Annotated in this window: 86 protein-coding genes, 6 pseudogenes and 1 riboswitch (1 of these 93 running past the window's edge); of the genes and pseudogenes, 39 read left to right on the top strand and 53 right to left on the bottom strand. The window is 61.3% G+C overall.

Features of this window, described 5'->3' with window-relative positions; all coding sequences use genetic code 11:
* Together L867_RS0115355 and L867_RS26495 are read left to right on the top strand one after the other, a co-directional pair.
* Window positions 1–9: the 3' portion of an efflux RND transporter permease subunit gene (locus L867_RS0115355; RefSeq protein ID WP_028737708.1), read on the top strand. The gene continues 3,108 nt to the left of window position 1, outside the view; 9 of the gene's 3,117 nt are visible here — the last part of the coding sequence; its start codon lies beyond the left edge, outside the window; the stop codon is at window positions 7–9.
* 4 nt (window positions 10–13) lie between these two features.
* Window positions 14–745, top strand: a complete 732-nt coding sequence (locus tag L867_RS26495) for a TetR/AcrR family transcriptional regulator (protein WP_051439016.1) — start codon at window positions 14–16, stop codon at window positions 743–745.
* Between the two features lie 55 nt (window positions 746–800).
* On the opposite strand, the gene L867_RS0115365 is transcribed toward L867_RS26495, so the two are convergent.
* Window positions 801–1,286 (bottom strand): PaaI family thioesterase, encoded by a 486-nt coding sequence (locus L867_RS0115365; protein WP_051439017.1) that lies wholly within the window; start codon window positions 1,284–1,286, stop codon window positions 801–803.
* Window positions 1,287–1,539: 253 nt separating this feature from the next.
* On the opposite strand from L867_RS0115365, the gene L867_RS0115370 reads away from it, so the two are divergent.
* Window positions 1,540–2,352 carry an oxidoreductase gene (locus tag L867_RS0115370; RefSeq protein WP_028737710.1) on the top strand — a complete coding sequence of 271 codons (813 nt, stop codon included), beginning with the start codon at window positions 1,540–1,542 and terminating at the stop codon, window positions 2,350–2,352.
* 395 nt (window positions 2,353–2,747) lie between these two features.
* On the opposite strand, the gene L867_RS27455 is transcribed toward L867_RS0115370, so the two are convergent.
* The 4 genes from L867_RS27455 to L867_RS0115385 form a co-directional block, all read right to left on the bottom strand.
* Window positions 2,748–2,969, bottom strand: a complete 222-nt coding sequence (locus L867_RS27455; RefSeq protein ID WP_146086543.1) for a hypothetical protein — start codon at window positions 2,967–2,969, stop codon at window positions 2,748–2,750.
* Between the two features lie 73 nt (window positions 2,970–3,042).
* The gene (locus L867_RS0115375; RefSeq protein ID WP_028737711.1) at window positions 3,043–3,639 is read right to left on the bottom strand and encodes an isochorismatase family cysteine hydrolase; all 597 of its coding nucleotides are present in this window, start codon (window positions 3,637–3,639) and stop codon (window positions 3,043–3,045) included.
* 28 nt (window positions 3,640–3,667) lie between these two features.
* Window positions 3,668–4,342 carry a glutathione S-transferase family protein gene (locus L867_RS0115380; protein WP_028737712.1) on the bottom strand — a complete coding sequence of 225 codons (675 nt, stop codon included), beginning with the start codon at window positions 4,340–4,342 and terminating at the stop codon, window positions 3,668–3,670.
* Window positions 4,343–4,365: 23 nt separating this feature from the next.
* Complete coding sequence (locus tag L867_RS0115385; RefSeq protein WP_028737713.1) at window positions 4,366–5,124, bottom strand: SDR family NAD(P)-dependent oxidoreductase; 759 nt, start codon at window positions 5,122–5,124, stop codon at window positions 4,366–4,368.
* Between the two features lie 170 nt (window positions 5,125–5,294).
* Here L867_RS0115385 and L867_RS0115390 point away from each other — a divergent pair, with 170 nt between their 5' ends.
* Window positions 5,295–6,194, top strand: coding sequence for an AraC family transcriptional regulator (locus L867_RS0115390; RefSeq protein WP_028737714.1), 900 nt, complete (start codon window positions 5,295–5,297; stop codon window positions 6,192–6,194).
* Between the two features lie 119 nt (window positions 6,195–6,313).
* Here L867_RS0115390 and L867_RS0115395 read toward each other — a convergent pair whose 3' ends face one another.
* Window positions 6,314–7,177 (bottom strand): LysR family transcriptional regulator, encoded by an 864-nt coding sequence (locus L867_RS0115395; protein ID WP_028737715.1) that lies wholly within the window; start codon window positions 7,175–7,177, stop codon window positions 6,314–6,316.
* Between the two features lie 98 nt (window positions 7,178–7,275).
* Here L867_RS0115395 and L867_RS25450 point away from each other — a divergent pair, with 98 nt between their 5' ends.
* On the top strand, window positions 7,276–8,172 hold the full coding sequence (locus tag L867_RS25450) for an alpha/beta hydrolase (protein WP_051439018.1): 897 nt from the start codon (window positions 7,276–7,278) through the stop codon (window positions 8,170–8,172).
* A 154-nt stretch (window positions 8,173–8,326) separates the two neighbouring features.
* On the opposite strand, the gene L867_RS25455 is transcribed toward L867_RS25450, so the two are convergent.
* Window positions 8,327–8,890, bottom strand: a complete 564-nt coding sequence (locus L867_RS25455; protein ID WP_084638578.1) for a substrate-binding domain-containing protein — start codon at window positions 8,888–8,890, stop codon at window positions 8,327–8,329.
* 195 nt (window positions 8,891–9,085) lie between these two features.
* A complete protein-coding gene (locus L867_RS0115410) occupies window positions 9,086–12,052 on the bottom strand; it encodes a Tn3 family transposase (protein ID WP_028737716.1) in 2,967 nt (988 codons plus the stop codon).
* Between the two features lie 165 nt (window positions 12,053–12,217).
* On the opposite strand from L867_RS0115410, the gene L867_RS0115415 reads away from it, so the two are divergent.
* Window positions 12,218–12,769: a recombinase family protein gene (locus L867_RS0115415; protein WP_028737717.1), complete on the top strand. Its 552-nt coding sequence runs from the start codon at window positions 12,218–12,220 to the stop codon at window positions 12,767–12,769.
* A gap of 47 nt (window positions 12,770–12,816) precedes the next feature.
* Window positions 12,817–13,353: a MepB family protein gene (locus L867_RS0115420; RefSeq protein ID WP_104367952.1), complete on the top strand. Its 537-nt coding sequence runs from the start codon at window positions 12,817–12,819 to the stop codon at window positions 13,351–13,353.
* A 20-nt stretch (window positions 13,354–13,373) separates the two neighbouring features.
* Here the strand turns inward: L867_RS0115420 and L867_RS0115425 are convergent, their stop codons facing one another.
* Both L867_RS0115425 and L867_RS25460 read right to left on the bottom strand, forming a co-directional pair.
* Window positions 13,374–14,060 carry a hypothetical protein gene (locus L867_RS0115425; RefSeq protein ID WP_028737719.1) on the bottom strand — a complete coding sequence of 229 codons (687 nt, stop codon included), beginning with the start codon at window positions 14,058–14,060 and terminating at the stop codon, window positions 13,374–13,376.
* A gap of 8 nt (window positions 14,061–14,068) precedes the next feature.
* On the bottom strand, window positions 14,069–15,163 hold the full coding sequence (locus L867_RS25460; protein ID WP_037173558.1) for a phosphoribosyltransferase-like protein: 1,095 nt from the start codon (window positions 15,161–15,163) through the stop codon (window positions 14,069–14,071).
* A 450-nt stretch (window positions 15,164–15,613) separates the two neighbouring features.
* Between L867_RS25460 and L867_RS0115435 the strand changes: the two genes are divergently transcribed.
* On the top strand, window positions 15,614–16,144 hold the full coding sequence (locus tag L867_RS0115435) for a hypothetical protein (protein ID WP_146086542.1): 531 nt from the start codon (window positions 15,614–15,616) through the stop codon (window positions 16,142–16,144).
* A gap of 279 nt (window positions 16,145–16,423) precedes the next feature.
* Here L867_RS0115435 and L867_RS28000 read toward each other — a convergent pair.
* Both L867_RS28000 and L867_RS26970 read right to left on the bottom strand, forming a co-directional pair.
* Window positions 16,424–16,726 (bottom strand): annotated as a pseudogene (locus L867_RS28000) (histidine/lysine/arginine/ornithine ABC transporter ATP-binding protein); the annotation flags it as partial.
* A gap of 53 nt (window positions 16,727–16,779) precedes the next feature.
* A pseudogene (locus L867_RS26970) lies at window positions 16,780–16,992 on the bottom strand (DDE-type integrase/transposase/recombinase); the annotation flags it as partial.
* Here L867_RS26970 and L867_RS28005 point away from each other — a divergent pair.
* Window positions 16,980–17,078: pseudogene (locus L867_RS28005) on the top strand (integrase); the annotation flags it as partial. The pseudogenes L867_RS26970 and L867_RS28005 sit on opposite strands and share 13 nt — an antisense overlap.
* A 389-nt stretch (window positions 17,079–17,467) precedes the next feature.
* On the opposite strand, the gene L867_RS0115455 reads toward L867_RS28005, so the two are convergent.
* Window positions 17,468–18,391, bottom strand: a complete 924-nt coding sequence (locus L867_RS0115455) for a LysR family transcriptional regulator (protein WP_028737721.1) — start codon at window positions 18,389–18,391, stop codon at window positions 17,468–17,470.
* Between the two features lie 217 nt (window positions 18,392–18,608).
* On the opposite strand from L867_RS0115455, the gene lysA reads away from it, so the two are divergent.
* From lysA to L867_RS0115495, 8 genes are all read left to right on the top strand, one after another.
* A complete protein-coding gene (gene lysA, locus L867_RS25470) occupies window positions 18,609–19,940 on the top strand; it encodes a diaminopimelate decarboxylase (RefSeq protein WP_051439021.1) in 1,332 nt (443 codons plus the stop codon).
* 130 nt (window positions 19,941–20,070) lie between these two features.
* Window positions 20,071–21,657, top strand: coding sequence for an ABC transporter substrate-binding protein (locus tag L867_RS0115465; RefSeq protein WP_028737722.1), 1,587 nt, complete (start codon window positions 20,071–20,073; stop codon window positions 21,655–21,657).
* Window positions 21,658–21,770: 113 nt separating this feature from the next.
* Entirely contained in the window at window positions 21,771–22,727 is a 957-nt protein-coding gene (locus L867_RS0115470) for an ABC transporter permease (protein ID WP_232363944.1), read from the top strand.
* The gene (locus L867_RS0115475) at window positions 22,724–23,614 is read left to right on the top strand and encodes an ABC transporter permease (protein ID WP_028737724.1); all 891 of its coding nucleotides are present in this window, start codon (window positions 22,724–22,726) and stop codon (window positions 23,612–23,614) included. The genes L867_RS0115470 and L867_RS0115475 overlap by 4 nt, the downstream gene beginning before the upstream one ends.
* 10 nt (window positions 23,615–23,624) lie before the next feature.
* Window positions 23,625–24,623 (top strand): ABC transporter ATP-binding protein, encoded by a 999-nt coding sequence (locus L867_RS0115480; protein WP_028737725.1) that lies wholly within the window; start codon window positions 23,625–23,627, stop codon window positions 24,621–24,623.
* Window positions 24,620–25,594 (top strand): ABC transporter ATP-binding protein, encoded by a 975-nt coding sequence (locus L867_RS0115485; RefSeq protein ID WP_037173562.1) that lies wholly within the window; start codon window positions 24,620–24,622, stop codon window positions 25,592–25,594. The genes L867_RS0115480 and L867_RS0115485 overlap by 4 nt, the downstream gene beginning before the upstream one ends.
* Before the next feature lie 37 nt (window positions 25,595–25,631).
* Window positions 25,632–26,147 (top strand): L,D-transpeptidase family protein, encoded by a 516-nt coding sequence (locus L867_RS0115490; protein ID WP_028737727.1) that lies wholly within the window; start codon window positions 25,632–25,634, stop codon window positions 26,145–26,147.
* Window positions 26,148–26,205: 58 nt separating this feature from the next.
* Window positions 26,206–27,771 (top strand): D-aminopeptidase, encoded by a 1,566-nt coding sequence (locus L867_RS0115495; protein WP_028737728.1) that lies wholly within the window; start codon window positions 26,206–26,208, stop codon window positions 27,769–27,771.
* Between the two features lie 168 nt (window positions 27,772–27,939).
* Here L867_RS0115495 and L867_RS28010 read toward each other — a convergent pair.
* Window positions 27,940–28,116: pseudogene (locus tag L867_RS28010) on the bottom strand (LysR family transcriptional regulator); the annotation flags it as partial.
* 199 nt (window positions 28,117–28,315) lie between these two features.
* Here L867_RS28010 and L867_RS0115505 point away from each other — a divergent pair.
* A complete protein-coding gene (locus L867_RS0115505) occupies window positions 28,316–28,957 on the top strand; it encodes an IMP cyclohydrolase (protein WP_028737729.1) in 642 nt (213 codons plus the stop codon).
* Between the two features lie 77 nt (window positions 28,958–29,034).
* Here L867_RS0115505 and L867_RS26975 read toward each other — a convergent pair.
* Together L867_RS26975 and L867_RS26985 are read right to left on the bottom strand one after the other, a co-directional pair.
* Window positions 29,035–29,175 (bottom strand): annotated as a pseudogene (locus L867_RS26975) (transposase domain-containing protein); the annotation flags it as partial.
* Between the two features lie 311 nt (window positions 29,176–29,486).
* Window positions 29,487–29,831, bottom strand: coding sequence for an HNH endonuclease (locus L867_RS26985; protein ID WP_084638579.1), 345 nt, complete (start codon window positions 29,829–29,831; stop codon window positions 29,487–29,489).
* Window positions 29,832–30,138: 307 nt separating this feature from the next.
* Here L867_RS26985 and L867_RS0115515 point away from each other — a divergent pair, with 307 nt between their 5' ends.
* Window positions 30,139–30,915, top strand: a complete 777-nt coding sequence (locus tag L867_RS0115515; protein WP_028737730.1) for a hypothetical protein — start codon at window positions 30,139–30,141, stop codon at window positions 30,913–30,915.
* A 77-nt stretch (window positions 30,916–30,992) separates the two neighbouring features.
* Here L867_RS0115515 and L867_RS26500 read toward each other — a convergent pair whose 3' ends face one another.
* The 12 genes from L867_RS26500 to L867_RS0115580 all read right to left on the bottom strand — a co-directional run bounded on the left by L867_RS26500 (window position 30,993) and on the right by L867_RS0115580 (window position 45,599).
* On the bottom strand, window positions 30,993–31,871 hold the full coding sequence (locus L867_RS26500; RefSeq protein WP_169734089.1) for a calcium-binding protein: 879 nt from the start codon (window positions 31,869–31,871) through the stop codon (window positions 30,993–30,995).
* A 164-nt stretch (window positions 31,872–32,035) separates the two neighbouring features.
* The gene (locus L867_RS0115525) at window positions 32,036–33,340 is read right to left on the bottom strand and encodes an HlyD family type I secretion periplasmic adaptor subunit (RefSeq protein WP_028737731.1); all 1,305 of its coding nucleotides are present in this window, start codon (window positions 33,338–33,340) and stop codon (window positions 32,036–32,038) included.
* Window positions 33,340–35,049: a type I secretion system permease/ATPase gene (locus L867_RS25480; protein ID WP_084638581.1), complete on the bottom strand. Its 1,710-nt coding sequence runs from the start codon at window positions 35,047–35,049 to the stop codon at window positions 33,340–33,342. The genes L867_RS0115525 and L867_RS25480 overlap by 1 nt, the downstream gene beginning before the upstream one ends.
* A gap of 758 nt (window positions 35,050–35,807) precedes the next feature.
* A complete protein-coding gene (locus tag L867_RS0115540) occupies window positions 35,808–36,182 on the bottom strand; it encodes a Rid family detoxifying hydrolase (RefSeq protein WP_028737733.1) in 375 nt (124 codons plus the stop codon).
* 47 nt (window positions 36,183–36,229) lie between these two features.
* Window positions 36,230–37,378, bottom strand: a complete 1,149-nt coding sequence (locus tag L867_RS0115545; RefSeq protein ID WP_084638582.1) for a PLP-dependent cysteine synthase family protein — start codon at window positions 37,376–37,378, stop codon at window positions 36,230–36,232.
* Between the two features lie 52 nt (window positions 37,379–37,430).
* Window positions 37,431–38,597 (bottom strand): M20 aminoacylase family protein, encoded by a 1,167-nt coding sequence (locus L867_RS0115550; protein WP_028737735.1) that lies wholly within the window; start codon window positions 38,595–38,597, stop codon window positions 37,431–37,433.
* A gap of 13 nt (window positions 38,598–38,610) precedes the next feature.
* Window positions 38,611–39,099 (bottom strand): L-2-amino-thiazoline-4-carboxylic acid hydrolase, encoded by a 489-nt coding sequence (locus L867_RS0115555; protein WP_028737736.1) that lies wholly within the window; start codon window positions 39,097–39,099, stop codon window positions 38,611–38,613.
* A gap of 16 nt (window positions 39,100–39,115) precedes the next feature.
* Complete coding sequence (locus tag L867_RS0115560) at window positions 39,116–40,429, bottom strand: FAD-dependent oxidoreductase (RefSeq protein WP_028737737.1); 1,314 nt, start codon at window positions 40,427–40,429, stop codon at window positions 39,116–39,118.
* Between the two features lie 20 nt (window positions 40,430–40,449).
* Window positions 40,450–42,090, bottom strand: a complete 1,641-nt coding sequence (locus L867_RS0115565) for an ABC transporter ATP-binding protein (protein WP_028737738.1) — start codon at window positions 42,088–42,090, stop codon at window positions 40,450–40,452.
* Window positions 42,087–42,962 carry an ABC transporter permease gene (locus L867_RS0115570; protein WP_028737739.1) on the bottom strand — a complete coding sequence of 292 codons (876 nt, stop codon included), beginning with the start codon at window positions 42,960–42,962 and terminating at the stop codon, window positions 42,087–42,089. The genes L867_RS0115565 and L867_RS0115570 overlap by 4 nt, the downstream gene beginning before the upstream one ends.
* The gene (locus L867_RS0115575; RefSeq protein ID WP_028737740.1) at window positions 42,959–43,942 is read right to left on the bottom strand and encodes an ABC transporter permease; all 984 of its coding nucleotides are present in this window, start codon (window positions 43,940–43,942) and stop codon (window positions 42,959–42,961) included. Before L867_RS0115575 ends, L867_RS0115570 begins: the two co-directional genes overlap by 4 nt.
* A gap of 64 nt (window positions 43,943–44,006) precedes the next feature.
* Complete coding sequence (locus L867_RS0115580) at window positions 44,007–45,599, bottom strand: ABC transporter substrate-binding protein (protein ID WP_028737741.1); 1,593 nt, start codon at window positions 45,597–45,599, stop codon at window positions 44,007–44,009.
* A 220-nt stretch (window positions 45,600–45,819) separates the two neighbouring features.
* On the opposite strand from L867_RS0115580, the gene L867_RS0115585 reads away from it, so the two are divergent.
* From L867_RS0115585 to L867_RS0115595, 3 genes are all read left to right on the top strand, one after another.
* Window positions 45,820–46,707, top strand: coding sequence for a VOC family protein (locus L867_RS0115585; protein ID WP_028737742.1), 888 nt, complete (start codon window positions 45,820–45,822; stop codon window positions 46,705–46,707).
* Window positions 46,704–47,171 carry an Lrp/AsnC family transcriptional regulator gene (locus L867_RS0115590; protein ID WP_037173566.1) on the top strand — a complete coding sequence of 156 codons (468 nt, stop codon included), beginning with the start codon at window positions 46,704–46,706 and terminating at the stop codon, window positions 47,169–47,171. The genes L867_RS0115585 and L867_RS0115590 overlap by 4 nt, the downstream gene beginning before the upstream one ends.
* A gap of 136 nt (window positions 47,172–47,307) precedes the next feature.
* A complete protein-coding gene (locus L867_RS0115595) occupies window positions 47,308–47,649 on the top strand; it encodes an IS5/IS1182 family transposase (RefSeq protein WP_028737744.1) in 342 nt (113 codons plus the stop codon).
* Between the two features lie 70 nt (window positions 47,650–47,719).
* Here the strand turns inward: L867_RS0115595 and L867_RS0115600 are convergent, their stop codons facing one another.
* The 5 genes from L867_RS0115600 to L867_RS25490 are packed head-to-tail and all read right to left on the bottom strand — an operon-like array spanning window position 47,720 to window position 52,055.
* Window positions 47,720–48,415, bottom strand: coding sequence for an ATP-binding cassette domain-containing protein (locus L867_RS0115600; protein WP_028737745.1), 696 nt, complete (start codon window positions 48,413–48,415; stop codon window positions 47,720–47,722).
* 9 nt (window positions 48,416–48,424) lie between these two features.
* Entirely contained in the window at window positions 48,425–49,597 is a 1,173-nt protein-coding gene (locus tag L867_RS0115605) for an FtsX-like permease family protein (RefSeq protein ID WP_028737746.1), read from the bottom strand.
* Window positions 49,594–50,922 (bottom strand): HlyD family efflux transporter periplasmic adaptor subunit, encoded by a 1,329-nt coding sequence (locus L867_RS25485; RefSeq protein ID WP_146086541.1) that lies wholly within the window; start codon window positions 50,920–50,922, stop codon window positions 49,594–49,596. The genes L867_RS0115605 and L867_RS25485 overlap by 4 nt, the downstream gene beginning before the upstream one ends.
* 59 nt (window positions 50,923–50,981) lie before the next feature.
* The gene (locus tag L867_RS0115615) at window positions 50,982–51,473 is read right to left on the bottom strand and encodes a cytochrome b (protein ID WP_028737747.1); all 492 of its coding nucleotides are present in this window, start codon (window positions 51,471–51,473) and stop codon (window positions 50,982–50,984) included.
* Window positions 51,474–51,533: 60 nt separating this feature from the next.
* Window positions 51,534–52,055, bottom strand: coding sequence for an EF-hand domain-containing protein (locus tag L867_RS25490; RefSeq protein WP_051439025.1), 522 nt, complete (start codon window positions 52,053–52,055; stop codon window positions 51,534–51,536).
* Window positions 52,056–52,228: 173 nt separating this feature from the next.
* Here L867_RS25490 and L867_RS0115625 point away from each other — a divergent pair, with 173 nt between their 5' ends.
* Together L867_RS0115625 and L867_RS0115630 are read left to right on the top strand one after the other, a co-directional pair.
* Window positions 52,229–52,954, top strand: a complete 726-nt coding sequence (locus L867_RS0115625; protein ID WP_028737748.1) for a response regulator — start codon at window positions 52,229–52,231, stop codon at window positions 52,952–52,954.
* The gene (locus L867_RS0115630; protein ID WP_028737749.1) at window positions 52,954–54,339 is read left to right on the top strand and encodes an ATP-binding protein; all 1,386 of its coding nucleotides are present in this window, start codon (window positions 52,954–52,956) and stop codon (window positions 54,337–54,339) included. The genes L867_RS0115625 and L867_RS0115630 overlap by 1 nt, the downstream gene beginning before the upstream one ends.
* A gap of 178 nt (window positions 54,340–54,517) precedes the next feature.
* On the opposite strand, the gene L867_RS0115635 is transcribed toward L867_RS0115630, so the two are convergent.
* From L867_RS0115635 to mtnK, 5 genes are read right to left on the bottom strand one after another with little or no spacing between them, the layout of a single operon-like run.
* The gene (locus L867_RS0115635) at window positions 54,518–55,636 is read right to left on the bottom strand and encodes a RuBisCO large subunit C-terminal-like domain-containing protein (RefSeq protein WP_028737750.1); all 1,119 of its coding nucleotides are present in this window, start codon (window positions 55,634–55,636) and stop codon (window positions 54,518–54,520) included.
* Complete coding sequence (locus L867_RS0115640; RefSeq protein WP_028737751.1) at window positions 55,636–56,637, bottom strand: transketolase family protein; 1,002 nt, start codon at window positions 56,635–56,637, stop codon at window positions 55,636–55,638. The genes L867_RS0115635 and L867_RS0115640 overlap by 1 nt, the downstream gene beginning before the upstream one ends.
* A 2-nt stretch (window positions 56,638–56,639) precedes the next feature.
* A complete protein-coding gene (locus L867_RS0115645) occupies window positions 56,640–57,575 on the bottom strand; it encodes a transketolase (protein WP_028737752.1) in 936 nt (311 codons plus the stop codon).
* 4 nt (window positions 57,576–57,579) lie between these two features.
* A complete protein-coding gene (mtnA, locus tag L867_RS0115650) occupies window positions 57,580–58,674 on the bottom strand; it encodes an S-methyl-5-thioribose-1-phosphate isomerase (protein ID WP_028737753.1) in 1,095 nt (364 codons plus the stop codon).
* The gene (mtnK, locus tag L867_RS0115655) at window positions 58,671–59,942 is read right to left on the bottom strand and encodes an S-methyl-5-thioribose kinase (protein WP_028737754.1); all 1,272 of its coding nucleotides are present in this window, start codon (window positions 59,940–59,942) and stop codon (window positions 58,671–58,673) included. The genes mtnA and mtnK overlap by 4 nt, the downstream gene beginning before the upstream one ends.
* 146 nt (window positions 59,943–60,088) lie before the next feature.
* On the opposite strand from mtnK, the gene L867_RS0115660 reads away from it, so the two are divergent.
* Genes L867_RS0115660 through L867_RS0115670 form a run of 3 tightly spaced genes read left to right on the top strand, consistent with a single transcriptional unit; the run spans window position 60,089 to window position 63,746 of the window.
* Window positions 60,089–61,603, top strand: coding sequence for a sugar ABC transporter ATP-binding protein (locus L867_RS0115660; protein WP_028737755.1), 1,515 nt, complete (start codon window positions 60,089–60,091; stop codon window positions 61,601–61,603).
* Window positions 61,603–62,652: an ABC transporter permease gene (locus L867_RS0115665; RefSeq protein ID WP_028737756.1), complete on the top strand. Its 1,050-nt coding sequence runs from the start codon at window positions 61,603–61,605 to the stop codon at window positions 62,650–62,652. The genes L867_RS0115660 and L867_RS0115665 overlap by 1 nt, the downstream gene beginning before the upstream one ends.
* A gap of 50 nt (window positions 62,653–62,702) precedes the next feature.
* Window positions 62,703–63,746, top strand: coding sequence for a substrate-binding domain-containing protein (locus L867_RS0115670; protein WP_028737757.1), 1,044 nt, complete (start codon window positions 62,703–62,705; stop codon window positions 63,744–63,746).
* A 98-nt stretch (window positions 63,747–63,844) separates the two neighbouring features.
* On the opposite strand, the gene L867_RS0115675 is transcribed toward L867_RS0115670, so the two are convergent.
* From L867_RS0115675 to L867_RS26990, 4 genes are all read right to left on the bottom strand, one after another.
* The gene (locus tag L867_RS0115675; RefSeq protein WP_028737758.1) at window positions 63,845–65,899 is read right to left on the bottom strand and encodes a bifunctional aldolase/short-chain dehydrogenase; all 2,055 of its coding nucleotides are present in this window, start codon (window positions 65,897–65,899) and stop codon (window positions 63,845–63,847) included.
* Between the two features lie 61 nt (window positions 65,900–65,960).
* Window positions 65,961–66,941 (bottom strand): sugar-binding transcriptional regulator, encoded by a 981-nt coding sequence (locus L867_RS0115680; protein WP_028737759.1) that lies wholly within the window; start codon window positions 66,939–66,941, stop codon window positions 65,961–65,963.
* A gap of 380 nt (window positions 66,942–67,321) precedes the next feature.
* On the bottom strand, window positions 67,322–67,774 hold the full coding sequence (locus L867_RS0115685) for an Rrf2 family transcriptional regulator (protein ID WP_232363945.1): 453 nt from the start codon (window positions 67,772–67,774) through the stop codon (window positions 67,322–67,324).
* 191 nt (window positions 67,775–67,965) lie between these two features.
* Window positions 67,966–68,697, bottom strand: coding sequence for an MOSC domain-containing protein (locus L867_RS26990; protein ID WP_084638589.1), 732 nt, complete (start codon window positions 68,695–68,697; stop codon window positions 67,966–67,968).
* Window positions 68,698–68,846: 149 nt separating this feature from the next.
* Between L867_RS26990 and L867_RS0115695 the strand changes: the two genes are divergently transcribed.
* Both L867_RS0115695 and L867_RS25495 read left to right on the top strand, forming a co-directional pair.
* Window positions 68,847–70,013 carry a cytochrome P450 gene (locus L867_RS0115695; RefSeq protein ID WP_028737762.1) on the top strand — a complete coding sequence of 389 codons (1,167 nt, stop codon included), beginning with the start codon at window positions 68,847–68,849 and terminating at the stop codon, window positions 70,011–70,013.
* Between the two features lie 103 nt (window positions 70,014–70,116).
* Window positions 70,117–70,374, top strand: a complete 258-nt coding sequence (locus L867_RS25495) for a DUF6455 family protein (protein ID WP_037173569.1) — start codon at window positions 70,117–70,119, stop codon at window positions 70,372–70,374.
* Window positions 70,375–70,502: 128 nt separating this feature from the next.
* On the opposite strand, the gene cobT is transcribed toward L867_RS25495, so the two are convergent.
* The gene (cobT, locus tag L867_RS0115705; protein ID WP_051439027.1) at window positions 70,503–71,564 is read right to left on the bottom strand and encodes a nicotinate-nucleotide--dimethylbenzimidazole phosphoribosyltransferase; all 1,062 of its coding nucleotides are present in this window, start codon (window positions 71,562–71,564) and stop codon (window positions 70,503–70,505) included.
* A gap of 83 nt (window positions 71,565–71,647) precedes the next feature.
* A riboswitch (cobalamin riboswitch) is annotated at window positions 71,648–71,777 on the bottom strand.
* 1,426 nt (window positions 71,778–73,203) lie between these two features.
* Window positions 73,204–73,860: an iron-sulfur cluster repair di-iron protein gene (gene ric, locus L867_RS0115715; protein WP_028737764.1), complete on the bottom strand. Its 657-nt coding sequence runs from the start codon at window positions 73,858–73,860 to the stop codon at window positions 73,204–73,206.
* Between the two features lie 490 nt (window positions 73,861–74,350).
* Between ric and L867_RS25500 the strand changes: the two genes are divergently transcribed.
* The 7 genes from L867_RS25500 to L867_RS26510 all read left to right on the top strand — a co-directional run bounded on the left by L867_RS25500 (window position 74,351) and on the right by L867_RS26510 (window position 89,353).
* Window positions 74,351–75,406 carry an imelysin family protein gene (locus L867_RS25500; RefSeq protein ID WP_051439028.1) on the top strand — a complete coding sequence of 352 codons (1,056 nt, stop codon included), beginning with the start codon at window positions 74,351–74,353 and terminating at the stop codon, window positions 75,404–75,406.
* Between the two features lie 58 nt (window positions 75,407–75,464).
* Window positions 75,465–75,992: a hypothetical protein gene (locus L867_RS0115725; protein ID WP_146086539.1), complete on the top strand. Its 528-nt coding sequence runs from the start codon at window positions 75,465–75,467 to the stop codon at window positions 75,990–75,992.
* The gene (locus L867_RS0115730; RefSeq protein ID WP_028737766.1) at window positions 75,989–77,539 is read left to right on the top strand and encodes a multiheme c-type cytochrome; all 1,551 of its coding nucleotides are present in this window, start codon (window positions 75,989–75,991) and stop codon (window positions 77,537–77,539) included. The genes L867_RS0115725 and L867_RS0115730 overlap by 4 nt, the downstream gene beginning before the upstream one ends.
* Window positions 77,536–79,848, top strand: a complete 2,313-nt coding sequence (locus L867_RS0115735) for an FTR1 family iron permease (protein ID WP_028737767.1) — start codon at window positions 77,536–77,538, stop codon at window positions 79,846–79,848. The genes L867_RS0115730 and L867_RS0115735 overlap by 4 nt, the downstream gene beginning before the upstream one ends.
* A gap of 296 nt (window positions 79,849–80,144) precedes the next feature.
* On the top strand, window positions 80,145–82,274 hold the full coding sequence (locus L867_RS25505) for a methyl-accepting chemotaxis protein (RefSeq protein ID WP_051439029.1): 2,130 nt from the start codon (window positions 80,145–80,147) through the stop codon (window positions 82,272–82,274).
* 1,067 nt (window positions 82,275–83,341) lie between these two features.
* Window positions 83,342–85,675, top strand: coding sequence for a methyl-accepting chemotaxis protein (locus L867_RS26505; protein WP_232363946.1), 2,334 nt, complete (start codon window positions 83,342–83,344; stop codon window positions 85,673–85,675).
* A 402-nt stretch (window positions 85,676–86,077) separates the two neighbouring features.
* A complete protein-coding gene (locus L867_RS26510) occupies window positions 86,078–89,353 on the top strand; it encodes an EAL domain-containing protein (protein WP_051439031.1) in 3,276 nt (1,091 codons plus the stop codon).
* Between the two features lie 253 nt (window positions 89,354–89,606).
* Here L867_RS26510 and L867_RS27460 read toward each other — a convergent pair whose 3' ends face one another.
* From L867_RS27460 to L867_RS25525, 9 genes are all read right to left on the bottom strand, one after another.
* Window positions 89,607–89,804 (bottom strand): hypothetical protein, encoded by a 198-nt coding sequence (locus L867_RS27460; RefSeq protein ID WP_146086538.1) that lies wholly within the window; start codon window positions 89,802–89,804, stop codon window positions 89,607–89,609.
* Window positions 89,805–90,026: 222 nt separating this feature from the next.
* Complete coding sequence (locus L867_RS26515; RefSeq protein WP_028737768.1) at window positions 90,027–90,674, bottom strand: Crp/Fnr family transcriptional regulator; 648 nt, start codon at window positions 90,672–90,674, stop codon at window positions 90,027–90,029.
* Window positions 90,675–91,142: 468 nt separating this feature from the next.
* Window positions 91,143–92,345, bottom strand: coding sequence for an NnrS family protein (locus tag L867_RS0115760; protein ID WP_037173571.1), 1,203 nt, complete (start codon window positions 92,343–92,345; stop codon window positions 91,143–91,145).
* Between the two features lie 2 nt (window positions 92,346–92,347).
* Window positions 92,348–93,568: an NnrS family protein gene (locus tag L867_RS0115765; RefSeq protein WP_028737769.1), complete on the bottom strand. Its 1,221-nt coding sequence runs from the start codon at window positions 93,566–93,568 to the stop codon at window positions 92,348–92,350.
* Window positions 93,565–94,314 (bottom strand): ABC transporter ATP-binding protein, encoded by a 750-nt coding sequence (locus tag L867_RS0115770; protein WP_028737770.1) that lies wholly within the window; start codon window positions 94,312–94,314, stop codon window positions 93,565–93,567. Before L867_RS0115770 ends, L867_RS0115765 begins: the two co-directional genes overlap by 4 nt.
* Window positions 94,311–95,120 carry an ABC transporter permease gene (locus L867_RS0115775; RefSeq protein ID WP_028737771.1) on the bottom strand — a complete coding sequence of 270 codons (810 nt, stop codon included), beginning with the start codon at window positions 95,118–95,120 and terminating at the stop codon, window positions 94,311–94,313. Before L867_RS0115775 ends, L867_RS0115770 begins: the two co-directional genes overlap by 4 nt.
* A 10-nt stretch (window positions 95,121–95,130) precedes the next feature.
* On the bottom strand, window positions 95,131–96,171 hold the full coding sequence (locus L867_RS0115780; protein WP_084638586.1) for an ABC transporter substrate-binding protein: 1,041 nt from the start codon (window positions 96,169–96,171) through the stop codon (window positions 95,131–95,133).
* Between the two features lie 103 nt (window positions 96,172–96,274).
* Window positions 96,275–96,748: a hemerythrin domain-containing protein gene (locus tag L867_RS0115785; RefSeq protein WP_028737773.1), complete on the bottom strand. Its 474-nt coding sequence runs from the start codon at window positions 96,746–96,748 to the stop codon at window positions 96,275–96,277.
* Between the two features lie 176 nt (window positions 96,749–96,924).
* The gene (locus tag L867_RS25525; RefSeq protein WP_332308402.1) at window positions 96,925–99,213 is read right to left on the bottom strand and encodes a TonB-dependent receptor family protein; all 2,289 of its coding nucleotides are present in this window, start codon (window positions 99,211–99,213) and stop codon (window positions 96,925–96,927) included.
* Window positions 99,214–99,758: 545 nt separating this feature from the next.
* Between L867_RS25525 and L867_RS26520 the strand changes: the two genes are divergently transcribed.
* The 3 genes and pseudogenes from L867_RS26520 to L867_RS0115810 all read left to right on the top strand — a co-directional run.
* Entirely contained in the window at window positions 99,759–100,208 is a 450-nt protein-coding gene (locus L867_RS26520; RefSeq protein ID WP_028737774.1) for a TetR/AcrR family transcriptional regulator, read from the top strand.
* A gap of 288 nt (window positions 100,209–100,496) precedes the next feature.
* The gene (locus tag L867_RS27825) at window positions 100,497–100,646 is read left to right on the top strand and encodes a hypothetical protein (protein ID WP_210163644.1); all 150 of its coding nucleotides are present in this window, start codon (window positions 100,497–100,499) and stop codon (window positions 100,644–100,646) included.
* A pseudogene (locus tag L867_RS0115810) lies at window positions 100,643–100,863 on the top strand (hypothetical protein); the annotation flags it as partial. The gene L867_RS27825 and the pseudogene L867_RS0115810, both read left to right, overlap by 4 nt.

Consider the following 100,863-nt stretch of genomic DNA (forward strand, 5'->3'; position numbering starts at 1 on the left):
GCGGAGTGAGACGATGAGACATCAGGGACAGATCGATGCCGGGCTATTTGGGTCATCCAACATGATATGGGACGCACTTGCCTTTAAGCGCTCTGGCATCGCGCGAACTCGGGGCGACAAACGGGCGCAACGGTTCGCCGCCACCACGATCGACGAGATCGACGAGGGGCGAGAGCGTATTCTCCAGGTGGCGGAAAGGCTCATTCGTCGCTTCGGCCATCAGAAGACGACGATGGCCAACATTGCATGGGAATTGGGTACCAGTCGCGCCACCCTCTATCGCTATTTCCGCACCAAGGAGGCGTTGGAAGAGCAGGTGTGTGCACGGGAGGCCTCCAGAACACTCCGCCATCTGCGGGACATCCTGCTCGACGAGGACGCATCCATCGAACGGCTACGCGTTCTCCTGCTGGAGATGGGCCGACAGACCTCCTCGCGGATGGCTTTGGAACCGCACCTGCATCAACTTTTTGTCGAGGCTTTTCGCAATCAATGGCATGTCGCAATCGAGTATCTGCGACAAGTCCGCGCTCTGATTGAAGACGTTGTTGCGAGAGGGCAGGCCGATGAGACATTCGTGCCAGACGATGCTGGCAAAACCACCAAATTCATATTTGGAACGATGATTGTGTTCGTGAACCCAGGGCTCACCGAGCTGTTGAAACTCGAAGATGCAGCCCTGTCCATGGATCTTGCAACGCAGGTTCAGTCGCTCGTCGAGTCGATTGCGCGAAAGACGCTGTAGCCCGCTCACCGAAGCCGACTACAGCAGGAGAGCAACTGAAAGCGACTGTTTTGGCTCAGGCTTTCATACCCTGAACCAAACAGGTGGATGTCCCGTGGGCGTGCAACTTGCCATCCGCCGATTCAATCCTGCCATCCAGCGTGATGACAGTTCGGCTGCGGGAGATGACCTTGCCTACAATCGTCAGCTCTCCGCTGTCTGCCAGGATTGGTCGAACGAACTTCACGGAGGTTTCGTGCGTCGGGCACAATTGCGCGGGTTCCAGTACGCTGTGTGCGGCGAGCGCCATGGCCGTGTCGAGCATGGTCATGCTCCACCCTCCGTGAACGGTGCGCAGCGTGTTCAGGAATCGGGTTTCGGGAAAGGCCTTGAGTGTTACAACACCCGCTTCCGGGGTCAGGAGCGTGAACGGGAGGAGCTCCGCCATAGGCGGGCGCTGCAGTCGTCCCTCGGCCAGCAACCTCACGAATTCGAGCCCTGTGAGCTCCGCCAGATTTGGTCTCTGGCTGTTCGCTGCCGGTGCAGTTGAAAGTTCATCCATTTGCGTCGCTCCTTGCTTTCGCTGCCAAACTAGAGGTTGGCGCAGCCGCGTCCTGCCAACCGCGATGCGTCTGTGCCGGTTGCCCCAATGTGAGATGCAGGAAACTTAACCACACGCTGCAACGCCCCTTGACCTTTTATATTTCGAATGACATCTAATTCACAATTAGATGTCAATGCAACTCTAATTGTGAATTCGTCAAGACAACAGCGCCGCTGATCAAGCGAGGCGCAGAAGAATAGAGGAGGCCATCATGGCCCAGCAGAAAGTAGTCGTGATTACAGGCGCGTCGTCGGGGATCGGCGAGGCAACCGCCCGTCTTCTGGGCCAGAAGGGGTACCGCGTATATGGCGGTGCGCGCGACCCCAGCCGGGCCAAGCAGATTCCCGGCGTGCGGTTTGGAGCACTGGATGTCACCAGCGACGACTCCGTCGCAAGTTTTATTGCATGGGTTCTGGCAGAGACAGGCAAGATTGACGTGCTTGTCAACAATGCCGGTGTCTCGCTCGTCGGGCCCGTCGAGAACACCTCGGTCAACGAGGCTGCGAAACTGTTCGACGTGAACGTGTTCGGCCCGCTGCGGATGATCCGGGCTGCCCTGCCGAGCATGCGAAATGCCCGGAACGGTCTGATCATCAATATCAGCTCAGTCCTTGGCTTCCTGCCGGCCCCCTTCATGGGGCTTTATGCGAGCAGCAAGCATGCGATCGAGGGATTGTCTGAGTCCCTGGACCACGAAGTTCGCGACTTCAATGTCCGCGTGGTTCTCGTCGAGCCGACGTTCACAAACACCAATCTGGATGTGAACGCGGCGACGACGGAAGCCCCTCTTGGGGTTTACGCACGCCAGGCTGAGGCGACCACGAAGACCGTTCTCGCGCAGATCAAGTCTGCTCCGTCACCGACCATTGTCGCGGACAAGATTCTTGCTGCCATCGAAGGGCCCTACAAGATGCGCCAACCGGTCGGGAGCCAGGCGACACTCTTGAGCCGGCTACGGCGCTTCATGCCGGCGAAGGCCGTCGATAGGAGCCTGCGGAAGACCTTCGGCTTCGGCAAGGGCTAGACCCTTCGCACCCGACTGAATGTTGGCGAGCCCTTGAACTCAGGGACTATGCCACTCCGTCAAACAGGGCGTTGCATTTCTCACCCCAGCTACGCCCTGGCCGCCCATCTTCCCCAAGATGGGCGGTACCATTTGGGCGACGCTCTCCCGTCGTCTTAAAGCGATAGGCCAGCGCGACCTAAGCGCTTTCCCTGGCAACGAGCGAGGAAAAGACGGTCACGCTCAACCGCTGGCAGCGTGCTGACGGGGCGTGTCGAGATTGCGGCGCTGCTGGGGGATCCTCCATCGTGGAGGGTTCTCAATACGCTCGGCTTGCGCTGGGCATCGTTCGACAGAGAGGCCGGCTGTGGCCCGTGCATTCTATGTCAGCGCCAGCCGTTCTCCCGGAGAGATCGTCACTTCTCACGTTTCTCAAATATGCGTTTCGCTCTGACCATGGAGCCGAAGAAGTCAAACTCATCAACAGATACAGGCTCCTTTCGGAAACCTTGTCGAAGGGCTACTGTGTCATAGATCGCTTCAAGTATTGCAATTCCTGCTTCTTCGTTCGCAGATTTTGTATATCTGAGCTGCGCAATGTCTCCCTTCGGGCGTTTTCCACTATGATCATTTGTCATCTGGCGATCTCTATCGGTCGCAATGTCGAGGGTCGAAACCCTGGCCCCTTTTCGGGGCCAGGTCGCGGCTTGATCAGGCCTGCGTCAAGAAGTTCTGCGTCGTGATCGCGTTGGCGTAGAATGGAGCGATCTCCGCCACGAAGTCGTCCTGCTGTTTGCGGGTGTATCCCGCCGATGCGTCGTAGATGACATTCGTGTGGTAGCCGAGGTCGTGCGCATTGCGCATTGTGGACTCGACGCACTGGCGCAGCGAAAAGCCGGCCAGATAGATGTCGAAGATGCCGTTGTTGCGCAGATAGCTGTCGAGTGTCGTTCCGACGAAGACGCTGCTTCCACCACCCCGCTCGCGAACGACGAATTCGCCCTCGGCAGGCTCGAAGCCGGGGTAGAAGTCTGCCTGTTCGCCCAGGAAGGATTTGTAGGTGCGCATCATCGAGCGTAGGCCATACTTGCCCTCGCCAAGGACCTTGTAGGTCGGCTCGAATTTCAGCGAGGCATGGATCACGTGCATGCCGCGACGCCGGGCCTCCTCCAGGATGATCTTCGAATTGGCAATCGCTGTATCGACCTGCCCTCGGTCCTGGAACATCGGATAAATGCCGCCGGTCGGCGAGAGCCAGTCGTTGACATATTCGATGAGGATGAGGGCACTTTTGCTTGGTTCGGTCATGTCATTGTTCCGTGTTTACTGTTGAAAGTCAGGCGGCGATCATCGCGCCCTGCTGGCGCAGGTGTTCGCGGAAGAGCTCAGGGTAGGTGTCGAGCACGGCGTCCTTGACGCTGGGGCGGTTGCCGAGCGCGGCGCGCCATGCGGTCACGCGTGGCAGGCCGTCGAATACTTTGGCTGATACGGCCTCGTCGATGATCCCGAAGTAGCGGAACAACGGTGCGTAGACAGCATCCACCAGTCCGAAATCAGCTCCGGCAAAGTACGGCCCGTCGCCCAACTCCGCCTCAAGCTTGGCCAGGCGATCACGGAACGCGGCGCGCTTGGCATCAGCAGTCGTGGTGTCCTTCGCATGGAGAAACTGCCAGCCTTCAGCCATGGTCTGCGTCGCAAATTCGATCCAGGCGCGGTGCCGAGCCCGGGTCAGCGCGTCTTGCGGATACATTTCGGCTCCGTTGAGGGTCTCGTTGAGGTATTCGCAGATGACCACGCTTTCGAAGAGGATCGCATCTTCTCCGCTCGGTTGGCTTACCTTCAGCACCGGCACTTTGCCGGTCGGCGACAGTGCCAGAAACCATTCAGGCTTGGCCGACAGGTCGACATTGATCCGTTCGAACGCGACGTCTTTCTCAAGTAGGACAATCGAGGCGCGTTGGACAAACGGGCAAAGGGGATGGCTAATGAGGGTGAGGCTATTTTCAGTCATGACAGATCTCCGATGGTGAGGCGTCAGATCGATTGACCACCGGAGACGTCGAATGTCGTGCCATTGGCCCAGCTCAGATCGTCTGACAGGATTGCGGCCACTGCTGTGCCGATATCATCGGGCTGGCCAACGCGGCCAAGCGCAATGGTGCCGGCGACATAGGCGTTGATGTTCTCGTCATCGCGCACGCCGCCACCGCCGAAGTCGGTTGCGATTGCGCCGGGCGCGATTGCATTGACGCGGATCTGGCGTTCGCCGAGTTCGACCGCCATGAATTTGGTCAGGGTCTGGATTGCCGCTTTCGCCGCCGCGTAAAGGCCGTAGCCTGCCATGGTGACGCGAACGAAGCCGGAGGAGACGTTTAGGATGCGGCCGCCGTCGTTGATGAGCGGCAGGAGCTTCTGTGTCAGGAACACCGGGCCCCGTATATGCATGTCGACCATTTGGTCGAACTGCGCTTCGGTCGCGTCAGCGACAGTCGCATAGATGCCTTCGCCCGCGTTGTTCACCAGATAGTCGAACCGCTCTACGCCGAATGTCGTTTTCAAGGTATCCGCCACGCGCTCAGCAAAGGCGGGAAAGCTTGCCGCCTCGGTCACATCAAGCGCCAGCATCACGGCTTGGCCGCCTGAGGCATTAATTTCGTTCACCAGCGTGTCTGCCTCCGCAGTACTGTTACGGTAGGTGCCGATGACGCCCACCCCACGTTTCGCAAGGTGCAGAGCCATGCTGCGACCGAGACCGCGGCTTGCTCCTGTGATGAGTACGATTTTTTGAGACATGAGTTAGGTTCCTTCTGGTCTGATCTCTGAAAGGCGGGCCTTAGAACGGTCCGTCCGGTGCAGAACAGGTAAAGGATTGGCGCGGTCCAAGCGCCGTCTGATGCTCTCAAATTCTTGCCTGATTGTCTCAGACCCTTGCTGGCTTGAGGAAACGTGTCATACTCCTTGGCATGACAGACAACCTTCAACAGCATCGCGATCTCGCACTCCGCCATGGGCGGATCGGCATCACCCAGACAGCAATACCGCACCTCGAAATCAACGTCGGACAGTCGACGTCGGAGACGTCGCCTTGCCTTTATCGCTCAATGATTTGCTTCATATTGCAGGGATCGAAGGACGTTGCGATCCACGATGACCTGTTGCGGTATGATGCATCTCAGTACCTGGTCAGCGCACTCGATCTTCCCTTGAGCGGTCAGATCCACGACGCTGACGACGGTAGTCCGTATGTGGCGATCTCGCTGGTCCTTGATCCGGCACTTCTTGCCGAGGTCGCCTCGACGATGCCGGCGACGCGTGATGCCGAAACGCCCACCAGTGGCATTGCGATCAACCCGATGACCGCTCCTCTGCGTGACACACTGCTGCGCCTGCTGGCATTGCTGGACTCGCCTGAGGACATTCCCGCGCTCGCACCGATGGCCGAACGCGAGTTGCTCTATCGTCTCTTGCAAGGTCCGCAGGGCCGCCTATTGCGGCACATCGCCCAACCGGAAGGGGCACTGGGTCGAATTCGACGCGCTGTCGAGTGGATCCGTGACAACGGCAATACCCGACTTCGAATTGAGGCGCTGTGCGATGCCGCCGGCATGAGCCGCGCGAGCCTTCATCGCCATTTCGTTGCGTTGACCGGCCTAAGCCCGATCCAATATCAGAAACAGCTACGCCTTCAGGAGGCGCGTCAGTTGCTGCTCGCTGGCGAGCGGAGTGCCTGTGACGTTGCCTATGCGGTCGGCTATGAGAGCGCCTCGCAGTTCAGCCGGGAATATCTGCGCCAATTCGGAGCGCCGCCGGTCCGCGATATGCGCAAGCTCAGGCAGTCAATCGGGGAGCAAATGGTCGGCTAGTCGGGAGGGCGCTTCAGGCTCAGTTGCAGACGGCGCTGCGATTGGGTCAAAATGGAAAGACAGTGGTGCGCGCGCGTTCGGTCGTCGCGGCACGCAAAGCGTAGACCTCGAAGAACGCTTCACGTCCGTGCGCGAAACCATTCAACGACGAAATCCGAGAAAGCTGTAACCTTTGCCGATGCCAGACGCCTGGCCGTGTGGAGGATCCAGAAATCTATGTGCCCGCCCTCGATAGAGCCCAAATCGGTCAACGTGCCGGCGCGCAAATCCTCCTCCACAATCGACCGTGGCAAAGCGGCTATTCCCGCGCCCGCCAATACCGCTGTCCGGATCATCAGATAAGACGGCAAGCGCAGAACAGAAATGATGGGAGGTTGGCGAGCGTCCTCACGCCGTGCGAGTCTCCACTGGGGGTTTCCCTTGAAGCCGGTCAGGACAATGGCCGGAATCTCACCTGTTTGCGACCAAGTCATTTTGTCTGGTGATGCGACAATGACAAGGTCATCCGTCAGGAAACGTCTGCCGACGAGTTCTTGCTCAATTGGCGGGTTGCCTCTTATGACGACATCAAATCCTTCATCGATCAGGTCGACGAAGCGATTGTCAGAGTGCACCTCGAGCTGGACATCAGGATAACGCTTGCAGAAGGCCGCACCGATCTGCCCCAAGTGAAGCTGGGAGAACAACAAAGGAGCGCTGACGCGGAGAATGCCCGAGGGAAGGCGGTCGCCGCCTGAAATTGCAGTTCCGAGATCTTCAAGCTCCGCCAAAATATCGGCGCTTCGCGTGGCGAGGAGATGCCCGTCTTCCGTAAGACGCCACGCATTGGAACCACGCTCGACAAGGCGAACCCTCAAGTCGTCTTCCAGCCGTGAAACCTGCCGAGACAAAGTTGCCTTCGGTTTACCTGATGCTCTGCTGGCCGCGCCGAGACCTCCATGCTTGGCCACCAGCATGAAGTCTTTAAGTGCGTTCAAGTCCATAAGCGTTTCATATTTGAAACACCCCGGTATGGCAATGCCCGCTCCAACAGGCTGACATGGCGCCGTATCTTCTTCCTAGAAACGAAGGAGTGTCGAGCATGGCAAACATCATTCACAAGCTAGATCCATCTGATGCAAACGTGATGGAGGGCATGCGGGCTTACCTGGCCACGTTGCCGAAAATTGAAATCGTCCCTGAAGCTCGCAGTGGCTATGACGATTTCGTTTCCATGACGCCGCCTGCCGAAGGGGTCAGTTTCGAACCCGGCGCCGTTGCTGGCGTGGAGGGCTGGTGGTGTATTCCAACCAACGCCAAGCCTGACAAAGCTTTAGTCCACTTCCATGGAGGTGGCTACATTATTGGGTCTGCAAGAGCCTACCTCAACCTCGTCAGTCACTTGGCCGCTCAAGCAAAGATCTCTGCTTTCGTGCCCGACTACGCGTTGGCCCCCGAGGCGCCGTTTCCTGCGGCATTTGACCAGGCACTGGCCGTGGTTCAGGAATTGAGCGCTGACGGTCGAAAGACCTTGGCGATCTCAGGAGACTCGGCAGGCGGCGGACTTGCTCTTGCGACCGCTCAGTCGACGACCGTCAAACTTGAAGCACTCCTCCTTCTCTCTCCCTGGGTCGATCTTACGCTCAGCGCTCCGAGCATTTCGGACGCTGCAGTCGACGATCCGATCCTGCTGCGTTCTGCACTGGATTCCGCCGCAGAACTCTATGCGGGAGCTCATAGCCGGACGGATGCGCGGATTTCCCCCCGTTACGGGTCCTTCAGCACGCTGCCGCCGATGATGGTTCATGTCGGTACCGCTGAAATGCTGCGCGACGAGGCGATCGCCATAGGAGACGCTGTCGCAGTCAGTGGCTCGAAAGTTGAAGTGCATGTGTGGGAAGGCATGACGCATGTTTTCCCGTTAAACCTCGCCAGCCTCAATGCCGCAAAAGAGGCCCTGGCGCTGTCTGTGGGCTTCCTGGACGAACATATCGGCTAGGTCCCATGCAAGGGTGTGATACGCCAGCCAGAAAACAGAGCGTGGTGACCCTCTTAACCCTAGCTACGCTTTGGCTGCCCATCTTCCCCAAGATGGGCAGTACCTACTCGGCGACTCTCCTGGAAAGAGTGGTCATGATTTCAGGTGAAGCAGCTTAGGCGCTTTCTCTGACGACGAGGGACCCGAGGAAAAGACGGTCCCGGTCCTGCTTGTCGGGGTGAGCGAGAACCTCAACCAGATAGTCAACCATTTCGGAGAGTGGCTGCCGGTATGTCGTGATGCGATAATTTGGATTGTCAGCCTGCGGAACGTCGTCAAACCCGGTGATGGCGATGTCTCCAGGTACCGATAGACCCAGCGAATATCGGACTGCGTCGGCCGCTCCCATCGCGAGCGCATCATTCTCACACACGAGTACATCTGGCAGATCTTCCCGGGCACAATTCTGCAGCGTTTCGGCGACAACCCGTCTTGCCAGTGCGGGGTCGTAGGTACTCACGGTGACCAAGCCCGGCTCGCGTCCCGTGTTTAAGTGCCAGTAAGAGAAGAAGGTCTCTTTCCGCAGGAGATGGGCAGAATAGTTCTGTGGACCCGCGACAAAGAGCGGCCGCCTGTAGCCTTTGGCATGGATGTATTCTGCCATGTCATTCATCGCCCTTACGTCGTCGACGGCAATCGAGATCGTATTGGGACGTTCAGACGTTCTGGCAAAGATGATTAGCTCGCGGAATTTGCGAGCGTGTGCAGCAGCCTAAAGCACCTCGTCATCGAACTGCAGACCGATCAGGATCACGGCGTCCACTCGCCGTTGGCTCGCGTTCAGGAGTGCATGACTGGCATCATCACGGTCGAGCGTATTGGCGTCACGACACGAGAGTGGTGGATCTGTCCGACATTTGAGAACATAGGGGGATCACGCTGCAAGGATGGAAGTTTCCTGCCGCAACGGCCTGAGATCAGCACCGTCCGTCAGTGTCCAGATGTAGTCGCCGGTGAGGCTGATGTGTTGCCAGCCGAGTGGGGTAATGTGCTTTAAGACGTCAGGCGGCGTCGGAATGCCCTCGCGATTGAGGGCGGCGAACGCCGGTTCGAGATATAGCGTGTTCCAGTAGACGATGGCGTTGATCAGCAGGTTCAGTCCGGATGCCCGATAGAACTGGCTCTCGAAGGTTCGGTCGCGCAATTCTCCGAGACGGTTGAAGAACAGTGCCCGAGCAAGTGTGTTCTGAGCCTCGCTCTTGTTGAGGCCAGCGGTTGCGTTTCGGCGCATCTCCGGGTTCTGCCACCACTGGGGCAGGAAAATCGACCGGTTGATGCGGCCGAGATCGCGGAGCGCAAGCGCCAAGCCGTTCTGGCGTGGGAATGCCGACAGCTTGGCGAGCAGGGTCGAGGGTCGGACCTGGCCGGAACGGATCGTCGTGACGAGGCGAAGGATGTCATCCCAATTTGCCTTGATACGCTCGACGTTGATGGGCTCTCCGACTAGAGATGTAAGGTTCGCTGGGGGCGTGTCACCGGGAAATAGGTAGAGCTTTCGATCCTTGAGGCCCCGCAGCCGGGGCACAAGCTGGAAGCCGACGAGATGGCAAAGGGCGAAACTCATATCGCTGACCCCACCCGTATCGACATAGTGGGTCTCTATGGCGAGATCGCTGCCATGATAGAGCAGTCCGTCGAGGACGTAGATTGCCTCGCTCGCATTGGCGTTCATGGCAACGATATAGAATGCGCCGTACTGATCGGACGTGAAGCGATAGAATTTGGCGCCTGGATTGGGACCATAGCGGGCATTGAGGTCACCGATCGCCTCGGCGTGCCCCCCAGCCGGGAAGTATTGGCCGTCCGACGACGAGGTCGTGCCATCACCCCATAGGCTTGCGAGCGGCAATTGCCTCTGGGCATTGACGAGAATTGCGTGCGCTGCGGCGTAACCGTCCTCCCGGATGTGCCAGTCATGTGCCCAGGCAAGCTGGCGCATCGTGATACCGGGAGAAACATCCGCCATTCTGGTGAGGCCGAGATTTATACCGTCGGCCAGGATCGTGGTGAGAAGGGCAAGCTTATTGTCGGCTGGCCGACCGCTGCGTAGATGAGTGAAAGCGTTGGAAAATCCGGTGCGGGCGTCCACCTCCAGCAGCAGATCCGTGATGCGGATCGCAGGCAGGCGGCTTTCAACCTTTGCCTTCAGCGACTTCGCGATGTCCGGAAACAACGCCTTGTGCGGCGTGACGCTGAAGCCTGCTCCGGTCAATTCGACATCGTCGAGTTCACCGGCGGCAGCCAAACGGGAGAGATCCGCTAGTCCCTCGTTCAGGACCCGGCGCTGCTGACGGAGATACGTCTCGACGTCGGTATCAACGGCGATCGGAAGCGGCCCTTCCTCACGCATCAGCTCGAACGTGGGCGCGGGAATGAGAAAGCTTTCGAAAGACTGGAAGCGTTTGGCGCCCTCCACCCAGACATCGCCCGCATCGAGCCGGCGCTTTAATTCGCTGAACAGGCAAAGTTCATAGGCCCTGCGATCGACCTTGCCGTCCTGCAGGATCAGTGGCACCCAACCTTTCGGAGCGAACGAAATTGGGGCTTTGTCCGGTATCGCCCTTTTGCCGGCACGATAGAGATCAGTGACCACGGATAGTGCCCGCAACAGATTTGCCGCCACGGCGTGGCCGCGGAAGACGAGGGTGGAAAGAAACTGCGGCGCAAGTTTCCGGATTGTCGGATAGCGCTGGAGCATGTCGACTTTGCCATCGATGACATCAGGGGCAATCAGCGTATAGACTGCCTCGACACTAAGCGTGAAGGCAGGCCAATGAATGGCCCTCTCGATCGCGCCGGCGATGTCCTCGCCTTTCTCCCTCGCCTCGATGATCGCGTGGCAGACTTTGGATACATCCTTCAGCGGTTTCTGCACCTCCCGAACTGACCGCGTCACACGAGCGGCCGCCCGATTGTCGGCGCGCCGGGTCAGGATGCCCATGATCTTCTTGAACATGTCGATGGCGCAGTCGGTCAGGTGACGGGAAAGATGCAACACCGTCGCGGCCAGGACAGCGTGCCGGCGTTCGGGGGTGAGATCGCGCAGATGCTGTGCGCTCATACGCATGCCCTCCGCGGTAAATTCGTCAAAGACCTTGACCGGAACCCGCTCCATCAAAGTCGCAGACAGATTCAGCGACCGCAGAAAGCGAATTCGCTCGGCAATTCTATCGAGGTTGGCGGCTGCTGGTGACAATGCAGGCGTTCTCGCCCAGGCAAGGACGGTCACGCTCGTCTCTTCACGCGGATCGAGAAGCTTGTCGAGATCGAGCTTCTGACCCTCGGATAGCCCTCCAGCCAAAGCCCGGTGGGCGATACGAACGCCGCGCCGGATTGCCACATGAATGATGGCTTCAAGCGCCGATCGCGGAGGCAGGAGAATTCTCCGACGCCGCAACTCCTCAACCACCATGTCCGCCAATTTGTCGGCTTGGCGTACTGTTTGAGCCGCCGGTGTCAGCCAACCGGTCAACACTCGCACATCAGATGGGGCAAATGGCCGAATCTGCATTCGATCGAAAAGCAGAATGAGATGTTCGCGCCGCGTCTGCGGCCGCTCGAAGTAGCGATCGATCTCGCGATGATCGACACCGATCTGCCTTGCCAGAAACCGGAGGACGCCGAGCGGCAGAACCTCGCCATCCGCAAGTGGTCGTCCCGGATACCGCAGCGTGGCCAGGACACAGGCAAGACCCAACCGGTTCGAAGCCTTGTTCTGTCGCATGATGAGATCGAGGTCGGATCGGTCCAGCGTGTAGTGTTTGGCAACCTCCCTTTCGTCTTCCGGAATGGTTGTCGCCTGCTGCCACCATGTTTCGCTCAATATTACCCTTCGCGCCATGCCTCGATATCCCAGTAAAGTTGATGAAAATGCAGCGAACTGGAAAATGCCTGTCCGACAAACGACCGTTTGGCGGCGTCCACAAGTTTTGTCCGCAAACATTGCCATTTAACGGCAAATCGGACATTGTCCGCATTGAACCAGAAAACGGACAAGTCGCACCTCATGACTGCGATCGGCTATGCAAGGGTCTCGACCGGAGAACAGGACACGGCGCTGCAGCTCGATGCCTTGCGGAAGGCAGGCTGCGAGAAGCTGTTCGAGGACAAGGCGTCAGGTGTAAAGACCGATCGGCCCGGTCTGACGGATGCTATCCGCTATTCACGTGACGGCGATACGCTGACGGTCTGGAAGCTCGACCGTCTCGGCCGATCAATGAAGCACCTGATCGAGATCGTCACTGAGCTGGAAGCAAAAGGAGTCGGCTTCCGCTCCATCACCGAGAATATCGACACCACGACATCGGGCGGTCGTCTGGTGTTCCACCTATTCGGGGCACTCGCGCAGTTCGAGCGCGACCTGATCCGGGAGAGAACGCGCGCTGGGCTGCAAGCCGCGGAGGAACGCGGCCGGCGCGGCGGCCGCCAGGCTGTCGTAACATCTGAGAAACTTGCCAAAGCTCGCCAGCATCTGGCGGCAGGCCTTAACGTACGAGAAGCCGCAGCGCGCCTGAAAATTGGCAAGACAGCGCTCTACGAAGCACTTAAAGCTGAGTAGCCGAATTGTCCGCCCCGGCGAGCATGCCAATACCGAATAGGAATCCCATGAATTCAAGCAATGGCATGATGAACTCTTTCCAGGGGCAGTTGAATGACGCCATCCGAGATGTGTACGCACCCACCGGAATGAAGGTAACGCATCCAGCGCAACCCGAGGCCGAAAGCGCGGAGTACGGAGCTTGCCGCGTTGGTCTCGACGGTTATACCGTAGCTTTCCGGGTCGCCAAAACGACGCCGACCAAGATCGGCCAGTTCGTGACAATCTGGAAACGGCCGACGCCGGACGGTGAAATCGCTCCGCTCGATATCACGGACGACGTGCAATTCGTTGTGATCAGTGTCGCTGGCGCAGTCCATCGCGGGCAGTTCATCTTCAACCAAAAGATCCTGCTCGCAAAGGGCATCATGTCGCGCAACGGCAAGGGTGGAAAGAGAGCAATTCGTGTGTATCCGCCGTGGAGCACCCCAACGGCGAAAGACGCGATACGAACACAGCAATGGCAGACGCAACACTTTCTACCTCTCGCGGCAGATGGAACTGCTGAATCATCGGAGTTGGTACGAAAACTCTTTCAAATCTAACGCCTTCAGAAATGGAGTTCTCACTCTGTTCTCAAATGTCGGACAGATTGGATACTTTCGTGTCGTGACGCCTGGTAGGGCTTTTGAACTTCGTCGGGAATGTCGCTCAGTGCCGGCGGAAGGAGGCTGGCCCCGATATTGTAAACGAGAGTCTCGACCTCGCGGGCTCTTTCGCGGATTTCTTTGCTTTCGTCGCCGCCGATCTGGATGAGCTGGGCCTCCGCTTCCGGCCGGGTGATGAAGCGAATGTCATCGATCTCGCGCTGCTTGTTGGCTGTCAGGGTCCGGATCAGCCCCAGGATTGCCCGCGCCTGGATGAGCGATAGGACGAGTTTGGTTTTCACCGCCGGCTCGTAGGGCAGTTCCCAAAACTCCCTGTATTCGGATTCCATCGGGATGCGGATCGCGGCAACGAGTGGCTTTTCCCCGTCGGCGAACCGGGCAGCGCTCAGGGCAGCAGCCAAAGCCCGATTACCTTGACTGCTCTGGTCCTGAAGAATGGACTCGATCAGGCGAAATTCCACCAACGAAGCCATCATGGTCTTTCCGGTTCCGGGGCTTCCGATAACCCGCACGGGAAAATCCAGGAGATCGTTCACCCGTCGGTGGTTGGCGATGAACGTTTTGATGGGCTCCGGGCTGGTAATCGCAAGAAACGCGGTTGTATCACGGATATATTCAGTCGCTCGGCGGAGGAAAGGGTTCATGTCCAGGTCTATCCGTGACGGTCTCGGCGTCGAAAGAGTGGTTGCATGGAATGGTGACCGCGCTCCGCTTCAGTCTCGGCCCAGAGCAACGGAATGCTGTTATTCGGCGTGTTGTGATCCATGATCAGGGGAAGAGCGCAATCCGCATAGCCGAGCTTGATCGTTGATTTCTTGGCGGCGTTGAGGTGTTCTTCCAGCCGCTTGTCGAGCCCTGGATCATGGTAGCGGTCACACAGATCGAGGATCCCTGCGTCGGTGTCTCGTTCAAGCTTGAGGTTTGCAGGCAACCGGATGCCTTCACTGACCGAAACGCTCCCGAACACCTTGTCCTCCCAATTGTCGCGCGCGAATGCGATGCGCTCGTCGAGACTCGTTCGCGCCTGGTCGGTCGAGATATAATGGTGGATATGAAGAGCGAAGTTTTCAGCGAGTGGAAATTTGTCGTTCAGGTTTTTCCTGGCAACGCGGACCGCTTTGTTGAATTTTGCAAGTTTGCCATCCCATTTGCCATCCTCCTCCTGGCGGATGAACGTGGTGCCGGATCCCGTGAAGTCCTCGATCAGGTAAACGCTGTCGAACTTTGCTGCTACGCCCGATGCCTTTTGAAGTTTGCCGCCGAGACTTGTCCACTTTTCGTCGTCGACGGTCAGCGTCGTGATGACCTGCTCCTGGTTTAACCTGCCGACATTTGCTCTGCGAAGAATATCCATGCGGCTGCCATCGCTCATGCCGACGAAGAGTGTCGAGCGGAGGCGCTTGTTGAAGGCATCCGTGCCTTCGCGGGTGCTCCAGACCTCGTAGGGCTTGATGCCGAGCTGCTGAGCTACAACTTTTCGAAGATGGGGCGTGACGACTTCTGGCACAAAGATCTCGATCAGACATTGCAGCTCAGCAGGTGATATGTAGACGAGCCGTCGCTTGAAAAAGTCGTAGGCGGTTGGTCTGTCGGCCTTATCGAATTGCTTCAGCCAGACGGCGAGGCTTTCGATGAAACGAACGCCGGCCCGGAAGTCGGCATAGCCGTCATATTTGATCGATGACATCATCTTCAGCCATGCGTATTCCCGGTTCGCCGGGCTTGTCTCACCCTCTTCCCATCCCATCCCATCCCATCACCTCAGCGATGAGATTCAATGCCATGCTGTTTGCCAAACAAGCCTCCCGAGCGCCTTGGCCAGAAATCTAGAAATGAAGACAAGAATCAGCAAGAATACTTACATGATCATTACATTCTGCAACCAGGAAGCGCACGCGATTTGATTGGCCCGAGGGGCGATTGGCGTCGGAATCCGCAGAGGTGCGGAAGCGGCGCTACAAGACAGGGTAAAACCGCATGAGCAATTGGCGACCCGTCACCAGTGCAATGAGGCTTAACAGGATCAGGATCGAGGAGATGGCGAGCAAAACTTTCAGCAATGCCGGCTGAGGCCCATTGCAAAAAAAAGCGAGACGATCTGCAATAAGAACTCAAACACTTGTTGATTATTTCCTAGTATAGCCCTGAGTTAGGATAATACTCAGAAAATGCCCGGGGTCACTTGCGAGACGATCAGTTGGCCACCATGTTTTTTGTATCTGAGAATGCAGGTGTCGGCGATCGAATTTGGGGGGTGTTCATGTGGCATGAAGTGAATTTTGGGAAGTGGTCGGATAAGCCGAAAACTTTGCCGCAGATTTTAGTTTCAGATCCTGACTGGTTCTTCTGGGCGGTTGAAACCGGTGTCTTCGCCAGCCGCAAAACACTTGCGGCCGAGGCGGAGGTACTAAACCGTCGCGCACGAGCGATCAAAATTCCCGCAGGCCAAGCTCCAAAGGATTGTGTTCGGTATTGGATAAGCCACGATGGCAAATTCTCGGACATGGAGCTCATAGAGGCATCTCAACCTGCTCATACCGGATCAAGCTCTGAAATTCGCCGCGACAGCCTCAATCTTTACGCACCGAGGGCCATCAAAGATTACGACAAGCTTGGCTGCAAACTCTTGCTGAAGAGCTTTAAGTATTATTGGTTCGGGGGAAAGGCGTTCACCAAAGTCAAGGTAGAGGCGTTTTTTTCGGATCCTACAAATTTTGTGAAGCCTTGACGGATAGTTTCCGGCTGGTGTTGGAATGACGCTCTACGCCGGTGCTATCTTGGGCTAAAGGAGTAAGATGTGTGCCCAGCCAGCTTGCCGATTGCAACAGCGTTCGGCACTGAGTTTTATATCCATGAAACGGAAATTATTACGGATACTCAGTATGGTGCTCTCATTAGGAATTGGCGGGTCGACGGTTCGAGTCCGTTCAAGGCGATGGATCTGGATTGGCCACCCGCTGCGAGTGGTATCGCGGCGCGAAGTACTCTATCCAGCCGTGGGCCTTCCTCAACCCTGGTTGAACCGCGCGATGAACTGGTCGAAGCGCGTCGCTGACGCCGCCTCGAAACAGCTCCTGCGGCAAGCCTCCATCATTGATCCGACCTTGTTCCAAGAAAACGATCCGGCTCGATACGTCCCGGGCAAACGCCATTTCGTGGGTCACGACTAGCATCGTCCGTCCCTCAGCCACCAGTCTTGCATGACTTTCAACACCTCCCCAACAAGCTCGGGATCGAGGCCGGACGTAGGCTCGTCGAAGAGAAGGACCCGCGGCTTCATGACCAGGGCGCGGGCGATTGCCGCTCTCTGCGGGCTTGCTGCAAATTTTCTGCAGAGTCAGAATGCCCCCTATCTCGCCGGCCTTATGCTTTGTTAACCTTTTGCAGTCCGAAGAGGTGCCCCAGTAGATCGCTCTGATCGTTGATGGTCCACTGGTCGGAAAAGCCCAGGCCCTTCTTCAGCCAGAGCATCGCTTCCAATCCGGCGATTGTCCGCCGCGCCGTTTTGAAGGATTGGAAGTCGCCGATCTTGGGCATGTTCTTCTTAACCCGAAAATGGTCACCAGATCCTGCTTGGCCATACCAAGATTGAGAACATAGTCAGCTATCACGGCGTCGACATTGAGGATGCACTGGAACTGGCCGAGCGAACTGAGATATAAAGGGAGGCGGCCCTGCATGCAGGCGGTGGGGCCGCTCGCTTTTGCTGTGACAGGGCCTCCCAAGATTCGATCTGCTTTGCGCCCGCATCTCGTTCGTTCAGTTGCCCTGAGACATATTTGAAAGTTGCCATGTGAACCTCGCTCGCGAGTTCGCATCCTTTCAAATTGCCGTAGCGCTATGATCAAGAAACAGCAGTTTTATGCGACTTGATACCCTCGAGGATCGCATGAACGCCGTCGAGGAACAGATCATCCTGTGAGCAATTGGTGTAGTTGCGGAAGGCGGACGCGAGCAGCGACAGGTAGGTTACCCCTTCGTACGTGAAAGAGGGCGGATGCTCCTTCTCTTCCTTTTCCTCTCTCTCAAGGGAATGCCGGACGTTCTGTATCTATACTTTGTCCAACTCCGCCTGCAGCGTCCGGCGCATTTCGGCGGCGACGTCGGCAAGCGTGGCAATGACGCGTTCCGCCAGCCGTGAGCGGCTGCTCTTGGCCGGGCGCCAGACGACCACCGAATAGGGAACGCTCACACCGAGCCGACGAAGCACGACACCCTTGCCGATGTGGTTTTCGGCGGTCAGCGGATTGATGATCGAGACGCCGAGCCCGGCGGAAACCATGGAGCAGACGCTGGCCGCCGTCGTCGTTTCCACCGCGTAGCTGCGGATGATCCCTGCCTCGAAGAAGATATCGTCCAGCTTTCGCCTGTAGGGGTCGTCCTGGGAGAAGTAGACGAAGGGCTCGTTGTTGAAATCCTCCGGCTGCAGGACCTTTTTTCCGGCAAGAGGGTGGCCGATCGGCAGTACGCAGACCAGTTCGCCGACCTCGGTATGCTGGCTGATGACGCCCTGCTGTTCGAACCGTCCCTCGGTGACGCCGAGATCGAAGACGGTGGTCGATACCTCGTGCTGCAGGGAAAGCTCTTCCAGCGAGTGGAGGGAGAGATGCACAGCCGTGCGGCTCTTCTGCAGCCGCTGCGCGACGCGGGGCATGATCGATTCGGCGAAGGCCGGAATGGTGGCGATCCGGAAGTTCGCGGCGCTGTAGGTGCGGATCGCGGAAGCCGCGCGGCTGATCTCGTCCATGCCGACGAAGGACCGGCGCACCACTTCATGCAGCAGCAATGCCTGGTTGGTCGGCGTCAGACGCTTGCCGAAACGCAGGAACAGATCAAACCCGATCCGCTGCTCCACCTCCCGCAATTCGCGACTGATAGTCGGCTGCGATGTCCCAAGGGCGGCCGCTGCCGCGGTCACGCTCTTGTTGACCATGACCGCGTTGAAGACCTCGATCTGGCGCTGGTTGAGACGCATGCCCCGGCCCTTCCTTTCGCAGCCCGCAGCCGGGATCCCGCTCTCATCCGATCGCCTCCCGTGCGGAACTGATAAATATCAGTATACGTCCTTTTTCATATATCAATTCTGAATAAGCCGGCGCCAGTATTTATTTCTCAAGCATGACGATATCTGAAATCACTTACCCGTCCGCCGGTCAGACAGGCCGACATTCGTGATGGGATGACACGACAATATGGCAATATCAAACCCCAGGAAGATTAAGCCAAACCAACAGGAATGGTTTCACTACCGCGCCGGCGAACTCCATGTGGAAAACCTCTGTCTCAACGACATCACCAGAGAGGTTCCGACCCCGTTTTACTGCTACTCGGCAGAGGCGATGCGCTGGGCTTATTTCGTTCTTTCCGATGCCCTTCGCCCCATCGGCGTTTCCATCTGTTTTGCGGTGAAGGCGAACAGCAACATCGCGGTGCTCAGACTGCTGTCGGAACTCGGCTGTGGCATGGACATCGTGTCGGGCGGCGAACTGGAACGGGCGCTGGCCGCCGGCGCGCCGTCGTCGCGGATCATCTTTTCCGGCGTCGGCAAGACGCGGGCCGAAATCGCCCACGCTCTCGAAACCGGCATTCACCAGATCAATGTCGAATCCGCTGCCGAGATCGAGGTGATCGCAGAGATTGCCCGGGCGCTCGGCACGCGCGCCACCATTGCGCTGCGCGTCAATCCGGATGTCGACGCCAAGACCCATGCCAAGATCACCACGGCCACGAAGGATAGCAAATTCGGCATCGCGATCGACGACATTCCCGAACTCTACGCAAAAGCCGCCGCACGGCCGGAACTCGACGTGCAGGGGCTCGCTGTGCATATCGGCTCGCAGGTCCAGGATCTCTCTCCCTTTCGCCGCGCCTTCGCCTCCATGGCGGAGCTCGTGACGGCGCTTCGCCAACATGGCCTTGAGGTTCCGCGGCTCGATCTCGGCGGCGGCATCGGCATAGCCGTCGGCGACAATCCGGGGCCGGATATCGCCGAATATGCCGCGATCATCGCCGAGACCGTCGGAAATCTCGGCTGTCATCTGACCGTCGAGCCTGGCCGCTGGCTGGTTGGTCGCGCCGGTCTGCTGGTGACCGAACTGCTCTACCTCAAGGACGGTCAGGACGGTCCCATCGCCATCGTCGACGCGGGCATGAACGACCTCATGCGCCCCGCGCTCTACGATGCCAAGCATCCCGTTCTGCCGTTTCACCAGGTGAAAGGGGCGGCTGCATCGCCTCGCTACAGGATCGTCGGGCCGATCTGCGAAAGCTCGGATGATTTCGGCGCCTATGAGGGGCTTGGCGAGCTGAAGGCCGGCGATCTCCTGACGTTCGACTGTGCCGGGGCTTACGGCGCCTCGATGGCATCAACCTACAATTCGCGCGATCTCGTCGCCGAGATCCTGGTGGATGGCGATCACTTCCGCACCATCCGCCGCCGGCAGAGCATTCGCGAAATGCTGGAGCTGGAAGACGCCGGTGATTGGCAGAGCGGTTCTGCCCCGGCGCGTAAGGCTGCCGGCTGAACATCTTGCACGGCCTGCCCCAGACAAGGGCGGGCCGTGAACCGTTCCGGTCCGGAACGGGCGCAGAGGCGGGCAAGCAAGGCGCCCTCATCTGCGAACTGGGGAACGAACAAAGAAGAAGGAGAACTGAATGCTCGATAAACTGAAACTCCTGGTCACGACCGGTCTTCTCGGCCTGACCCTGATGTCGCCGGCACTCGCCGCCGACCACACGCTGCGGATCGCCTATACCGAAGATCCGAAGACGGCAGACGTCCAGAAGACCTCTGACGCCTACACCCTCCCGCTCAACATCTTCGACCGGCTCGTCGAAGCCGAAACCAGCGGCCCCGGCCAGTCCAAGCTCACGCCCGGCCTCGCCGAGAGCTGGGACGTGTCAGAAGACGGCAAGACCTACACCTTCCACCTGCGCAAGGGCGTGCTGTTCCACAATGGCGAAGAGCTGAAGGCCGACGACGTCGTCTTCACTTTCGACCGTATGCTGGACCCGAAGACCAAGGCGCTCGGCACCGACATCCTTGATTTCATTGATGGCGCCAGCGAGCGTCTGGACGGAACCGCCGCGACCGTCCGCGGTCTGCAGGCCGTCGACGATTACACCGTCAAGATCGTCCTCAAGGAGCCCTATGCCGCGTTCATCGCGCTGATGGCGAGCCCGCAGGCCTCGATCTTCAATCGCAAGTTCACCGAACCGCTCGGCGACCAGTTCGGCCTGTCGCCGGAGACGACCAACGGCACCGGCCCGTTCATTCTCACGGAATACAACCTGAATGACAGCCAGGTGATGGAAGCCAACGAGAACTACTACAAGGACCGGCCGAAGCTGGACCGGATCGTGGTTCGCGTCGTGGCCGACGCCGAAACCCTGCGCATGCTGTTCGAATCCGACGAGCTTGACGTCTTCGACGTCGACTACGCCACGACGCAGCTGCCCTACTTCCTCGCCAGCGACAAGTGGAAGGATCAGATCCGGTCCGGCCCGCGCGTCGGCATCTATTACTACCACATCAATCAGGCGCTGAAGCCCTTCGACGACGTCCGCGTTCGCAAGGCCTTCCAGATGGCAATTAACCGCCAGGAAATCCTCGAGAAGAACTTCTACGGCAAGGGCATGATCGAAAACGGCGTCATGCCGCGCGGCGTGACCTGCTATGCTCCGGCGACCCCGATCGAGTACAATCCGGAAAAGGCCAAGCAGCTTCTGGCCGAGGCCGGCTATCCGGATGGTGTCGACATCAACCTTACTCAGGTCAGCAGCTGGTCGTCGAAGTGGTCTGACATGAACCAAATCATCCAGGCCCAGATCAAGGCGTCCGGCTTCAACGCCCAGATCAAGATGATGGACGAGTCTGCTTATTTCGACGCCCGCAAGGCGGGCACCGTCGACAACTATACGCAGACCTGGTCGGCCGACTTCAACGATCCGGACAACTTCTTCTACACCTTCTTCTCCAAGAGCGGCACGGCTGTGCGCGGCTACAACAACAACGATCCGGAAGTCTTCGCAGCGCTCGACAAGGCGCGCACGATGACCAATGCAGAAGAACGTTGCGCCCTCTACCAGAAGATGAACGAGAAGATCGTGCAGGAAGATGCGGCCTGGGTACCGCTGTTCAGCCTCGATCACACCTATGTCGTTCAGCCGCGGGTGAAGAACTTCACCGTTCCGTGGAACGGCTGGAGCGACATGAGCTACTACGAGATGGAAGTCGAGTAAGACCTATTGCGCGGCGGATCTCGTTGGAGACCCGCCGCCTCCGCCTGCTCTCGTCCATCCTTCCCGGTTCCTTTAAGCCCGCACCGGTGCGGCCTTCGATCCGGCGACCGACCATGAAAGAAAACCCACCGATGCTGATGTTTGCCATAAAGCGCATCGCGGCTTCGATCCCCGTTCTGATCGGCATCACGGCGCTGCTCTTCGTCATGCTGAACGTCATTCCGGGCGATCCGATCGCGCTCCTGATGAAGGAGCATGCGAGCCCCGAGGTTATCGAGCGCGTGCGCGCCCAGATGCATCTCGACGATCCGCTCATCACTCGCTACTTCCGCTTCCTCGCGGGCGCGGTGCAGGGCGATCTCGGCATGTCGATCAAGCTGAACCGCAGCGTGACGACGCTGATCCTCAACGCCTTCCCGAACACGCTCTATCTGGCGGTCTGTGCGGCCATCGTCTCATGGGTGATCGGCATCCCGGTGGGGGTTCTCTCGGCCGTGCGGCGCGATTCCGCGCTCGACCATTTCTTCATGGGCTTTTCGCTGCTCGGCGTTTCCATGCCGATCTTCTGGTCGGCGCTGCTGATGCAATACATCTTCGCGCTCAAGCTGAAATGGCTGCCGGTTTCCGGCTTCTACGGCTTCGAATACGTCATCATGCCGGCCATCGTGCTGGGCTGGAGTTCGGCGGGCGTGATTGCGCGCCTCACTCGCTCGAGCCTTCTGGAAGTCATGCGGCACGACTATATCCGCACCGCCCGCGCCAAGGGCCTGCGCGAGATCAAGGTCATCATGCGCCATGCGCTGAAGAATTCGCTCATTCCGGTGGTGACGATCATGGCGATCCAGGTGGCGAGCCTGCTTTCCGGCGCGGTCATCACCGAGGCGATCTTCGGCATTCCGGGCGTCGGCCGTATCTCCGTCAACGCCATCCAGGCACGCGACATGCCGCTCCTTCAAGGGTCGGTTCTCTTCGCCACGGCGCTGGTCATTTTCGGCAATCTGGTGGCCGACATGCTCTATTCCGTTCTTGATCCCCGCATCCGTCACCAGATGAAGGGAGGCGTGAAATGACCGAAGTTACCGCAGTTTCGGACGAGATCATCGAAAGCGTGGAAAGCGACAGCTTCCTACACGATACCATCCGGGTCTTCCGCAAGAACAAGATGGCGATGGTGGGCCTGATCCTCGTTAGCACCCTCTTCTTCGTCGCCTTCTTCATCCCGATCATCAGCCCGCACGACCCTTACCGGGTGGCGCTCGATGAGCAGTTCCTGCCGCCGTCTTCCAGCTACTGGCTCGGCACCGACAATTTCGGCCGTGACCTTTTGACCCGCATTCTCTATGGCGCGCGCATCTCGCTTCTGGTCGGCATCGTGCCGAGCTTCATATCGCTGATGATCGGCGCTGTCATGGGCATCGTCAGCGGCTATTACGGCGGCAAGATCGATTTCATCATCATGCGGCTTGCCGACACGATGATCGCGTTTCCCTCGCTGCTGCTGGCCATGGTGGTGATGTATACGCTCGGGGCCAACCTCTTCAACATCTTCATCGCGCTCAGCCTCGTTGGCTGGGCAGGCGTCGCGCGCGTGGTACGCTCCCAGACGCTGGCGCTGAAGGAGAAGGAATTCATCGAGGCTGCCCGCGCCGTCGGCACCACGCGAGCGAAGATCATGGTCCGCCACATCTTCCCGAACATCGTGCCGACGCTGATCGTGCTCTTCTCGCTCAGCATTCCCGAGGCGATCATGTGGGAATCGAGCCTCTCCTTCCTCGGCGTCGGGGTTCAGCCGCCGGAAGCGAGCTGGGGCCTCTTGGTCGCCAAGGGCAAGGAATACCTGTTCGCTTCGCCGCTCGTCGCCATCATGCCCGGCGTCGCGATCCTGATCACGGTGCTCGCATTCAATTTCATCGGCGACGGTCTGCGCGACGCGCTCGACCCCTACATGAAGGACTGAGGCCGTGACGATGACAGATCAAAACCAGTTGCTCAGCGTGCGCAACCTGCGCACCGATTTCCGCAGCCATCGCGGCGCGGTGCGGGTGGTGGACAACGTGTCCTTCGATGTCGGACGCGGCCGGATCATCGGCCTCGTCGGGGAATCCGGCTCCGGCAAGAGCGTCACCTCGCTCTCGCTGATGGGCCTCGTGGCATCGCCCTCGGGCCTTGTTACCGCCGACAGCATCATGTTCGACGGGAGCGATCTGACAAAGCTCACCCCCGACCAGCTGCGCCACAAGCGCGGCCGCGACATGTCGATGGTCTTCCAGGAGCCGATGACCTCGCTCAACCCTGTCCGCACCATGGTGCAGCAGGTCGGCGAGCCGCTGTCCATTCACGCGGACCTCGGCCGGCGCGCCATTCGCGAGAAGGTGCTGCACATGTTCGAGACGGTGGGCATCCCCGAACCCGCCGCGCGTCTCGACGCTTATCCGCACGAGCTTTCGGGCGGCCTCCGCCAGCGTGCGATGATCGCCATGGGCCTCATCTGCGAGCCCAAGCTGCTGATCGCCGACGAGCCGACCACGGCGCTCGACGTGACCACGCAGGCCCAGATCCTGCGGCTGATGGTGGCGCTGCGCGACCGGATCGGCACGGCGATCATCATGATCACCCACGATCTCGGCATCATCGCCGAGATGTGCGACGAGGTGAACGTGATGTATGCGGGGCAAATCGTCGAACAGGCGGATGTCTTCGACCTCTTCGACCGGCCGTCGCATCCCTATACCCGCGGCCTGCTCGCCTCGATCCCGAAGGCGACGGAGAAGCGCACCGGCGAGCGCATGAACAGCATCAAGGGTGTCGTGCCCAATCTGGCCAAGCTGCCGCAGGGCTGTCGGTTCCACCCCCGCTGCGGCGACGCCATGCCGATCTGCAGCGTAAAGTCGCCGGAACTCGTCGATCTAGGAAAAGGCCACAAGGCCCGCTGCTGGCTCCACGACAAACAGGGAGCCGCGGCATGAGCGAAGTCCTCATTTCCACCGACCAGCTGACCAAGTATTACCGCATGAGCGCGGGCTTCTTCGGCTCGCGCGACAAGGTGATCCGGGCCGTCGACGGCGTCAGCCTCGAAATCTACGAGCGGGAAACCTTCGCGCTGGTCGGCGAATCCGGCTGCGGCAAGACAACCCTCGGACGTGCGATGCTGCGGCTGGTGGAGCGTACCGCCGGCAGTATCAACTATCGCGGACAGGATCTTCATTCCCTCGATGAAGGCTCGATGCGGGCGCTGCGCAAGAAACTCCAGATCGTTTTCCAGGATCCGTTCGCATCGCTCAATCCGCGCATGCGGGTAAAAGACATTCTGGCCGAACCGCTAAGGGCGCATGCCTACGGAACCGAGGCCAAAATCGAGGAACGCTGCCAGGAACTGCTCGAAGTGGTAGGCTTGCGGCCGCACCTGATGCGGCACTATCCGCACCAGTTCAGCGGCGGCCAGCGACAGCGCATCGGCATTGCGCGAGCGCTTGCCAACAACCCGGAATTCGTCGTCTGCGACGAGGCCGTGTCGGCGCTTGACGTGTCGATCCAGGCGCAGGTGCTGAACCTCCTGCGCGACCTGCAGGAACAGCTCAAGCTTACCTACCTGTTCATCACCCATGACCTGAGCGTTGTCAGGCAGTTTGCCGACCGCATCGGGGTGATGTTCCTCGGGCGGCTGGTGGAAGTGGGGACCACGGAGGAGATTTTCGCGAATCCGCGCCATCCCTATACCATGTTCCTGATTTCGGCCGTGCCGCGCGCCGATCCGCATCAGCGCAATCGCGAGCGCCCCGTGCTGGTCGGCGACATTCCGAGCCCGGTGAACCTGCCGGGCGGCTGTCGCTTCCACACGCGCTGCCCCTATGCCAAGGATATCTGCCGCACGGAAGATCCGGCGCTGGTGACCGTGAACGGCCGGGGCGTCGCCTGTCATTTTCCGCTGGGCGAGTGAACCCGGCGGTATCGAGAAGCAAGGGAAGGAGAGAGACTTGGACCTGATCGTGAAGAAGACCGGCGACGAGTTGTGGGAAGCCCGTCATGGCGACCGGAGCTGGCGCTGCGCCGTCGGCCGCGGCGGTATTCATCTCGAAAAGAACGAGGGCGATGGTGTGAGCCCCGTCGGCTGCTGGCCGATCCGGCATGTCTATTACCGCGCCGACCGCATGGAAAAACCCGCGACCGCCCTGCCCTGCCAGGCCATCGACCGCCTCGACGGCTGGTGTGACGAGCCTTCCGATCCGCAGTATAACCGCAAGGTCCGGCTTCCCTATGCGGCAAGCCATGAGGAACTCTGGCGGGTAGACGAGGTCTACGACATCGTCGTGGTGCTCGGTCACAACGACGATCCGGTGGTACCGGGCGCCGGCAGCGCGATCTTCCTGCATCTTGCGCGCGACAACTATTCGCCGACGGCGGGCTGCGCCGCGCTTTCCCGCGAAGACCTTTTGGAATTTCTGGCCAGGGCCGAACCGTCCGTCAGCCTCTGCTTCAGCGACGCGGCCTGATCCCGCGTCGCATTCACCCTTCACTACACTTCCTCGATAGATATCCGGATACCTCGTCATGGCGACGATTGACACTGCCGCGCTCGAACGGGCGCTGAACCTTCTTCCCTCCCGCTGTAAGGGTCCCGGAGGCGTGGCCGGCGTGGTGAAGGATGGAAAGATCGTCGCGCGGCGCGCATGGGGTTTTGCCGACACCTATCGCCGGCTGCCGATGACGGCGGCGACGCGCCTGCCGATCTGCTCGATCTCCAAGCATTTCACCTGCGCGCTGCTGCTCGACCTGTTCGACGACCCCGCCTCGCTCGACGCGCAGGTCGCGGATTTCCTGCCGAATTATCGCGACCCGCTGCCGACCGTGGCGGAGCTTTGCCACAACCAGTCGGGCCTGCGCGATTACTGGGCGCTGACGGTGTTGCAGGGGGCGATTCCCGAGATGAGCTTTCGCCGGGAAGATGCGCTGTCGCTGATCGCCGGGTCGAAGACGGCGCACTTTCGGGCGGGCGCGCTCTATTCCTACAACAACGCCAATTTCCGCGTTCTGGCAGAGCTGATCGAGCGTGGAACCGGGCGGGACTTCGGGGAGCTTCTCTCCGAGTACCTGTTTGCGCCAGCCGGCATGAAGACGGCGGTTCTTTCTCCGGATGCGCGCCATCCGCTCGACGGCGTCATCGGCTACGAGGGCAATGACGAGATCGGCTTCCTGCCCGCCGACAACGGCGTCTACTGGTTCGGCGATGCCGGTATTTCGGCGGCGCTGGACGACATGCTGGCCTGGGAAGTCCATATCGATGCAACGCGGCAGAACCCGGAAAGCCTCTACAACAGGCTGACGGCACCCGTGACCTATGCCGATGGCTCGCCGGCGGATTACGGCTACGGTCTGCGCCGCGACAACTGGGCGGGCATGAAGATCACCGGCCACGGCGGCGGCCTTCGCGGCTTCAGTTCCTATCGCCTGCATGCCGCCGAGGAGCGGCTTTCGGTGGTGGTGATGTTCAACCACGACACCGGCACCTTCACCTCGGCGACCGCGCTGATGGAGGCGGCCCTCGGCATGCCGCCCCGGCCGGATGCGTCGGTGAGACCGGAGGGATGGGACGGGTTGTGGCTGGATGAGGAGCGCGGGCTCATCCTGCGCACCGTTCAGGACGCCACCGGCGTGAAGCTTTATTACAGCCCGTCGCCATCGCGGCTGACGGTCGGCACCGATGGCATCGCGCGCGGTCAGGGCCTACGGCTGGAAAGGGATGGCGAAGTGCTTGTCATGCACCGCAGCCAGGAAAACCTGCTTGTCAGGGCGCGGCCGCTCGCCCGCATCGACTATGCCGACGGCGGCGATATCGCCGGTCTCTACCATTCCGCGGAGCTGAATGCCGACCTTGAGATCGAGGCGCGCGACGGTGCGGTGCATGCACTCTTCAAGGGCATGCTGGGGACGGGCCCGATGGAGCGGATGTATCCGCTCGCCGAGCACGTCTGGATCGTCACGACCCGCCGTTCCATCGACGCCTCTCCGCCCGGGGACTGGACGGTCAGTGTGCGCCGAAACGCGGGCGGCAATGTAACCGGCCTGACCATCGGTTGCTGGCTGGCGCGCAACATCGATTATCACCGCGTCGAATAGGAAGGGTAAGCTCCGTTCGCCGAGCCCCGCCGTCACCGGACCGTCAGGCGACGATCGCGAGGCTATCTCGTCCGGGCCATGCGCTCGAACGTCCCGTGGGAAAGTTGCTTTGGTGAAACGAAGGGCGTTTCGTCGTTGGCGAAGCATCCCACTGGTTGTGCTTCCCGCATGCTCCTCGAACTTTTCCGCAAAGTACCGCTCCGTGTAGGAGAGGTTCTGCCGCTCGAAGCCGATGACCTTCTGGTCCCGCAGATCGGAGACGGAAACCTCGTCGAGACCAGCCAGCGGATTGTCCCTATCAGGGGCCAGCAGATTGCGCTCATATGCAATGGAGAAGAAGCGTAAGCGATGTGCCGCTGGCACCTTGGGGGAATTCTAAAGTCGATGTCGGCGGGCGCAGCCGTGATGGACGTGGCGGCCTGCGAGAGAAGCGCTCTGCTAGCCAGTTCGGAGGGTCAGTTGTGTATCCACACCACCGGCAATCTGTGCAGATTGGGAATTCGTTGCTACTGTCACCAGCATTATAAGCTGGGGAATTTGCTAGATGTATGTTGGTCGAATTATTGGAGTAGGTCGCAGTCAAAAAGGGGATTTAATCGCGGCATACCGGGTTTCAAGCAGGTCGTTTCCCAACAGGAACGTAGAACAGCTCGGTGACACTATGCGAATTGTCGCCCAACAAGGAAGCGCTGATGCAGCGTCCGACAGCCCATACATTGCCTATGAATGTCTCATTTGGAACTCTCGTTTTGCTGTTGTCAGTAATGGCACCCACACCAGGCCAATCTACGAGCGGCTAAAGGCGGGAAACGCCCCGCGAGATGCAATAGCGAGCGTTCTAGTAGGCTTGGACCGGGAGTTCGATCAGCACGATACGCCACGAATTTGTGGCCTGGTTGATTTGGCCGAAAACAGGCTTTGGCTCGGCAGCATTACCGCCACCAGCTTGTCCGTTATTCCAATAGAGACTCGGCCCGGCCAGCTCGCGTACATCACGACCTATGAGTTTCCACTACCTCGCACCGAGCAGATAGATCAGGACCTAGATGCCGTTGACCCAAATGCGGTCTGCAGCCATATCACCCGTGAATCGGTCTTCTCTCAGTTCGAAAACCCTGTTTGCGCGGCTTCCTGGATTGGGTCCACATCGGGACATAAGACCGCAACGTTCAACTCTATCGACTGATCGCAGGCAGCGAGATAGCTGTCTTGGGCCGACTCCGGGCTACATGTAAGCCGAGGTAGTGTTTGGCACGAGACATGTCACCGAAAATTCCACGGCAAGAGTTGCTCAATCCGGCTCTGTTTATGACAGTTGACGATGGCGGTGAGCGTGGCGGTGAGGTAGGTCAGCGGATCGACGGCATTGAGCTTGCAGGTTTCGACGAGCGAGGCGATGGTTGCTGACCTGCCACGGGTAATTTCCTCCAGAATTGACTAGAGTCCGGCCCATTTCTTGTCTGTGCCATTTTCTGTGTCCTACGCGAGGCTAGCAACCAGAGACGGCTCCAATCCCGATCCGAGGGCCGTTGAAAACCGGCGTTACTACGAAGGTCAGCAAATTTATCTCAGCAATTGCAAACCAGCAAAACGCGCCACTGTCGTCATCGACAATTCACTGATCGAGGCTCCCCAACTGCTGAATCTATGACTGTTAATGGCGCGTTCTCGCCACGGCAGCATTCGCTTCTAGCCCGAACTTTCGCCTGTTCCGGTTAGCGGCCTCGACGGAATGACTGCCGTGATTCCTTTGCAGAATCCGAAAAGCCCGGAGGCTTGTTTCTCACCCAAGTGACGAATGTCCGCACCGCAGGGTCTTCCACGATGGTTTCGATCGTGGAAAACTTCTTGGCGAGTTGCGCATCGGTAAAGATCGAATGTATCTGGTCGTGGCAGATACGGTGCAGGCGGACGGTTTTCTTTCCACCCTTGCTCTTGGGAACGAGATGATGCTCGTCTCTCTGATCCTCCGGGATGACGCGCTCGCACATCGGACAGAACACCGGCTCTGGCGTAGGCTCGTCCCATGAAGCTAGCTCATCTCTGTTCTTGCGGGCCAACGCTCGATATTTCCTGGTGTAGACCCCGGATGCTGTCCCCGAGGATAGGTGCTAGTGTCAATACGTGCACGCCAGTAGCACGAAACCGTCAGAACCGTATGGCTTCTTTTGGCGCGAGAGACCAACACCCTAGCTATGAAGGGTATGAATTCGCACAACCCCGACTTCAGGATTCGTTAACGAAATGCGCCCATTAGTTGTGAATTCTAGTTTTGCATTTCTTCCGGCCGGCATGATGCGCTGATCGGCAAATCCTTGTCTCGGTAGCCCATGACGGACGCCCAGGGACGCCTGTTTGAGGCCTCCGATGACCACCATTTCATCCAGCAGTGCAGCGCTTTCCATCCTGCAACAGACCTCGTCGCTTGCGGACCCGAAAAATCAGAGTGCTGCCGACACAATTCTCGACATCGTCTCCGGCCGCACCGGCAAGGTATCGAAAGCTGTCAATGATGCGCTTGATTCGGCGATAAAGGCCAGTGCGGAAGCGAAAAAGCCGCGGGAAGCCGGCGGCACGGTCTCCTCGGAGCTCTCGCAAGCGTCGCTGAGCGCGATGGACGCCGCCGCTTCCTACGGACTGCAGGGCGGCGGCCCGCAGATTGACTTTCGGCCCTACGAAGCGACCGCAGAAAACGCAAAGGGGTTCGCCGAGGCGATGGTCGGCGCAATGCAGAGCTACAACGAACAGTTTCATCTCGTTGCCGTCCCCACGCGAGAAGAGTGGACAGCTCGCGTACTGGCAGGGGAAGCCGATAGTATTGCCCGTGGCGCCGATCCAGAAGCCACAAAGCAGCTGACGGAAATCCGAATGAGCGACGAAGGTTATCGGAACCGTCTTGAGATTATCGACAGGATCAATAAGGCCACGCTCTTGCATGCCCAAGAGGCGTCGAAAGGGCTTGAATATGTTGTCGGCCATCTGTCCGACACGTTTGGCGTAAAGGCGCAGATCAGTTACAATGAAAAGGGCGAGGCGAAAATCGGCGCTTTCGACATATATTCCGGTAGTGGGCAAAAGATGCTCAGCTATGACGGTAATGGCGGCCTGACTTCATATGAAGCTGACGGCAACGTGTCAAAGTAAACCACAATAGGCAATCTCCTACAGAAAATCGAAAGTTTCACGTTCCCGCCGCCCCAAAGCGGCGGGAACCTTTGTGATTACGAGAACAGGCCAAATTCAAAACTTGAAGAGCCCAGCTGGGCTGCTGTGGCACCGATCACGGTTATATCGATTCCACCAACGGTCACGTGAGCATCCCCATTCGCATCGTCGGATATGGTCAACGCCGTGTAGTCGGCTGCGACGAGGGTGCTGAAGCGAATTACTTCCCCAACAAGATCGAAGTCGTAGATTATGCTCTGATCTGCGCTAGACGTTACCTGGAAGATATCAAGGCCATCACCTCCCCAGAGCTGGTTCGCACCCGCTCCGCCATCGAGAATATCATTATCGAGGCCCCCATAGAGTTGATCGTTACCACCTTGGCCATAAAGGGTGTCATTTCCGGCACCGCCATAAAGCAGATCGTTTCCAGAAGGGTTTGAGCTTACTGCCCAAGGATTGCTGAAAGTGTCGCCATATAGAATGTCATCGCCACTATTGCCTTCGAGGGTGTCGTTTCCTGCATCTCCCTCAACATTCTCTCCAAGCGTGCCGCCGGTGAAGTGATTATCGCCGCCGCGGCCATAGATTTTCGCACCGGGAGTTATGTAAGTGACATCGGAAAAATCGACATCCTCAGCGAAATATATCGGCATTGCACCTGACGTATTAAACTGGATGGATTCGACACCATGCAATCCGTCGTCGGCAATCATGACTGCGGTCCATGCGTAGCCAGATTTAGGAGCCACATAGATTCTGTCGTAACCGCTGCCACCGTTGAATGTGTCCCAGTTATTTCGAACTCCGCCGACACCTTCAGTTCCCCCGAGCTGGAACGTGTCGTTTGCGCCAACGGTGAAACGGTCGCCGTTGAACACATCAGCAGCGGTTGACCCGATTCCCCAAGAAGCCGAAATCCAATTTACTGCCATTTCGTAATCTCCCATCTCAGTTACCATTGGCCCTGCCAACAGCTGTCATGCCTCACCGGCGGAATTGCCCATGAGATTTTCCCGGCTTTATTCCGGAACTGGAAATCCCCTACGATCCCATTGGATTCGTTGAGCATGTAAATGCGCAGAAGAATTTGCATCGCTCACTCGCTCCGCATGGCGCGGGCGGCGTGGTCGGCGATCGGCTTCAACAGCCAGGACACGACGCTGCGCTCGCCGGTAAGCACGTAGGCTTCGGCAGGCATGCCCGGCTGCAATTTGAGACCACCGAGGACCTGCGGCCGGTCAAGCGCGATTCCTGCACGGTAAAAGGGCATGCCGCTACGCTCGTCGGCCTCCAGATCGGCCGACACACGCACCACAAGGCCGGAAAATTCCGGCGTGGTGTTGCGGTTGAAAGCGCTGAACCGGATCGTGGCGGGCTGGCCGATGGAAAGCTGGTCGATGTCGTCCGGCAGAACTCTGGCCTCGATGATCAGCTCAGCATCGCGCGGGACGATTTCCATCAGCGTTTCGGCGGGCAAGATGACGCCGCCGGTGGTGTGGATGGCGAGCTTGTGGACGAGGCCGGAAACGGGCGCACGCAGATCGATCCGCTGCAGCGCGTCCCCCAAGCCGACCTCCTGGCTCCGCAGCTCGCCTTGCCGGGCCTCCAGATCGCGAAGTTCGGTCGAGACTTCCGAGCGCAAAGCACTATCGATCTGGATTTTCTGCACTCCGATTTCCTCGATGCGCCCGCGGGTCGAGGCTACTTGTGCCTTGAGCTGGCCGAACTCGCCGTTCAGCCGCACGGCCTCGCGGCGCAGCATGTTGACCTGGGCGAGCGTCGTCAGATTCTGGGCAAACAGCTTCTCCTGGGCCGCCTGCTCGATGGCAATCAGGGCGATCTCGTCCTGCTTGGTCTGCATCTGAATGACCAGGCCCGAGACCTGTTCCAGCAATTGGCTTGCCTGTCCGTCCGGCCGCTCCTTCTGACCTAAGCGTTCCAGACGCCGGTCTGCGAACAACCGCCGTTCGGCAACCATAATCGCCTCTCGCGCCGGCAGGGCAAGACGGTCGACCAGCGCCTGGGGAACCGCAACCTCGGCGCTGCCGTCAAGCTCGGCGCTCAGGCGTGCCCGACGGGCATGGAGTTGATCGAGCGTGTCGCTGGCCGAGGTAAGATTGGCCTTGGTCACGGTGTTGTCGAGACGAACGAGCACCTGGCCCGCTTCCACCGCCTGCCCCTCCAGGACGCGCAGTTCGGCGACCACGCTCCCCGTTGGGTGCTGCACCGCCTTGACGTTGCCTTCCACCATCAGAATACCGGACGCGATAACGGCACCGGAAAGGCTGCTGGTCATGGCCCAGGTGCCGGCGGCGCCAAGAAAGAGGGCCGTCGCCAGCCCTGAGGCCAGCAGGTGACGGTTCACGGAGGTATGCAGGCGCTTGCGGATTGGGGGCGACATTATGGCTGGCCTTCGTTTTCGACAACGGTCAGCGCCGGAGCCGATGCAGCAGCCATTCTCCGGCGCGCGTTTTGCTGTTGGTTCATGTGTTTCAACACCTCATCACGGGGGCCGAACGCTTTTTTTGATCCTCCCTCCATCACGAGCAGCAGATCGATCACCGACACCACGCTGTTGCGATGGGCGACCACGAGGACGATGCCGCCACGGTCGCGAACCGAACGGATGGCGGTCACCAAGGCGATGTCGCCATCGGCATCGAGATTGGAATTGGGCTCATCCAGCACGACCAGAAAGGGATCGCCATAGAGCGCACGGGCGAGCGCCACCCTTTGACGCTGGCCCGCCGACAGAGCACCACCATTGCCGACCATGCGGGTATCGTAACCGTCGGCCAGAGCGACAATCATGTCGTGGGCGCCTGCCGCCTTGGCGGCTGCGACGATCGCCGCATGGTCGGCATTCGGTTCGAGACGGGCAATGTTCTCGCTGATCGTGCCTGCGAAAAAGTCGGAGACCTGCGGCATATAGCCGACGTTCCGGCTACGGGCTTCGGCCGGCCATTGGTCGAGGCTAGCGCCATCCAGGCAAACCTTACCTCTCTGAGCCGACCAGGCCCCGGTGATTGCCCTCACCAACGACGATTTGCCTGAGGCGCTTGGACCAATGATTCCCAGCACACTGCCGGCCTCCACCCGGAAACTGACATTCTGCACGGTCAGGCGCTGCTCAGCCGGCGGCGCAACATACAGGGCCTCGACGCTGAGCGAGCGGGACGGCTTCGGCAAAGCCGTCCGGGAGAACGCCTCCGGGAATAGAGCGAAGGATCGGTTCAGCCGTTTCCAGGATTGTTGCGCACTCAACAGCGAGCGCCAGTTGGCAACGAGCTGTTCCACCGGAGCGAGCGCCTTGGCGACGAAAATCGAGCCGGCGATGATCGCGCCGCCGCTCAGCTCGCCTTCGATCACCAGATAGGCGCCGAGGCCAAGCGATGCCGACTGGACGATGTTGCGAAGGGTCTTGGAAAGCCCGGCATAGAAGCTGGAGACGTCGCCGGCGCGGCGCTGCCCCTCGGAGACCCCCTCGGAGGCCGCATTCCAGAGCAAAGCCGCGCGCGGCGCCATGACGAGAGCCGCGAGGATCTCCGCATTGCGGCTGGCATCCTCACCGATCGCGTTGCGGTTGGACAGCGCCGTTGAAAACTCCGCCGTCAGCTTTCGCGTCCGCCAGCTTGCCGCGAGGTTCAGCACCATCAGCAAGACCAGGGCTGCGGTTGCCAGAAGGCCGATAGCGCTGTCGAGGAAGAAGCAGGCGGCAAGGTAGATCGGCAGCCAGGGGAGATCGAAGAAGGTGCTAGGTCCCGGTCCGGACAGAAAGGCGCGGATCTGGTCCATGTCCTGCGCGGGCTTCAACACGTCGCCATTGGATTTCAGCTTTAGTGGCGTGCCGGAAATGACCCGGAAGACTCGCTCGGAAAGGGAACTGCCGACGATGCCAGCAAGACGGGCGAAGATGCGCGACCGGATGGTATCGAGCACGCCCATGAAGGCGTAGAGCAGGATCGCCAGCAGCCCCAGAACCACCAGTGTCGGCACGCTTTTCGACGGAATGACCCTATCGTAAACCTGGAGCATGAAGAACGGGCCGGTGAGACCGAGAATGTTGACGATCAGGCTTAGGAACGCAGTACCGAAAAGCGCGCGACGCATAGGATCTCCGTCGAAAGGAGCGGCCGCAAAGACCGAAAGTCGCATCTAATGCGCAAACACTTCTGGATTGCACCCCTACATATCGGTAGTTATTCGCCGCATCGCATCTATATTTTTCGAGACAACAAGTGAAAGACGCTATTTAAGTTAGTACTTAATATTATAATCAGGCAATTATAAATTACATCAGAATATAACAAATATCATTTGTATGTATATTAACGGACAGGTTTTCATTGGAACCAGGCGGCGTAACTGTGCCTGTTGATTGTCGGGTGAGATTGATCCAGTTTTTCATTTTGCCCTGACCCGGCTCAACTCGAAAAATTTGTTTACATGCAGCTAGTTACGTCGGTATAGATGGGACGGCGCAAAGTGGAAAAATGGGTCAAATCCTGCTGAAATTCAACAAGCAATACGCTGCACAACAATCACGGCGACATGGCCGTCAGGCATGGACGGCAGCGATGAGGCGGCGGCAGGCATCTGCCAGGTTAGGCTCCTGAAGCAGCGCGCCGCCGATCCGCTCCCACACAAGAAGAGCCGTCGCAGCGTCCGCACCCCGCAAAAGGCGGGAGCTCCTCGGAGCATTGTGGCAAATCCGACAGTCGTCTTTGTTTGACAAGGGCGTTTTCGCGACCGCGACCGCTTCCGCTCTCGTCATAGGTCCGACTGGCGTTGCCGCGGTCTCCCGCCGTTTCGTTCGCAGGATTGTGGCAGCGGATGAGACGATCCGTCAGATCGTCTCATCCGGGAAGTCACAGGCTGACGATCGCGTCGATCTCAACGAGTGCGCCCTTGGGCAGGGCGGCGGCCTCGAAAGTGGTGCGTGCCGGGGCAACATTCGGAAAAAACTCGGCATAGGCGGCATTGACGGCGGCAAAGCTGCCGAGATCTTTCAGGAGGACAGTTGTCTTGACCACCTTGGAAAGATCGGCGCCGGCGGCCTTGGCAATGGCCTCGATGTTGCGCAGCGACTGCCGGCACTGGTCGACCGGATCGTCGGAGATGAACGCGCCCGTGATGGGATCGATCGGAAGCTGGCCGGAAATGAACAGGAGGCCGTTGGCGATGATGGCCTGCGAGTAAGGGCCGATCGCGGCGGGGGCTTCGGTTGTGGTGAGGGGCTGCATGTCTTGTCCTTTCATGTATCGGTCGGAATGGGTGTGCGTTCCGCCGGTCAGAGACCGGGGCAGTCGGATGGCAAAGCGAAGTCGCCGTGGTCGAGGAACCGGTCAAGCATCCGCCGGTAGGGGGCGATGTCGATCCTGTTTTCCTTCAGCCAGTCTGCATTGTAGAAGGTATCGGCATAGCGCTGGCCGCTGTCGCAGATCAGTGTAACGATCGAACCCGAGCGGCCCAGGCGCATCATGGTTGCCGCGATCCAGCACAGGCCGAAGAAGTTGGTGCCGGTGGAGCCGCCGATCTGGCGGAACAGGCGTTCGGACAGCACATGCGCCGCCGCGATCGAGGCGGCATCCGGCACGCGGATCATGTGATCGATGACGCCCGGCACGAAGGACGGTTCGACGCGCGGCCGGCCGATGCCCTCGATCCGCGATCCGCAAGCGGTGATCTGCATGTCGCCGGTGCGCCAGGCATCGTAGAACGCCGAGTTCTCCACATCGACGACGCAAAGCCGAGTCTCGAGGTTCTTGTAGCGGATGAAGCGGCCGAGCGTGGCGGATGTGCCGCCCGTGCCCGCGCTCATCACCAGCCATTCGGGGACGGGAAACTCCTCGCCTTCCATCTGGCGGAAGATGCTGTCGGCCACATTGTTGTTGCCGCGCCAGTCGGTTGCCCGTTCGGCATTGGTGAACTGATCGAGATAATAGCCGCCCGTCTGCTCGGCGATGCGTATCGCCTCGTCATAGACGTCGCCGGCCCGTTCCACGAAGTGGCACATGCCGCCGAAACTCTGGATCGCCTCGATCTTCTGCCGGCTGGTGGAATGCGGCATGACGGCGATGAAGCGAAGACCGAGCAGCTTGGCGAAATAGGCCTCGCTGACCGCCGTCGAACCGGAGGATGCCTCGACCAGTGTCGTCGTCTGGCGGATCTTGCCGTTGCAGATGCCATAAAGGAAGAGCGAGCGGGCCAGCCGGTGCTTGAGGCTGCCGGTCGGGTGGGTGCTCTCGTCCTTGAGATAGATGGAAATGCCCTTCAAGCCGGGGAAAAGCGGCTTCAGCAGGTGTGTGTCGGCTGAACGCCGCCCGTCGCCCTGAAGCAGGGCAATGGCCGACCGAGACCAAGCCCTTTCGGCGCAATCGGGCAATAGGGCAAGCGGCGGGCAGGTGGTAGCCTGGTCCGTTGAACGGGATTCTTGCATGTTTCCTTCTCCGGCCTTGCGATGACGGCCTTCGTTTCTGGACCTCGGCGCCTTATAGCGGCAGTCGCTGGCGAACGAGTTCGCACCAGTACGAGCAGCCCCAGGCGATGGCTTCGTCGTTGAAGTCATAGGCGGGATGGTGGAGGTTGGCGCTCGCGCCATTGCCGATATTGATCATCGCGCCGGGGACTTCGTTCAGCATGAAGGCGAAGTCCTCGCCGCCGAGCGTCGGCGGCATGTCGCGGCCAACGCGGCCGACGCCGGCAACCGCCTCGGCGGCGAGGGCCGCGAATTGAGTTTCCTGCACATGGTTCACGGTTACGGGGTAGTGGCGCGAGTAATCGAGCCTGCCCTTGGCGCCGAAGGCAGCGGCAATGCCGGCGACCGCCTGCTGAAGCCGCGCCTCGACGTGATCGCGCACACTGTCTCTGAGCGTGCGAACCGTGCCGGTCAGCCGCAGGGTCTGCGGGATGACGTTGAAGGCATCGCCGCCGTGGATGGTCGTGACCGAAATGACGCCGGAATCCATGGGGTCTATGGTCCGCGCAGTGATGGTCTGGATCGCCTGGATGAGCGCTGCGGCCACCGGCACCGGGTCCACCGTCTGGTGCGGGGAGGCGGCATGGCCGCCGACGCCCTCGATTTCGATGTCGATCATGTCGACCGACCCCATGATCGGGCCGTCGGCAATGACGAACTCGCCGACCGGCAGGTTCGGGCGGTTGTGCATTCCGTAGACCTCGTGCATGGGCCAGCGTCTGAAAAGGCCGTCCTCGATCATCGCGCGGGCACCCGCACCCCCTTCTTCCGCCGGCTGGAAGATCAGAATGACGGTGCCGTCGAAAGCACGGCTCTGGGCAAGGCCGATAGCGGCGCCGAGCAGCATGGCAGTGTGGCCGTCGTGACCGCAGGCATGCATCTTGCCTGGTGTGTTCGAGGCCCAGGGCTTGCCCGTCGCCTCCAGAATGGGCAGGGCGTCCATGTCCGAGCGCAGGCCGATCGCCCGGCCGGACGTATTGGACGTGCCTCGAATGACGGCGACGACGCCGGTCCTGCCGATGCCCTCGACGACCTCGTCGCAGCCGGCGGCGCGCAGCGCCTTTGCAACCTCCGCGGCGGTGCGCGGCAGATCGTAAAGCAGTTCGGGGTTGCTGTGGAGGTCGCGGCGGAAGGCGACCAGATGGTCCAGATGTTCGGAGACCCAATTATCGACGGCCATTTCGAATTCCTTGTTACTGGGTGTCGCTGGCGCCGGATTCCGGCTCCATGCGGTAGCGGAAGTCACAGTGGCTGGCCCCGCCCATGATGGTCTGGGTGCGGGTCATCTTCATGTCGGGGTTATACCCGATGCAGAAGTCGCCATCGCGATTGCACGACAGGAGATGGCCGATCCGACCAAGACCCATCTCACGGTACATTTCCGCGTAGCGACAGCGCAGCACGTTGAATTCGAGCTTTTCGGCGGAGGCCTCGATGGTTTCGATCCGCAGGGCATCGTCCTTGGTCCACAAGGGCAGGATGTCGGCGAAGTCGTTGAAGTCGGGCTTGTGGCCAAGCGCCTCGGCAAAGCCCCGGCCCTGATCGATGGCGGAGCGGCTGACGGCCGTCCCGATCACGGCGTCAGCCTCTTGCCTGCCGGATCGCGCCTCGATGACGTCGTGCACGTGCTTGAGGATCTGCGCCTCGATCCGGCGGCGCTCGAGAATGGGCATGTCTTTCATGGTGCTTCCCTTCCGTTCAGGGTTTCGGTTCCATTCTGTCCTGACGGCGAAGCCAGGCCAGATAGGTGGGCGCTATGCGGCGGGCGATGCGGTGGAAGGGCAGGGGGGCGGGTTCCGATACCGGCAGGGCGAGCGTCGAAATCGCCGCACCCGATACGGCACGCGCCATTTCGCGGCCCAGCGAAACGGCCAGCGCAACCCCGCGACCATTGCAGCCGATCCACGCCCAGCCATCCGGGCCGAGATTGTGGACGCGCGGGAAACGGTCCCAGGTCATGCCGATATAGCCGCTCCACACATGCGTCATTTCCGGCGTGCCGAGCGCCGGGAAGGCTTCGGCCAGATTGGCGGCGGCCTTCTGCGCCACGCGGCGGCTGACATCGTGCGAGCCGAGCACGACGCCGCCGGTAATCAGCCGGTTGCGCGCATCGTAGCGGAAGAAGCGAAGATCGCCGCGCGTGTCGGACACCGCCTGCCGGCCGGGCAGGATGGTGGCGCGCAGATTGTCGGATACCGGCGGCGTCGACATTTGCCAGGAAAGCACCGGCACGATGCTGCGGGCAAGCCGGCTGGCAAGCGACGGCACGATCTCGCCGGTATAGGCATTGGTGCACAGCAGGAAGTTCCTGGCGGTCACGGAGCCTGTGGCCGTTGTCACGACCCAGCCATTGCCGCTGCGCTGCCAGCCGGTTGCCGGGCTTGCCTCGAAAATCGTCGCGCCATGCTTTTCCGCTGCCTTGGCAAAGCCGCGGGCAAGGGCCAGCGGATTGACGTGGCCGCCGGTGGGGTTGAGCATGCCGCCATACCAGAAATCCGAGCCCAGGACCGCCTGCGTCTCGTCGCGTTCGAGGAGGCGGGCGGGAAAGCCGAATCTGTTCCAGGCATCGACGCGCCGTTTCGACAGCCGGACGCGGCCCGGCGAATGGGCGGGTTGGAACCAGCCCGTCTGCTCGGCTTCGGCCTGCATGTCTTCCTCGCGCACCAGATCGAACAGCACGCTGGCGCTGTTGCCGATCAGGCGGGCGAAGCGCTCGCCGGCTTCGCCGTAGCGCTTGGCGATGACGTCCGGTTCGGCGGCGGTCATGGTGGGGATGACCTGGCCGTTGTTTCGGCCGGAGGCACCCCAGCCAACGGCCATGGCTTCCAGCAGCGCCACTTTTTGTCCTGAGCGGGTAAGGTGAAGGGCGGCCGACAGGCCGGTCAGGCCACCGCCGACGATGACGGTATCGGCGGTCACCGCGCCTTTCAACGGTGGCGACTGTGGGCGGGGGGGCGCCGTTTCGGCCCAGATAGATCTCGGAAAAACTGCCGGCGTGATTGTCTCGGTCATTCAATCGGGTCCTTGGTCTGTCAGGCGACGCTCAGAACGGGCGGTTCCCAGTCCCGTCCGGGAATGGAATCGAGCAGCGAGCGCGTGTAGGGATGTTGGGGATCGGCGAAGACGCGCGAGGTCGGACCGGCTTCGACGATCTCGCCCTTCGACATGACGATCACCTTGTCGCAAAGCTGGGCGGCGACCCGCAGGTCGTGCGTCACGAACAGAAGCGACAGGTGCAGCCGGTCGCGCAGCTCCGCCAGGAGCTTCAGCACCTGCGCCTGGACCGACACATCGAGCGCCGAGACCGGCTCGTCGGCAACGATCACGCGCGGCTCCATCGCGAGCGCCCGGGCGATACCGATGCGCTGGCGCTGGCCGCCCGAAAACTCGTGCGGATAACGGTTCGCCGCCGCGGCTGGCAGTTCCACCAGCGACAAAAGCTCGCGCGCCCGGGCATAGGCGGTTTCGCGTGGCACGCCCTGGACGATCGGCCCTTGGGCTATCAATTCCAGCACCCGGCGGCGCGGATTGAGCGAGGCCATCGGGTCCTGGAACACCATCTGGATATCCTTGCGCAGCGCCCGCAACTCGGCCTTCGAGGCCGAAATGATGTCGCGGCCATCAATGCGGACCTCCCCAGAATCGGCCTCCAGAAGCCGGGTGACGATGCGCGACACCGTGGTCTTGCCCGAGCCGCTCTCGCCGACGACGCCGAGCGTCTCGCCGCGGCGAAGCTCGAATGTCAGATCCTTGACTGCAATAACTGGATCGCGCTTGCCGGAAAGGAACCCGCCGCGCGCGGCGAAGGTCTTGCGCAAGCTGCGGGCCTCGAGAACGATGGGTTCCTTGGAGGTCGGCTTTTCCGGCGGCGGTGTCAGGGCCGGCACGGCCGCAATGAGCTTGCGGGTATAGGGATGCTGCGGATTGTTGAGGATCTGGGCGGCAGGACCCTGCTCCACGAGTTCGCCGAGGCTGAGCACGGCGATGCGGTCGGCAATTTCGGCGACGACGCCGAAATCGTGGGTAATGAACAGGATCCCGGTGCCGTGCAGTTGCTGCAGTTCCTTGATGAGCTTCAGGATCTGCTTTTGCGTCGTCACGTCGAGCGCCGTGGTCGGCTCGTCGGCAATGATGAGGCGGGGTTTGAGCACGAGCGCCATGGCGATCATCACGCGCTGACGCTGGCCGCCCGAAATCTGGTGCGGATAGGCGTTGTAGGCCGATTCAGGATCCGGAATGTGGACATCGGTCAGGATCTTGATCACGCGGGCCTTGCGTTCGGCCCTGTTCAGCTTCGTGTGAAGCCTGAGCACTTCATCGATCTGCCAGCCCACGGTCTTCTGCGGGTTGAGTGCGGTCATCGGCTCCTGGAAGATCATCGCGATCCGGTCGCCGCGTACGCCGCGCATCTGCCGTTCAGACAGGGACAGGAGATCCGTGCCGTCGAGGCGTATGGATCCCTTGGAGACGTGCACATGCGGTTCGGGCAGAAGGCGCATGGCGGCGCTGGCGGCCAGTGACTTGCCGGAGCCGCTCTCGCCCACCAGGCAGACGATTTCGCCTTCGCCGACGGTCAGGTTGAAATCCCACAGCGCGTGGGGACGATCGCCGCCAGCCGGCAGGCTGATTTGAAGATCGCGAATGTCGAGTATGGTTTTGCGTTCGCTGGTCATTTCTTCTGCCTTGGATTGAGCGCGTCATTGAGGCCTTCGCCCATCAGACTGAAGGAAAGAACGGTGAGAAGGATGGCCATGCCCGGAATGACGGAGCAGAACCAGGCGGTGCGCAGGACGGCGCGACCCTGGCCGATCATATTGCCCCAGCTTGCATAGTTGGGATCGCCAAGCCCGAGAAAGGCGAGCGCGCTCTCCATGAGGATCGCGGTGGCCATGACGACGGAAGCAAAGACGATGACCGGCGGCAGGGCGTTGGGCAAAATCTCGCGGAAGATGATCGAGACATCGCTGACGCCGAGGTTTCTCGCCGCGTCCACGAATTCCCGCCTGCGCAGCGACATGAACTCGGCACGCACCATACGGGCAGGGGCGGTCCACGAAACGACGCCGATGGCGATGACGATATTTTCGATGCTGGAGCCAAAAATGGCGACGAGCGTCAGAAGCAGCACGAAGCTTGGGATGGTCTGAAAGGCTTCGGTGAGGCGCATCAACGCACCATCCGCCCGGCCACCGAAATAGCCGGCGACCGCACCGATGACGATGCCTATGGCGATCGAGATTATGGTGGCGACCACGCCGATCACAAGCGAGATGCGGGCGCCGTGGAAGATGCCCGACAGGATGTCACGGCCAAGCTGGTCCGTGCCCCATGGATTCTCCGCGACGATAAGCGGTGCGGTCAGCGGCGTGCCGGCAAGACGCAGCGGATCGCCGGGGGTGACGAAATCGGCCAGCGCCGCCATCAGCACGACGATGATGAAGAGGGCAAGGCCGAGGACGGCGGCGCGGTTGCGGCGGAAACGGCGCCACAAGACGAGGCTGCGCGGCGGCGCGGGCGGGGTAAGGCTGGTATCGGTGATATTCATTTCAGTTCGATCCTAGGGTCGAGCCAAGCGTAGACGAGGTCGGTCAAGACGTTGACGATGACGACGATGACCGAGCTTAAGGCGACGATGCCCATGAGCACGTTAAGGTCGCGCTTGATGACTGACGTGTAGGCAAGCTGTCCGAGACCCGGCAGGGAAAAGATCGTCTCGATGACGACCGAGCCGCCGAGAACGGTGGAGAATTGCAGGCCGAGCAGCGTGACCACCGGCAGCAATGCGTTGCGCATCACATGGTGGACCATCAGCCGAAAGTTTCCCGCCCCCTTGGCGCGCGCCGTGCGCACGAAGTCGAGATCCATGACTTCCAGGACGCTGGTCCGCATCAGGCGCATGTAGAAAGCCAGATAGATCAGCGACAACGCGGCGGTCGGCATGACCAGATGGCGCGCCACGTCGATGACATCGGCCCAACCGGTCTTGAAAGCGCCGATGGTGCGGATGCCGCCGACCGGCAACCAGCCGAGCTTGACCGAGAAGACGAGGATCATCAGCAGGCTGAGGAAGAAGGACGGCATGGCGTAGAAGACGAGGCCGAGCGTCGAAATCACGTTGTCGGTCACCGAATAGGCCCGGCGGGCGGCAAAGGCGCCGAGCGTGATGCCGAAGGTGAAGGCGACCGCCAGGGAGGACACCATCAGCAGCATGGTGTTGCCGAGGCGGGCCATGAGCACGGTCAGCACCGGCTGTTCATAGACGTAGGACCAGCCGAAATCCAGTTGCGCGAGCTTCACGAGATAGCGCCAAAGCTGGACGAAGACGGGTTCATCAAGGCCATATTCCATGCGCAGCCGGGCCACGAAGGCAGGGTCGGCGCCGCCCATGTCGCCCACCAGCGCGTCGACGGTGTCGCCGGGCGCCATCTTGATCAGTAGGAAGCTGCCGACCATGATCAGGAGCAGGATGGGAATTGCCTGGAGGATGCGGCGAAGCGCATAGGTCAAGAGAGGGGGGATGTGAATGCTCATGTCACCATGCTTCCGTTGGGGGAGGGCCGGGGCGTGGGAAACGCCCCGGCCGGACGCCTCACTCTTCAAGCCACAGGTCGTACCAGCTGGAACTGTCCCAGCGCGGCGTGTTGTGGTGGTTCTTGAGCTTCTTGCTGGTAATGCCGAGGAATGGATGCTCGATGGCGAAGATGACGGGGAGGTCCGTCATTTCCAGCTTCTGAACCTGGTGATAGAGGTCGGCGCGCTTGGCCGGCTCGAGTTCGCCCGCCGCCGCATCGATCAACTCGTCCATCGTGGCCGACTGGTAACCGAACTGGTTGGACCATGCGGTGCCGGCCGGAGCGCCCGAGCGCAGCCAGACGGTGGTGGAGACCGCCGGGTCGGCGCGGAACTGGTGCCAGCCGTTTGCCGTGTCGAAGTCATGGTCACGGTAGACACCGTTCAGGAAACCCGGTGCATCGTTGGTGACGATCTCGACCCTGATGCCGATCTCCTTCATGGCCTGGGCGAAGTACTCGGCCCAGAGTTGCGTGTACTCGCCCCAGGGCGCCGGACGATGCTTCAGCTTGAAGCGGATACCGTCGGCGTCGGTCTTGTAGCCGGCTTCGTCAAGCAGCGCCTTGGCCTTTTCGACATCATAGGCGTAGGTCTCTACGTCATCGGTATAGTTGAGGCCCCCGGCGCTCGGGATCGGTCCACGCCCCGGCTTGCCATAGCCGCGCATGATTGTCTTCAGGGCGAAGTCGATGTTGAGGCCATGATAGATAGCCTGGCGGACCCGCAGGTCGGCGAGGATGGGGTTGCGCAGGTTGAACTCGACCGTCGAATGGGCGACGTTGTTCTCGAAGCCCTTTGGCCCCATGTCGAAGCGCTCGTCCTTGCCAAGACGTTCCATGTCTTCCATGGAGATGCCGTTGAAGCCGGATTCGTGGATCTCGCCGGCCTCGATCGCGGCGGCGGCGGCGGCCTTGTCTGGAATGAAGCGCCAGATCACGCGATCCAGATAGGGATACTGCTTGCCGCGCCAATAGTCTTCGTTCCGCACGCCAATGATGTACTGGCCGCGTTCATATTCGACGAACTTGAAGGGACCGGTGCCGATGGGCTTCTGGTTGTGGGGGTTCTTCAGGATGTCCGTGCCCTCGTAGAGGTGCTTTGGCACGGGGTGGCCGAGGTCCGGCATGGCTGCGACGAGCAGTTCGAGCGGCATCGGCTTGGAGTAACGGAACACGGCCGTGTAGGGATCGGTACAATCGACGGCTTCGAGATTGGCCTGGAGCGTCGTGGAATAATTCAGAAGTTTCTTCCACAGGTTCAGGGCCGTGAACGAGACGTCGGCGCAGGAGAACGGCTGGCCGTCGTGCCATCTGACGCCTTCGCGCAGTTTGAAGGTGATGGCCTTGCCGTCATCCGACGAGGACCAGCTTGTTGCCAGAACGCCGACATAACCGTCATAGGTCTTGTCGATCAGCGGCTCCATGAACTTGCCGGTGATCTGGTACACGCCCGTCGATGCGCGAAGCGCCGGGTTGAGCACGCCCTGCTCGGAAACCATGTGGATGATGGCGGTGCCACCACGCTGGGGCTCTTCCGCGTGCGCCACCGTTGCGGCGATGATCGCAGACAAAGCTCCGCCCAGCAGCGAAAGCTGCTTTTTCGAGACAATCATTTCTTACCCCTCTGGTTAGGAAATCCGCACTCGATCTTTTGCCGGGTTGCGAACGAGGCAAATTGTTCGCCGAGACAGACTTTCATGTCAATACCATTCTAAAAAAAGCAAGATTTCTGCACATCGCATCTCCACTTGACCGGGGGACGTAGATAGATATGTTCATATATGGCGCCATTTGTAGATGATTTAACTAGGCGCGGACTTCAGAGGGATTGACGTGAAACTTGATCATCCGCAACAACTCCACCCCGTCGCCGGCGTTGACCATATTGTGCTCCTCGTCGGCGATCTCGATGCCGCTGTGCAGCGTTTTGAGGCCCTCGGCTTCGCCCTTTCTCCCCGTGGAACCCACAGCCCACAAATGGGAAGCGCCAATCACACGATTGTTTTCCCCGATGACTACTTCGAGTTGTTGGCGATCATCGCGGAGACCCCGCGCAACGCCGCCAAACGCGCGACGCTGGCCGCGCGGGGCGACAGCATGACGGCAATTGCCTGCCGAATTGGCGATGCGCATGCCGCGCGGAGCGCGTTGGCGGAACTGGGGATCGCGACAAGCGAGGTAATGGATTTCGCCCGTCCCCTACCTCTGCCGGACGGCAGCACGGGTACCGCCGCTTTCGCCGTCACCGCCTTTGCCGCGCACGAAGCCCCCGCCGGCGAAATTTTCATGTGCGGGCACAAGACCCGCGACATGGTCTGGCGCCCCGAGCTGATGGAGCACCCGAACGGCGCGCGCGCCCTCGCCGGGATCGTCGTTGCCACAGCGACACCCATGGATACGGCGAGAGCTTATGCCAGGCTGTTTGCCGAAGGGCGCCTTGTGGAAACCGGCGCGCGCGTTCGTGTTGCAACCGGTGATAGGTCCGCCGCGATCATCTGCATGATGCCGGATGCGGCCCTCGCCCGCTATGCCCCGCTCGGGCGGGACGCCATCCTTCGCGGCGATTTTGCCGCCCTTCAGATCGAGGTCGCCGACCTTGCCGCGGCCCGCTCGTGCCTTAAGGCGGAAGGAGTCGCCTTTCATGAGGGTATCGAAGGCCGCAGCTTTTTCGTTTCGCCCGCCGATGCCGGAGGTAACGTTATGGAGTTCATTGAAGAATGACGACGAGCTTTGACCTGATCGACCGCAAGATTCTTGACCTTCTGCAGCGCCGGGACCGCCCGGTCAGCGAAATCGCCGACGAGGTAGGCCTATCCCAGACCCCCTGTTGGCGGCGTATCCGCCGCATGGAGGAGGCTGGCGTCATTCGCAAAAGGGTGACGCTTGTCGACCCCAAGAAGGCGGGCGTTCCGATGATCGTGTTTATCGCGATCACCGCGCCGCGTCACGAAATGGCCTGGCTGGTGCGCTTTCGCGAACTCATCGAGAACATACCGCAGATTGTGGAAGCCTACCGCCTGACGGGGACCGTGGACTACATCCTTAAGGTCATGGTGCCGGACGTTGAGGCCTTCGATCAGGTCTACAAGAGCATGATCGAGCAGCTCGAATTCTCGCAGATAAATTCCTCCATCTCCATGGAAGAGCTGAAGTTCACGACGGCGGTTCCGACCAACTACCTGTAGGCCGATGAACGTCCCAGGTCGGATCGGAAGTCATCGACGGTGACGAGACGTGAGAGCGCATGGCGACAAGGTTCGACGAAATGCAGGAAATGGTCCAGGCAATGCTGGCCTATGCCCGTGGCGTCTCGCATGACCATTGCGTTTCATCGTCACCGCCGGTCAGGTCGGAGATATCACGCAAGCTCCGGCACTGCTGGAGAAGCAGACCGGCAATGTCGTGCCGGCGGATAAAGCCTATGATAGCAATGTTTTGCGGGAAGTGATTGCCGGCATGGAAGCCGAAGTCGTCGTTCCGTCAAACCGCTCGCGCAAGATTATCATTCCGCATGATGAAGCCGCCTACAAACATCGCAATCGCATTGAGCGCTGCTTCAACCGGATGAAGCATTTTCGCCGCTTCGCAACACGCTACGACCGCAGAACCGTTCACTTCGAGGGTTTCGTCTATCTCACCGCCGCAATGATTTGGCTTCGCTGAATGTCGATCCGTCCTATGACCATGGACGATGGCATTGAGACGGTGGTGAGATCAAGTTCTCAACAGCAGTTCAACCTCGCTCCTCGATCTTGACGATGCGGCCGTCTTCCAGTGTCAGGATGCGGTCAGCGCGGTCGAGGATGCGGTTATCATGGGTGACGAGCACTGTCGTGGTACCCCGCGCTTCGCCCATGCGTTTCAACAGATCCACGACCTCGGCCGCGCTGTCCTTGTCCAGCGCGGCGGTGGGCTCGTCTGCCAGCACAAGCGCAGGGCTGGAGACAAGGGCCCGAGCCACAGCCACGCGCTGTTTCTGCCCACCTGACATGTTGGCAGGCAGGTAGGCCTTGCGGTCCGTCAGGCCGACAAGGCCAAGTGCATGATCGGCTGCACGTTGCGCCAGGTCATCCGGCACGGCACCATGCACCTGCACTCCCATCATCACATTCTGCGCCGCAGTCAGGCTTTCATGCAGGTTATGGGCCTGGAATATGAAACCCAGACGTCGGCGCAGCGCGACAAGCTGTGTCTGGGGTGCGCCGTTCAGTTCGTGGTCCAGAAGCCGCACCGACCCATCCTGTACCGCGCGAAGGCAGCCAATCAGCGTGAGTACCGTGGTCTTGCCGGACCCAGAGGGGCCCATCAACACGGTGAAGCTGCCACGTTTCAACGTCAGGTTCACGTCGAACAGCGCCTGTTTGCGAACCTCGCCGCTGCCAAACCAGTGGTTCAACCCTCGTACTTCAACGATTGTCTCGCTATCCATGGCAGCCTCCTAGAATAGATCGGCAGGGTCGGCAGCGGCAAGCCGACGGGTGGCGATGGCGCCGGAGAGGGCCGAAAACACGATGGTGCCGAGGAAAACCGTCGCAGCCATCGAAGGTGTCATGCCCAATGGCAGGGTGGTTATCTTGCCCATGATCGTCAAAATGGTCGTCCCGACAATCAGACCGGGAATAAAGCCCATGATCCCCAAGACCAGCGCCTCTTCGAATACGATGCCGAGGAAGAACCGCGGTCCGTAACCCATGGCCTTGAAGGTTGCGTATTCGCGCAGGTGGTCGGCCACGTCGGTGGACAGCACCTGATAGACGATCACGATCCCGACGAGGACGCCTATCAGCACGCCGAAGCCAAAGATGATACCCGTGGGCCGCTTGGTCTGCTGGTAGCGCAGGTCCTCTTGAGCTGCTTGTTCATAGCTGCGGATGCGAAGGGATGGGTCTGAGATCAGGGATTTCAGGCGCGTGATCACGGTGTCTGTCTGGGCGCCGGGGCGCAGGGTCAAAAGGATGTGGTCGGGCGCCGTAGAACTGCGTGTCGGGAACAGCGACAGGAAGGTCTGATCCGAAACCAGCATGTAGCCATCTCCACCGAACCCCCCTCCGCCGGCGAAAGTGGCATAAGCGGTGACGGTACGGCCCTGCGTTTCAAAGGAGAGCGGCGATTGCGGACGGATCGCGGAAGCTTCGTCCTTGGTCAGTCCACGGGCCAGCCGGTCGAGTATTGCCGCATCCTGCACCTGCAGGAGGTTCAAATCACTTGCGATATCGGCGGCCAGGAACTCCGTCTTGACCGGGTCCACGCCAAAGGTCGTCAGACTGATGTCCTTCTCGCCCCGGTCCCAGGGAACGTTGGCGATCAAGAGACCCATGCCTGCGGAGACATCCGGATCACCCATTGCCTGCAGCAGCCATTGCCTTGCCACGTTGCCGCCATCGGTCAGGGTACTCGCGTCGCTGGCCGAGATCATGATATCTGCCTGGAAGAAGGCATAGGGTCGCAATGTTGCAGCACCCATCGAATTCATGATCCCAAGCTGGACGAACACCAGCACATTGGCAAAGGCCACCCCGGCAAGTGCCGCCGCAAAGCGGGTCCGGTTATGGGTCAATTGCAGCCAGCCGATCGGCAGTCGCCCAAACAGGCGTTGCAGCAGGTAGCTCATGGATTGACCCGTGCAGTGGTGTCAATGCGGGCGATGACCTCAAGATTCGTGAAGCGTGCGGCAAGTTCCGAGGAAGCAGCATCCAGCACCACCAGGACCTGGATCACGCGCGCATCCTTGTTTTCCGCGGCGTCGTCCGAAATCAGTCCCTGCCGTCCCACGGTCAGCCCGATACTGTCCACCCGGCCCTGAAGCGTGACACCCAGTGCCGGCGTGGCCAATTCCACCGGCTGGCCAACCAGGACAGTGCTGATGCGGTCCTGCCAGATCTCCACCTCGGCCATCATCTGGTCGGTGTCGCCCATGTCCATGATCCCGTCTGTGGGAGGTCGCTGTCCGGGCGTAACGCGGATGTCGAGGATCGTGCCGGTGATCGGCGCCACGACCTCAGCCCGTGCAAGATCGAGCCGCGCACGGGCCAGGTCGGATCGGGCGGCATCCACATTGCGGCTGGCCACGATCACGTCGGGCTGCTCGTCCAGCGTCACCGCCGAATACCGCTTCAACGTTGCCTCAGCGCGTATAACGGAGAGCTTCGCGCCCTCCGCCGCCGAGCGGGCGGCATCGAGCGTGGCCTGCGTGCCCACATCGTGCGAAACCAGCTCTGCCGTTCGCGCCAGCGTCGTCGCGGCTTCTGCCGCAGTGGCCACGGCCTGATCAAGCGTAGCTTGTGCTTCGTTGCGGCTTGCTTCTATCGCGGCACGGGTCTGAATGAGGTTTGCTTCGCGAACGGCAAGGTTTGCCTCGGCCGTCAGAACTGCGCCTGCCAGAGCGGAGTGATTGTCGAGCCGCGCCAGCACGGTGCCCTTCTCCACACGATCACCCACGGATACGAGAATTTCGGCAACCCGCGCATCCCCGGCGCCGTAGGGCGCCGCTACAACCGAGACATCGCCACGCGGCATCACGCGCGCCAACCCCACCACATCGGTGGGCAGCAGGGTTTCCGCCATCTTCGGCGGCAGCTCTATCTCGGGCGGCAGAGCAATGGGTGCATCCGAGCCGCCACCGGGTGTAAGGCCCGTCAGTGCGTAGAACTTCTGCAACCCCGTCGGCTGAAAATACAATCCCAGCACCGCGCCCGAGAACATGAACACCGGGACCAGCAGGACCAACAGATACCGCTTGCGAAACCAGCGGCGCCGACGAGCAGCTGTCGGCTCAGACAGTTTCAGATCAATCGGAAGGCTTTGCTCTTCGGGCGCTGACATGGCGGTCTTCTCTTTCTGTCGATCTTGGAAATTTGGATTGATGCTCAACCCGATTGAATCCGCTGCGTCGAGACGTTTCCAGCATGATGACCCGTGACTGTTCTTGTCCAGCACATTCGCCGGGCTCCCCCGCCAGCGACCTTTAACGGTCGAGCCCCACTCAGTAGCCGCAGCTACTTTGCGCGGCGGAGCATCCGCACCATGACGTTGTTCTTCAGCACGATCCGGTGGAACGGAATGGCCAGCACATGCAGCGCGATCAGCGCCAGAAGGATAACCTTGAAGACGTTGTGGACCTGGGCGGCAACGGTCAGATCGGCGAACCACGCCAATGCGCCCGAGACGGACATGATCGCCACCACCGCATAGAAGGCCCAGTGGGCGGCATGGCTCAGCACCTTGAGCGGCGCAGGTTCATTTTCGGGCGGTGGTGGCGCGCCATGTCTCAGACGCAGAGCCAGACGCCACAGGATGAAGACGAGGATCAGCCCGCCGCCCGCGACATGGGCCAGGATCAGCGGGTCGAAGGCATAGTCCGTGCCCTGCCGGATCGCATCCCAGGCAGAGGTGATGGAGTCCTTGAAGATATATTGGCCGGCGACCAGAAGGGCGACGATCCAGTGGAGCGCGATCTGCGCTCCGGAATAACCTGTGGGATGTGTCATGGCTCTGTCCCTTTGAATGACTGGGCGGGCACCTTTCGGCACCTGCCATCTCTTGCCGGATTACGGATTGGTCGGGGTTCCGGCGTTGATGTCTGTCAGGCGACCCATCCTGGCCATCATCTTCACGGGAAAGGTGATTTCCTCGGCGCTGATTTCCTTGTTGCCATCATCATCGAGCATGGCGAAGGGTCGCGCGGCCATGCCTTTGGTCACCTCGGAAAAGAGCGCGGCAAATTCCGCCTCGGACAGGGCGCCGCTCTTGTCGGCATCATGGGTGGTGAGCAAGGCGGACACACCGGTCTCTGCCTCGGCAGCCGTGACCTTGCCGTCCTTGTCGGCATCGAAAGACTGGAAGACGGGGTTTTCGGCCAAGCCGTTCATGCCTATTGGCCCATGGCCGCCGCGCTGGGCCAGCCGGCCGGGGCCCCATCCCGCGCCGTCGGCGCCCTGCATCATCATGCCGGGCGCATGGCCTCCCATCATGGCCCAATGGCCGCCACCCGCGATGGCCGGAATGGTCGCGCCACCGATGACTACGACGGCGGCGATGGCGCCAAGAGTAAGGATCGTCTTGCGTTTCATGGTCTCACCTCTTCGGGTCTGTGTTTCGAATGAGACCAGGATGGAGGGGCTTTGTCGCAGAAGGATGCCGGGACGGAGCCTGAATTGTATCCGTCTGTCGCAAGGGCATGGATTGCGACAGATCGATACGCAAAATTCCTCCCGCTTGCTGCAACGACGGGCTATGTAGGGGCATGACCGATCTATCGCCCCATATTCTGGTCGTGGACGACCACCGCGAAATTCGCGATGCCGTGACGCGCTATCTGGAAAAGAACGGGATGCGCGCAACGCCTGCTCGCGATGCCGCGGAAATGGACATGGCTCTGAAGGCCGGACGGTTCGATCTGATCGTTCTCGATGTGATGATGCCGGGCGAGGATGGGCTTTCCGCCGCGCGGCGCGTTTCGGCCAACGGCGGCCCGCCTATCCTGATGCTGAGCGCCTTGGGCGAGGAGACCGACCGCATCGTTGGTCTGGAAATCGGCGCCGACGACTATCTGGTGAAGCCTTTCAATCCTCACGAACTCCTGGCGCGGATCAAGGCCATCTTGCGACGTTCTGACCGGCCCGAGCCCATGGCCGGTACTCTTGGTGGGCGCAAGCTGGCCTTCGCAGGTTGGGTGCTCGACACCGATACCCGTACCCTCACGCATCGGGAAGGGCGAGAAGTCAGCCTGACAAGCGCCGAATTCAAGCTGCTGACAACCTTTCTGGAACGCCCGCGCTTCGTGTTATCGCGCGATCAGCTGTTGGACCTGACTTCCGGCCGGGTAGCCGAAGTTTTCGACCGTACCATCGACAACCAGGTCAGCCGCCTGCGCCGCAAGATCGAAGATGATGCGGCAAGCCCCAGGATCATCGCCACGATTCGGGCGGGTGGCTACAGCCTTGCCACCGATGTCCGAGAGGTGAGGTGATGCGGCTTGCCCCTCGCAGCCTGACCGGGCAGTTGGCACTGTTGATCCTGGCCGCCTTCCTGGCGGCCCAGTTCACAAGCCTCTGGCTTTTCACGGGTGAACGCGGGACCGCCTTGCAAGCCACCCTCAGAATTGAAACCGCCGAGCGGGCGGCGGCGGTCGTTCTCGCATTGGAAGCCGCCGAACCGGACAATCGCCCGGGCATCCTTGCCGCGGCCCGCTCGCATCATGCGCAATTCGAGGTCGGCGAGAGCGCGATCAGTTCGAAGGAAACTGGGCTATCTGCGGTTCGATCCAGGGCGACAGATGTGCTGGGAAGTCCGCGCGAGATTCGTGCCGAAGAAGTCGGGATCTCCCCACGCGACGGCCGTCCCATGACACCTCCCGCGGCACTTGCCTGGTTGCGTGAGCGGCTGCTGGCCGCAGGCATAGCTCCAACCGAACTTCGCCTGTCCGTGCTGTTGAAGGACGGGACCTGGCTGAATGTCCGCTCCCGCAACGACCTCCGGGATTTCCAGCTTCCTCCAGCTATCCTCGGCACGATTATGCTCTCGTTGGTGCTGATCATGGCCGCGCTCTGGCTTGGAATGCGGCGGATCACCGGACCGCTGAGACACCTTGTGCAGGCGGCGGAAGAGATGGGGATCGACGCTCCCGCATTTTCCATGCCGCGCGGCGGACCCGACGAGGTGCGCGCGCTGTCAGAGGCGATGGAGCGGATGCAGGCACGCATATCTGGCATGGTTGCCGACCGGACGCGAATGCTGGCGGCGCTGGGTCACGATCTTAGGTCGCCGATCACGGCTCTGCGCCTGCGTGCGGAGATGGTCGACGATGACGAGACGCGAGAGCGCATGGCGGCGATATTGGACGAAATGCAGGAAATGGTCGAGGCGACGCTGGCCTATGCCCGTGGCGTCTCGCCTGACCAGCCGATGGAACCGACCGACATTTCGCGACTGCTCTTGGAGCTCGCCTCTGAACTGAGCGAAACCGGACCGCAGGTGGTGCCCGGCACCATGGTACCGGTCACGTTACCGCTTCGGCGGACACCGATGCGGCGCGCCTTGCGCAACCTGATAGACAATGCCCAGCGTTACGGAGGCGGAGCGGTCATTGGTCTCAGTCGAATGGGCAGCAATGTCGTCATTTCCATCGATGATACAGGACCTGGCATACCCGATGCGGATCTCTCCCGCGTCTTCGAGCCCTTTACGAGGCTTGAACAATCCCGTTCTCGCGAGACCGGGGGTGTCGGCTTGGGTCTCCCCATAGCCCGGGCCATACTGAACGCCCATGGCGGGACGGTGGAGTTATCGAACCGGACGGAAGGCGGTCTGCGGGCGACAGTCACGCTACGAGGCGTGGCCACTCGGGAAGTATGACGCGGCTGCGTTTTTTCAGATTGGGTCAATCGGGATTCCAAATCTGTCAAAATAGAAGATACGTGAGCTCAATTTTGTTGCCACCACACAGAAGGACCTCAACAACTGCTCCGTCGCGGATAAAATGGGACTGCCAGTGGCCCATAATTGATGCGGGGTTCTCAAGGCGGAATGTCCGTCAGGCATAAACGGCAGCGACGAGGCGGCGGCAGGCATCGACCAGGTTCGGCTCCTGAAGCAGCGCGCCGCCGATCAGATACATGACGTCGTTGCCATAGGCCTCTCGCATTTCGGGCACGCGGCTGAAGGTCATGCCGCCACCCGGCGCGGCAATGATCGCCCTGGGTCCGCCAATGTCGACCGCACAAGCCCTCGCAATCGACAGGCACTCTTCGCGGGTAAAGCCGAAGCGCCCACCGAAGTTCGGGTAGATGACCGCGTCCACACCCATCAGCCGGTGCAAGGTGCCGAAGAAGGTGCGATGCGAGAAGCCGCATTCGGGGGAGACGACATTCGCGCCGGCAAAGGCCGGATGCGAGACGATGGGAAGCGAGAAGTCCGGATCTGCGGCAAGGGTGCGAAGGACATCGTAGCCGGTCAGTGCCGGAGCAATCATCACGGCGCCGGCGCCTGCTTCTTCCGCGCGTTTTGCGCGCTCGATGATGGAGGTCGCGGGACCGGTGATGTTCGGCACGAAGCTCGTCTTGCCGCCGCTCTTCGCATTCGCCTCGCCAACGGCTTCGACGCAGGCTCTCAGCCGCTCTTCAAAGGGCGATGTCTTCTGGTCGACCAGACCGTGATCGTCCTTCACGAAGTGCATGCCGCCGAGCGCGAAGTCACGGGCGAGGCGGGCAAGTTCGGCTGTCGAGAGGCCCACCGGCTTGATAGCCGACATGAGAAGGGGGGTCTCGCCTATACCCGCTTGGGCGCGAAGCCCGGCAATGCCGTGACGGGGGCCTTTGCAGAGGCCGAGAATCCCCGGCGAAAGGTCGATATCGTCTACCTTCAGGCCGGGTTTGATCGAGCTGTTGCCGAAGACGATGTTGAGGAATTGCAGGAAGTCGCCACCGACATCGTCTTCCGAATAGGAGATCGCCGCGCGGTAGCCCGCCCGACCTGCCGGGTCCTTCTCCAGCATTTCCAGCCTGCCGAGGATCTCGTCTTCGACATAGCCCTTCGGCACCGCGTTGCGGGGAATCTCGACGGTCTGTTCCAGTGCGATGTCGAGGGCACGGCCTTTCGCTTCCGCCGCATCGCCGGCACGGATGAAATAAGTGACGGTGAAGCGCAGGGCCATCAGAGTGCCTCCGCCTTCTGCGCGGAATGGACATGATCGAGGCGAACTTCCGCAAGTTCATCCTCATCGATCGCCAGTGGCTTATCGACAAGCTCCCCGATCGCGGTGACCAGCGCGCCGGCGTCAAGCCCATATTTCCTCATAAGATAGGGTTTTGAAGCGCCGTGGGCGAAGGTATCGTTGAGGCCGAGGCGCCTCAAACGGATGCCGAGTCCTTCTTCCGCGAGAATTTCCGCCACCAGCGAGCCGAGGCCGCCGACAATCGTGTGGTTCTCCAGCGTGACGATACCCTTCTTGCCGCGTGCGGCCTTCAGCAGGCCGTCACGGTCGAAGGGTTTCAGTGTCGACGCATGCAGATGAGTCAGGCCGATTCCCCTCGCCTTGAGCGGCCGCGTGGCGCGCAAGGCTTCTTCCGTGCAGACGCCGGAGGAGACGACGAGAATGTCGTCTCCTTCCGAAAGAACCCTGAGCTTGTTGAATTCGAACGGTGTGGCGAAGAGGCGGGGCACCTCGCCGCGCAGGACGCGGACATAGACCGGGCCGTCGATGCTGTCGGCGACCTCGAGCACGGTCTCGACTTCCGTTGCATCGCCCGTTTCCAGGATCGTCATGTTGGGTACGGCGCGCAGCACCGCGATGTCCTCAATCGCCTGGTGGGTGATGCCGCCCGGCGTGGTGATGCCGGGCAGGAAGCCCATCAGCCGGACCTTGCGGTTGGAATAGGCGATGGAATTGATCAACTGGTCGTAGGGTCGGCGATAGAGGAAGACCGAGAAGGTATGGATGAACGGTCGGAACCCCTGCATGGCAAGGCCGCCGGCGAAGGACAGCATGTTCTGCTCGGCCATGCCGAGCGACAGGAACTTTTCAGGATGCCGGTCGCGAAAACCGTCGACCTCGCAGGAGGAGGTGAGGTCGGCCGAGAGGCAGAGCACTTCGGGTCGAGCCGTGGCAAAGGTCTCGAAGGCCTTGGCGTAAGGACGGTTGACGATTTCGACCATGCTCAGGCCCCTTCCATCACTGTGAGATCGATGCCGAGTTCGGCGGCAAGCGCAGCCTGCATTTCCAGCCGCTCCTCCGCGCTCTTGAAGCGCACGTAGTGCAGGCGTGGGAAACGCTTCTTGAGGAAATCCATACCCTGATAGGGAGACGTATTGGCGAGGATGACAAGCGGCTTGCCGGCCTCCGCGCTGGCTCCTGCGGCGCGCAGCGCGCCGAGATCATGACCGTCCACCGAGCGGCAGCTGACGCCAAAGGACGCGACGCGCGCGGCGAGATTGCCGAGATCCAGGACTGAGGCCATGGCGCCGTCGCATTGCTGGCGGTTCACGTCGACGATGACGCGAATATTGTCGATCTTGTGATAGCTCATCGCCGCAAGGCATTCCCAGGTCTGCCCCTCCTGAAACTCACCATCGGACATGTAGACCCAGACCTTGCCGGGTTCCTTTTTTCTGAGCCGAGCCCACGCGACGCCCGACGCCATGGAAAGACCCTGCGCCAGCGAGCCGGTCGTGACTTCCATGCCGGGGCTATGCTCGGCGCCGATCATCTCGACCGAGCCGCCGTCCTTGTTGAAATGGTCGAGCGCATTTTCGTCCATACGGCCGGTCTCGATCAGCGCGGAATAGATGACGAGTGCATAGTGGGCGGGCGAGATGAAGAAGCGATCGTATTGCGGGCCGACGGGCCCGTGATAGCCAGCGCCCGTGAAGGCATCCGGATTGTGGGCCGAGGGTACGCCGCGGAACGGCAGCGGCACCTTCGGCAGCGTCGGTTCGCCAAGCTTCAGCAACTCATTATAGAGCAGCGCCAGGCTCTCGGCCGCCGAGCAGGCCTGACTGAGATAGCCTCCATTGTGTTTCATCGTGTGGAAGAACACGCGGCGGCGGATGCCGAGCGCGATCGCCTCGGTGGACTTTTCGTTGGTCAGGCTCATCGTCTCATCTCCGTTCCGGGAAGAGGGCCTTCAGGCCCTCAGGCGACGGCGTGGCGATGCCGCGCTCGGTAATGAGGCCGGTGATCAGGCGCGCCGGCGTGACGTCGAAGGCGGGGTTGGCGGCAGGGCTGCCTTCCGGCGAGATGCGCACGCTGGCAATCGAGCCGTCGGCGGCGCGACCCTGCACGAAGCTCACTTCGTCGGCGTTGCGCTCCTCGATCGGGATTTCCTTGACACCGTCATGCACAGTCCAGTCGATCGTTGGCGAGGGGAGTGCCACATAGAAAGGAACGTCGTTGTCGCGTGCGGCGAGGGCCTTCAGATAGGTGCCGATCTTGTTGCAGACATCGCCGTTCGCCGTCGTGCGGTCGGTGCCGACGATCACCATGTCGACATCGCCGCGTTGCATCAGATGGCCGCCTGCATTGTCGACAATCAGCGTGTGGGGCACACCATGGCCGTTCATTTCCCAGGCTGTGAGATAGGCGCCCTGGTTGCGCGGCCGGGTTTCATCGACATAGACGTGGACCGGAATGCCCGCTTCAACGGCCATGTAGATCGGTGCGGTCGCGGTTCCATAGTCGACAGTGGCAAGCCAGCCGGCGTTACAATGGGTAAGGATGCGCACGGGCTCGCCCGGCTTTTTCCTAGCAGCAATTTCACGGATCACCTCAAGGCCATGCGCGCCGATGGCGCGGTTGAGTTCGACGTCCTCTTCCGCGATCCCGGCGGCACGTCCATAGGCGGCTTCTGCGCGCGCGGCTTGCGGCAATGGACGCAGATGCTCGCGCATCGCATTCAGCGCCCAGCGCAAGTTGATGGCGGTCGGGCGGGTCTCGTTCAGCTCTTCCCAAACGGCGTCGAGATGCGCGTCGGACGGGTCCTTCGCCATGGCGATGGCGACGCCATAGGCGGCGGTGACGCCGATCAGCGGTGCGCCGCGCACCCACATATCGCGGATCGCGACGGCGACGTCGGCGACGGTCGTCATTGTGACGACGCGGAATTCATGCGGCAACCAGCGCTGGTCGATAATGTCGACGGCGCGGCCGTCCTCGTTCAGCCAGATCGTATGGTAGTGGCGTTCTCCGACTTTCACGCGAGAATCTCCTTTTCTAGCCGCTCCATCGTCTCGCGGATGTCGCGGAGGCTGTGGATGCGCTGCCGGTTGACGGCGAGGTGACGCCCGAGCTTCAGCGCCTTGATTTCACAGGGCGCGCGGCGGTCGGGGTCGGCGATGGTTTCGAAATCGGCGTTGTGGGCAAGGCCGAGGATGCGGCGGTGAATCTCGATGCCGGCAAAGCCCAGCATCTCGCACCAGATTTCGTCAATGACGCTGATGAGGGCCTGCTCGGCAGCGAGCGGATCATGGCGGTCCTCGAAAAGGCTTGCCTGATAGAGGATGCCCTTGCGCTCGGTGCGCCAGAGATGGGCGAATTCGGCGCGGAACGTTTCCCAAAGGGTATCGATCGTATCGAGCAGGTAGGCGCGCATCGCGTCGCGTGCGCCGGGTGCCGTCTCATGGCCGGCCTGCGAAAAATAGTTCATCCAGAAATTGGCGATCAGCATGCCGACGTCGAAGCTGATCGGGCCGTAAAAGGCGAATTCCGGGTCGATGACGCGTGTCTCGTCGTCGGTCACCATGACGGAACCGGTGTGCAGGTCGCCGTGGCACAGCGTTTCGGACTTGGCAGAGAAAAGGTGCTTGAGCCGCTGTGCCTCCACCTTGAGGTCGCGGTCGGCGCGCAGTTCGGCGACGAGCGGATCGAGCTGCGGCGTGGTGTGGCGGTTGAGCGGCGCTTCGAAATAGGGATCGGAAAAGACGAGGTTTTCCGTAATATCGCAAAGCTCGATATTGTCGGAGAACAGCGCGACATCCGCCTTCTTCTCACGGGTCACCATGAAAAGGTCGGAGCCGCGAAACAGCGTGCGGGCAACAAACAGGCCGAGGTCGCGGCCGATTTTCGGCAGCTTGCACCCGTCGATCAGCGCGCGCCGCAGGATGACATGCGGCGTCAGGAACTCCATGACGATGATGGCCTGCGCTTCGTCGAAGAACAGGACCTCCGGTACCATGCCGGGGTCGCGCGTACCCTGGCGCTTCAGCGCGTGATACTCGAAGAATGAGCGCTTGAGCGGTAGCGGCCAGCTTTCGCCCACCAAGCGCACATAGGGCAGCGCCTGCTTGACAATCACGGCTCCCGTCTCGCCCGTGACGATGAAGACCAGATTGAGGTTGCCGTCGCCGACTTCCTTGATGGTCCAGCGGGACGAATCGTCGCCGATCTTTTCTTTCACGGCGGCGTTTCCGCCCAGCCGAACCGGCAATGTCTCTGCGCTCAGCGCCTCGAAGACTTGGCTGTTCATGATGTTCCCCTCCTGCGCATGGGGCCGCCTCCACCGCGCGCCGCCATGCAGTCTTTGCGCAAAGCTAAGGCAACATTCTGTCAAATGTCAACGGCCTTGACATTTGATGAAGGCCTATCCTAACGTGGCGTCATTGGGAGGAATACATGAGCGAACAGGCGGTGTTTCGCATTGAGGGCGTGCGCAAATCCTTTGGGCCGGTACCGGTGCTGCAGGGGCTGGACCTCGACCTCAAGGCAGGCGCAGTGACGGTCTTGATGGGCGCCAATGGTGCCGGCAAATCCACGCTCGTGCGCATCCTCTCCGGCGTCTACACGCGGGACACCGGCACTATTGCGCTGGCCGGCAACGCCTTCGAACCGGCGACGCCGGCCGAGGCGATCCGTGCCGGCGTCGTCACCGTGCACCAGAACATCAATGACGGTGTCATCGCCGACCTCGATGTCGCGACCAATCTCACGCTCGACCGGCTGAACGGGCGCGGCGCCCCGCTGTTCTTCAATCCGCGACGGGTACGTCGCGAGGCCGCCGCCGTCGCGTCCCGCATGGGACTTGCGATTGATCTTTCGGCCAGCATCAACGGCCTGACACTCGCCGACCGCCAGATGGTGGCGATTGCGCGTGCCATGGCGCATGAGCCGAGGGTGCTGATCCTCGACGAACCGACCTCGTCGCTGTCAAGCGCGGAGGCCGATCGCCTGTTCGATCTCGTCGACCGCCTGAAGGTGCGCGGCGTCGCCATCCTCTACATTTCGCACCGCATGTCCGATATCCGTCGCCTTGCCGACAGCATCCTCACCCTGCGCGATGGCCGCATCACCGGCCGCTTCGAAGGACCTGAACTCGACTATGAAGGCGCGGTCAATGCCATGCTCGGCCGAAAGGTCTCCGCCGGCGAGGTTGCCGTGAGAGCGGCGGGCCGTCCGGTCTTTAGTGCGCGTGGTCTCAAGCTGTCCGGGCAGACGCGCCCCTTCGATTTTGAACTTGGCGATGGAGAGATCGTTGCCGTCACCGGCCTTGTCGGTGTGGGCAAGACTGCGCTCGCTGAAACGCTGTTTGGCGCCCACGCTCCGGCGGCCGGCGAGATGACGCTGGACGGCGCGCGCTATGCGCCGAAGACGACGAAACAGGCAATTGCGCGAGGCGTCTTTCTCGTTGCCAAGGACCGCGCGATCAGCGGCATCGTGCCGGATTTCAATATCTACGAGAATATCAGCCTGCCGTTCCTGCGCCGTCTCTCGTCCCTTGGCATTGCCAGCCGCCGGGCGGAGAAGGCAAAGGCGCGTCAGCAGATCGCCGAGCTCGGTGTCGTTTGCCGCAGCGAACGCGACGAGATGCAGACACTGTCGGGCGGCAATCAGCAGAAGGTGATGGTCGGCCGCTGGCTGTCCGAGCCGTCGCGCCTGCTCATCCTCGACGAACCCTTTCAGGGCGTCGACATTGCTGCCCGCCGCGATATCGGCGAGAAGCTGCGCGCATCCGCCGCCGGTCGCTCCACCATCCTTTTCCTGACGGAACTCGACGAAGCCTTCGAGGTCGCCGACCGCATCCTCGTGATGTCGGAACAGACCATCGTGGGCGAGCACCGCAATGCCGACATCAATGTCGAGCGACTGCTCTGCGAGATTGCCGGGCAATTCTATCAACAGGTCAGCGCATGATGATGAATGAAGAGAGCAAATCCGCGGCCAATGGCGCCGTTCCGCCCGCGGCCCTGAATATCCGGGAAACCGCGATCAAATACGGCTTCCTTGTGCTGCTTGCCGGCATGGTGCTCTATTTTTCGCTCGTTACCGGGGGCTTTGCCTCGCCGCAGAGTGCCGTCTTCATCCTGCAATCCGTGTCGATAACAGGTATTCTCGCGCTCGGCGTCACCGCGACGCTGGTCGTCGGCGGCTTCGACCTTTCGATCGGCTCTGTTGCCACCACGGCCATGATGGCCTCGTCCTATGTGATGGTGGTGATGGGCGGCGATGCGTTGACAGCGACGCTTGTCTGCCTTGCCGTCGGCATGATCGTCGGCCTCATCAATGGCATCATCATCGTCTATATGCGTGTACCGGATCTCTTGGCGACGCTCGGCATGATGTTCCTGCTGCTCGGCCTCCAGCGCATTCCGACCGAGGGGCGTTCGATCGCCGCGGGCATGACCCTTCCCGACGGTTCGACCGCGACGGGCACCTTCAGCCCGGCCTTCCTGGCGCTCGGTCGCCACCGTTTCGATCTGATCCTGCCCAACCTCGTGCCGGTCTCGGTGGTCGTGCTGATCGTGCTCGCGATCGTCATCTGGTTCTTCCTCGAATACACGCGCTTCGGACGCATGATGTATGCCGTCGGCTCCAACGAGCGCGCGGCCAGCCTCGCTGGTGCACCCGTGAATGCCTACAAGATCGCCGCCTATATCATCTCCGGTGTTTTCGCCTCGATCGGCGGCATCCTGCTTGCCGCCCGTCTCGGTCGCGGCGACATCGCCTCGGGCAACAACCTTCTTCTCGATGCTGTCGCTGCAGCCCTCATCGGCTTTGCCGTGCTCGGTGCCGCCAAGCCGAATGCCTTCGGCACAGCCATCGGTGCGCTGTTCGTCGGCATCCTGCTGCAGGGTCTGACGATGATGAACGCGCCCTACTACACACAGGATTTCGTCAAGGGCGCCGTACTTGTCATCGCCCTGATTTTCACCTTTGCACTCTCGAAAAGAGGCAAACGCTGAGGCGGGAGTCCTCGGCGGATAACTAAGGTTCACCAGTGGAGGAGACTGAAATGAATTTTACGCGTAGAACCCTGGGCAAAATTACGCTCGGGCTGATGTCCGCCACGGCATTCGCCGTGCCGTCCTTTGCCGCCGATATGCCGAAGCCGTTCGACAAGCCGGGCGACGTGAAGATCGCGCTCGTGCGTTATCTGTCGACCGGCGACTTCTTCCAGTCCTACCTTGCAGGCGTGGAGGCGCAGGCCAAGGCGCTCGGCGTTCAGCTTCAGGTTTTCGACAGCCGCCAGGACGCGGCGCTCCAGGCCGATATGGTCGATCAGGCCATTGCGCTTGGCGTACAGGGCATCATCATCCAGCACGGCCTGACGGAATCGATGAAGGAAGCCGCCCAGCGTGCGGTGGACGCCGGCATCAAGGTCGTCGCTTTCGACGTGAATGTCGAGAACGACAAGATCCCGCAGGTCGAGCAGTCCGACCGCGACCTGGCCCGCCTGGCGCTCGAGCAGGCCGTCAAGGACAATGGCGAGAGCTTCAAGGCTGGTTACGTCTACGTCGCCGGTATTGCGCCGCTCGACCGCCGCGACGAGACCTGGAAGGAGTTCAAGGCAAAGTATTCGGGAATCAACGAGGCCGCTCAGTTCGGCACGATGGACAACCCGATTGCCAATTCGGTCGCCAATCAGGCACGTTCGGTGATCTCCGCCAACCCCGATATCACCGTGATGTTTGCCCCCTACGACGAATTCGCCAAGGGCGTGAAGATCGCCGTCGACGAAGCGGGCCTGTCCTCCAGCGTCAAGATTTACTCGGCAGACATCTCGACCTCTGACATCGCCGCCATGCGCGAAACCGGTTCCGCCTGGGTCGCGACGGCTGCGACGAACCCGGCCGTGGTCGGTCAGGTTTCGGTGCGCTCGCTCGCCATGCTGCTCGCCGGCGAAGACCCGGGCAAGCAGGTCATCGTGCCGCCGACACTGATCACGCAGAAGGATCTCAACGATCAGGACATCAAGAACATGGAAGAGCTCGGCGTGAAGCTGCCGCAGTTTGCCCATGCCGATGTTGCCATGCCGGCATGGATGCCCAAGCCCTGATTTCCGATTGAGGGAAATGAACAAGGGGCGGTCCAGCGGGCCGCCCCTTCTGCATTGGTCGGTGGAAGACGGGGCAGGTGCCTGCCCCGTTCTAAAGATCAGCGCATTGCCGCCGCGATATTGCCGCCATCGACGGTGGTCACGTCGGCGGTCGTGCGTTCGGCGAGCGCGTGGTGCACGAAGGCGCGGGCCACGTCCTCGGCCGTCACCTCGAGGCCGAGCAGGTTGCCGCCCATGTACTCCTTGACGGAGAGCCCGCGGGCGGCGGCACGGTTGGCGATCATCTCGTCGTTGAGCAAGCCTGAGCGGATGCGATCGGCATTGACGGCGTTGACGCGGATATTGTCGGCGCCGTGCTCAAGTGCGTATTGGCGCGACAGGAAGAGCGTTGCTGCCTTCGGCAGGCCGTAGGCGCCGAATTTTGCGCCCGGATTGACCGCCTGCTTGGATGCATTGAACATCAGCACGCCGCCGGTTTTCTGCGCCTTCATGATGCGTACCGCATTCTGCGCCACGGTCTGGTGGGCGAAAAAGTTCAGCTCGAAGCTCTTGCGCAGCAGCGCGTCGTCCATCGTGGCGATCGGGCTTTCCCAGGCGGCACCGGCGTTGGATACGACGATGTCGACGCCGCCGAAGGTGGCGATCGTCTTGTCGAAGGCGGCGCGCACGGAAGCGGGATCGGTGATGTCACAAGCGATGCCGATCGAGCTGTTGCCGGCCGACTTGGCGACGGCCGCCGCCTTTTCGCCGTCGAGATCAAGCGCCACGACATGGGCGCCCTCGGCCGCGAAGGCCTTGACCACGGCGGCACCGATGGCGCCGGCACCGCCGGTGACCACGGCGATTTGGCCCGTGAAGGGTTTCGGCTTGGCGCCAGCCAGTTTCGCCTGTTCCAGCGACCAGTATTCAAGGTCGAAAAGATCCGGCCGGCTGACCGGCTCGAAGCGTCCGACGGATTCGGCGTCTCGCGCAGCCTCGATCCACATTTCTCCGACATCGACGGCGATCGTCGCATCCTTGAAAGTCCGCCCATGGCCAAACATGCCGAGGCCCGGCACCAGCGTCAGTCGCGGCATGGGATCGAGCATGATGCGCTTGACGTCGTCGCGGGCATCATTGCTGCGGAAATACTCGGTGTAATCGGCGATGAAGGCGGCGACCCGTTCATCGATGACGGCGCGATAGCCGGCGACGTCGTCCTTGGCCGGCGCCGTCAGGACCATGGGGCCGGTCTTGATGCGGATCGAGAGGTCGGGCGTGGAAACGCCGCGTGCCGCCATGTCGGTGACTTCCTCCGCATTCACGAAGTCGAGGATGGTCGGGGAGGTGCGGAACACGCTCACCATGCGGTCATAGCGACCTTCGCCCTTGGCAACGGCGACGGCGCCGCGCAGCAGGGGGGCGATATCGGTGACGCTTGCCAGCTCGGTCCGCAGGCTGGCTGGCGTGAAGGGATTGTGGCCGTTGTTCTTGACGTGATCCTCGGCGACCGTGACGTAGTGGATCATCCGGTCATAGGCTTCCTTGGCAGTGTCGCCGAAGGTGAAGATGCCGTGTTTGTCAAGGATCAGGCCCTCGACCGTGGGATCCTGCTCAAACACCTCTGCCGCCGCCTTGGCGAGCGCGAAACCGGGCATGATATAGGGCACGAAACCCATCTTGCTGCCGAAGAGTTCGGCGCTCATCTCCCGGCTCTTCGCCTGGTCGGCGATCGCGAGAATGGCGGTCGAATGGGTGTGATCGACGAATTTGTGCGGCAAGAAGGCGTGCAGCAGCGCCTCCACGGACGGGTTTGGAGCAGCCGGTTCGATCAAATTGGCACGCAGCAGCGTCACCATGTCCTCGTCGGAGAGTTTCTCTAGCTTGCGGCTTTTCAGAAGCGAGCCGATCTTGACGGCTGGCAGGCCAGCCGGTTCGATCGTGCCCATGTCCCAGCCGCTGCCCTTGACGCACAGAACGGCATGCGTGTCGCCGACGAGGTCGGTCATCTCGGTCTTGACCGAGGTATTGCCGCCGCCGTGCAGCACGAGCCTCGGCTCACCGCCGAGCAGGCGTGTCGTATAGGTGCGTAGCGCCAGGTCACGGTTGACGCCTTTGGCGGCATAGCTTGCAACGACCTTTTCCGCCTCGTCGTCGCGCCAGAGATTTTCCATCGTGTTCAGCCTCCCGATAAACCGGCCCGGCCGGCATCGGCGGACCCATTCTTTTAGAGGTTCAAGCCATGCTTAAACCGCCCTTACCGAGCCGCTCGCGGCTCCAGTGTTCCAGAACCCGCCGTGCCATTGAGCTGGTGATGACCAGATGCGAGGCAAACCCACCCTTCAGCGCCGCGATCAGCGGCTCGAATTTGTTGTCTTCCTGCACGACGAGCATCCGCTTCTTGATCGCGCGGATGGAATCAAGATCGGCAGAGATGCAGCGTCGATTATGCGCGCAATCCATCCAGCGGCCGTCGTGGTCGATGAGCTGTCCGGCAATGACGCCGGCCGCCCCCTTTTCACCCATTTCATGCATGCCTTGCGCTGAAAGAGCACCGCATTTGACGAGATGGCTGTCTTCCTCGATGCCGCCGACGGAATAGAGTGCCAGCTGGCAATCGGATATCGCCGCGAGTTGCTCCCGGATGACTGGTTCGCCGCGTAACTCCTCGGCAAGGCGCTCCGAGGAGAGCACGAGAGGGGCATAGAAGTTGATGCCTTCCGCATTGAGGCGACGGGCGATTTCGGTCGTACATTGGTCGGGGCGATAGGAGTAGGGTGCGCCGAGATTGCCACAGAGCTGCACGACAGTGACACCGCGCAGATCCGCGAAGGGCATGACGTCGGCAATGTGGTAGACGGTGCGGCCCCAGGCCACGCCAACCCGCTCGCCCTTGTTTATGAGTTCGAGGAAGACCGAGGCGGCGACCACCGGCATTTCGGCGGCGGGGTCCATGGCCTGCCGGTCCTCCGGCACGATCCATGCCGTCGTCAGCCCTGTCGCGTCCTCCAGCTCGCGGGCGAGGACGTCATCGGAGAATAGTTCTGACGAGGTAGTGATCGTAACAATGCCGATCTCGCGCGCACGGCGCAGATACATAGCGACCGAGGCTCGAGAAATCTCCAGCCTTTGGGCTACTTCGTCCTGGCGCAGGCCATGCGTGTAGTAAAGCCAAGCGGCCTTGTGGATGATTTGATCGGCGGCGCGGATCGGCATGGTTGTCCTTCATGAGGTCGTTGCTGACATAATTCATCAACGCTGACAAAAGTCAATGTGGTGCTTTCGCCTCGTTTATTGATTCTGAAATGAGCTTCAGCACAGAACATTTCTTTTGGTCGGCCTCGTTACCGAGTGTTCGACGAATGATTGAGGTCCAGATGCCGGGTTTCGAGGCGCTTCGGGATACGGAGAGCTGCTACGCCGTCCTCGGACATGAAACGATGCATTGGCCGATAGCCGGAATATGCCGTACTGCATTTCGAGGGCGTTGATTTCGCTAGTCAGCTGCACGCGACAGGGTCGCTGTATCCGCTGACATGAGCAGCCCGTCGCCTGAGCAATCCAGCTCTGCCAGCGTCAATTCCGCTACCTGTGTGCTATCCTTTCTCCGGCGTGGCCTTGACATTGATGCCAAGGAAGGGACCGAGGATATCCAGGTCACTTGCGATGTCCGCGAGTGTGTATTTATCGAGGACAGCCAGAAATGCGGCCAGTGCTTCGTGCAGCATGCCTTTGAGTTGACAGGCCGGCGAAATTGCGCAGGGGCGGCCCTGCGCCTGCATGCATTCGGCGAGCGAAAACTCCTCCTCGGTTGCACGGACCAACGCTCCCAGTACGATCTCCCCCGGCGGCTTGACCAGCCGGACGCTCCCGGCCCGGCCACGGGTTGTTTCGACGAATCCCAGATCACGCAGGGTCTGGGCCACTTTCAGAAGGTGATTGCGCGGAAGCTGGTAGGCCTCCGCGACATCATTGACCGTGCACAGATCGTCGGGTTGTGTCGCCATATAGATCAGCATTCGCAAGGCATAGTCGGTGTGAAGGGTCATTCGCATGGGCATAGCCTCGCAGCTGTCGTCGGCTCTGAATACCAAAAGAGGTATTACAGATCCGCGTGATCGTTCTGGCCGCGATCAAATTCCCATGCTTCCTATTCCTCTTCGCTGCCGGCGCACAACAATCAAAGTCGCTCACGATGTCGTGATAGCGGCGATTCCGCAGAAGACCGTCTGCTGGATTTTCAGGGAATAGCCGCCCTCGGCGTATTCAGGCGGGCTCCCCAGTCTTCCACCTCACCGCTTCGCAAGCGGCGCTCGGCCAGATCGCGCCAGCTTTCCGGGAGCCCGGAAAGGGCGGCAAAAGCGGCCAGAGCCGGGCGATCGAGCTTGTCTCTGTAGAATAGATCCGTGACCCGTGTCAGTGGCCAATCAGCTGCGGGACGTTCCTCAAGCGAAGCATGGTCGCCCGCCTTGATCTGGCCCGGTTCTATCACACGGAAATACCAACCGGAGCGACCAGTCGCCTGCACCCGGCGCGCCATGTCGGGCACCTCAAAGCGGATATTCAGCTTCCAGCAGGGCTGCCTGCCTTGGGAGACTTCCAGCAGTGCTTGTCCAACCCGCCACCGATCTCCCAGACAAAGATCAGCCTCGGTCGCGCCTTCGACCACCAGGTTTTCTCCGAAGCCGCCGGTTCGGAAATGATCTGCGGCTTCCGGAAGGTCCAGCGCCCATTTGGGATAGTGCGCCGCGCTATAGGCATGGATCGCCTTGTCCACACCACCGTGGTGGCGAAGATCTGCCTGTTCGTCGCCCACTAGTCCGAGCGCACTTGCCAGCAGCGGAGTTGTAACGGATCGTTTGTCGATCGCCGACCGAGCCGTTCCTGGTCCAAAGGCTTTCGCCCCACCAATTCTGACTTCAGCAATTGCAAACTGCCTTGTCTGGGCGGGCAATTCCGTCTCTCCGGTCATGTGCAATCTCACAGTCGGTTTTGCAGAAGCCGGCATTTGAGTTCTTTGCGTGAAGACAAAGACCCTGCCCCCAACTGCTGCATTGTAGCCGCGGACCTGTGGAAGGGGAACCAAAACATATGATATCGGCAAATGGAAGGAAATCCGTCGTGGACGCATCTTCGGATGAGCGCTGTCGTGACTGGGATCCCCGTAGCGCAGAGGTTCAGATCGACCAAATCCGTGCCTATGATCATATGCGCGAAACCTGTCCGGTCGCCTGCAGCGACTATCTCGGTTGGTCCTTTTTCCGCCATGCCGATATTTTGCAGATTCTCACCGATCACGAAACGTTCAGCAATGTTGTCTCACGGCACCCGTCGGTGCCTAACGGCATGGACCCTCCGCAACACACCGTCTATCGGCGGATGATCGATCCCTATTTCACCCAGGAACGGGTCGAAGCCTTCGAACCCGAATGTCGCCGGATAGCCGGCGATCTTCTCAAGGCGCTCAGGGACGCCCCATCCTTCGAAGTGATGGCCTGTCTCGCCGAGCCCTATGCCGTCAGAATCCAGTGCGGCTTTCTCGGCTGGCCCGCATCGCTGCATGAGCCTTTGCTTCAATGGGTGCGCAAGAATCGCGAAGCCACGCTTGCGCGCGATACCGATGCCATGGCAGCCATCGCCCTCGAGTTCGACGGGCATATCCGCTCCCAGCTCGAATTGCGAGAAGAGGCTGGTAGCGCCGCGCCGGACGACATCACCACCAGCCTCGTCCGCCAGACGGTAGACGGCAAGCGGCTCGATCACGGCGAAATCGTGAGCATCCTGCGCAACTGGACGGTGGGGGAACTGGGTACGATTGCGGCCTGCGTCGGCATCATCGTGCATTTTCTTGTCGAAAACCCCGGGGCCCAGACCCAGCTACGCCTCGATCGCTCGGGCCTTTCGGCCGCGATTGAGGAAATTCTGCGCATACACGGACCGTTGATATCGAGCCGACGAACGGTATTGCGGCCCGTGGTAATCGGTGGGCGTCGGATGGGGGCCGGGGAGCGGATGACGGTGATCTGGGCTTCGGCCAATCGCGATGCCCGGGTCTTCGAGGCGGCTGATCAGTATTGCCCCGAACGCGACCAGACACCAAACCTGCTTTACGGCGCGGGCATCCACATTTGTCCGGGTGCTGCTCTGGCGAGAATGCAGCTGAGGGTCATGATCGATGAACTGCTGAGCACGATTGGGCCGTTTTCGCTTCTGAAGGGTGCCGAGCCATGGCGTGCGGTCTATCCCGCAAGCGGCTTCGCGGCAGTTTTCCTGCGGACCGACTACTAGGGGCACGCGAAGGATCGCTTCGTTTAGCTTGCTCGGGATCAAGAGCTGGAGCGAAGGATATCGCTATGTCTAATTTCGGATAGCTGCAAAACGGGAGGGTAATATGGGTATCGTCGAAAGAATCGCCACGAGGTTGGAGCACCAGTCGTATTTGATGAGCGTGATGATGGATCGGCTGGGCGTCAATCAGGAATTGGCAGGACAGGAACAGCTCGGACTGAGCTTGGCGCGGGCGGTGAGATCCTGCCTTTTCTGTCGCCACAGCGACGCATGCAAAGTGTGGCTTTCGCATTGCGAAGGCCAGCCGAAAGCGGCACCGGAATTCTGTGGCAACCGGCGCTTCTTCGGCGCCCACAGCTAGGGGCTGTTTCCAAGAGAAGCGCGATTCCGCTTCAGCTCCTGCGGATTTCAAGCCGGGCAGCGCCGCGACCCGAAACGGGGACGCAGGACGCGGCGGACCGATGTCTCTCGCGTCCCGCAAGGATTCTGCTACCTATCGACGCTCCTATGCACGCCGGCCTCGGTGAATGTCGCCATGCCGAGGTGGCATCTCAACGCTGCCCTTGCCACAAGGGTGGCCAATACTGCTCCGGTTCCTTCGCCCAGTCGCAGATCAAGATCGAGAAGCGGCCGAAATCCGAGATGGGCGAGAAGCCGCCGATGCCCGGGCTCCATCGAGCTGTGACCGACCATGCAGTGCGCCAGGCCTCCAGGTCCGCTGCAGTGGAGCGCGAGGGCGGCTGCCGAGCAGATGAAACCATCGAGCATGACCGGTATCGCAAGCAGGCGCGCCGCGACAATCGATCCGGCCATCGCGGCGATTTCGCGTCCGCCCAGGATGCGCAAGGCGTCCAGCCCGTCGCTTATGGCGTTTCCATGCAGTCTAACGGCCTCGGAGACAACCTCGACCTTGCGCTCTACCGTTCCGATCGAGATCCCGGACCCTCGCCCGCACCAGTCCGCCGGGTTGCCGCCCAGAAGGGCGAAGCATATGGCCGAGGCAGCAGTGGTGTTGCCGATGCCCATCTCGCCGGGGCAAAGCACGCTGGCGCCCGGTCGAACCGCATGCATCCCGGACTGGAATGCATCGAGGAACTCGCCCTCGGTCATGGCCGGGGCATGTAGGAAGTTGTTGACGGGACGAGCCAGCTCAAGCGGCACGACGGTCACCTTGGCGCCGAGTTCGGCACTCAACTGATTGATAGCCGCTCCGCCGCGCTCGAAGTTCTGCACCATCTGCTCTGTGACAACCGGAGGATAGGCCGACACACCGGTTTCTGCCACGCCGTGATTGCCCGCGAAAACGCACACTTGCGGATCATCCATGACAGGGGGGTAGCGTCCTTGCCAGCGGGCCAGCCAGGCGACGATTTCTTCGAGCCTGCCGAGACTTCCCGGCGGCTTTGTCAATATCTCCTCTCGCGCTGCCGCTGCGCCTGCTGCGTGTTCGTTTCCGGGCGGCAGGTCCTGCAGCATTCGGCGCAGGGCTGAGAGGTCTTTTATGGGTGCAAGGGACTGTTGCCTTGTCGGAAGGCTGTTTGGGTCAGACATACGGGTCCTCCACGTGACACCGAAGCTCGCATGAGCAATTGCCCCGCCCTTTGCCATCGGACGGTTTCAGGATGTGGCAACGCGTCTTCTGACTTCCAGCTTGACCGGGTGCAGGCACCTTCCCATCCGGCAAGCGGACAGTGGCGGCCAATGCCTCCTGACACACGTATCTGGTTACAGCGGCGGGACCGCCCCGGATTCTCACCGGGTTCCGTTAGTTGCAACATGTTTCGTAGGGCATGCACTCCCGACCGACAATCTGAAAGGTGATTTTGATCAGGCGGCAGACGACCTTTTCCGGCGAAAACTCGTGAGTGCTTGCGCGGGCTCAAAGAAGCGGCCGTCGTGTCCACTTCCTATGAATGAAGATTGGGGCACTCGCCCTGACTGGTGTTTCCAGCTTCCTGGAAAAAATGCGGCTTTTCTGTCACTGAAGGTCTTCGACAATGAACTTGATGGTATCCCCAGAACACCGTGTGGTATCCCGGCCAATCGAGGACAATCGGCGGAAAAACGCGGCAGCAATGGAAATCTTCCCAATCGGCACGATCCTCACGGCTTCTGATCGCGCCGATGAACCAGTCTACCATATCCACGAGGGATGCATTGTGCATAGCCGGCTTGCGGCCAACGGCATTGCACAGGTCGTTGACGTCTATGGTCCGGGCCGTATCTTTGTCCATCCCAGTAGGCCGAGCTTAGCCCAAGTGCGCATAGAATGCCGGTACGAGGTGCTCAGCCTTCGCAAGCGCGCCCGCATGATTCACGAAGCTCTCGTCGAAAACCTTGACCGTTCCCACCGGCATGTCGCACTCTTATGCGGAAAGACGGTCGTTCAAAGGATCGCCACGGTCCTTATGGATCTCGCCTGCAACTCGGTGCTGACCCGATTTCACGCGGGACGCTCAGTCTGCCACTCACGCGGACCGAGATCGGCGATTGGCTCGGCTTGAGAGGTAAGACCGTCTCCCTCGTCTTCAGCCTTTAGATCCGGCAGAGGGCTATCTCCCTTGATAGCCATCGCCGCCTTTGCGACAAGAACTGGCAATCGCTTTCCTTCATCGCCGATGGTGTCGACCCGTGCATTGGCAGGGCGATGGCGATCTAGGCATGTGACGGACGCGATTGGTCGGCGCAATTCGACGGATCAACAAGACGCGCAGGCTCGTTCGTCGTTATCCGGTCGCCGTCGTTACTGGTTTGGGATGCTTCTCCGGTCGCCTTCCCTTCTCGCGGCCGGATGCCGCTCTGGCACTTCGGGAGGCATTTGCCAACCTGCTCCATTTCCGGGGAGCGTAGTAGCGCCGCTTTGGGTCTGCTGGTGCACTTTCTCTTCGGCATGGGCGCAAGCCTCAATCGGCTCGACCTCACACTTGGCGCAAACCTTCGTGTCGCGCGTCGCTCAAGGTCGAAAAGCGGTCCATTACATGGCCGACCATGTCATTGCCGCAGCACACTGCCATGCATTCGAAGGCGTCGCACATCCAGTTACAGTCCGCGTCGTGCGGTCGGCATTCGGAGATATGTCCGGCACAGGGACGCGCACTATCCATCCAGGTTCGGAACAGGCCCTCGGCGGAGGCCCTGTATTCGCTGTTGCTCGTCATGGTTTTTCTCGAGTTGAACGGCATCGTCGGCGTCAGCCGGCGAAGCGAGGAAAAAGCACGTTGTTCTCCAGATGCATATGCTCCACGAGATCTTCCGAGAACTTCTTCGCGCTGGTGTAAAGAGCACGCCACGAATTGCAGGCGCCAACCGGCAAAGTAAAGCCGCCCGTGACATGTTCGAGTGCGGCCACATGCCGTGCCTCCACGTCATGCTCATGGCGCATCTGCGCGATCGGTTGTGTCAGCACCGCCTTGTCGTTCCGCTCCATCAATGGGAATAGAAGAGCCTCTTCGCGGCTCATATGGCCCTCGAGATCGGCGTGGATGCGCTCCAGAAGATCGGCGAGGCCTACAGGGGCTTGAGGATGGGCGCCATGAACACGCTCGACTTTCTGTGCAAGCGGGATCAGCCATACCAGTTCACTGCGGTGTGTTTCGTGGTAGCGGCTGCGCAGGTGGTTGATCAGTTCCACCGTTCCCTCCGGAGCCTCCCGATGACTGGCAAGCATCAGCGTCTTCAACTCCGTCAGCAACGCGTCGGGCGAGAGGCCGGCTTTTTCTGCGGCTGTGTCGATCCGTTCAGCGCCACCGCAGCAGAAGCTTATCCCGTGGCGACGGAACAGGTCGGCTGCTCCTGGCACTGTCGTTGCGACCTTTCCGACTGTCTGGCTGAAATCGATATCCGTCATGGCCGTTCCTACGTTCATGGACTTATCGAGCCTTCAGGCTCGATCATGTCGGTGAACTTGCGGGCGTTTTCTCGTCTGGTCGTTGCGCCGTCGCAAACACGGCGCAACGGCCAGACGCCCGCTTCAACAACATCCTCAACGAGGAGTATCGCCCTTCGTTCGGTGAGTTGCCCGGCTATGGTCGGAGCATCGAGGTGTCGGCGCGCGTGGCCTTCTGACACACGTACCAAACTGCGGCATCCCGAGTATTAGGGGGCTCGGGATGATCTTGCCGCGCGCCACGGAGCCCGGTGCTGCGCGGCATGTTTGATTGCTCGCAGGGGCACTGGCGGGGTGCCTTCAGGTATACCTTCAAATAATTGTCCAGATTTGCGCTGACGCAAAGATCTGGAGTGTCGCAACTGATAGGCATTCGCAACTGACGTTTCGCGCCTGACGCGTCACTGCTACTCCATTCAACGCAAGAGAACTTTCACAAAAGGATTCCGCCATGAACATGCGCAAGCCGGTCCTCATCCTTCTGCTTTCCTCGACCCTTCTGGCGCCGTGCGCGGCCAGTGCCGCGGGCGATGCGGAAAGCCGGGGGCTTGCGAATGTCAAACAGTTCACGCTGGATCACAATCGCCGGCTGGTGGCCCAGGCCGAACTGCTGGAGGTGGCCGTCGCAGACTATGCCGGCGTTATCGCCGGTCACGGCGGTGACTACACGAAAGCCTGGGAGGCCGATGGCGCGCGACTCTCCCGTCAGATCGCTGCCATTCGCACTCTTTGGCTGGAGACCTCGAACCAGTACGAGACGATCGAGGGCATCGTCGCCGGCATTCCTTCGACGGCAAAATACGATCTGATCCTCGATGCCGGCAATCCGGGTTCGGAAGCCGAGGATGTTGCGGAATACGACCTGAAGCTGCCCGACGGAACCGTACTTCAGCGCCCGGGCAATCTGTTCCACGGCATCACCGAACCGCTGTTCTGGGGGATGGACGAGAAGGGTGTGAAGCTGCCGGCGGATCTCGACGCGGACGGCAAGATCATTCGTGGCGAAATGCTGTTCGACGCCAATCTCGGCCAGGGCGCGGCCCAGGCGCTCGTCCATTGGGCAAAGACGCTCGAGACCGACATGTCGGCCTGGGCCCCCAATCGCCAGGATGCCTTCACCTCGGTCGTCGTCATGACTCCGACGGTCGGCGACTATTTCGGCGAGTGGAAGGAATCGCAATTCATCACCGGCGAGATCGGCGCCTTCGTCGCCCAGAGCCGCCTCACCGACGTGCAGGGCATCATGAACGGTTGCCGCAAGATGTATTCCGAGGCGATCTCGCCGGTGGTCGCGGCCGCCGACGCGGACCTCGATCAGCGGATCACGGCCGGTTTCAAGGAACTTCTGACGCTGGTCGACGACACGCATTCGCGCGAGGCGGCCGGGGCGAAATTCGGAGTTGAGGAAGCGGACGCGCTCGGCAACGAGGCGCAGGATATCGCCGACAGGATCGTCGCCATGATCCTGCAGGCGGCAGCGAAATCCGGCGTGACGATCAACGGTTGACCAGGCGATTGGCAGTGTGCGGTCGACTATTTGCGTCGGCCGCCGGGACCGGACATCGATGACGAGCCTTCAATCCCCGACACATGCGCAAATGCCGCGCGCCGTCACGGTTCGCGGCCCAAGTAGGCTGGCCGTTCGCCGGACCTCCCTCCTGACGATCCTGTTCGCGGTTCTGTTGGGCACGGGGACCTACATCGAATTCCTCGCCGCGCGGAACTGGAATGCCGGCGAGACGGTGCTCGTGCTGCACATCGTTCTGGGGCTGGTCGGCGTCGCCATGTTCGCGTCCTGGATCGGCCCGCATGTGCTTCATGGTTTGCCGAAGAGCCAGCGTCCCCTGTTCACATGGCTAAGCTGGCTGCTCTTGGCCAGCTACCTGCTGGTGTTTGGAACCGGCCTGGTGATGATCATTCCCCTGGCATCATATCTCGCCGGAAGGGTATGGTTCTTTCAATTTGATACGACGGGTGTGCTGACCTTCCTGCATCTCTGGAGCGCTTTCGCCGCCGCCTCGGGCCTCTTCTTGCATCTCCTTCTTCAGCACTGGCGCAAGCCGGCCTCCGACAGGCGCGGGGCTTCGTCATGAAATACCAGTTCAAGGCCCATCTCCCGCTTCTGGCGCTCGGCATGCTGAGCGGACTTCTGGTCATCGTCGGCGCCGAACTGTTTGGGCCGAAAGCCGCCGAACCCGGCGTTCCGCTCGCCGATATTCCGTTCTACCAACTGCCGTTCGGTCCGGACGAAGCGGGCCGGCCAAGGCCGTTCTGGCCCTCGCGGCTGAACACCGAGAATGGCAGGATGGTCGACCCCGCCGTCATTCCGTCGGCGGCGCAATGCGCCACCTGCCACCAGCGCGAATTCGAGGAATGGGCGCCCTCCCTGCACGCCATCGCCGGGCGCGACACAGTGTACGAGCGGGCGGTCGAGGCAAACGAGGACCTGCACAAGGACGGCATCGAGAAAGCACGCTTCTGCGAGGGCTGTCATGCGCCCGGCGAGGTGCTGGCCGGGCGGACCAATCGCTTCAAGTCGGTCATGCCGTCGGCGGCTGAAACCGAAGGCATCACCTGCGTCATGTGCCATACGGCGACGCATGCCGATCCTGAAGAGGGCAATGGCGCGCTAACGCTGGCGGTCAATACCGGAGTTGACCAGCTCTCCAATGCCATGATCCTCGCCGCGCCGCGTGACCATGCCCGAGCCTATGGCGGGGCGGCGACGAATGCGTTGATCGCCAGCGGTGATTTCTGCGGCGCCTGCCACACCGAGGGCTATGACGCGTCAATGTCGAAGGCGGAAAGTCGGCAGCATGTCCAGACGACCTTCAGCGAATGGAAGGAGAGCTGGTATGGCCGCAACGACGTCACCTGCCAGGATTGCCATATGGCCCCGGATCCGGCCGCCTATGTCCGCCAGATCCGGGAAGGTGACCTTGCGAAACCGGAGCGCTATGCCCACAATTTCGTCGGATCGAACTATCTGATGTTCGATACCGGTCTCGGCGGCAATCTCACCTTCTTACGCGGCGGTATCGTCCCGGGCTTGTCGGATGCCAGGAACACCGAACTGATCGCCCGGCAGGGCGAGGCGACCCGCGCGCTGTTGCGCTCGGCCGCCGGACTTTCGCTCCGGCGCGGCTCGCTCGACAAGGATCGCCTGAGCTTTGCCGTCGCCGTCCAGAATCTGGGGGCTGGCCACAACCTGCCGACCGGCGTGATCGACCAGAAATACATGTGGCTGGAGGTGGTCGTCAGGGATGGCGCGGGCCGGAAGATCTTTCATTCCGGCGCGTTCGACCCCGTGCGCGGAGAAACCGATCCGGACGCGGTGGTCTGGCGCGAGGATTTCATCGACACAAAGGGCAAACGCATCCCCGATCACCTTACCTTCATCACCGCCGGGATTTCGCATGTGCGCGCCGGCGTTCCCGCCAAGGGCGAGGATGTGGTTTCCTACGAGACAGACGTCCCGCCCGGCGCCGAAGGTCCGTTCAGCCTGGAGGCCAGGCTCTGGTACCGCGTCGCGACCCAGGAATTCGCCTATAACACGCTGAAGACAGACCTCGTCATTCCTCCATTCGAACTGGCGGCGGAACGGTTCGTCCTGCCCGCGACAGAAGAGGTACGCCCGTGAAGATTGGCCGATACCCCGCGCTCGTGATCATGCTGCTGGCACTTGTCGGTGCCTTCGCCCCGCCATGCGCGGCGGCGGTGCCTTGGCAGGATGCCGAGGCGCTTAGAAGCGAGACCGCGGCCACCCAACGCCTGTTGTTCCGCGCGCCCGACGACCTGGCCCGGAGGGACATGTCGGCGCGCATCGAGCGGGTGCGGCGCTTGTGGACAGACCGGTTGCAAGCCGCCTATCGGCTTGGCGCGGCGGACGCCGTCGCGCCGATTGACGACGCGGTTGACGACTTCGCGGCCGCTCTTTCCGAATGGAATGCCGCGGCGGCTTCGGCTGCGCGTGCGCGGCTCTGGACGGCCTTGCTCGACGGGGCCGTGAATGCCACGCTGACGGCGCTCGACGAAGGGCGATCCGAAGACGCCGCTCAGTGGCTGAACATTCGCGAATATGCGCGCACGTCTCGCGATACCGCCGCCACCATCGCAATGCGGGAAGTCCTGGCCCGGCGCCTGGAGCCGGCGAAGGCCCGGGAGGTGATAGAGGCGGAGCTTCTCGGAGTTTATGCCGGCGAGTTGCGCCGCTCGATCGCTGAGAGCCGGTCGCATCTCGCCTCGGGATATCCCGTGCAGTTCGCCCATGCGCTGGCGCGGGCGAGCGGATTGCGCGACCTTCTGTCAGACAATATCGCCGCCCGGATCGGACACCAGCAGGCCGAAGCGATCAAGGCCGCCCTCGCCGAGGCGGGATCCCGCCCATCCGGGAGCGCGGATCCGGTTCTGGCACGGCTGGAGACAAGTCTTGCGACCTATTCCCCGACCAGCCTGTCGCCCGAGGACCGCGAGCGCCGCGTGAGACTGCTGTCGCGGTTCATCGGCCTGGTTCCGGTGGAATACGAAAAGGGTGTGCGGGATGGCGCGGTCACCATTCCGTTTGAGTATTTCGAGGCCGGCCTGTTTCGTGACCGGGCGGCGATGTTGTTCGGCGACCTCGGCGCGGACCTCGCCGCCCGTTCGCCGCAGGCGTTCGAACGGCTCGGTACCATCCTGGCCGAGATGGAAACGGTGATTGACGGAAAGGGCGATGAAGATCGCGTCCGGGCGTTGTCGCAGGAGGCGATACAGAGCATCGCCGACACCTATGGCCTGTCGAGCGAAGGCGGCTACAGGCTTGCCCTCGGCATGCTGCCGGATCTTTTCGACGAAATCCTTCTGGTGGCCGAAGCCGGCGATTGGGAAGAGGCCGAACTGAAGCGGCTCGAGGCCTATGCGCTGTTCGATCCCGACATCGAACAGAGGCTGATGCCGCGAGCGCCGGCGCTGGCCCTGAAGATGGAGGCCGATTTCTGGGAGGGCAGCGCATCGGAAGCGGGTCTTGGACGCCTGATCGCCGACAAGGGGCCGCAAGTGGTGCTGAGGCAGGTGGTCGAGCGCATGAAGGCCGCGACCGTGCAGGCGCATACGATCCTCGACAGCCAGCTCTCTTCGCTCGGAGCCTTCCTGCAGTCGCTGGCCATTCTCGTGCGCGAGGGGCTGGAGGCCGTTCTTGTCCTTGCCTGCATGATCGGCGCCCTGAAGGCCGGAGGAACGCCGGCCGGCGGTCTGCTTGGCTGGCGGCTGCCGGTGTCGGGCGGTGTTTCGGCCGCCCTGCTTGCGTCTTTCGCGCTCTGGCTGGCGGTTGGCAAACTGTTCGACATGAGCACGCTGCAGCGTGAACTGCTGGAGGGCGCGACCGCCCTGCTTGCGGCGGGCGTGCTGCTTTATGTCACCCACTGGATTTTCCGCAAGGCCTATGTCGGCGACTGGTTGGCGCACATCCGGCGTAAGGCCGAGATGGCGTCCGGGCCGGGGGAAATCGCAACCATGTTCGGTGGCCTGACGGTCTTCGGACTGGCCTTTCTCGTGGTCTTTCGCGAGGGCTTCGAGACCGTGCTGTTCTACGAAGCCCTTTTGGCCGACGCCCCGGCCATGCCGGTTCTGGGCGGCCTTGTGGTCGGCGCCGTTCTGGCCGTCGCGGTCGCCTACCTCATGCTCGGCCTTGAGGCCCGATTGCCGGTGAAGGCATTTTTCCGGGTGACGGGCGCCTTGCTGGCACTGATGAGCGTCACGCTTGTCGGCAATGGCATTCGTGGACTGCAAACGGCTGCGCTTGTGCCCGCGACACCGGTTTCCTGGTTTCCCGACCAGCCCTGGCTGCAGCTCTATTTCGGCCTTTATCCCGTCGCCGAGGCCCTGTTCGCCCAATTGTTGATCACCGCGCTGCTGTTGCTGTCTGTCATTTGGCTGCTGGGTGCCAGATCCCGCGCGGCACCTGTATCCTGATGCCAGCGGCGGAATAGGGTCTCGGCCGATGCGGCGCTGGACTTAGGCGCGCCTCTGGCGCGAAGTCCAGGTTTCATGATCCTCAAGCGCATATGTCGACGCGCTTGCTCAAAATGCGCCGGTGCAGCTGGCGGCAAACATGGCCGTGAGTTTGCGGCACAGCAAAGAAGACGCCCTGTATGTGTGCTTAGTAAGCTCGGCCGGACATGAATTCCGGTTGTTCGGCATGAGGCCGGCGTCGATCGGAGCCATCCCTCATGCAGATTTCTGACATATCCCTCACCAAACGAATCCTGATGTGCGCCGCCATTCCGGCGCTGCTGGCGGCATGGCTTGCCTACGACCGTATCGCTGAGGGTATCGGCGCCTATCGTTCCGCGACACGTCTTGTGGCTGTCAGCGGAGAGATCTCGGCGATCGGCGATCTGGTCCATGCCGTGCAAAAGGAGCGCGGCGAAACTGCCGGCGCGCTTGCAATCGCTGATCGGGTGCGGGACGATGCCGTGAACAATGCCCGCCAGGTGGTCGACGACACCGCCGGGCGGTTGGAACAGATCGCCACCGTCACCAAGGCGCAGTCCGGCGACGAACTGTCGGAGACAATGGCGATGTTGGCTGACCTGCGCCGGAACGTTGACGGTCGCACGATTGCGCCCACTGAAGCGACGCGGCGCTACAGCGACATCGTCGCCGGCTTCCTGTCCCTGTCGCGAGCACTTGGCGATCTGGACTCAGGCAGCGCCATCGCCGAGGAAATCGCCGCCTACAATCTGTTTTCGCAGGCCAAGGAACTGGCGGGCCAGGAGCGGGCGACCGGCAATAGCGTGATCATGGCTGGCGTCGCCGACGGGGCAGTCCTCTTGCGCCTTTCGAGGCTGTATGGTTCGCAGGTCGCTCTGCTTGAAGAATTTTCAACGAATGCGCCGGCCTTTGCCGAAGATGCCAAAACGCTCGGCGTAGCTGCTTCCGGCCCATTTGCCATGATGCGCGAGCGCCTGCTGTCGGCTGGGGTCGGCTCCGACCTTTCCGCACTCGCCGCTGCCGATTGGCATCGCCTCGCGACCGAGCGGATCGACGCCATGAGGGCGCTGGAACAGAAACTTCTGGAGGCAATCCGCCAGAATGCGGCTGTCACCGCCGCGGCGGAGGAGCGCGTCTTGATCACGCTTGGCCTCGTGCTCGCCTCCGCCTTTGCCGGTTCCGTGCTGCTGTCGCTGGCGATCGGGCTTGGCGTCGTCCGGCCGATCAAGCGCCTGACCGCAGCCATTGAACGATTGGCCGACGGCGATGTGAATGTCAGCGTCGGCGAGGCGACCGCCAGGGACGAGGTTGGTGCCATGTCGCGGGCGGTCGCGCGCGCGCTCGACGAGGCGCGCCGTCAGGCGGAAAGCCAGAGACAGGAGGATCTCGCTCGCGGTGCCGAGCGGCAGGCTTTGACTGAAGCGACGGAGAAGGAAAGGGCGGAACGCGCTCGCGCTCTGGAGGGCGCTCTTGGCCAATTGGAAAATGGTCTCGACGCACTGTCCTCAGGCGACCTGCGCTACCGGATTGCCACGGCGCTCGATGCCGATTTCGATGGCCTTCGCCTGGTCTTCAACCGATCCGTTGAAACCCTGGAGCGGCTGGTTTCCATGGCAGGCGGCAATGCTAATGTGATTGATGACGGCTGCACTGGGCTGCGTGGTGCCGCCGACAACCTGGCCCGGCGCACTGCGGGCCAGGCCGCGGCGCTGGAAGAGGCCGCCGCCGCGCTGGAACAGGTCGCCACCGCCGTCAAGATGTCGTCGAGCGGCGCCGACGAGGCGCAGCAGTCGGCGGGTCGGGCAAGCCGTGACACGTCAGAGGCGACCGCGATCGTTAACGCGACCGTCGGGGCGATGCATGAAATCGCCCAGTCGTCTGAACGCATCGGCCGCATCATCACCGTGATCGACGAGATCGCCTTCCAGACCAACCTCCTAGCCTTGAACGCCGGCGTTGAAGCCGCTCGCGCCGGGGAGGCCGGCAAGGGTTTCGCCGTCGTTGCCCAGGAAGTCCGCGAACTGGCGCAACGTTCGGCCTCCGCCGCCAAGGAGATTAAGTCCCTGGTCGACCAGGCGTCGAGGGATGTGACGAACGGCGTCGATCTGGTCGGCCGCACCGGTGAGGCGCTGCATGGCATCGAGCGGCAGATGCAGACCGTTAACCGGCAAGTGCTCGCCATCGCCCAGTCGGCCAAGGAGCAATCGGTCGCATTGGCGGAGATCACGGCTTCGATCGGCCAGCTCGATCAGATCACTCAGCAGAACGCCAGCATGGTAGAAGAGACCAACGCCGCCTCGGTGACACTCGCACTGGAAGCGACCAAGCTGCGAGGTCAGTTGGCTGCGTTCAGGACTGGGGGGGCTGAGTTTATCGGACTCCCGCTCCGTTCAGCGGTGGCTTGATGGTACGGTGCTGGCTCACATTGGCCCAAGCAATAAGTCTGGCCATGCCGCCGAGACGCCAGCCTCCTGCCATGGAGCCCTTCCAGGAAGGCATTATCAGTCGCCAACGCAACGATTGCCGCCGGGACGGGACCGGCCCCCGCGTAAGCTGGGGTCGAGGTTTGACAGCGGTCGCATGCAGGGCTACTGCGGCGGCAGTGCGGATGGAGCCGTCCATTGTGATGGGGAAGCGGAGCAGGTATGCCGAGAAGACGGCCATCGCCTCGGGGCGTTGGTGGAGGCCCACCTCGGCGCCATCGCACACTGGGCAAGATCTCGTACTCAAGGCAGGCGGCATGGAACGGGACCATCGCATCGTCTCGCAACATTTCGGTTCACGACCGACTCTCGCTCGCGACCGATAGACCAAAGTAAATTGGTGAGTATCAGCTTGAAAGATAATATATCTAAGATAGCGGCAAGGTTGATCCTTCGGACTATGCCTGCGTTTATCTTAGCCCCGGCAGCCTTTTTATGACTCTAAAGTCCTGCGTCGGGGCACATCCCAGCTTCAGAAGGCCTGAGATCGTCAAGACGCGTGCAGCCAGAGGTCTGAGCTCAAGCCATCAGTTACAAATTCGAGCAAATGCACAATAAATCTGCATATCGAATATTTCCGTTAAGTGGTAATTAACCCTGAATTTGTAGGGTATTTTTATAAAACAAGATTCGTTTTGTTATCACCATTCTGGTGCCGGCATCCATTTTGTTCAATCAAGTTCTGTTTTCGCGGCATGCCATTTTCATGGCGTATGCGGGAGGCGCATGTGGAAGAACTGTCCAAACATGTAATTTCTAACGAACGCCCGAACATCGCTGCCATTGCACACTGCGACCTGCAGATAGTTACGGCTGGAGCGATCTCTAGCAGATACGGTATCGTTTCGACTGGTGCCCCGCCGGGCGCCTTGCCGGAGTGCTTCCCTCGCTAGCTTCCTGAACCGCAGCGCGGGCGGTACACACTTCACTACGAAACCCTTCACATATGTTTTTCATCCACCGATCCTTGGATACTGGGAGGTATTCCTATGACTTTTCTCGCAAACGCACATCGAACATCGGGTGCAACATTTCAAGTTAACGCGCCACGCAACAGCCGAAAATCCTCGCGCGGCATCCGCAGCACATTATTCTTGATTGTCGCAGCTTTCATTCTCGGCTTGCTCGGCTTTGCTCTTGTCAGCATGACCACGGCGCTGAATAGCATGCGCACCGCCCAGATGATGCGTGCCAATAATGGCGTGGGAAGCCTCTTTCTTGAGAGTGCAGGGGCACTCGCAGCGGAGCGAGGCTTGACCAATGCAAGCCTGTCTGCGTCCGCCAAGGCAGACGCGGAACTTCTGGCGGAGGTCCAGAATTTGCGCAAGCGCAGTCAAGACGCACTTGATGCCGCGCTTGACGAAGTCCGCTCTGCCTCGGATTTCCCCGCAAGGGAAGCCCTGATTTCCAGGGTGACAACGGACCGGCAAAACCTCCAGCTGCTACGCCAGACCGTTGATGCACAGCTTACCTTGGAACTCTCAGCACGGGACGTGTCCGTTTCGGCCAAATGGGTGCCGACGATCACAGCGTTGATCATGACGTCGCAAGAATTGCGTACCGCGGCCCAGATTGTGCCGCCATCGGCACTGGCCCGTACGCAGATCATGCTAGATCTGAGGCAGGCCATGTGGGTGATCAGCGAATATGCAGGGCGCGAGCGGGCGCTTATTGGGAGCATGCTTGCCCGCAATGCCAAGTTTGATGCCGGAACGCTGTCGACACTATCCGAACACCGGGGGCGAGTGGAACAGGCATGGGCTCAGGTCGAGGCCTACGAAAAACGCGAATTCGCAAGTCCTCTGATTCTCACGGCGATCCAAGAAGCAAAAGCGGCCTATTTCGACAGCTTCGAAAAGGTCCGGGAATTGGTCTACTCCGCGGGCGCCGGCAACGAGATCTATCCCCTCAGCGCGGTTCAGTGGATGGTAGCGGCGACCAAGGGCATCGACAGTCTCCTACAACTCTCTCAGGCGGTTGGCGAAGCGACCGCGGAATACACGCACTTGATCGAGAATAGCGGACGCAACAATGTCATCATCAGTGGCTCGGCTCTAGTCCTGACGCTTGTTCTTGGCGGTTTTGCATTCCGGGTCGTCGCATACCGTGTGGCAAACCCAATCCAATCCCTGACCATGACGATGTCGCGCTTGGCTGACGGTGACATGGAGGTCGTCATTCCCTCGGTGGAACGTGAAGACGAGGTCGGGCAGATGGCCCGCGCGGTCGGAGTGTTCCGCGATGCCGCAGTTAATAATCGGCGCCTGGAGGCCGAAGCCCTGGGCAATCGCGAATTGACGGAACAGGAACGGCGCGAACGGGAAGCGCAAAGGGCTGCCGAAGCGCAGAAACTAAAAGAAGCGACTGACGCGCTTGCTACCGCACTCGGCCAGTTGGCGAAGGGCGACGTCGGCTATCGTATTGATACGCACTTTGCCAATGATCTCGACAAGCTTCGCCTTGACTTTAACGAGTCGGCGGCCAAACTTGAAGATGCGCTACGATCAGTCGGCGACAATGCCTCGGCCATTTATGCTGGTTCCGAACAGATCCGCGCGGCGGCCGATGATCTAGCCAAGCGCACGGAGATGCAGGCCGCCTCGGTCGAGCAAACGGCCGCTGCGATCGAACAGATCACGACCGCCGTCCGCGACACTAGCCGCAGGGCAGGAGAGGCCGGCACCCTCGTGTCCCGTACCCGTGAGCAGGCGGAGCGCTCTGGCGTCGTAGTCGCACAGGCGGTGGCAGCCATGGGTGCTATCGAGGCATCATCCCACGAGATCAACAACATCATCACGGTCATCGACAATATTGCCTTCCAGACGAACCTCTTGGCTCTGAATGCCGGGGTCGAAGCGGCTCGCGCCGGGGACGCGGGTAAGGGATTTGCAGTGGTTGCCCAGGAGGTGCGGGAACTGGCCCAGCGCTCTGCAAGAGCCGCACAGGAAATCAAGGCATTGATCTTGAGCTCTGCTGGGCAGGTTCAATCGGGCGTCTCACTCGTCGGTGAGACCGGTGATGCCCTGCGGTTGATCGTCGGCGAAGTGCAGGAGGTGAACCGCCATGTAGCGGCCATCGTCGAGGCGGCGCGGGAACAGTCCATTGGTCTCGGGGAGATCAATGAAGCAGTCAATCTGATGGACCAGGGCGCCCAGCAGAATGCCGCTATGGTCGAACAATCGTCCGCCGCCAGTCACAGCCTCGCCCTGGAAGCGGCTGGTCTCAATCGACTGCTGGCCCGGTTCCGCTTCGGCCAAGCGTCCGCATTGACACAGCCTGCCGCAGCACAGGTTCAGGGCCCGAGATCGGCTGTGGCCGCCTGACGGCGCGCCAGCCAGGATTGCCTAACACCAGAATCGGACGGGAACGCCGCTCCCGTCCTACCATTGCCTCATCGCTCGCAACTGAAGGATGAACCGATGTGGGTGCCTCCTTCGGTTGGCGGCGGTATGATGACTGGCAGTCGCCGTGGTGGTGCTCTCGATGGAAGGACGCATTGCCTCAACTGCACTTTCGAACGGGCCGGCTCTTGCACGCCACGAACCTGCATTTGCCTCAGGGTAGCCGTCATACCGTCTCTGAAAAAATATTCATTCCTAACGTGACAGCATGCAGGAGGATTAATGATGCATATTTTCCTTTTGCGGCACCTGCACTAAGCACCAATGACCACCGGAATTTCACAAATATACGGAACGGACGTCCGTCCGTCGAAGGAATGTACAGTGAATACCCAAGGTACTTCTACGATTTATAGTGCAGCTGGCGTCTCGTCGGCGCAGGCGCGCCAGATATCACTGACCATCCGTGCACTGCTCTTCTCTATCCTGGCGATCTTCGTGGTCGGACTGCTCTTCGCTGCTTCCGCCAACCTGCTCTCGGCATGGGAAACGATGCGAAGCGCGCGAATCATGCACCGCAATGCCGAGATTGGTGGTCTCTTCCTGACCGGTGCCAGGTCCCTTGCCGCCGAGCGGGGCGTTATCAACACGGCGCTTGCTGCGGTCTCCGCCGCTGATCCGGATAAGGTAGCGCGGATCGCCGAACTGCGACGTCTCGGCGACGTGGCCCTGGCTTCGGCACTCGAAAGCGTGCTCGACGAAACTGATTTTACCGGCAAAGACGGCCTGATCGCTACCATGAGTGAGGCCCGAGACGCTCTCGTTTCTCTCCGGCGCGACATTGACCGGCAGTTGACGCTTCCCGGCTCGGCTCGCGATCGGGCCCTTGTCGACCAGTGGGTTCCGGTCGTCACAGCGCTCATCATGTCGCTGCAGGAATTGCACGTCACCGCCCAGGAAGTGCCGGCCACGGCACTCGTCCACACACAGATCATGCTCGATCTCCGGCAAGCGCTGTGGGTCGTCAGCGAATATGCTGGCCGCGAGCGAGCGATGCTCGGAAGCATGATCGCCCGCCAGCGACGGCTCGATGACGAGAGCCTTGCCACGCTCGCGGAATATCGCGGTCGGCTCGAACAGTCTTGGGTGTCCATTAAGGTGTATGCCGACCGCCCCTTCGCCCATCCGGCGGTGCTTCGGACCATCGAGATGGCGAAGGCAGAGTTCTTTGGCGCTTTTGCCACCCTGCGGGAAAGCGTCTATGCAGCTGGCATCGAGGGACGCCCCTATCCCGTCAACGGCGATGAATGGGTGGTGGCGGCGACCCGCGCCATAGACAGCCTCATTGCCCTTTCGGACGCCACGGGCGGGGTGACTAGCAATGAGGCCAGCCAGGCCGAGGCGAGCGGCTTCAGGAGCCTCGTGGCGAGCTCTGTCCTGCTGGCTCTCGCCGCAGCGCTTGGTGCTCTGGCCCTATTCATCGTCGCCACAAAGGTAACCCGCCCGATTCATGCGCTCACCGGCCTGCTGGAAGCGTACAAGACCGCGCTAGACCAGCATGCGATCGTGGCGATTACCGACCGGCGGGGTAGGATCACCCACGTCAATGAACCCTTCTGTCGCATCAGCCGCTACGGGCGCGACGAGCTGATTGGTCGCTACCACAACATCGTCAATTCTGGTCATCACCCACCGGGGTTTTTTACAGCCATCTGGCGCGATATCGCCAATGGCAGGATCTGGCGCGGCGAGATCTGTAACCGAACCAAGGATGGCCTGCCATACTGGGTCGATACAACCATCGTCCCCTATCTCGACGATGCTGGTCGCATCGACGGCTATGTCTCCATTCGCTACGACATCACTGAACGCAAGCAGGCCGAAGCGCATCTGAGCGCGGAGAACGAACGCCGCGAACGGGTCGAAACCCTGCTGCGCGATATCATCGAAACCATTCCGGACGGCATCGCCGCCTTCGACCCAGATGAGCGCTTGATCCTCAGTAACAAGGCCTATCGTGAACTCCACGGTACGATAGCGCAGGACATCGTGCCGGGCGCGCGGTTCGAGGACTTGATGAGACTCGCCCTGGAACGTGGGCAGTTCGTGATTTCGAACGACATGGAGGAAGGCGTCGCCAGCTACCTTGCCGCTCGCCTCGCCAAGTTCCGCCGGCCTACCGGCCCGATAGTCCAGCACCTGCGCGACGATCGCTGGCTGCAGGTGCGCGAACGACGTTCAGCCTCTGGCAACACGGTGGGGGTGCGCACCGACATTACCGATCTCAAGCGCGCTGAACTCATCATCAAGCAACAGGCTGAGCATGATCCTCTCACCGGCCTTTACAATCGCTCTGTGCTCGGTGGCTACCTGCAGCGGGCCTGCGCTCGCGCTCGACGCGGTGGTTACATGGGCGCGCTTGTGGTTGCCGACCTGGACAGGTTCAAGTCGATCAACGATACGCTGGGACACGATGCCGGGGATGCCCTGCTCCGGGAGGTCGCTGCCCGCTTCGGCGTGGCGCTACGAGCAAGCGATATTATCGTACGCCTCGGCGGAGACGAGTTTGCCTTCATCCTGCCGAAGGTCGCCAGCCGCGAGTCGCTCGAGCGGCTATTGGGCCGGGTCCGCACCGCCGTTTCGAGACCTGTTGCCATCGGCGCGCACCGCATCCTGCCCAATTGCAGCTTCGGCGTCAGCCTGTTTCCCGATCAGGCCAACACGCCCAATGAACTGATGAAGAACGCCGATATCGCCCTCTATGAGGCGAAGGCCACCAACCGTGGCGGCTGGCGCATCTTCGACAAGGCCATACGCTCGGCCCTGGAGCGGCGCGAAAGACTGGCCGCCGCGCTGAGGGGCGATCTGATGGTCGGACGGCTAGCCGTCGCGCTTCAACCGCAGGTCTCGCTCGCTGACGGCAGTCATGTCGGCTTCGAGGCGCTTGCGCGCTGGAATCTCAACGGGCGGCCGGTTTCACCTGGGGAGTTTATTCCCGTAGCGGAGGAGACTGGCGCTATCATCCCGCTCGGAAGCTTCATGCTGGAAAAGGCGCTCGCCTCGGTCCAGGCCATGGAGAAGGGAGGCTTCGCCTGCGGCACGATTGGGGTCAACGTGGCAGCGCCGCAGCTGAAGCTCAACGGCTTCGTCGAGCAGGTTGCCGCGATGCTAAAGCGGTTCCGAATCGCGCCATCCAGCCTCGAACTAGAGATTACCGAGAATGTCCTGCTCGACCGTGCCGTTGATACGATCTTGCCGACACTTGACCAACTCGTCCGCCTCGGTGTCAGGATTGCGCTCGATGATTTCGGCACAGGCTACGCCTCACTTATCCACCTCAAGCGCTTTCCGGTGCACCGGCTGAAGATCGACCGCTCCTTCGTCGGCGATATTGAAACCAGCCAGGATAGTGCCGCTATCGCGCGCGCGATCATCGGACTCGCCCATAGCCTTGACCTGCGAGTGGTGGCCGAAGGTGTAGAGAACGAGCGCCAGCTCGCCTACCTGCGCGCCCACGGCTGCGACTTCGCTCAGGGTTATCTGTTCGGACGGCCGTTGCAGGGAAGCGAACTCGACAGCTATATCGCGACCCGCGCCCGGCCCTTCGTGCCGGACCGGTCTAGCGCAAATCTCGTGAGGTCCTTCGCTCATGCCGGCTGAGATACACATGACAAGCAAAGTACGCCGACCCAGCTACCCAGTCGATGGATCAAAAGTCCATTCCCTCGCTGACGAGGTGAGCATCTCTAGGATTGGTTTACCGATTGCAGTTTCTCCCCTCCTTGAGAGCCGCGAGCGGCCCTTTGCATATCCTAAGCACTCCGAGCTTGAACCTTTACCGGCCCTGGAAGCGATCCCGCGCTCTGAAGGACTGCTGCTGCATGAGTGTGGTCGCAAGAGGGCAGACAACAGATCAATGATGGCCGGACAGATGGCCGGCGGTCCGCCGTTCAACGCAGGTTTGTGGTTCGTCCATCACCCGCAGATAGCGGCTTTGCCTGCGGGCCAGCCAGCGGATGACCTCTTTGAGCCTGCCAAGGGTTCCCAGCGCCGTTTGTAAGCAGAGCTTCTCGTGTGGCGGCAGCTTGCGCCACTCGTTCGGCGCCAGCAAGAAGCTTCAGGAGCGAAGCGCACAAGCTGGCATGAGCTTCCTCTGGAATGAGTTGTTCATGTTTTCGGGAAGTGCAGGCGCTTCAGAGTGAGAAGCTCTTCTTCTGACTTCCAACATGTCCGCACGCAGGCACCTTCCCGCTCGGGAGGAGCCGGACAGTGAGAAACAATGCCGCTTGACACTCGTGACAGTGGTGGGACCGTTACCACTTCGTCATCGGTTTCAATCGGAACCATCTGCGATGAGGGTCAGAGCGCGCCAGTCTCTTATGTGAACGCCTCGGTGAGTATCCGCCGAAATTGTCTGCTGTCCTATGAGCTGGGTAAAGATGCGGGACACGGTCTCGCCTCTAAGCCCCAGCCAGCTGCCGATTTCGGGTCGCGTGAGCGGCAGCAAAAGCTTGCCTTGGGCAACGGGGTCAGCGCCAAACTGGAGTGCAAGGTCCATCAACATGGTCGCAACCCGCTGGACCGCCGTCTTGCCGCATAGGAGCGCCACATGTCGGTGGGAACGATCGAGATTCTCCAAAAGAGATTCGTGGATAATGCGTGCATGTTTCCGCGCTAGAAGCACTTCAAAGCGGCATTCAATCCGCACCTCGGCTGAATTGGGCGCTCCAGGGTGAACAAAGATGCGGCCCGGCCCGTAGACATCGAGGAGTTGCACTGGGCCATGGTGCATTCGTCTGCTCAGAATAATACAGCCCTCGTGGATTCGGTAGATTGGCCCGCCAAAAGGTGCCGCGTCGGCAAGCTTCGTGCCGACACCCAGTGTTTGCAGTGGTGCCGCCATCTTTCGCCGTGTCGTTTTGTTTCCCTGGATGCCGGACACTTCGCGTTCGCCCTGTGATAAAGTCCGATTCATCTTCATACGCCTTCTATGGCGGCAGCTAGCCGTCACGAAGCCAGCGGCGCAGAGTAATCAGCCCGGGCATCGGACCCTTTGCTCGCATTAGGCGTCGAGAAACGTCTTGTTTCTTTGAGCCAACGCAAGCAGCTCCGCGATTTCACCTCGAACTACAACGCGCTACGCAGCTGCAGTCATCAATCAGATTGCGGATCAGTGGTGCGACCGGGAGAGACGACATCACAACCGATCGAACCGGGAGAAACTGCGGAATCGCATTTGCCTGCGGCATCGTATCTAGCGGTCTTGGTGGAGCCTCTTGCATGGGCAAATGCCCTTGAAGCAGACCTGCCAAAGAGCCGGCAAGGCCCTTTCTCCTATGTGACAAAAACCGGCGGCACTATACCATCCGCAGGGTACGCTTGCGTAGAACATTCGAAGCTCAAGCCGCGCGCGGGCAATTGGCGGTGTCAGGTGCCCAGGCGGCTGGGCTCACGCAATCTTCCTGCGCATGACAAGCGGGCTATAGAAGGCCACGAAACCCAAGAAGGCCGCGACCCACATGAGCCCTGAGAGGGGCAGAAGGATCATGGTGAATTCCGGCGCGAGGGCTGTGCCGATGCGCAGCGCGGCCGCGAGCACGATCGGTAGGTATATGCCAAAAGTGGTCGTGGCGGGCGAAAGGAGCGCCTGACCGGAATGGCCGCGTGTTGCCCGGGTCATCACGGCAAGCGTCATGGTACCGATCGCGCCGGAGGTCCAGGCATGGACGCCGGCGGTGCGAAGGCCCGCATCATCCAGGAGAAGGGCAGCGCCGCTCAGCAGGAAACCGAGCGAGACGAAGAAGAAGGCAACGTGCAGGATCGTCACGAGCGGTTCGGCCAGCGTTCGTTCCGGCTTCCAGCGGAGCTGGCGGGCGAATTGGGCGCTCCCTACGCCCAGCAAGGCCAGGCCGGCGAGAGGCACGAGGACAGGGACGGCGGCGGAAATGGGCCAGGCGACAAGCGCCAGCGCGGACAGCACCATGACCGTGAGGTCGAACCGGTTGAAGCCCGGCGGGATCGGGCCTGGATTGTTCTGACGCAGCCAGTTCCCGGTGAAGCTCGGGATGATACGGCCGCCGATGAGAGTGATGAGGAAGATGATGGTGGCGATCCCCATCCGGTCGGCAATATCGATACGCCCGTAGCGGTCGAATTCGTGGAAGAAGGCCAGCTGTGCTGCAAAGAGAACACCGATGACGGCGACGACCTTGTAGTTGCGGCTGTTGCGGGCGGCGACGAGTTCTTTCAGGATCAGTCCTGCCAGAACAGGAAGGAAGGCGCCGGCCACAGTCATCGCGGCATAGAGGCCTATTGTCTCGGAGCCGGCGATCGCCAAGCGCCCCGCAAGCCAGAGCGCGAACAGGAAGGCGAGCGGCCAGCCGGTGAACGCCTTGCGCCCGGTCCAATTGGGCACGGCAGTAAGGAGGAATCCTGCGATCACGGCGGGGACGAAGCCGAACAACAGTTCGTGCTGATGCCAGACGACCGGTGAGAGGGCAGTTGGAACGTGGATGAAGCCGAGAAACCACGGCACCCAGAGCGCGATCATCAGTGCGGCATGCAGGGCACCGAGGAGGAAGAAGGGGCGAAAACCGCCGGTGAAGAAATGGGCGATCAGCGAGGGGGAGCGTTTATCGATGGGGCGGGACATTTTCAGCAGCTTTCGGAAGAAAGGGTTGCGTTCGACCAGAGCAAGGGTAGGTAGGTCTTCAGCCAGAGGGCCAGCGAAAGGGTCCAGCCTATCGCGGCAAGGCCGTGTTGACCGCCCGGAGGCGAAAGCCCGGGAATGACGTCCGGCGCGACGCGCAGGAGGACGGCGCCCAGCATGAGGAGGATGGCAATCCGGGTCGATCCGGCGAAGACAAGCGGCTGGCCGGTGTGGAGAAGGCCGGCGATCGACAAGACGGCGAGCACGCCGAGACCGAGCCCCCCCATGAGCATGAGATGGAGGGCGCCGACGAAGGGTATAGGCAGGCCGATATGGGACAGACCGGCCAGCAGGAGCCCGGCGCCGGCAAGCGCGCTGGACAGCCAGAGGGCGGCGAGCTCGGCCTTGAACGCCTCTCGGCCGACGAAAGCTTCGGCGACGCGATCGAGAAAAGCCGCACCGGCGGCGATCATCAGATAGCCGCGTACCGGTTCGGACAGACCGGCCATCTCGGCGATCAACAGCAGCCCGACAAGGCCGGGCGCCAGATTGACGCGCCCGGGATGGGGGCGGTAGGGGGAGGTCGTCTCGCTCGGATCGAGGATGAGATTGGTGACCGGCACGGTGATGCGGGCAAGGGCAAGGCCGAGCAGACCGAGAAAGGCGAATGCGCCGATGCGGATCGCCGTCTCGCCGGCGTCGAAGTCGCCCTGGAGCATGGCCAGCCGAATGCCGCCGGCGGAAAGCGCGAGTGCGCCGAGCAGGGCGGCGAAGCCGAGAAAGCCCGTGGTGCGGCGACGCCATGAGAGGAAAAGGACATAGGCCAGCAGGAATAGAAGCCAGGCTTGATCGGCAAGCGCCGCGACGACGATCGCCGGCTCGAAGCCGACGAAGCCGGCAATGCGCGCAAATGCCCACAGGCCGGCAAGCGCGAAGAGCGGCCGACCATGCAGGCGCGGCGTTTCGGTCCATTCGGGCAGCGCCGAGGTGAGGAAGCCGATGAGTGCGGCGCCAAAGGAGCCGATGATCATTTCCTGAGCATGCCATTGTCCCGGTGCCGTTTCGCTCGTCAGCGGCAGGCCCAAACTCCAGAGTAAGACCCAAAACAGAGGCCAGAGCGCTGCATGCAGCGCGGCGAGGGGGAAGAACAGTCGCAGCCCTTCGCCGGTCATGGCATCGACGATGCGATTGCGCGCCTGGGGGGGAGCAAGGAGGATCGCGGTCATGCCACACTCCGCTCGTCGCAATCATTGACATGGGCAAACAGCCGGTCGTGCCCGAGCATGGCTTGCACGGTCTCGAAGACCATCACCTCATCGCGAGCTCCAGGGACCAGCGGCACGCTGCGGCTGCCGAGGATACCATGTCCGTTGCCATCCATGATCACGATCCGATGGGCGATGCGCACCGCTTCGCTCAGGTCATGGGTGATGAACAGGCCACAGCGGCCGGATGCGGTGACCGTATCGATGACGATGTCCTGCAGCCGACGCTTGAGCGCGACATCAAGGGCGGTGAAGGGCTCATCGAAGAACAGGAAGTCCGGTTCCGCCACCAGTGCCCGGGCGATCGCGGCGCGCTGGCGCATGCCACCGGAGAGCTGGGCGGGGTATTTCGTCAGATCGGCGGGTTCGAGAGCGACGCGCGCGGCGACCGCCAACACCCTTGCGCGGCGGTCGGCCCGCGAGAGGCGCTGACAGCTGAGACCGAAGGCGATGTTGTCGGCGGCGGTGGCCCAGGGGAGGAGCCGGGGTTCCTGGAAGATCACCGCATGCTGGCGATAGGCACGGGTGACACGGCCTTGGCGCGGCTCGACGAGGCCGGCGGCGATATGGGCAAGCGTGCTCTTGCCCGAGCCGGAGGGGCCGACCAGAGCTACCAGTTCGCCGGCGGCAATTTCGAGGTCAACGCCGTCCAGTACGGTGCGGCCAAGGAAGGAATGACCGATTCGGTCGAGATGCAGCATGCTCATCGCTTCACTCCCCAAGGCCTTGCGGCCTCGCGCCAGGTCTCGAACTCGGCACGCAGCGGCTGCAGCAGACCGTATTCGACGGCAATCAGTGCGGCGACTGACAGGAGGATCCAGGCGAGTGCTGCGGCCACGTCGAGATTGGCGCGGGCAATGGCCAGTTGCTCGCCGACACCGCCGGCATTGGCCAGCAGTTCGGCCATGACGGCGGCCTTGAAGGCGGTGCCGAGCGCCATCACCAGGGCCGGAAACAGGGTGTGGAGCATCTGCCTCAGCGCGACGCGGAAGAGGCGGGTGAATGGTCCCGCGCCGGCAGCCCGCGCCATGTCGTCGAGGGCCCGGTCGCGGCTCGCCACACCTTCCGCCGCGCCGATGAAGACGATCGGCAGACAGGCGATGGTGGCCGTTGCCATGACGGTGCCGGCCCCGGTGCCGAACCAGATCATCAGGAGAACGATCCAGGCGATCGGCGGCACGCCGAGGAGCAGGGTGATCTGCGGCCGGGCCAGCCGCATGGCGGCCGGATGGTAGCCGGCGAGAACGCCGGCGAGCGTTCCGATTCCGGCGGCGGCCGAGAAGCCGGCCAATGCCCGGCTGGCGGTTGCGCCGACCAGCGCCCAGCTTTCTTTGTTCGCCAGCAGGGCGACGAGGCTTGTGAAGGTCTCTGCCGGTGAGGGCAGGATGAAGCTGCCATAGGCCTCGTGGCCGAGTTGCCAGGCGGCGGCAAAGACGGACAGTCCGGCAAGGCCTGCCCAGGCAGACCACAGGAACCGTCCGGCCCGGCCGGTGCGATCGGCTATCGACAACATCCTCATGTCCTCAGAGATAGAGCGTGTCGTCCGGCATCCTGCCGCCGATCATCTGGGGATTGACCTTGGCGATCGCGGTCAGCAGGGCGTCGATGGCGGGCCGGGCGGCCTTTGCCGGCGTGGCAACCAGATTGGAATGGGGGATCGCCTTCTCGATCACCGGCCAGGGCAGTTCGAGCGCGGAGGCTGCGTGGCTGGCGGCCTCGGCGGGGTTGGCGATCACGGCGGCGGTCGCCTTTTCGAGCGCTGCGAGCAGGGGCGCGGCCTTGTCTGCATGCTCGCTCAGGAAGGCCTGGGCGAAGGCAAGCCCCGCTTGCGGCATCGAAGGTCCGAGCCCGGTCACCTTGCCCCATTCGACCTGCATGTCGATGGCACGATAGACGGTCTTGCCCGAGGTTGCCGCTTTGACCATGGCGGCTGTTGCCGCCGGTTCCGGCACAAGTGCGATGTCGATGTGACCGGTGAGAAGCATTTGGATCGCTTCGATTGGCGTGCCGGCCCTGTCCACCTCCACGTCCTCGGCCATATCGTTTTGGGCGAGGACCGCATCGAAGACAAGCTCGGGCGTGTCATTGGGGAAGGGGACGGTGATCCGTCGCCCCTTGAGATCGGTGATCTGCCGGATCGATGCGTCGGTGGTGATGACGTAGAGAAGGCCATCGGTCATGACATTGGCGAGCTTCACGCCGAGACCGCGCGTGTGGAGATTGGCCGCCGCCGTGATCGGCATCACCACCGCCTGCATCTGGCCGGAGGTCAGGCCGGCCCGCATTTCGTCCGGTGTCCGCCAGACCTTGAATGACGTCTTGTCCGCGACTTCTCGCAGCAGGCCGGCGCCCACTGCATAGGCAAGCGTGATTGACGGGCCGGCCGGCGGACCAAAGAGTGTGAGTTCGGCAAGCGAGCCGGCCTTGGCGCGGCGGATGAAGGGCAGGGCGAGCGCGCCGGCCAAGCCAGCACAGACCGCGCGGCGCGAAACGAGCGGCTGCGACGCCAGCTTCTTGGGAGCGGTCGTGGCGGTTTGTGGCGAAAGGCTTTGGTCGGAAATCATATGAGCGCCTCGTTTAAAACATGAATAATCTAGTCATGTAATAAGGCGCTGTCAGCCGGCTTTCTTTGTGCCAGAACAAACAGTGGCTTGCGGCTGCGGGCGATCAGGCAAAGACGTCCCGTCCCTCGGCCTTGGCGGCGAGAAGTGTTTCGATCATCAGCCGCTCGGAGGAGACGTGGCGACGCAGACCTTCGAGGAAACCCTGCAGCATGTAGCGAACCGTCTCGGGTGGCAGCGGGCATTTTCCCTCGGCCAAGGTTTCGAGCGTTTTGACCATTTCCTCGCTAGCCAACCCGTCACAACGATGCTCGGCCTTCAGCCGTTCGATCATCATGGCGGCGAAGCAGGAGCCGGCGTTCCTGTCGAAGTCGGGAAAGAGGATTTGCTCCTCAAGCCTGTGAGCCTCGCTCAGCAGCGGGCCGAGGGTTTCGGCGACCTCGCGGCACGTGGTGCTGTCGACGTCGAAAGGAATGGAATCGGCAATCTCCTCAAGGGTGAGGCAAAGGCCAAGGAGCCTGGCATGATTGCGCTCGAGTGCGACGATCTCCGCGGCATCGAGATCAATGGTCAACGACATGTTCGTTTCTCCTTGGAGCGAGGCGGAGCTTGACCGGTGCCAACCGATGGGCCGGTTCAACGCCCGGCACCCTTTCGACTGCAATCCCAGCATGCGTCATGTCACGCAGGTCTTCTTTGTCGTGACGCAAGGAATTGTGCGGCGCGCCGGATTGCGGCGCGTCGCAGGGCTTCGCGTCAGAAGCGGCTCTTGACGCCGACATAGAAGCCGCGGCCATCGCCGGGCAGGAAGGCAGCCTGGTCGGCGGTGGCCTGATCGACGACCAGGGTCGATGAGGCGTATTTCTCATCGAACAGATTGGTGATCTCGCCGAACAGCGAAACATGGTCGTTGATCCGGTATTCGGTCTTCAGGTCGACCACGGCATAGGGATCAGCCCAGAGCGTGTTCATGTTGTCGACGGGCGTCTCGTCCGGCACCCATTTGAGGCTGGCGCCGAGCGACCAGTCCTCGGTGGCCTGGTAGGAAAGGCTGGCATTGATCACATGACGCGGTGCTCCCGCCAGCCGGTTGTTGCCGCGCAACGGGTCGTCGCGGAAGCGGAAGTCCTGGTAAGTATAGGCCAGACGTCCGGTGAGGCGGTCGAGGATCTCCGCATTGAGGCCGAGTTCGATGCCGAAGTGGGTCGTCTCATCGGCATTGATCGCGCCGAGGGAAGCGCCTGTCGCGTCGCGCAGGCTGAGCAGTTCATTGTCGATCCAGGAATAATAGGTCGTCATGTCCCAACCGAGGTCGCCATGGCTTCCGCGCCAGCCGAATTCGACGGTGGTGGCCGTCTGGGCCTCGAGATCCGGTGTCGAGAAGGCGGCGGCGGCGAGCCCCGGATTGCCGGGCGCCGGGCGCCCCGGGCTGCTGTTCGGCGTACCGTTGACGGTGGCGAGCAGGTCGTCATGGGTCGGCGGCTCGAAGCTGCGACTGACGGCGGCGAACAGCATCTGGTCGGGCGCTGGCTCGAAGGTTATGCCAAGGCTGGGGCTCCAGGCATTGTAGCTATAATCGTAGTCGGTGCTCACCGTGGGTACCGCGCCGTTCGGCAGGCGCGCCGTCGGGTTGGCGGGATTATAGGCAATCGTCGGACGGGTCGCTGCCGAATAGGTGTCATCGCTGGTCCGGGTGGCGTGGGCGAAGGACAGGCCGGGCGAGATGGTCCAGGTATTGGCGAGTGGAATATTGAAGGCCGAATGGAGCGAGAGCGTCGTCGAATCCAGGTCGTTCTCGCCGAACAGGGCGCCGCGCTGGCCGGATTCGTTGAGATAGTAGCGCCGCTCGGCCGCGCCGAAGGCATATTGGGCGCTCGCCTCGAACAGCGGTAGAAGGCTGTCAGCGTCGGGCTGGTAGGTGTAGCGCAAAAGCGCCGTCGCATCGCCGCCGACTGTTTCACGGATGCCCGAGGAGATCGGGAAACGGAAGGTATCGTCGGTATAGGTATAGCCGAGACCTATGTCGATCTGGTGCTCGCCGACGTCGATGGTCGAGCGCGAACCTATCAGATATTGGCTGGCGTCGCGTCGCGGCTTGTCGCGATCGACATTGGGGCCGGGATTGATGACGCCCGACGGGGTGACGACAGGGCCGCTCGACACCTGCGACGGGTCGTCTTCCAGGGCGTCCTTGTTGATCGGGCCGGCAACGTCGAAACCGAGATCGGTGTAGCCGAAGAACAGCCGTGTGGTGATTGTGTCCGACAGTTCGGCTTCGATATTGCCGCCGACCGAGACGCGCTCGGAGCTGTTGTAGTCGCGGAAACCGTCGCGCCGGGAGAGATCGAAATGCAGCGATGCATCGAAGCGTTCGCCGTCGTAGCCGGCGCGACCGGAGGTGTCGACCTGGCCGAAGCTGCCGCCGCTCGCCGTGATCTCGGTGCCGGGCGCGCTCGCTGCGGTGGGCGACATGAAGTTGATGGCGCCGCCGATGACCGTTGCCCCGAGACGGTTGGTCAGATAGCCGCGATAAACCTCGATGGCCTGGGCGTTCGACGGGTCGGCAAAGCCGGCGATGTAGGAACCGTCGGCGCGATTGATCGGCAGGCCGTCGCGCAGCATCAGGATGCCGCGTTCGACCGGGTTTTGTTGCAGGCCCGAGCCGCGGATCTGGATGCGCGGTTGGTCATGGCCGCCAAAGAAGTCCTGGACGATCACGCCGGGCACGCCGGCAAGCGCGTCGGATACCGTCGATGAGCCGCTCGAGGCATAGTCGTCTGCGGAAACCAGCGCGACACCGCCGGGCAAACGCTTTAGGCGGTCGCCGATATAGCCGAGCGACGTGTCCCAGCCGCCTTCGACCACGATCGGGTCGAGCAGGGTCACTGCGCCGGGTGCCGCTGATTGGGCAAGCGCCATGCCTCCGCCGAGCGCCGTCGATGTCATGAGAACGGCAAGCGAGATGCCGTGCCGAAAGTCGTTGCGATCAACCGATCGCCGTGTGCGCGCGAAACCGCGCTGTTGTATTTCCCGTGTCCGAGACATGCTGGTTCCTTTCCCCCAAGGTGCTTGGTGGCAAGGTCGTTCCGGCATCACGGCCAAGAAGGTTCAGGCCTGGGCCAGCCCCTCGTTCCAATCCGCCGGCGACCGCCGACAGAGGGGGTAGAGGGAACGGAATAGCCTGGAGGATCGATGGGCCAGAGCGGCAAGGAAATACATGGTCCGACAATAGCCCATCCTTTGCCCTGGTTCTTTGCGTTGGAACAAACATCGCCACTACTCGCTATCCCAGTCGGCTTGTCATAAGGGGCGATGGAGGACCGCTACGGGTGGCGGCCAGGAGTAGACCAACGAACCGCGGGCTCCAGGAAATCGTCGACATGCATGCGGCTCGGGTGCCGACCGGAAGCTCTTGTCACACACGTGGCCCACCCGAGCCCCTTGGCAATTTCACCCGGTGTGGATGTTCAGCAGTTGCGCCCCAAAAAGGAACGAACGCCACAGCGGGGCTTCGACCGTGACCGTGGTGGGCCAGTTCAATGGCGAGTTTGCTGTAACCAATTATGGAGCTGCCCGTGGCATGAGAAACGGTGGAGGACCGCAAGGCGGAGATATTGGTTACCGCGCTGCGGCTGGCGGACGAGCTGGGAACCGACCGGCTGACGACCAGTGCTTTTGCACAGGCCGTTGGCCTGACGCAGCCCGGGATCTTTCGTCACTTTCCGACCAAGCAGGCCCTGTGGCAGGCGGTGGCGGTGGATATCAGCGGCCGGTTGAAGGCAGAGTGGGATGAGGCGTTTACCTCTAGCGGCACGCCGGAAGACAGGATCGGCGCTGGTTCGGGCGCAGCTAGAACTCTCATCGAAGCCGCCTTCCACCATCCTGTTTTTCGCGAGCTGCGTGTTGAGAACGATCCCCTTGCCCAGGCCTTTGTCGGATTGATGACGGCGTTTCACGGCATCCTCGCCGGCGAGCTGGCGCGCGCGAAGCCGGCACCGTTCGCCCAGATCTCGATCCGGCGGATGGCGCCGTGCTGCTGATCTCGCTCGTCCAGGGGCTGGCGATGCGCTGGTCGCTCGGCGCGCACGGTTTTCCCTGCAGCCGGAGGGTGTGCGGTTGCTCGCCGTGCAGATGGCTTCGTTTACGGGAACGGCTACAGAAAGGAAGCAGTCATGATGCGTGGAAAGATTCGGGCCTTGCTGGCGGCTGTGGTAATCGTTGCAGCTGTCGTATCTGCCCATGCGTATCTGACCAAGCGGTCGGTTGCCACGGTCGAGCGGAACGCCGCGGTAGGGGTCTAAGGGCTCGGCACGGTCGAGGCGCGGATCGTGTCGAAGATCGGGTTCGAGGTCGACAGCGGCGACGTCTTGACGGGTGGGCGGGCCGTGACCCACGACGAAAAGATCTACGGCCGTTTTGATTGGCTTTTCCATCTGCGCGATGGACGGCTTGAAGACCAGGAAGGGAGCAAGACATGAACACGATTGAGCGCGGCGGCTGGGGTCTGAAGACGGCAGGTGCCATCGGCCTGGTCTTTGGCCTTTTGACAGTCTTTTCCGGAGGTACAGCGCTGTTTGGCGGCGAGGCTGCACAAGCGGCTGTCGGCAATGCCGTGCCTTTCGTGTTGTGGTTCAACTTTGCCGCGGGCTTCTTCTATGTCGTGGCCGGGCTGGGGCTGCTGCTGAACCGGAGTTG

It is taken from the genome of Paenirhizobium selenitireducens ATCC BAA-1503, assembly GCF_000518785.1.
In the GTDB taxonomy this organism is placed as follows: Bacteria; Pseudomonadota; Alphaproteobacteria; order Rhizobiales; family Rhizobiaceae; genus Allorhizobium; species Allorhizobium selenitireducens.

Excerpts from the sequence above, each read along its gene's own strand:
- L867_RS25450 (WP_051439018.1), top strand. The coding sequence starts at position 7,276 with ATGGCAAACATCATTCACAAGCTAGATCCATCTGATGCAAACGTGATG.
- L867_RS0115725 (WP_146086539.1), top strand. The coding sequence starts at position 75,465 with ATGACGAGCCTTCAATCCCCGACACATGCGCAAATGCCGCGCGCCGTC.
- L867_RS0115385 (WP_028737713.1), bottom strand. The coding sequence starts at position 5,124 with ATGTCTCAAAAAATCGTACTCATCACAGGAGCAAGCCGCGGTCTCGGT.
- L867_RS0115680 (WP_028737759.1), bottom strand. The coding sequence starts at position 66,941 with ATGCCGATCCGCGCCGCCGATCAAATCATCCACAAGGCCGCTTGGCTT.
- L867_RS0115775 (WP_028737771.1), bottom strand. The coding sequence starts at position 95,120 with ATGTTGTCGATAGCCGATCGCACCGGCCGGGCCGGACGGTTCCTGTGG.
- L867_RS25500 (WP_051439028.1), top strand. The coding sequence starts at position 74,351 with ATGAACATGCGCAAGCCGGTCCTCATCCTTCTGCTTTCCTCGACCCTT.
- L867_RS0115550 (WP_028737735.1), bottom strand. The coding sequence starts at position 38,597 with ATGGCCGTCGATAATTGGGTCTCCGAACATCTGGACCATCTGGTCGCC.
- L867_RS0115625 (WP_028737748.1), top strand. The coding sequence starts at position 52,229 with ATGACCGATCTATCGCCCCATATTCTGGTCGTGGACGACCACCGCGAA.
- L867_RS0115540 (WP_028737733.1), bottom strand. The coding sequence starts at position 36,182 with ATGCAGCCCCTCACCACAACCGAAGCCCCCGCCGCGATCGGCCCTTAC.
- L867_RS0115630 (WP_028737749.1), top strand. The coding sequence starts at position 52,954 with ATGCGGCTTGCCCCTCGCAGCCTGACCGGGCAGTTGGCACTGTTGATC.
- L867_RS0115665 (WP_028737756.1), top strand. The coding sequence starts at position 61,603 with ATGATGAATGAAGAGAGCAAATCCGCGGCCAATGGCGCCGTTCCGCCC.
- L867_RS0115480 (WP_028737725.1), top strand. The coding sequence starts at position 23,625 with ATGACAGATCAAAACCAGTTGCTCAGCGTGCGCAACCTGCGCACCGAT.
- L867_RS0115465 (WP_028737722.1), top strand. The coding sequence starts at position 20,071 with ATGCTCGATAAACTGAAACTCCTGGTCACGACCGGTCTTCTCGGCCTG.
- L867_RS0115780 (WP_084638586.1), bottom strand. The coding sequence starts at position 96,171 with ATGATTTCCGACCAAAGCCTTTCGCCACAAACCGCCACGACCGCTCCC.
- ric (WP_028737764.1), bottom strand. The coding sequence starts at position 73,860 with ATGACGGATATCGATTTCAGCCAGACAGTCGGAAAGGTCGCAACGACA.
- L867_RS0115560 (WP_028737737.1), bottom strand. The coding sequence starts at position 40,429 with ATGACCGAGACAATCACGCCGGCAGTTTTTCCGAGATCTATCTGGGCC.
- L867_RS0115380 (WP_028737712.1), bottom strand. The coding sequence starts at position 4,342 with ATGACTGAAAATAGCCTCACCCTCATTAGCCATCCCCTTTGCCCGTTT.
- L867_RS25505 (WP_051439029.1), top strand. The coding sequence starts at position 80,145 with ATGTGCGCCGCCATTCCGGCGCTGCTGGCGGCATGGCTTGCCTACGAC.
- L867_RS0115635 (WP_028737750.1), bottom strand. The coding sequence starts at position 55,636 with ATGGCCCTGCGCTTCACCGTCACTTATTTCATCCGTGCCGGCGATGCG.
- L867_RS0115495 (WP_028737728.1), top strand. The coding sequence starts at position 26,206 with ATGGCGACGATTGACACTGCCGCGCTCGAACGGGCGCTGAACCTTCTT.
- L867_RS25490 (WP_051439025.1), bottom strand. The coding sequence starts at position 52,055 with ATGAAACGCAAGACGATCCTTACTCTTGGCGCCATCGCCGCCGTCGTA.
- L867_RS0115730 (WP_028737766.1), top strand. The coding sequence starts at position 75,989 with ATGAAATACCAGTTCAAGGCCCATCTCCCGCTTCTGGCGCTCGGCATG.
- L867_RS0115605 (WP_028737746.1), bottom strand. The coding sequence starts at position 49,597 with ATGAGCTACCTGCTGCAACGCCTGTTTGGGCGACTGCCGATCGGCTGG.
- L867_RS0115645 (WP_028737752.1), bottom strand. The coding sequence starts at position 57,575 with ATGAGCCTGACCAACGAAAAGTCCACCGAGGCGATCGCGCTCGGCATC.
- L867_RS0115420 (WP_104367952.1), top strand. The coding sequence starts at position 12,817 with ATGAATTCAAGCAATGGCATGATGAACTCTTTCCAGGGGCAGTTGAAT.
- L867_RS0115470 (WP_232363944.1), top strand. The coding sequence starts at position 21,771 with ATGAAAGAAAACCCACCGATGCTGATGTTTGCCATAAAGCGCATCGCG.
- L867_RS0115485 (WP_037173562.1), top strand. The coding sequence starts at position 24,620 with ATGAGCGAAGTCCTCATTTCCACCGACCAGCTGACCAAGTATTACCGC.
- L867_RS0115565 (WP_028737738.1), bottom strand. The coding sequence starts at position 42,090 with ATGACCAGCGAACGCAAAACCATACTCGACATTCGCGATCTTCAAATC.
- L867_RS0115410 (WP_028737716.1), bottom strand. The coding sequence starts at position 12,052 with ATGGCGCGAAGGGTAATATTGAGCGAAACATGGTGGCAGCAGGCGACA.
- L867_RS27455 (WP_146086543.1), bottom strand. The coding sequence starts at position 2,969 with ATGACAAATGATCATAGTGGAAAACGCCCGAAGGGAGACATTGCGCAG.
- L867_RS0115515 (WP_028737730.1), top strand. The coding sequence starts at position 30,139 with ATGACCACCATTTCATCCAGCAGTGCAGCGCTTTCCATCCTGCAACAG.
- L867_RS0115425 (WP_028737719.1), bottom strand. The coding sequence starts at position 14,060 with ATGAACCCTTTCCTCCGCCGAGCGACTGAATATATCCGTGATACAACC.
- L867_RS0115455 (WP_028737721.1), bottom strand. The coding sequence starts at position 18,391 with ATGCGTCTCAACCAGCGCCAGATCGAGGTCTTCAACGCGGTCATGGTC.
- L867_RS0115580 (WP_028737741.1), bottom strand. The coding sequence starts at position 45,599 with ATGATTGTCTCGAAAAAGCAGCTTTCGCTGCTGGGCGGAGCTTTGTCT.
- mtnK (WP_028737754.1), bottom strand. The coding sequence starts at position 59,942 with ATGAACAGCCAAGTCTTCGAGGCGCTGAGCGCAGAGACATTGCCGGTT.
- L867_RS0115685 (WP_232363945.1), bottom strand. The coding sequence starts at position 67,774 with ATGACCCTTCACACCGACTATGCCTTGCGAATGCTGATCTATATGGCG.
- L867_RS0115590 (WP_037173566.1), top strand. The coding sequence starts at position 46,704 with ATGACGACGAGCTTTGACCTGATCGACCGCAAGATTCTTGACCTTCTG.
- L867_RS0115770 (WP_028737770.1), bottom strand. The coding sequence starts at position 94,314 with ATGAGCATGCTGCATCTCGACCGAATCGGTCATTCCTTCCTTGGCCGC.
- L867_RS0115670 (WP_028737757.1), top strand. The coding sequence starts at position 62,703 with ATGAATTTTACGCGTAGAACCCTGGGCAAAATTACGCTCGGGCTGATG.
- L867_RS0115640 (WP_028737751.1), bottom strand. The coding sequence starts at position 56,637 with ATGGTCGAAATCGTCAACCGTCCTTACGCCAAGGCCTTCGAGACCTTT.
- L867_RS26495 (WP_051439016.1), top strand. The coding sequence starts at position 14 with ATGAGACATCAGGGACAGATCGATGCCGGGCTATTTGGGTCATCCAAC.
- lysA (WP_051439021.1), top strand. The coding sequence starts at position 18,609 with ATGGCAATATCAAACCCCAGGAAGATTAAGCCAAACCAACAGGAATGG.
- L867_RS0115570 (WP_028737739.1), bottom strand. The coding sequence starts at position 42,962 with ATGAATATCACCGATACCAGCCTTACCCCGCCCGCGCCGCCGCGCAGC.
- L867_RS26990 (WP_084638589.1), bottom strand. The coding sequence starts at position 68,697 with ATGACCGGAGAGACGGAATTGCCCGCCCAGACAAGGCAGTTTGCAATT.
- L867_RS25525 (WP_332308402.1), bottom strand. The coding sequence starts at position 99,213 with ATGTCTCGGACACGGGAAATACAACAGCGCGGTTTCGCGCGCACACGG.
- L867_RS0115600 (WP_028737745.1), bottom strand. The coding sequence starts at position 48,415 with ATGGATAGCGAGACAATCGTTGAAGTACGAGGGTTGAACCACTGGTTT.
- L867_RS0115555 (WP_028737736.1), bottom strand. The coding sequence starts at position 39,099 with ATGAAAGACATGCCCATTCTCGAGCGCCGCCGGATCGAGGCGCAGATC.
- L867_RS0115390 (WP_028737714.1), top strand. The coding sequence starts at position 5,295 with ATGACAGACAACCTTCAACAGCATCGCGATCTCGCACTCCGCCATGGG.
- L867_RS0115545 (WP_084638582.1), bottom strand. The coding sequence starts at position 37,378 with ATGCAAGAATCCCGTTCAACGGACCAGGCTACCACCTGCCCGCCGCTT.
- L867_RS0115395 (WP_028737715.1), bottom strand. The coding sequence starts at position 7,177 with ATGGACTTGAACGCACTTAAAGACTTCATGCTGGTGGCCAAGCATGGA.
- L867_RS0115415 (WP_028737717.1), top strand. The coding sequence starts at position 12,218 with ATGACTGCGATCGGCTATGCAAGGGTCTCGACCGGAGAACAGGACACG.
- L867_RS0115660 (WP_028737755.1), top strand. The coding sequence starts at position 60,089 with ATGAGCGAACAGGCGGTGTTTCGCATTGAGGGCGTGCGCAAATCCTTT.
- L867_RS0115675 (WP_028737758.1), bottom strand. The coding sequence starts at position 65,899 with ATGGAAAATCTCTGGCGCGACGACGAGGCGGAAAAGGTCGTTGCAAGC.
- L867_RS0115505 (WP_028737729.1), top strand. The coding sequence starts at position 28,316 with ATGTATGTTGGTCGAATTATTGGAGTAGGTCGCAGTCAAAAAGGGGAT.
- L867_RS0115370 (WP_028737710.1), top strand. The coding sequence starts at position 1,540 with ATGGCCCAGCAGAAAGTAGTCGTGATTACAGGCGCGTCGTCGGGGATC.
- L867_RS0115365 (WP_051439017.1), bottom strand. The coding sequence starts at position 1,286 with ATGGATGAACTTTCAACTGCACCGGCAGCGAACAGCCAGAGACCAAAT.
- L867_RS0115760 (WP_037173571.1), bottom strand. The coding sequence starts at position 92,345 with ATGTCCCGCCCCATCGATAAACGCTCCCCCTCGCTGATCGCCCATTTC.
- L867_RS0115615 (WP_028737747.1), bottom strand. The coding sequence starts at position 51,473 with ATGACACATCCCACAGGTTATTCCGGAGCGCAGATCGCGCTCCACTGG.
- L867_RS0115525 (WP_028737731.1), bottom strand. The coding sequence starts at position 33,340 with ATGTCGCCCCCAATCCGCAAGCGCCTGCATACCTCCGTGAACCGTCAC.
- L867_RS25460 (WP_037173558.1), bottom strand. The coding sequence starts at position 15,163 with ATGGGATGGGAAGAGGGTGAGACAAGCCCGGCGAACCGGGAATACGCA.
- cobT (WP_051439027.1), bottom strand. The coding sequence starts at position 71,564 with ATGTCTGACCCAAACAGCCTTCCGACAAGGCAACAGTCCCTTGCACCC.
- L867_RS26500 (WP_169734089.1), bottom strand. The coding sequence starts at position 31,871 with ATGGCAGTAAATTGGATTTCGGCTTCTTGGGGAATCGGGTCAACCGCT.
- L867_RS0115475 (WP_028737724.1), top strand. The coding sequence starts at position 22,724 with ATGACCGAAGTTACCGCAGTTTCGGACGAGATCATCGAAAGCGTGGAA.
- L867_RS26515 (WP_028737768.1), bottom strand. The coding sequence starts at position 90,674 with ATGAAGATGAATCGGACTTTATCACAGGGCGAACGCGAAGTGTCCGGC.
- L867_RS25495 (WP_037173569.1), top strand. The coding sequence starts at position 70,117 with ATGGGTATCGTCGAAAGAATCGCCACGAGGTTGGAGCACCAGTCGTAT.
- L867_RS26505 (WP_232363946.1), top strand. The coding sequence starts at position 83,342 with ATGACTTTTCTCGCAAACGCACATCGAACATCGGGTGCAACATTTCAA.
- L867_RS0115375 (WP_028737711.1), bottom strand. The coding sequence starts at position 3,639 with ATGACCGAACCAAGCAAAAGTGCCCTCATCCTCATCGAATATGTCAAC.
- L867_RS0115765 (WP_028737769.1), bottom strand. The coding sequence starts at position 93,568 with ATGACCGCGATCCTCCTTGCTCCCCCCCAGGCGCGCAATCGCATCGTC.
- L867_RS0115785 (WP_028737773.1), bottom strand. The coding sequence starts at position 96,748 with ATGTCGTTGACCATTGATCTCGATGCCGCGGAGATCGTCGCACTCGAG.
- L867_RS25480 (WP_084638581.1), bottom strand. The coding sequence starts at position 35,049 with ATGCGTCGCGCGCTTTTCGGTACTGCGTTCCTAAGCCTGATCGTCAAC.